116 protein-coding genes and 1 tRNA gene (1 of these 117 cut by a window edge) are annotated in these 111157 nt (G+C 62.1%); 41 read left to right on the top strand and 76 right to left on the bottom strand.

Going from position 1 to position 111157, the window contains the following annotated elements:
- Window positions 1-428 precede the first annotated feature (428 nt).
- Window positions 429-815, bottom strand: a complete 387-nt coding sequence (locus LB545_RS23440) for a DUF3768 domain-containing protein (RefSeq protein ID WP_224705915.1) — start codon at window positions 813-815, stop codon at window positions 429-431.
- A 350-nt stretch (window positions 816-1165) separates the two neighbouring features.
- The gene (locus tag LB545_RS23445; protein WP_224705952.1) at window positions 1166-1432 is read right to left on the bottom strand and encodes a helix-turn-helix domain-containing protein; all 267 of its coding nucleotides are present in this window, start codon (window positions 1430-1432) and stop codon (window positions 1166-1168) included.
- A gap of 114 nt (window positions 1433-1546) precedes the next feature.
- On the opposite strand from LB545_RS23445, the gene LB545_RS23450 reads away from it, so the two are divergent.
- Window positions 1547-3100 carry a hypothetical protein gene (locus tag LB545_RS23450; protein WP_224705916.1) on the top strand — a complete coding sequence of 518 codons (1554 nt, stop codon included), beginning with the start codon at window positions 1547-1549 and terminating at the stop codon, window positions 3098-3100.
- An 86-nt stretch (window positions 3101-3186) separates the two neighbouring features.
- On the opposite strand, the gene LB545_RS23455 is transcribed toward LB545_RS23450, so the two are convergent.
- The 4 genes from LB545_RS23455 to LB545_RS23470 form a co-directional block, all read right to left on the bottom strand.
- Window positions 3187-3819 (bottom strand): hypothetical protein, encoded by a 633-nt coding sequence (locus LB545_RS23455; RefSeq protein WP_224705917.1) that lies wholly within the window; start codon window positions 3817-3819, stop codon window positions 3187-3189.
- A gap of 195 nt (window positions 3820-4014) precedes the next feature.
- On the bottom strand, window positions 4015-4635 hold the full coding sequence (locus tag LB545_RS23460; protein WP_224705918.1) for a hypothetical protein: 621 nt from the start codon (window positions 4633-4635) through the stop codon (window positions 4015-4017).
- A 10-nt stretch (window positions 4636-4645) separates the two neighbouring features.
- On the bottom strand, window positions 4646-5221 hold the full coding sequence (locus tag LB545_RS23465; RefSeq protein ID WP_224705919.1) for a tyrosine-type recombinase/integrase: 576 nt from the start codon (window positions 5219-5221) through the stop codon (window positions 4646-4648).
- A gap of 95 nt (window positions 5222-5316) precedes the next feature.
- Window positions 5317-5553, bottom strand: coding sequence for a helix-turn-helix domain-containing protein (locus tag LB545_RS23470; protein ID WP_224705920.1), 237 nt, complete (start codon window positions 5551-5553; stop codon window positions 5317-5319).
- A gap of 309 nt (window positions 5554-5862) precedes the next feature.
- On the opposite strand from LB545_RS23470, the gene LB545_RS23475 reads away from it, so the two are divergent.
- Entirely contained in the window at window positions 5863-6306 is a 444-nt protein-coding gene (locus tag LB545_RS23475) for a hypothetical protein (RefSeq protein ID WP_224705921.1), read from the top strand.
- A 560-nt stretch (window positions 6307-6866) separates the two neighbouring features.
- On the opposite strand, the gene LB545_RS23480 is transcribed toward LB545_RS23475, so the two are convergent.
- The 8 genes from LB545_RS23480 to LB545_RS23515 all read right to left on the bottom strand — a co-directional run bounded on the left by LB545_RS23480 (window position 6867) and on the right by LB545_RS23515 (window position 14564).
- Window positions 6867-7760 carry a hypothetical protein gene (locus LB545_RS23480; protein WP_224705922.1) on the bottom strand — a complete coding sequence of 298 codons (894 nt, stop codon included), beginning with the start codon at window positions 7758-7760 and terminating at the stop codon, window positions 6867-6869.
- A gap of 109 nt (window positions 7761-7869) precedes the next feature.
- Complete coding sequence (locus tag LB545_RS23485; RefSeq protein ID WP_224705923.1) at window positions 7870-8583, bottom strand: hypothetical protein; 714 nt, start codon at window positions 8581-8583, stop codon at window positions 7870-7872.
- Between the two features lie 194 nt (window positions 8584-8777).
- The gene (locus tag LB545_RS23490; RefSeq protein WP_224705924.1) at window positions 8778-9299 is read right to left on the bottom strand and encodes a hypothetical protein; all 522 of its coding nucleotides are present in this window, start codon (window positions 9297-9299) and stop codon (window positions 8778-8780) included.
- Window positions 9300-9314: 15 nt separating this feature from the next.
- Window positions 9315-10571, bottom strand: a complete 1257-nt coding sequence (locus tag LB545_RS23495; RefSeq protein ID WP_224705925.1) for a tyrosine-type recombinase/integrase — start codon at window positions 10569-10571, stop codon at window positions 9315-9317.
- 207 nt (window positions 10572-10778) lie between these two features.
- Window positions 10779-11708 (bottom strand): ribokinase, encoded by a 930-nt coding sequence (rbsK, locus tag LB545_RS23500; protein ID WP_140493918.1) that lies wholly within the window; start codon window positions 11706-11708, stop codon window positions 10779-10781.
- A 4-nt stretch (window positions 11709-11712) separates the two neighbouring features.
- Entirely contained in the window at window positions 11713-12165 is a 453-nt protein-coding gene (locus LB545_RS23505; RefSeq protein ID WP_140493920.1) for an RbsD/FucU family protein, read from the bottom strand.
- Window positions 12166-12192: 27 nt separating this feature from the next.
- On the bottom strand, window positions 12193-13242 hold the full coding sequence (locus tag LB545_RS23510) for an ABC transporter ATP-binding protein (RefSeq protein ID WP_140515762.1): 1050 nt from the start codon (window positions 13240-13242) through the stop codon (window positions 12193-12195).
- A 167-nt stretch (window positions 13243-13409) separates the two neighbouring features.
- On the bottom strand, window positions 13410-14564 hold the full coding sequence (locus LB545_RS23515) for an ISNCY family transposase (protein WP_224705926.1): 1155 nt from the start codon (window positions 14562-14564) through the stop codon (window positions 13410-13412).
- 322 nt (window positions 14565-14886) lie between these two features.
- Here LB545_RS23515 and LB545_RS23520 point away from each other — a divergent pair, with 322 nt between their 5' ends.
- From LB545_RS23520 to LB545_RS23530, 3 genes are all read left to right on the top strand, one after another.
- Entirely contained in the window at window positions 14887-16548 is a 1662-nt protein-coding gene (locus LB545_RS23520; protein ID WP_140670011.1) for an ABC transporter substrate-binding protein, read from the top strand.
- Between the two features lie 97 nt (window positions 16549-16645).
- A complete protein-coding gene (locus tag LB545_RS23525; protein WP_140521848.1) occupies window positions 16646-17767 on the top strand; it encodes a carbohydrate ABC transporter permease in 1122 nt (373 codons plus the stop codon).
- A gap of 13 nt (window positions 17768-17780) precedes the next feature.
- Window positions 17781-18698: a carbohydrate ABC transporter permease gene (locus LB545_RS23530; protein WP_140515758.1), complete on the top strand. Its 918-nt coding sequence runs from the start codon at window positions 17781-17783 to the stop codon at window positions 18696-18698.
- A gap of 45 nt (window positions 18699-18743) precedes the next feature.
- Here the strand turns inward: LB545_RS23530 and LB545_RS23535 are convergent, their stop codons facing one another.
- Both LB545_RS23535 and LB545_RS23540 read right to left on the bottom strand, forming a co-directional pair.
- Window positions 18744-19487: a creatininase family protein gene (locus tag LB545_RS23535; protein ID WP_140515756.1), complete on the bottom strand. Its 744-nt coding sequence runs from the start codon at window positions 19485-19487 to the stop codon at window positions 18744-18746.
- A 4-nt stretch (window positions 19488-19491) separates the two neighbouring features.
- The gene (locus LB545_RS23540) at window positions 19492-20037 is read right to left on the bottom strand and encodes an SIS domain-containing protein (RefSeq protein ID WP_140515824.1); all 546 of its coding nucleotides are present in this window, start codon (window positions 20035-20037) and stop codon (window positions 19492-19494) included.
- A 208-nt stretch (window positions 20038-20245) separates the two neighbouring features.
- Here LB545_RS23540 and LB545_RS23545 point away from each other — a divergent pair, with 208 nt between their 5' ends.
- A complete protein-coding gene (locus LB545_RS23545) occupies window positions 20246-21268 on the top strand; it encodes an aldo/keto reductase (RefSeq protein ID WP_140515754.1) in 1023 nt (340 codons plus the stop codon).
- 93 nt (window positions 21269-21361) lie between these two features.
- On the opposite strand, the gene LB545_RS23550 is transcribed toward LB545_RS23545, so the two are convergent.
- The 4 genes from LB545_RS23550 to clpP form a co-directional block, all read right to left on the bottom strand.
- Entirely contained in the window at window positions 21362-21634 is a 273-nt protein-coding gene (locus tag LB545_RS23550; RefSeq protein ID WP_006201846.1) for an HU family DNA-binding protein, read from the bottom strand.
- Between the two features lie 196 nt (window positions 21635-21830).
- Entirely contained in the window at window positions 21831-24242 is a 2412-nt protein-coding gene (gene lon / locus LB545_RS23555) for an endopeptidase La (protein WP_140493937.1), read from the bottom strand.
- Between the two features lie 272 nt (window positions 24243-24514).
- A complete protein-coding gene (clpX, locus tag LB545_RS23560; RefSeq protein ID WP_140493939.1) occupies window positions 24515-25789 on the bottom strand; it encodes an ATP-dependent Clp protease ATP-binding subunit ClpX in 1275 nt (424 codons plus the stop codon).
- Window positions 25790-26084: 295 nt separating this feature from the next.
- Window positions 26085-26714, bottom strand: a complete 630-nt coding sequence (clpP, locus tag LB545_RS23565; RefSeq protein WP_027028064.1) for an ATP-dependent Clp endopeptidase proteolytic subunit ClpP — start codon at window positions 26712-26714, stop codon at window positions 26085-26087.
- Window positions 26715-27049: 335 nt separating this feature from the next.
- On the opposite strand from clpP, the gene LB545_RS23570 reads away from it, so the two are divergent.
- Window positions 27050-27640, top strand: coding sequence for a hypothetical protein (locus LB545_RS23570; RefSeq protein ID WP_140670015.1), 591 nt, complete (start codon window positions 27050-27052; stop codon window positions 27638-27640).
- 2 nt (window positions 27641-27642) lie between these two features.
- Here the strand turns inward: LB545_RS23570 and LB545_RS23575 are convergent, their stop codons facing one another.
- On the bottom strand, window positions 27643-28746 hold the full coding sequence (locus tag LB545_RS23575) for an NAD(P)/FAD-dependent oxidoreductase (RefSeq protein WP_224705927.1): 1104 nt from the start codon (window positions 28744-28746) through the stop codon (window positions 27643-27645).
- Window positions 28747-28850: 104 nt separating this feature from the next.
- Here LB545_RS23575 and LB545_RS23580 point away from each other — a divergent pair, with 104 nt between their 5' ends.
- Window positions 28851-30101, top strand: a complete 1251-nt coding sequence (locus tag LB545_RS23580) for a cytochrome P450 (RefSeq protein WP_224705928.1) — start codon at window positions 28851-28853, stop codon at window positions 30099-30101.
- A gap of 41 nt (window positions 30102-30142) precedes the next feature.
- Here LB545_RS23580 and LB545_RS23585 read toward each other — a convergent pair whose 3' ends face one another.
- From LB545_RS23585 to LB545_RS23610, 6 genes are all read right to left on the bottom strand, one after another.
- Window positions 30143-30490, bottom strand: coding sequence for a cupin domain-containing protein (locus LB545_RS23585; RefSeq protein ID WP_140515748.1), 348 nt, complete (start codon window positions 30488-30490; stop codon window positions 30143-30145).
- An 86-nt stretch (window positions 30491-30576) separates the two neighbouring features.
- A complete protein-coding gene (locus LB545_RS23590) occupies window positions 30577-31857 on the bottom strand; it encodes an O-acetylhomoserine aminocarboxypropyltransferase (RefSeq protein ID WP_140493947.1) in 1281 nt (426 codons plus the stop codon).
- Between the two features lie 157 nt (window positions 31858-32014).
- Window positions 32015-32536, bottom strand: coding sequence for a CoA-binding protein (locus tag LB545_RS23595; RefSeq protein WP_140521835.1), 522 nt, complete (start codon window positions 32534-32536; stop codon window positions 32015-32017).
- Window positions 32533-33315, bottom strand: coding sequence for an AAA family ATPase (locus LB545_RS23600; protein ID WP_140521833.1), 783 nt, complete (start codon window positions 33313-33315; stop codon window positions 32533-32535). Before LB545_RS23600 ends, LB545_RS23595 begins: the two co-directional genes overlap by 4 nt.
- On the bottom strand, window positions 33315-33737 hold the full coding sequence (locus tag LB545_RS23605) for a VOC family protein (protein ID WP_224705929.1): 423 nt from the start codon (window positions 33735-33737) through the stop codon (window positions 33315-33317). Before LB545_RS23605 ends, LB545_RS23600 begins: the two co-directional genes overlap by 1 nt.
- An 11-nt stretch (window positions 33738-33748) precedes the next feature.
- Window positions 33749-34570, bottom strand: a complete 822-nt coding sequence (locus tag LB545_RS23610; protein ID WP_140521829.1) for an enoyl-CoA hydratase — start codon at window positions 34568-34570, stop codon at window positions 33749-33751.
- A gap of 152 nt (window positions 34571-34722) precedes the next feature.
- On the opposite strand from LB545_RS23610, the gene LB545_RS23615 reads away from it, so the two are divergent.
- The 4 genes from LB545_RS23615 (at window position 34723) to rpsI (ending at window position 37102) form a co-directional block, all read left to right on the top strand.
- On the top strand, window positions 34723-35169 hold the full coding sequence (locus tag LB545_RS23615; protein ID WP_140583446.1) for a PaaI family thioesterase: 447 nt from the start codon (window positions 34723-34725) through the stop codon (window positions 35167-35169).
- A gap of 62 nt (window positions 35170-35231) precedes the next feature.
- Window positions 35232-35879: a LysE family translocator gene (locus LB545_RS23620; RefSeq protein ID WP_140565234.1), complete on the top strand. Its 648-nt coding sequence runs from the start codon at window positions 35232-35234 to the stop codon at window positions 35877-35879.
- Between the two features lie 274 nt (window positions 35880-36153).
- Window positions 36154-36618, top strand: a complete 465-nt coding sequence (gene rplM, locus LB545_RS23625; RefSeq protein WP_010915638.1) for a 50S ribosomal protein L13 — start codon at window positions 36154-36156, stop codon at window positions 36616-36618.
- Window position 36619: 1 nt separating this feature from the next.
- On the top strand, window positions 36620-37102 hold the full coding sequence (rpsI, locus tag LB545_RS23630; RefSeq protein WP_140493960.1) for a 30S ribosomal protein S9: 483 nt from the start codon (window positions 36620-36622) through the stop codon (window positions 37100-37102).
- Between the two features lie 61 nt (window positions 37103-37163).
- On the opposite strand, the gene LB545_RS23635 is transcribed toward rpsI, so the two are convergent.
- The 3 genes from LB545_RS23635 to LB545_RS23645 all read right to left on the bottom strand — a co-directional run bounded on the left by LB545_RS23635 (window position 37164) and on the right by LB545_RS23645 (window position 40997).
- On the bottom strand, window positions 37164-38552 hold the full coding sequence (locus tag LB545_RS23635) for an MFS transporter (RefSeq protein ID WP_224705930.1): 1389 nt from the start codon (window positions 38550-38552) through the stop codon (window positions 37164-37166).
- A gap of 81 nt (window positions 38553-38633) precedes the next feature.
- Complete coding sequence (locus LB545_RS23640; RefSeq protein ID WP_224705931.1) at window positions 38634-39692, bottom strand: glycerophosphodiester phosphodiesterase family protein; 1059 nt, start codon at window positions 39690-39692, stop codon at window positions 38634-38636.
- Between the two features lie 96 nt (window positions 39693-39788).
- Window positions 39789-40997: an acyltransferase family protein gene (locus LB545_RS23645; RefSeq protein ID WP_224705932.1), complete on the bottom strand. Its 1209-nt coding sequence runs from the start codon at window positions 40995-40997 to the stop codon at window positions 39789-39791.
- Between the two features lie 123 nt (window positions 40998-41120).
- Here LB545_RS23645 and speB point away from each other — a divergent pair, with 123 nt between their 5' ends.
- From speB to LB545_RS23660, 3 genes are read left to right on the top strand one after another with little or no spacing between them, the layout of a single operon-like run.
- On the top strand, window positions 41121-42128 hold the full coding sequence (gene speB, locus LB545_RS23650; protein ID WP_224705933.1) for an agmatinase: 1008 nt from the start codon (window positions 41121-41123) through the stop codon (window positions 42126-42128).
- A gap of 29 nt (window positions 42129-42157) precedes the next feature.
- On the top strand, window positions 42158-43084 hold the full coding sequence (gene argC / locus LB545_RS23655) for an N-acetyl-gamma-glutamyl-phosphate reductase (protein ID WP_224705934.1): 927 nt from the start codon (window positions 42158-42160) through the stop codon (window positions 43082-43084).
- Entirely contained in the window at window positions 43081-43923 is an 843-nt protein-coding gene (locus LB545_RS23660) for an aminoglycoside phosphotransferase family protein (RefSeq protein ID WP_224705953.1), read from the top strand. The genes argC and LB545_RS23660 overlap by 4 nt, the downstream gene beginning before the upstream one ends.
- A gap of 82 nt (window positions 43924-44005) precedes the next feature.
- Here the strand turns inward: LB545_RS23660 and LB545_RS23665 are convergent, their stop codons facing one another.
- Complete coding sequence (locus LB545_RS23665) at window positions 44006-45094, bottom strand: COX15/CtaA family protein (protein ID WP_140521817.1); 1089 nt, start codon at window positions 45092-45094, stop codon at window positions 44006-44008.
- A gap of 183 nt (window positions 45095-45277) precedes the next feature.
- Here LB545_RS23665 and LB545_RS23670 point away from each other — a divergent pair, with 183 nt between their 5' ends.
- Window positions 45278-45493 (top strand): DUF2842 domain-containing protein, encoded by a 216-nt coding sequence (locus LB545_RS23670; protein ID WP_140522178.1) that lies wholly within the window; start codon window positions 45278-45280, stop codon window positions 45491-45493.
- Window positions 45494-45510: 17 nt separating this feature from the next.
- On the opposite strand, the gene LB545_RS23675 is transcribed toward LB545_RS23670, so the two are convergent.
- Window positions 45511-46569, bottom strand: a complete 1059-nt coding sequence (locus LB545_RS23675) for a polysaccharide deacetylase family protein (RefSeq protein ID WP_140521815.1) — start codon at window positions 46567-46569, stop codon at window positions 45511-45513.
- A gap of 88 nt (window positions 46570-46657) precedes the next feature.
- Here LB545_RS23675 and LB545_RS23680 point away from each other — a divergent pair, with 88 nt between their 5' ends.
- Window positions 46658-47884 (top strand): GNAT family N-acetyltransferase, encoded by a 1227-nt coding sequence (locus tag LB545_RS23680; protein ID WP_140493978.1) that lies wholly within the window; start codon window positions 46658-46660, stop codon window positions 47882-47884.
- Window positions 47885-47930: 46 nt separating this feature from the next.
- On the opposite strand, the gene LB545_RS23685 is transcribed toward LB545_RS23680, so the two are convergent.
- Window positions 47931-50180: a GumC family protein gene (locus LB545_RS23685; protein ID WP_224705935.1), complete on the bottom strand. Its 2250-nt coding sequence runs from the start codon at window positions 50178-50180 to the stop codon at window positions 47931-47933.
- A 253-nt stretch (window positions 50181-50433) separates the two neighbouring features.
- Between LB545_RS23685 and LB545_RS23690 the strand changes: the two genes are divergently transcribed.
- From LB545_RS23690 to LB545_RS23705, 4 genes are all read left to right on the top strand, one after another.
- Window positions 50434-50997: a polysaccharide biosynthesis/export family protein gene (locus LB545_RS23690; protein ID WP_140493982.1), complete on the top strand. Its 564-nt coding sequence runs from the start codon at window positions 50434-50436 to the stop codon at window positions 50995-50997.
- Window positions 50998-51006: 9 nt separating this feature from the next.
- The gene (locus LB545_RS23695) at window positions 51007-52137 is read left to right on the top strand and encodes a glycosyltransferase family 4 protein (RefSeq protein ID WP_224705936.1); all 1131 of its coding nucleotides are present in this window, start codon (window positions 51007-51009) and stop codon (window positions 52135-52137) included.
- Window positions 52138-52230: 93 nt separating this feature from the next.
- Window positions 52231-53766, top strand: a complete 1536-nt coding sequence (locus LB545_RS23700; protein WP_224705937.1) for an undecaprenyl-phosphate glucose phosphotransferase — start codon at window positions 52231-52233, stop codon at window positions 53764-53766.
- Window positions 53763-55037 carry an O-antigen ligase family protein gene (locus tag LB545_RS23705; RefSeq protein ID WP_224705938.1) on the top strand — a complete coding sequence of 425 codons (1275 nt, stop codon included), beginning with the start codon at window positions 53763-53765 and terminating at the stop codon, window positions 55035-55037. Before LB545_RS23700 ends, LB545_RS23705 begins: the two co-directional genes overlap by 4 nt.
- 80 nt (window positions 55038-55117) lie before the next feature.
- On the opposite strand, the gene LB545_RS23710 is transcribed toward LB545_RS23705, so the two are convergent.
- The 3 genes from LB545_RS23710 to LB545_RS23720 all read right to left on the bottom strand — a co-directional run bounded on the left by LB545_RS23710 (window position 55118) and on the right by LB545_RS23720 (window position 57711).
- Window positions 55118-55627 carry a ferritin-like domain-containing protein gene (locus LB545_RS23710; RefSeq protein ID WP_224705939.1) on the bottom strand — a complete coding sequence of 170 codons (510 nt, stop codon included), beginning with the start codon at window positions 55625-55627 and terminating at the stop codon, window positions 55118-55120.
- A gap of 117 nt (window positions 55628-55744) precedes the next feature.
- Window positions 55745-56347, bottom strand: a complete 603-nt coding sequence (locus LB545_RS23715; protein ID WP_140521805.1) for a DUF4142 domain-containing protein — start codon at window positions 56345-56347, stop codon at window positions 55745-55747.
- Between the two features lie 23 nt (window positions 56348-56370).
- Window positions 56371-57711: a cytochrome B6 gene (locus LB545_RS23720; RefSeq protein WP_411971091.1), complete on the bottom strand. Its 1341-nt coding sequence runs from the start codon at window positions 57709-57711 to the stop codon at window positions 56371-56373.
- Between the two features lie 446 nt (window positions 57712-58157).
- On the opposite strand from LB545_RS23720, the gene LB545_RS23725 reads away from it, so the two are divergent.
- Window positions 58158-58234, top strand: a tRNA-Pro gene (locus tag LB545_RS23725).
- Between the two features lie 46 nt (window positions 58235-58280).
- On the opposite strand, the gene LB545_RS23730 is transcribed toward LB545_RS23725, so the two are convergent.
- Both LB545_RS23730 and LB545_RS23735 read right to left on the bottom strand, forming a co-directional pair.
- Entirely contained in the window at window positions 58281-58742 is a 462-nt protein-coding gene (locus tag LB545_RS23730; protein WP_140624656.1) for a YbaK/EbsC family protein, read from the bottom strand.
- 139 nt (window positions 58743-58881) lie between these two features.
- Window positions 58882-59166: a helix-turn-helix domain-containing protein gene (locus LB545_RS23735; RefSeq protein WP_140560581.1), complete on the bottom strand. Its 285-nt coding sequence runs from the start codon at window positions 59164-59166 to the stop codon at window positions 58882-58884.
- Between the two features lie 286 nt (window positions 59167-59452).
- Here LB545_RS23735 and LB545_RS23740 point away from each other — a divergent pair, with 286 nt between their 5' ends.
- Window positions 59453-60064 (top strand): hypothetical protein, encoded by a 612-nt coding sequence (locus LB545_RS23740; protein ID WP_140583720.1) that lies wholly within the window; start codon window positions 59453-59455, stop codon window positions 60062-60064.
- Window positions 60065-60284: 220 nt separating this feature from the next.
- A complete protein-coding gene (locus LB545_RS23745; protein ID WP_140817070.1) occupies window positions 60285-60470 on the top strand; it encodes a hypothetical protein in 186 nt (61 codons plus the stop codon).
- Between the two features lie 282 nt (window positions 60471-60752).
- Here the strand turns inward: LB545_RS23745 and LB545_RS23750 are convergent, their stop codons facing one another.
- From LB545_RS23750 to LB545_RS23780, 7 genes are all read right to left on the bottom strand, one after another.
- Window positions 60753-61055 carry a hypothetical protein gene (locus LB545_RS23750; protein WP_140515713.1) on the bottom strand — a complete coding sequence of 101 codons (303 nt, stop codon included), beginning with the start codon at window positions 61053-61055 and terminating at the stop codon, window positions 60753-60755.
- A gap of 100 nt (window positions 61056-61155) precedes the next feature.
- Window positions 61156-61695 carry a MerR family transcriptional regulator gene (locus tag LB545_RS23755; protein WP_224705941.1) on the bottom strand — a complete coding sequence of 180 codons (540 nt, stop codon included), beginning with the start codon at window positions 61693-61695 and terminating at the stop codon, window positions 61156-61158.
- Between the two features lie 224 nt (window positions 61696-61919).
- A complete protein-coding gene (locus tag LB545_RS23760) occupies window positions 61920-62243 on the bottom strand; it encodes an integration host factor subunit alpha (RefSeq protein WP_140494007.1) in 324 nt (107 codons plus the stop codon).
- Between the two features lie 100 nt (window positions 62244-62343).
- On the bottom strand, window positions 62344-63315 hold the full coding sequence (locus LB545_RS23765; RefSeq protein ID WP_140494008.1) for a beta-ketoacyl-ACP synthase III: 972 nt from the start codon (window positions 63313-63315) through the stop codon (window positions 62344-62346).
- A gap of 9 nt (window positions 63316-63324) precedes the next feature.
- Window positions 63325-64395: a phosphate acyltransferase PlsX gene (plsX, locus tag LB545_RS23770; RefSeq protein ID WP_140494009.1), complete on the bottom strand. Its 1071-nt coding sequence runs from the start codon at window positions 64393-64395 to the stop codon at window positions 63325-63327.
- A gap of 119 nt (window positions 64396-64514) precedes the next feature.
- Window positions 64515-65063 carry a YceD family protein gene (locus LB545_RS23775; RefSeq protein ID WP_224705942.1) on the bottom strand — a complete coding sequence of 183 codons (549 nt, stop codon included), beginning with the start codon at window positions 65061-65063 and terminating at the stop codon, window positions 64515-64517.
- Complete coding sequence (locus tag LB545_RS23780) at window positions 65060-65608, bottom strand: ubiquinol-cytochrome C chaperone family protein (RefSeq protein WP_140494013.1); 549 nt, start codon at window positions 65606-65608, stop codon at window positions 65060-65062. The genes LB545_RS23775 and LB545_RS23780 overlap by 4 nt, the downstream gene beginning before the upstream one ends.
- A 114-nt stretch (window positions 65609-65722) precedes the next feature.
- On the opposite strand from LB545_RS23780, the gene LB545_RS23785 reads away from it, so the two are divergent.
- On the top strand, window positions 65723-66238 hold the full coding sequence (locus LB545_RS23785) for an outer membrane protein assembly factor BamE (protein WP_140494015.1): 516 nt from the start codon (window positions 65723-65725) through the stop codon (window positions 66236-66238).
- A gap of 243 nt (window positions 66239-66481) precedes the next feature.
- Here the strand turns inward: LB545_RS23785 and LB545_RS23790 are convergent, their stop codons facing one another.
- Together LB545_RS23790 and LB545_RS23795 are read right to left on the bottom strand one after the other, a co-directional pair.
- Window positions 66482-68623: a sodium-translocating pyrophosphatase gene (locus LB545_RS23790; RefSeq protein WP_140521791.1), complete on the bottom strand. Its 2142-nt coding sequence runs from the start codon at window positions 68621-68623 to the stop codon at window positions 66482-66484.
- A 230-nt stretch (window positions 68624-68853) separates the two neighbouring features.
- Window positions 68854-69354: a DUF2165 family protein gene (locus LB545_RS23795; RefSeq protein WP_140880502.1), complete on the bottom strand. Its 501-nt coding sequence runs from the start codon at window positions 69352-69354 to the stop codon at window positions 68854-68856.
- An 82-nt stretch (window positions 69355-69436) separates the two neighbouring features.
- Between LB545_RS23795 and LB545_RS23800 the strand changes: the two genes are divergently transcribed.
- Complete coding sequence (locus LB545_RS23800; protein WP_224705943.1) at window positions 69437-69667, top strand: hypothetical protein; 231 nt, start codon at window positions 69437-69439, stop codon at window positions 69665-69667.
- Window positions 69668-69692: 25 nt separating this feature from the next.
- On the opposite strand, the gene LB545_RS23805 is transcribed toward LB545_RS23800, so the two are convergent.
- The 5 genes from LB545_RS23805 to LB545_RS23825 all read right to left on the bottom strand — a co-directional run bounded on the left by LB545_RS23805 (window position 69693) and on the right by LB545_RS23825 (window position 74054).
- Window positions 69693-70442, bottom strand: coding sequence for an ABC transporter permease (locus tag LB545_RS23805; RefSeq protein WP_140494023.1), 750 nt, complete (start codon window positions 70440-70442; stop codon window positions 69693-69695).
- Complete coding sequence (locus tag LB545_RS23810; RefSeq protein WP_140665445.1) at window positions 70439-71377, bottom strand: ABC transporter ATP-binding protein; 939 nt, start codon at window positions 71375-71377, stop codon at window positions 70439-70441. Before LB545_RS23810 ends, LB545_RS23805 begins: the two co-directional genes overlap by 4 nt.
- Window positions 71374-72537, bottom strand: a complete 1164-nt coding sequence (locus tag LB545_RS23815) for an ABC transporter permease (RefSeq protein ID WP_140556991.1) — start codon at window positions 72535-72537, stop codon at window positions 71374-71376. The genes LB545_RS23810 and LB545_RS23815 overlap by 4 nt, the downstream gene beginning before the upstream one ends.
- Before the next feature lie 316 nt (window positions 72538-72853).
- Complete coding sequence (locus LB545_RS23820; RefSeq protein ID WP_140556993.1) at window positions 72854-73765, bottom strand: ABC transporter substrate-binding protein; 912 nt, start codon at window positions 73763-73765, stop codon at window positions 72854-72856.
- A gap of 79 nt (window positions 73766-73844) precedes the next feature.
- Window positions 73845-74054: a hypothetical protein gene (locus LB545_RS23825; protein ID WP_181165181.1), complete on the bottom strand. Its 210-nt coding sequence runs from the start codon at window positions 74052-74054 to the stop codon at window positions 73845-73847.
- Between LB545_RS23825 and LB545_RS23830 the strand changes: the two genes are divergently transcribed.
- Entirely contained in the window at window positions 73971-74543 is a 573-nt protein-coding gene (locus LB545_RS23830; RefSeq protein WP_140494031.1) for an NADPH-dependent FMN reductase, read from the top strand. The two genes, LB545_RS23825 and LB545_RS23830, sit on opposite strands and share 84 nt — an antisense overlap.
- Before the next feature lie 15 nt (window positions 74544-74558).
- On the opposite strand, the gene LB545_RS23835 is transcribed toward LB545_RS23830, so the two are convergent.
- The 13 genes from LB545_RS23835 to LB545_RS23895 form a co-directional block, all read right to left on the bottom strand.
- Window positions 74559-75773, bottom strand: a complete 1215-nt coding sequence (locus LB545_RS23835; protein WP_140880501.1) for an MFS transporter — start codon at window positions 75771-75773, stop codon at window positions 74559-74561.
- A complete protein-coding gene (nusB, locus tag LB545_RS23840; RefSeq protein ID WP_140494035.1) occupies window positions 75770-76270 on the bottom strand; it encodes a transcription antitermination factor NusB in 501 nt (166 codons plus the stop codon). The genes LB545_RS23835 and nusB overlap by 4 nt, the downstream gene beginning before the upstream one ends.
- Window positions 76267-76761: a 6,7-dimethyl-8-ribityllumazine synthase gene (gene ribH / locus LB545_RS23845; protein ID WP_140494037.1), complete on the bottom strand. Its 495-nt coding sequence runs from the start codon at window positions 76759-76761 to the stop codon at window positions 76267-76269. Before ribH ends, nusB begins: the two co-directional genes overlap by 4 nt.
- Window positions 76762-76997: 236 nt before the next feature.
- Window positions 76998-77615: a riboflavin synthase gene (locus LB545_RS23850; protein WP_140515697.1), complete on the bottom strand. Its 618-nt coding sequence runs from the start codon at window positions 77613-77615 to the stop codon at window positions 76998-77000.
- 11 nt (window positions 77616-77626) lie between these two features.
- On the bottom strand, window positions 77627-78751 hold the full coding sequence (gene ribD, locus LB545_RS23855) for a bifunctional diaminohydroxyphosphoribosylaminopyrimidine deaminase/5-amino-6-(5-phosphoribosylamino)uracil reductase RibD (protein WP_411971090.1): 1125 nt from the start codon (window positions 78749-78751) through the stop codon (window positions 77627-77629).
- 2 nt (window positions 78752-78753) lie between these two features.
- A complete protein-coding gene (gene nrdR, locus LB545_RS23860; RefSeq protein WP_010915593.1) occupies window positions 78754-79233 on the bottom strand; it encodes a transcriptional regulator NrdR in 480 nt (159 codons plus the stop codon).
- Window positions 79234-79372: 139 nt separating this feature from the next.
- Window positions 79373-79963, bottom strand: a complete 591-nt coding sequence (locus LB545_RS23865) for a hypothetical protein (RefSeq protein ID WP_140728258.1) — start codon at window positions 79961-79963, stop codon at window positions 79373-79375.
- Window positions 79964-80044: 81 nt separating this feature from the next.
- On the bottom strand, window positions 80045-81358 hold the full coding sequence (gene glyA, locus LB545_RS23870; RefSeq protein WP_140494046.1) for a serine hydroxymethyltransferase: 1314 nt from the start codon (window positions 81356-81358) through the stop codon (window positions 80045-80047).
- A gap of 181 nt (window positions 81359-81539) precedes the next feature.
- Window positions 81540-83180 carry a Na+/H+ antiporter gene (locus LB545_RS23875; protein WP_224705944.1) on the bottom strand — a complete coding sequence of 547 codons (1641 nt, stop codon included), beginning with the start codon at window positions 83178-83180 and terminating at the stop codon, window positions 81540-81542.
- Between the two features lie 163 nt (window positions 83181-83343).
- Window positions 83344-84597 (bottom strand): murein L,D-transpeptidase, encoded by a 1254-nt coding sequence (locus tag LB545_RS23880; RefSeq protein ID WP_140494050.1) that lies wholly within the window; start codon window positions 84595-84597, stop codon window positions 83344-83346.
- A 349-nt stretch (window positions 84598-84946) separates the two neighbouring features.
- Window positions 84947-85462, bottom strand: a complete 516-nt coding sequence (ldtR, locus tag LB545_RS23885) for a transcriptional regulator LdtR (protein WP_013896002.1) — start codon at window positions 85460-85462, stop codon at window positions 84947-84949.
- A gap of 237 nt (window positions 85463-85699) precedes the next feature.
- The gene (locus LB545_RS23890; RefSeq protein ID WP_140665439.1) at window positions 85700-86122 is read right to left on the bottom strand and encodes a DUF6163 family protein; all 423 of its coding nucleotides are present in this window, start codon (window positions 86120-86122) and stop codon (window positions 85700-85702) included.
- A complete protein-coding gene (locus tag LB545_RS23895) occupies window positions 86119-87162 on the bottom strand; it encodes an enoyl-CoA hydratase/isomerase family protein (protein WP_140521769.1) in 1044 nt (347 codons plus the stop codon). The genes LB545_RS23890 and LB545_RS23895 overlap by 4 nt, the downstream gene beginning before the upstream one ends.
- Before the next feature lie 195 nt (window positions 87163-87357).
- On the opposite strand from LB545_RS23895, the gene LB545_RS23900 reads away from it, so the two are divergent.
- From LB545_RS23900 to LB545_RS23910, 3 genes are all read left to right on the top strand, one after another.
- Complete coding sequence (locus LB545_RS23900; RefSeq protein ID WP_140560571.1) at window positions 87358-88188, top strand: DUF2066 domain-containing protein; 831 nt, start codon at window positions 87358-87360, stop codon at window positions 88186-88188.
- Between the two features lie 88 nt (window positions 88189-88276).
- Window positions 88277-89308, top strand: a complete 1032-nt coding sequence (gene hemB, locus LB545_RS23905) for a porphobilinogen synthase (RefSeq protein ID WP_224619343.1) — start codon at window positions 88277-88279, stop codon at window positions 89306-89308.
- A gap of 221 nt (window positions 89309-89529) precedes the next feature.
- Window positions 89530-90177, top strand: a complete 648-nt coding sequence (locus LB545_RS23910) for a dihydrofolate reductase family protein (protein WP_140557014.1) — start codon at window positions 89530-89532, stop codon at window positions 90175-90177.
- 90 nt (window positions 90178-90267) lie between these two features.
- Here LB545_RS23910 and ppk2 read toward each other — a convergent pair whose 3' ends face one another.
- Window positions 90268-91188 carry a polyphosphate kinase 2 gene (gene ppk2, locus LB545_RS23915; RefSeq protein WP_140494062.1) on the bottom strand — a complete coding sequence of 307 codons (921 nt, stop codon included), beginning with the start codon at window positions 91186-91188 and terminating at the stop codon, window positions 90268-90270.
- A gap of 239 nt (window positions 91189-91427) precedes the next feature.
- Between ppk2 and LB545_RS23920 the strand changes: the two genes are divergently transcribed.
- Window positions 91428-92471 (top strand): aldo/keto reductase, encoded by a 1044-nt coding sequence (locus LB545_RS23920; protein ID WP_140515679.1) that lies wholly within the window; start codon window positions 91428-91430, stop codon window positions 92469-92471.
- A gap of 80 nt (window positions 92472-92551) precedes the next feature.
- Window positions 92552-92698 (top strand): hypothetical protein, encoded by a 147-nt coding sequence (locus LB545_RS23925; RefSeq protein WP_140494066.1) that lies wholly within the window; start codon window positions 92552-92554, stop codon window positions 92696-92698.
- A 27-nt stretch (window positions 92699-92725) separates the two neighbouring features.
- On the opposite strand, the gene LB545_RS23930 is transcribed toward LB545_RS23925, so the two are convergent.
- Both LB545_RS23930 and LB545_RS23935 read right to left on the bottom strand, forming a co-directional pair.
- Entirely contained in the window at window positions 92726-92986 is a 261-nt protein-coding gene (locus LB545_RS23930; protein WP_140494068.1) for a DUF982 domain-containing protein, read from the bottom strand.
- A gap of 103 nt (window positions 92987-93089) precedes the next feature.
- On the bottom strand, window positions 93090-93755 hold the full coding sequence (locus tag LB545_RS23935; RefSeq protein WP_140494070.1) for a GntR family transcriptional regulator: 666 nt from the start codon (window positions 93753-93755) through the stop codon (window positions 93090-93092).
- Window positions 93756-93873: 118 nt separating this feature from the next.
- Here LB545_RS23935 and LB545_RS23940 point away from each other — a divergent pair, with 118 nt between their 5' ends.
- Complete coding sequence (locus tag LB545_RS23940) at window positions 93874-95127, top strand: multidrug efflux MFS transporter (protein ID WP_140521761.1); 1254 nt, start codon at window positions 93874-93876, stop codon at window positions 95125-95127.
- 36 nt (window positions 95128-95163) lie between these two features.
- Complete coding sequence (locus LB545_RS23945; RefSeq protein ID WP_140521759.1) at window positions 95164-95529, top strand: DUF423 domain-containing protein; 366 nt, start codon at window positions 95164-95166, stop codon at window positions 95527-95529.
- Window positions 95530-95544: 15 nt separating this feature from the next.
- Here LB545_RS23945 and LB545_RS23950 read toward each other — a convergent pair whose 3' ends face one another.
- Together LB545_RS23950 and LB545_RS23955 are read right to left on the bottom strand one after the other, a co-directional pair.
- Window positions 95545-95694, bottom strand: a complete 150-nt coding sequence (locus LB545_RS23950) for a hypothetical protein (RefSeq protein WP_181165119.1) — start codon at window positions 95692-95694, stop codon at window positions 95545-95547.
- A gap of 64 nt (window positions 95695-95758) precedes the next feature.
- A complete protein-coding gene (locus LB545_RS23955; RefSeq protein ID WP_140494076.1) occupies window positions 95759-95902 on the bottom strand; it encodes a hypothetical protein in 144 nt (47 codons plus the stop codon).
- A gap of 164 nt (window positions 95903-96066) precedes the next feature.
- Between LB545_RS23955 and LB545_RS23960 the strand changes: the two genes are divergently transcribed.
- Entirely contained in the window at window positions 96067-97143 is a 1077-nt protein-coding gene (locus tag LB545_RS23960; protein ID WP_140515671.1) for a substrate-binding domain-containing protein, read from the top strand.
- A 15-nt stretch (window positions 97144-97158) separates the two neighbouring features.
- On the opposite strand, the gene LB545_RS23965 is transcribed toward LB545_RS23960, so the two are convergent.
- Window positions 97159-98337 carry an OpgC family protein gene (locus LB545_RS23965; RefSeq protein WP_224705945.1) on the bottom strand — a complete coding sequence of 393 codons (1179 nt, stop codon included), beginning with the start codon at window positions 98335-98337 and terminating at the stop codon, window positions 97159-97161.
- Window positions 98338-98538: 201 nt separating this feature from the next.
- Between LB545_RS23965 and LB545_RS23970 the strand changes: the two genes are divergently transcribed.
- Window positions 98539-99198: an alpha/beta hydrolase gene (locus tag LB545_RS23970; RefSeq protein ID WP_140515667.1), complete on the top strand. Its 660-nt coding sequence runs from the start codon at window positions 98539-98541 to the stop codon at window positions 99196-99198.
- 24 nt (window positions 99199-99222) lie between these two features.
- Here LB545_RS23970 and LB545_RS23975 read toward each other — a convergent pair whose 3' ends face one another.
- On the bottom strand, window positions 99223-99843 hold the full coding sequence (locus LB545_RS23975; protein WP_140494084.1) for a TetR/AcrR family transcriptional regulator C-terminal domain-containing protein: 621 nt from the start codon (window positions 99841-99843) through the stop codon (window positions 99223-99225).
- Between the two features lie 73 nt (window positions 99844-99916).
- Between LB545_RS23975 and LB545_RS23980 the strand changes: the two genes are divergently transcribed.
- Window positions 99917-101113, top strand: a complete 1197-nt coding sequence (locus LB545_RS23980) for a TCR/Tet family MFS transporter (protein ID WP_411971092.1) — start codon at window positions 99917-99919, stop codon at window positions 101111-101113.
- A 24-nt stretch (window positions 101114-101137) separates the two neighbouring features.
- Here LB545_RS23980 and sthA read toward each other — a convergent pair whose 3' ends face one another.
- Window positions 101138-102526 (bottom strand): Si-specific NAD(P)(+) transhydrogenase, encoded by a 1389-nt coding sequence (sthA, locus tag LB545_RS23985; protein WP_140898003.1) that lies wholly within the window; start codon window positions 102524-102526, stop codon window positions 101138-101140.
- A gap of 201 nt (window positions 102527-102727) precedes the next feature.
- Here sthA and LB545_RS23990 point away from each other — a divergent pair, with 201 nt between their 5' ends.
- From LB545_RS23990 to LB545_RS24000, 3 genes are all read left to right on the top strand, one after another.
- Entirely contained in the window at window positions 102728-103198 is a 471-nt protein-coding gene (locus LB545_RS23990) for an RDD family protein (RefSeq protein ID WP_140560562.1), read from the top strand.
- Between the two features lie 138 nt (window positions 103199-103336).
- A complete protein-coding gene (locus LB545_RS23995) occupies window positions 103337-104101 on the top strand; it encodes an arginyltransferase (protein ID WP_140494092.1) in 765 nt (254 codons plus the stop codon).
- A 125-nt stretch (window positions 104102-104226) separates the two neighbouring features.
- Entirely contained in the window at window positions 104227-105123 is an 897-nt protein-coding gene (locus LB545_RS24000) for a DMT family transporter (protein WP_224705947.1), read from the top strand.
- Here LB545_RS24000 and LB545_RS24005 read toward each other — a convergent pair.
- Complete coding sequence (locus tag LB545_RS24005; protein WP_140515657.1) at window positions 105111-106310, bottom strand: AI-2E family transporter; 1200 nt, start codon at window positions 106308-106310, stop codon at window positions 105111-105113. The two genes, LB545_RS24000 and LB545_RS24005, sit on opposite strands and share 13 nt — an antisense overlap.
- A 243-nt stretch (window positions 106311-106553) precedes the next feature.
- The gene (gene parC, locus LB545_RS24010) at window positions 106554-108806 is read right to left on the bottom strand and encodes a DNA topoisomerase IV subunit A (protein ID WP_140515655.1); all 2253 of its coding nucleotides are present in this window, start codon (window positions 108804-108806) and stop codon (window positions 106554-106556) included.
- Between the two features lie 312 nt (window positions 108807-109118).
- Between parC and LB545_RS24015 the strand changes: the two genes are divergently transcribed.
- Entirely contained in the window at window positions 109119-110309 is a 1191-nt protein-coding gene (locus LB545_RS24015) for a hypothetical protein (RefSeq protein ID WP_224705948.1), read from the top strand.
- A 123-nt stretch (window positions 110310-110432) separates the two neighbouring features.
- On the opposite strand, the gene aspS is transcribed toward LB545_RS24015, so the two are convergent.
- Window positions 110433-111157: the 3' portion of an aspartate--tRNA ligase gene (aspS, locus tag LB545_RS24020; RefSeq protein ID WP_181167403.1), read on the bottom strand. Its footprint extends 1066 nt past the window's final position; only the last 725 of its 1791 coding nucleotides appear in the window; its start codon lies off the right edge, out of view — the gene reads right to left on this strand; it ends in the stop codon at window positions 110433-110435.

The following is a 111157-nucleotide window of genomic DNA, read 5'->3' on the forward strand; positions in this document are numbered from 1 at the left end:
TCCGTAGGCAGTCGGCGGGCGGGCCACGTGCTTTCATTGGGGCGCCCCGCCGGGGGAGCGAATACTATCGGCCGCGGGGTCGAGCAGGCGGATGTTCCAAACTGACGAACGGGGTAGTCTTCGACCGCCGGCTTGATCTTCCGCACGACATACTCAAACACGATGTCTGATATCCACATTGCCGAGACGCCAATTAGGAAGGCCGCGGCCAACGCACAGCGGAGGGGCGAAATGCCAGAAACACTCGTCTTTGAATAATAGAAAAGTCCCCCTCTCCCTCTCAAATCAAGCATTTAGCAGTGTTTAGCAAAAGACTGGGAGCCCATCACAGCAATCTGCGCGTTGCTAGTTGTTGGGATAGTCGTGTCGAAAATCGACGGCGGCAACTTGGACCTTCACCTCAGTATAATTTTCACTGCGAGGATAGGTCAGTACTCGTCAGCGCGCATGATCGTCATCACCCGAGATGTGACATTCCGGTCGGCCGGGTCCGGAGAATGGTAGCGGCGACTCAGATCGTAGTAATCGATCTTCCAAATAATCTTGATCTCGCGGATCATCATGACCGCGCAATCGTGCTCTCCATAGGGATCGTTCTCAGAAGTAAAACGATCGAATGACGTGATGGCCGAGATGATGTCCCTGATCGTCGAGGGATCGAGGGCTGCTATCCCGGAGGTGACGACGATGGTCCCACCGAGGCGCCGGATTCTCAGGTCGTCGTTCAAATGCCTAGTCCTGAGGGCCGTCTCGCCAAGGGCTAGGCTGATGTTGTTGGCTTCTCCGAAGAGCATCTTCGGTTTCAGGTCGGTCATGGTCTTCCCTTTCTTGGGCACGAGAGGTCCCGTCTGGCCGGCCAATTTACCGGTCAGGTCTCGTTCCTTTTTGTTCGAGTCAGTAACCTTTGTCGCGACCCAACGTCGGCGCCGTTGTTCAACCGATGAGTTCTTCAGCCGCAATCGTCCAAGACGTCACCCGATGGACGTCCCAGATGCACCCCGGTGAGGATCACAGTATAGGCATATATGCCTATTTTCAAGCCGGAAAACAGCCAGCAGACCAATTGCCAGGTCACAACCGAGGCTCGGCCGGTATGCAAAATCGGGGTATCCCACCTCGGAGGAACGACGTGATACACTCTTTTGGGGCGCTCTATATCCAGCGGCTATCGTGTCTTCGGCCTTCTGCCCGAAGAAAGCGGAGATGGCTCGCGAGCACCTTTCGGAGGTTCAATCAAGAGATCCGAGGCGGAGACGCCCAGGACCATGGCCAGTGCTTCCAACTTGTCAATGGTGACATTCTCCGAACCGCGTTCGACTCGACCAACGTATGACCGATCGATCTCCGCCGCCAGCGCCAGCCGTTCTTGCGACAAACCTTGCTCGACACGCAGCTTGCGGAGGTTCCAGCCAATGATCTTGCGCACGTTCATCGTGAGCAAGAAGCAGTACAAACGGCTTGACAATCGACGGACTGACAGTCCCTTATTTATCGCGAAGGTTGTTGAAGATTTGCGCAACCGTGACGAATCTTTCGGACGAACCACATGAAAATCGGAACACGAATTGGCGCTCTGGGATTCGTCGTCACTGGGCTGGCATTCGCCCCCGGCATTAGCCAAGCTTGGGCAGGCGAGAGCGACACACAGACAGCCGGTAACAGCGACCGGCTGTCATACGGGTCGAGGGCGGGAATGGAGGTCACGATCACTGGACGGTCTGGTATTAATTCCAACGACGCCGTCATTTCCCTGGAACATACGCGCGAGAACGCCAAGGAATTTTGCGTGCAATACAACCTCGACGACAGTGATCAATGCGTCGACAAAACGCTCGCTGAGGTCAAGGTTCAGCTCAACATCAAAGCCAACTGCGACACGGGCAAGTTCACCAACGTTTGGGGCGATCGGCTCACATTCAAAGGTCCTGCCGTGGACGGTGATCTCCCATACGACATCGACGCTGAGGACAGCGGCTGGGGAGAGCATCAGTCAGACTACGATTTGGCAATCGATAACTTCAAAACCCTCTGCCCTGCAAAGATTGGCGAGATTGGCCGCGCCTCTCCAGCTGCAAACGCAGGTATGGCAAAGTCCGGAACGGTGGTCCGGGATGAGAGTAGTGAACAATTCTCCGATGAGAATAAAGTAATATACGGAGAAATGACGGACGATGCAGAGTTTTGTCGCTTTCTCGATCACCGAACGCTCTCAAATCTATTTACAATATACGACCTGAATAAAAACGAGTACGATGAAACATCCAGGACCGTATCTGACAAGATTGACTCGTGGATGATTGAAATGGTCAAACATGCCAACGTAGACAATCCTATATACAGCTCTGGAAATATGCTGGCAAAATTGAGTCTGTCTTCAGGCAGGCGGCAGAAGATCGAACAGATATTTTCGAAATGCGCTCTTGAGTCTGAAAGTGCCACAAGAGACGCGTTGTCGACAATCTTCGCTTACAACGCTGGAGATATGTTCATCGAACTTAGCCTTGACTTCAACGGCGGGCCTCTAAAATTAGACGATCTGGTCGTCATGGCATCCCTGTCGGATGGGTTGATCGCCCTTGAAGCCATCCTCGACGGGATGGTTGACCAGTCCGCTGCCCAAGTCTCCAGACTTAGCGAAGTTGCCACTAAAAATTCCCAAGCACAATCTTCACTTGAGGCGCGATTGTCGGACCCAGCTGAGATCCTCAGTGACTTCTATGGCGCCTACAAGCTGGTATCGATTTGTTATGATAATAGAATTCAATATCAGAGGAAATATGTGGACGAATCCATGATGAGGGAGGCTCGAACCGCGATAAAAGTCATAGAGCAAAGAACTGTTTCATCATCTAACGCCATGTCCCCAAATCAGATATGGGACAACTCGACCGCTACTTATCCTCTATGGCGCTATGATCGTAAATACTTGAGTTCGGACGGAATAAATAATATCAAATCGTACTTAGATCGAATTTTGAGTGAGTCGGTGACGCGGGAATTTTCAAAAGAACTTGACGGCATGTGCAAGGATTCCGTCAAAATGCTTGCCGCGGAGGCAGGGAACATGCCTGGCACAAAGGAAATAAAAAAAGACTTTTAGTTTCCTCCTGAGCGGCTCGTCCTGGTTCCCTTTAGTTTGGTACGAAGGACTTTCTGCCCAGCGCCTTCGCCGGTCAATCCCGCCCTTCAGTTCTTTTTTAGAGTGGTTAGTCCGCGTCGAACCCGCGTCATTCGGTTAGTTGTCGGAGTCTGGGAATGTTTGGTGCGCCACCACCCCTGCTGACATGTTTTCCAAATCACGTAATCAACCGTCGAGACGCTGTCTCCCGCCAGTTTTGACAACCGCGAGCACAATTCCTGAACACCCTCACCCGAGTTTGCCGCGACCCTTTCCAGCCAGACATCTGGCTTCGCGATGTCGACACCCAGGTTCTTCGCCAGGTGATATTTCGTGATCCCGCCGATGTGAGGGAGGGTTTCGCAAAACTCGATCACTGCGTCCGGTCCATTTTGCCACGCCGACCGAAAACCGTCGAAGTATTCCGATCGGTTCGACACCACCTGGTTGATGGATTTCTTCTTTCCCGGGTGACCAAACGTGTCCCCAACCTCCCCCGTTTCGATAAGGGATAGTTTCATCCGGGTCCAGATGTCTTGGGCAACCGTCCACCTCATTCCACTATTGAGGATGACGTATGAGACCCTTAGGACGAAATCGGCAGCGTCGATCGGAGGTGATTTCGTCTCGACCTTTTTCATCGCGTCCACATCGAGTTCGACGACCCTTTTCCGAAATTCGAGATACTCCTGAAGGGTCATCTATGGGGTTCCGTTCGTGTTTGATGCGCACCGATCCTCCGTCAACCCCTCTCAGTGTAAAAGTGACATTTCACCCCGATGGATCGATCACCAAAATTTCTACTAGATTTTACTACCGACCAACCCTGCCCTTCGTGCGAGAAGGATCTCGTTCGGATCAATCTAGTACAGATAGGACGACCACCGGGATTTCTACTAGAATCTACTACCAACTACCCCTCCCCTTCGAATGAGAATAATCTCGTCAGGATCGATCTGGTAAGGAACTCTCGGGTCGCGGAGTGAACACCGCGCCCGCTGCAAAACCTTCATCGAGTCGGAGTCGAACAACCGGATCGTTCTCGCAGTCATACGGTAGGCAACTGTCCAATGATCGTGACGACCAGAGAGACCGATGATGGCGACCTGGTTGCCGCGAAGACCTTCGCGCAACGCGGCCCATAGATCATCGAACCGACGGACTTTCGAGGTCAACATGGCCATGCTGATCGGTGCCTCGAGCACCTCTTGAAGGTAGTCGCACGCGGCCTCGACAAGAGCGTAGACTGTGGGAATCTCGATCCCCAACCCAACCGTCTCATGCGCCGTCACTCTGTTTGTCGTCAGGTTTTCTGAAAGGACTTGGAAAAGGCCAATCGACTTCTCGCGTCCAAGCTCCGGGAACAGAAATCGGACGGCGTTCATCACGCAGTAGACGCCACACAGGCTATCCAGATCCCCTTGATTGAACGGCGCCAGGATCTTCTCGGCAACCGGGATCCTCAAAACCCGCGCGCGCGGGACCGGCCCACTAGCCACTTCGTTTTGGTCAGGCATCGTCGCTATCTCAAATCATGGAAACGATACGGCGTTGGGCATCTGTGTCGCCGTCGATGTAACTCTGGGTCATCGACAAAGATCGGTGACCGGCTAGGAGTTGAACGTCGCGGAGGCATCCCCCCGCGCGGTGCGCGGATCGTGCTGCCGTCGTGATGAAGGTCCGGCGTCCCGAATGAGACGAACACCCTTCGAAGTTCAGCTCGCTGTACAGTTCGACGAACCAATTGACGATGCTATTTGCCCGCATCGCGCCGCCGCGGCTTGAACTAATCACAGGTCCGTCGCCTCCCTCCTCCCCTCGCAACAGAAACAGGGCACTCTTGAGGCTGGGATGAAGTGGAATTCTGCGTCCGGATTGACGTTTCGCAATACGATCCTCGATCACGACCAGGTTCCCGACCCTCCCCTTCGGATCGAGGAGCATAGACCACTCCAATCCGGCGATTTCGCAGGCCCTCAAGCCGGCCTTACAGGATAAGAGTATGATCACCCGATCCCTCATCGGACGCGATGATTTGCGCGTATGCGCAAGCATTTTGCGCAACATTGAATCGGTAACGACCTTGGCTTGACGACCAGACATCGGGTTGCGCTCCAGAGGTGGGGACAACTCTAGATTATAGGCATATATTCCTATTTTCAAGCCGAAATAGCACCCGGAATGAGATTTTGGAGGCGTTAGCCCAAGTTTTCTTGATGAGACTGGTCGTCTGGTTTAACGAGATCGAGGTGGCTTACCCCAAGAGCCTGGGCCAAAACCAGCAATGTCTCCACCGTTGGATTTCGTTTTCCGCTTTCCAGGCCGCTGACGTACTGCTGACTCAAATTCGCGCGTTCTGCGACGGCCTCCTGAGTGAGACCGGCCGCTTTCCGAATTCTCGAAAGATTCCGCCCGACGAGTTTCCGTATGTCCATAGGGACTAGCAATTGCGGAAACGCTGGCTTGAGTTTATCAACTATAATATGTAAATGTCAGTTAGGCCCCGAAGCCGTCCGTGGACGGAAACAATTGTCGCGGGACCAGGATCATCAGCCGTTTAAGAACCTAAAAAGGCTACGGAGACGTTGGCCAAGGATCGAGATTCCGGGGGTTTGGAGATAATGAGCATTTTCACGAAAGCGAGGACGTACCTGAAGACTCTCGTAGCGTTGCCGACGGTCCTATTGATCGGATGTAACAGTGGTGGAGAGGTTCTCGGCTCCGAAGGAAATTGGGCCGTATCCATGACGAAATCGGACAGGGGATCTTATTGTCAGTTGGAGTCTGACGTATCCGGTCGGAAATTCGGAATACGCCTATTCGGCGATCGGTCCATTGTCTATTCGAGCAATCAGACATGGAACATCGTAGACAATCAGGCTGTCGGCCTAGCGTTCTTTCGCGAGGCGAATGGATTTATAATCCGAAAAGCCGGCCCGATAAGTGTGGACGCGACGGCACTAAATCATGAGATAGTGGCCGAGCTTACACCCGAGACGTTTGAGCTGATTGCCGAGCCGCTCCTGCTTGACGATCAAATCGATCGAGTGATCCTACAATTCCCCGGGTCAGAAGGTCGCTGGCAATTTTCGACCGATGAACCCAGGCGGCTGGGCGAAGTTATTGTCGGCTGCCTAGACCAGCTCAACGTCATCAATACCGGGCAAAAAGGCGCACAACCTCTCTAGGTCAGGCCGCGACCAGCTATGACGGAATAGCCCAGGAATTTAAGCGAACCGACGATCAGCTGCCTCACCGGCAAGAAGAGTATTAAGCTCAACGAATCCCCTTGCGCCTCCGTTGATTGCGCGACGCGGGAGGACTATGAAGGCCGCCTTGCTGAAACCAGAAAGTTCAGAGTTGAACGTAGTCGAATGGAGGCCGACCAAGCGCGCAAAGCCAAGCTGCTGGTTACGATAGATCTGGAAGATCGGGACAGAAAGCTGACTGAGCTCGAAGCCACGGCTGGCCGGAGATGAAAAGCTGGCCGAGGCTCAAAAACAGCAAGTAGGGTTCTTGAGCAGCAGCGCGCGCCGGGTGAAGCGCGTGCAGCAGAGTTCTTTCCCACCAGTCGTGTTGGTGGCCATGAGTTCTTTGCGGGGGGATGCTTTCGAGTTTGAGATTGCGCGCTCCAGCGCCGCACGAATCGGGGAAGCTGCCCGCGATCGAGGAGGGGCTAACAGCATCTGATCAGCGAGATGACCGGGCCACTGGCGACTTAGCCCCGCCGCGGAAGCGAACGTAGGAGCTACTCAAACAACCGGGCGAGGCGCTGCTCGGTCCTCCTATCCTCCTTCTCCAATGCGCGTCTGGCGGCCTCCTCAGCCCGTTCCAGAAGCGCCAAACCCTTGCCGCCACCGAAAGCTAAGTCAGGGATCGTTCGCGTTCCCATGACCCCAACCATCCGGACGGCATTGCCGGGGCGGATCTCGCGCTTTTTCTGCCTGAACCGTCCGGTAGCTGCCGTGAAGATCTCCCCGCTCTCCCCATCAACATCCTCTGTCTTCATCGGGTACACGTTGTGCTCGGAGCAGGGGGCCTTGAGAGCGTACCATACCCGCCCGAGGATCTCGTCGGCCGTGAACGTCGCAACGTGCCCTGCCGGCACGCCTGGAAGGAGGGAGGGGCATCGCTTGGTGACCCTGTCCACGCGTTTTTTAACGGCTTCGCGTTTGCCCCCCCAGACGATGGCGTGAACGTGCCAGGAGACCACTATCTCCCGGGCGATGCCAGCCTTAGCAAGGTTGGGGTAGATTGCAGCCTCTACACAGGCGAGGAAGTGACACTTCCCGAGGTGACGCCTGGCCCACTTGATGATGCGCGCGACATCCATGGCCGAGGCTTGCGAGATGGGGACAGCGAACCTTGCTGGTGCCAGGGTGACGAAATGATACGCAGCTTTCTTGCCCTTGTTGTTGATTATGCGCTTCAAGGTCCTGTACACGGATTTAGCGAAGGCGATCCGTGACCTTTTGTTGATGGCGTATAGGCATTTGGCCTCCCTTTCGAGCAGCGCATGGCGTAGGTTGATGTTCAGAAGCTCCTCGCCTAGCGGGGTCAGAAGTTTCTTGGCGATAGCTTCATCGATTTTATCATGTGTTTTGATAAAAACGCTCTGAGTTAGTATCGGTTCTCTTCTCATTGCGGGTGCCTTACAAGAAAATAATAGCTATATTAATATATATGGTCATATAGCTATTATTATTGTTACATGTATTACATACATTGTGTAATTAGTGTATTACAATAACTCACATAGTTTTGACGTTGTATATTATTAGCTCTATAGCGCCGCCCTTTAACTTTTTCAACTTGGCAGACAATCTGAATTTTGTCCCTGCGCTCATTGCGGCGATTCTCTTCGTCATCTTCTGGTTATTGATCGCAAACCGGCAGTCGGGGGCCTTTGCTGATTTCGACGCTCCCTTTTTCCCTTTTTTCAACGTCGCGCCTACCTCGGCTAGGCGCTTCAAACCTCCCTCTTTGATCATTGATGCAACTTCGCGCACGGGGGTCTTTCGGGCAAAAAATGGTTCCAAGAGCCGGTACAGGCGGCTGGCCCGTCTTGTCGCTCGTTTGCCATCAAATCCGACAGCGATCCTGGCAGAGGCGCGCAGTGCGTCTTCTGGGTGGCGTACGCGCGGTGCAAGGCGCTTCCGCTCTCGCCACTCCCGGTGCCGACAAAACTCGGCCCATGACGATTTGTCTTCAACGAGGAATCGGGCCGCGGCGTAAGTGGCGACCGTCGATCCCCGGACGTAGTCATGAAATGCATGCTTGAGTGCGTTGAACTCTGACCGAAACTCGATCAACACGTTTGCGACGCCGTCCTGTTTTCGCAGGCGTTTGCCGAGCTTTTGGATGTCGTCATCGCGAGCATTTTTGGAGGTCCGCAAGATGGACCTTCCGCCATTCTCTTCTGCGTTGATCGGCGCGAGTCGGATTTCCTTCTGACGTGATTTCACGGCAGTTTCCTTTCGTTAAGTTGGTGATTTTTGACAAAGTTGGAGATCGCCGAACGAGCGAGTGTCGTTCGACCCAATCATTTACGATGACCGGAATTGCTGTCGGACTGAGCTATCGTTGAGGCGAATTGCGCGTTGCGGTGCGCGCACGCGCGTGTGCGTCTCGATGACCGACAAACTTAATGCGATGCTGATTAATTTGCGTCCGAAGAGTCTGACGTCGATAAACGCACTGCTGCGTTTTCGAATGCGATCACATCGCTTATGCGATATCGCACCGATGAGCTGATTTTCAGAAATGGGATTCCGTTTCCGGCGACGCGTTTGTTCTGTAGTGTCCTCGTTGAAACTCCCCAGCGAATAGCCAGTGTTTTTTCGTCGATCAGACGATCGCACAGTGCATTTTCAACTGCCTCGAATTGAGTTTTTTTGGATTGAGTTTCCTGCACAACGTGTACTCCTTTGTTCGGGTGCACACGTCCTTTACCGTGGCGAAAATCGTAGACGTCACGCGCGGAAATTTGCGCGCGCACAATGCACATGACGCGAGTCATCGCGGAATTGCGCGTTTCAAATTTTCCATGCCATTTTTCGTTGTTTGCTAAATTCCGCGCGGATTCACGTTCGTGCGATTCATTTCGATCAAGGCGAAAGCCGCGGTCTTTACGGCGGCGGAAATCGCCGACGTTGCGCGGGCAAATTGCGCAGACGCACATGTCGCGCAAACCGCGTCAGCGCTTAATTTCAATTCGCATTTTTTCAAAAATTTCTTTTGCCACCGCTTCTGCAGCAGATGCTAGCGCCGCGTCCGGTCGATGGATGTATCGAGAAGTTACTCCGCGACCTTTGTGACCGAGTAATCCAGCAATTGTGGAATCCGAATACCCCAATCCTGAAGCGACCGATGCGAATGTGTGACGGAGCACATGACATGTCACGCCTACCAGCCCTGCGGATGCGAAGAGGCGCGGGGCTTCTTTGTTCAGTCCTTGGTAGTTTGAAATCCCCTTGGCGCCAGGGAACACGAAGAGGGACGACTCAACGACGGTTTGCTTGCTAATTAAGTCCGACGCCGGACTCCCGATGGCCCGCAAACTGTATCCCGATTTCGTGTCGGAGAGTCGGAGGCAATGCTGGTTGGGGTCAAACTCGGACCAAACGAGTTTGGTGATCTCGCTTGATCGGCAGCCAGTCAGGCAGAGTAGCTCGATAATTACCAGGGCATAGGGATGAAAGGCTTTGTCGGCTTGGTCTTTGCCTTTTCGGAGTTGCGCTCCCAGCGCAGTTAGTTCGTCGTCGTTGAGGAAGCGCTGTTTTGCCTCGCTGCGGAACCGTCGGACGCCATGGACTGGGTTCTTGTCAATGATGGCTTCATCAACGGCCCAGGTCATCATTCCGGACAAAAGGTCGGCCACCCGAGCTGCGGTGGCGGCCCCGCCTGTAACCCTTGCTCGACCTCTTGCCTTTGTTCTGACGTCAATTGCCGACTTGCCAAGGGCTACGTCTTGGATCAGGCGCTTAACGACCTTGGCGTCGACCTCCGTGACTGGCGTAGTGCCGATCAGCGGCTTGATGTGTCGCTCGATGCGGCCGATATCAATTTGCAGGGTAGAGGCTTTCTTGGGCCTATTGAACCTTGTCAGAATGGCACCCGCGTTTGCCACTTCCATATATCGGTCGCAAAGGTCCGAAACCGAAAGTACAGGCGTTGCCTCTTTGGCATCGCGTTTGGCTTGGCCAGGATCGACTCCGGATGCGATCTGACCAAAAAGCCTTTTGGCCTCCAGGCGCGCCTGGTCGACGGTCCACGGAGATCCAAACCGTCCGATCGTATACCACCGCTGGCGGCCCTCGATCGCGTATTTGATCACGAACACCGCATCGCGCCGCTGTTTACGAACACCGAAACCGACAACGCTTCCCTTTCCCGAGTCCCAAAGGACGGAGTTCCCAGGGAGTGTGTCCACATCAGTCTTTGTGATGGCCATGATCGCTCCTAGCTACAGACTAGCAACTAGTATCGCGGGAAACAGCGGGAACCACAAGGTAGTGTGCCATGAAATAAGTCAATGAAAACAGTGCTGATGGGGAGACAAGGGGAGTGCAGAGTAAGCAGTCCTCTTCGTTTACACCGAAGATGTCGGCGGTTCGAGCCCGTCATCGCCCACCATTCAGGCGCCTTTCATTCAAACGCCTCAGCCCCTCGCCAGCAGCGCCTCGACCTCGTGCAAGTCCGGCATGGACGGCGCGGTGCCTGGCCTCGTCACCGAAATGCCCGCAACGGCGCAAGCAAAGCGCACGGCTTGCAGGGGCTCCATCCCACGCGACAGCGCGGCGGCCAGGCCGCCATTGAAGGCATCGCCGGCTCCCGTGGTCTCGACCACCGGGCCGGCGCTGACGGCGGCGACATGTTCGGACCGATCCCTCGTGTGCAGCAATGCGCCTTTCTCTCCCAACGTGACGATGACGGCGCCGGCGCCCTTTTCGAGCAGCTTGCCGGCGGCTGCGCGGGCGTCATCGACCGAGGCGACCTTCATGCCGGTCAACTCCTCCGTCTCGGTCTCGTTGGGCGTGAGGTAGTCGCAGAGCGAATAGATGCGGTCGGGGAGCCTGGCCGCCGGAGCCGGGTTGAGGATGGTCGTCACCCCTGCCCCGCGCGCGATCTCCAACGCCCGCAGCGCCGCCTCGATGGGCTGTTCGAGTTGCGTCACGAAGACGCCGGCACCACGAATCAGGGCGGCATTGGCCTCGATGTCGTCGGGCGAGATCAGCATCGCCGCGCCGGGGCTGACGATGATGGCGTTGTTGCCGGTGCCCTCCTCGACGAAAATATAGGCAGCGCCCGTATAGCTGTCGGGCGTGTCGATCACGGCATTCTTCACGCCGGCGTCCTTCCAGGTGCGCTTGGCCATGTCGGCGAAGGCATCGACGCCGAGGCGCGTGAGGAAGGTTGCATCGGCGCCGAGCTTACCGGCCGCAACCGCCTGGTTCGAACCCTTGCCGCCGGGACCGAGGGTGAAGGACGTTCCGAGGATCGTCTCGCCCATGCGCGGCTGCCGCGCGGCGCGATAGGCCGTGTCGGCGACAAAGACTCCGAGGATGACGATCGGCTTGCCGGCCAGCATGCCGCTACTCCGCATCCGGCGGGACCACGCCCTTGCGGAAGGCAAAACAGCCGTAGAAACGGCGCTCGCCGGTCTGGATGACGCAGTAAGCCTGCTTGGCGCGCTCGTAGAAAGCGTAGCGCTCGACCGGCAGCATCGGCCATGGCTTGCCCTCGGCGGCGTCGATCTCCTTTTGCACTTCCTGCTGGACGGGCGGGATCTCGTCCGGCTTGCCGACGATCTCCATGCGCGCGGCCGAATCGTCGACGAACGTATCCAGCGGGTAGAGCGACAGCACCGCCTTCACGACTTGCGCCGCCGGCGCGTCGATGCGCAGCAGCCGCCCGAGCGCCGTCTGGCGCGCCACCGAATCGGAGGGGAAGTTGGTGTCGGCGACAATCAGGTCGTCGCCGTGTCCCATCGCCCGCAATGCCTGGAGCACGTCGGCATTGAGGAGCGGATTGATCCCTTTGAGCATGATATTCCTCGTGAAATGAGTTTGAGATCAGAGACGCTTGCCGGTCTCGGCATCGAACAGATGGATGTGGTCGAGCCGCGGCCTGAGCTTGAGCGTATCGCCGGGCTTGAAGTCGTGGCGTTCGCGGAACAGCGCCACCATCTCGCCGTCCCCGAAACGCAGGAAGACCAGGGTTTCCGAGCCAGTCGGCTCGACCACCGAAATCTTGGCAGGCACGCCATCGGCATGAATCTCGAGATGCTCCGGCCGCACGCCATAGACGACGGCGCGCCCTTCCTCCGCAGCGCTGCCGGGCGCGACCGGGAACAGAGCGCCGGCGATGTCGACACCGCCCTTGCGCGCGACGCCCTTGAGCAGGTTCATCGACGGAGAGCCAATGAAGCCGGCGACAAACAAGTTGGCAGGCCGGTCGAACAGTTCCAGCGGTGCGCCGACCTGTTCAATGCGGCCGTCGCGCATCACCACGATCTTGTCGGCCATGGTCATGGCTTCGATCTGGTCATGCGTGACATAGATGGTGGTGGTCTTCAGCCGCTGGTGCAGTTCCTTGATCTCGGTGCGCATCTGCACGCGCAGCTTGGCGTCGAGATTTGAGAGCGGCTCGTCAAACAGGAACACCTGCGGGTTGCGCACGATGGCGCGGCCCATGGCGACGCGCTGGCGCTGGCCGCCGGAAAGCTGCCGGGGATAGCGTTTCAGATAAGGGTTGAGGTCGAGGATGTCGGCGGCGCGCTTGACCCGCTCGGCAACCACGGCCGGATCGGTTTTGCGCAGCTTGAGCGCAAAGGCCATGTTCTGCTCGACTGTCTTGTGCGGATAGAGCGCATAGTTCTGGAACACCATGGCGATGTCGCGCTTGGCCGGCGGCAAGTGGTTGACCACACGGTCGCCGATGGCGATCGTGCCGCCGGAGACGGTCTCCAGCCCCGCCACCATTCTCAGCAGCGTGGACTTGCCGCAACCCGAAGGACCGACCAGCACCACGAATTGGCCGTCAGATATATCGACGCTGACTTCGTGCAGAACCTTGACGGTTCCAAACGCCTTGGCCACTTTGCTGATCGCGACTTGAGCCATATCTCCCCCATCGGCTCCATTGCCGTATGCGCAGAAGCTAACCAACGCGACCTGCCAGGGCAAGCCGGTCTCTTCCCGACAAAACCCGGTCTCGTGTCGGTAGCTAATCAAGTTGTCCGGTTTGGTAGCACATGATCTGTCCGCTTCTGTTTTGGCGTCGAAGCGGTTCACGCGGCTTGCCTGATGGGGCAAGTGTCTTCGATTGCGGCGCCGTCAGAGCTGTAGCGAGCGATGCGGCGCGGCCCGTGAAAGATCGCCAGGGTTCCATCCGGGTAGTGCCTGACCTTGACGGTGGCTTTGACGAAGTGATGCCGGATCGGGCTCTGCGGCAGCTGCAATCGCAGCCGCGCGAAGGCGACCATGTTGTCGCGGGCAACGACGCGCTCCTCCTCGATGCACAGGATCTGGGCCAGTTGTTGCGGGTCTGCGGCGACAAAGGCGCTGTCCTCGACCGCGGCCGGCCTGGCGAAGCGGGCATTGTGAGCTGGTAGGTAGGTCTGTGCGATGAACCGGTTGGCGGCCTCGATGTCGGCAATTCCGGCCAGCGCCAGCTCCCTCGGCAGCCGATCCTGCAAGGTGGAGAACATCCGCTCCGAGCGGCCTCGCGCTTCAGGGGAATAGGCTGGAATATGTTCGATACCCAGCCGCTCGAGTGCCCGGCCGACCTGGGTCAGCCGGCTTTTGTCGACCGCCTCGCCGGCCTTCAGCGTCACGAAATAGTGGCTGCCGCGATCGCTGTAGAGGCTCGATGGCAATCCCTTGGCGACGAATGTCTCCAGAAGGCCCTGAAAGCTCGACGCCGTGCCTTCCTCCTCGATCAGGAAGGCCGAATAGATCGTGCTCGTCGCATCGTCCATCGTCACGATCAGGTCCAGCATCGGCTCACCCACCAGCCATCGATGACGGCTGCCATCCTGATGCAGCATCATCCCCTCGCAAGGCTTCCTCTCCCGCTTGCGCCGGTGAGCACCGCGCCGCTTGGCCCGTTCCACAAGGCCCGCCGCGTGGAGCTGCGTCTTGATGAAGGTGTAGCCCCAGCTGAAATGGTGATCGCGCAGCAGGTGCTCGTGGAAATGCTTCACATTCCAGCCGAGGTAGCGATGACGGTAAAGCTCCAGCATCTCCTCAATCGCTTCCGCCGGCACCCGACGCGTCGAAAGCTTGCCCAAGCGCCGATCCAGCAACCCAGCGTCCCCAGCCTCTTCGTACCGGTCGCGGTAGCGTCGGAATTGCCGCTCCGACATGCCAAGCAACTCGCCTGCCTCCATCATCGAAAGATCGCCGCCATTCCAGCGGCTCAATACGTCCCGAAACTTTTGCATTCTCCGGTCCTGTAGCCATGCCGTCCGCTTCATCCCCAGCCTCCATCCGCTGGCGATAAAACCGGACAACTCACGTGCTACCTAATCCGGACAACTCATCTGCTTACGACAGACAAAACCCGGTCTCGTTGACACGGCGTTTGGTTGCGAGAATAGTGACGGGCGCTGGTCCGAATACCGGTTGCCCGAACCAAAAAAACGGAACTTCAATCGAGCAGGTGGGGTCCTGCATCGTTCGTTTCCGAACCGGGAGAATCGTTTGGCGCTCCAGCGCCTGAGAAATTTGGCCGCATTCACAACAGATATTCTGGGAGGAACATCGATGAAAACAGGTCTCTACGAAACGCTGGTCCGCGCGGGGGCAACCCGACGCGACATATTGAAGGGCGCGGCCTCGATGGCCGCGATCGCTGCCGCATCCGGCGCCGGGCTCGGCGCCCTCACGCGCCCGGCCTCCGCCGCCAGTGAGCTGCGCTCGAAAATCCTGCAGATCCCCGGCGTGGGCAAGGGTCAGCCGACCGACGCCGACTTCCAGAAGGTCGGCGAGCTCTGTCTCGAGGCGACCAAGGCCAATGTCAAGGAAGGCGAATTCGCCGGCGTCGAGCTTACCTTCATGGGTCTCAACAACCAGAACCTGCACAATGTGCTGTTCCGCGGCTTCCTGAAGCCCTGGGAAACCTATACCGGCGCCAAGATCAACTGGATCGATCTGGCGCAGGCCGACTACAATGCCCGTCTGCAGCAGTCGATCGCCACCGGCACGGTCGACTTCGACATCATCGAGATGGGCGCGCCGTTCGAGGGCGACGTCTGCGGCAAGGGCCTCACGTCCGAGATGCCCGACTGGGTCAAGACCCAGATCGATTTCGACGACCTCGTCAACTATCTGAAGCCGCCTGTCGGCACCTGGAACGGCAAGCAGTACCGCGTGACCGTCGACGGCGACGCGCATAATTTCAATTACCGCACCGATGTGTTTTCCGATGCCGACCTCGCCAAGGCTTGGAAGGACGGCGGCGGCGGTGAATGGGGCGTGCCGAAGACCTGGCAGCAGGTCCAGGCTGTCACCAAGTTCCTCAAGGGCAAGCAGGTCAAGGGTCAGGACGTCTACGGCTATCTCGACGCGCCGAAACCCTGGGGCGGATTCGGCTTCTATTTCCTTGGCAGCCGCGCCACCGCCTACGCCAAGCACCCCGACGACAAGGCCTGGCTGTTCGACGCCGACACGATGAAGCCGCGCATCAACAATCCGGCCTGGGTGCGCGCTATACAGGACGTGATCGACGCGCTGCCTTCGGAGCCTGCCGACCAGATCAACGCCGATCCAAACACCACCGCCTTCCAGCAGTTCCTGGCCGGCACCGGCTCGATGGTCACCTGGTGGGGCGATGTCGGCTCGAACGTCAAGACCAACGACTCCTCCGTCGTAGGCGACGTCACCGGCTTCTCGATCCTGCCCGGCTCCGACGATGTCTACAACTCCAAGACCGGGCAGTGGGACAAACTCGCCAGCGGACCGAACTATGCGCCGAACTGCGCCTATCTCGGCTGGGGCGTATACGTCATGGCCCGCGTCGATAGCGACGAGAAGAAGAAGAAGGCGGCATGGTCCGCCGCCGCCCATCTCGGCGGCAAGGACCTGTCGATCTGGACGGCGATGTACCCGTCAGGCTTCCAGCCCTACCGCAACTCGCATTTCGACATTCCGGAATGGGTGGCGGCGGGCTATGACGAAGCCTTCATCACCTCCTATCTCAAGTCGGAATCGGACAGCTACAACCACCCGAACGCGGCGATCGAGCCACGCATTCCCGGCATCTTCCAATACTATTCAGCCGCCGAGGACATTCTGGCTAACACCTTCGCCGGCAAGATGAAGGCCCAGGAGGGCGCAGATGCCATTGCCGCGGCCTGGGAGAAGCTGACCGACCAGATCGGCCGCGACAACCAGATCAAGCTCTACAAGGCCTCGCTCGGCCTGTAGGCAGGCGTTATGATGGATCACGGCCCGGCGGAACGTCGTCGCCGGGCCGTATCTTGGCCGGCTTCGGCCGGTCATTTGCGCAAAAGAGGCAAGAGGCGTGGCTGACCAGACTTCGACCACGAATGCGTGGCCGGCAAATTCCGTACCGACCGATCTGATCCCGCCCGGCCGCAAACGGCTTGGTTGGGCCCTGATGGCCGTCGCGACGCTCGGCCTTCTGGCAACGATCCTGGTGCAAATCCTCTACAAGAGCGAGGTCGACACGATCGGCTTCGAGACATGGCGGCCCGTGGTCTACGCCTATGTGCTGTGGGGCGTGGCACTCGGCGTCGGCCAGGTGCTGACGCGCGGCGAAGACGGCCAGCGGGCGCTGTTCCTGCTGCCGGCGCTGCTGTTCACCATCGCCATGGTGATCTTCCCGACCCTGTTCGGCTTCTACATCGCGCTGACCGACTGGAACCTGAGTTCGTTCTCGGGCCGCAAGTTCAACGGGCTCGACAATTTCTGGCAGATGCTCGGCGATCCCTATTACCGCAACGCGCTGTTCAACATGGTGCTCTATGTGCTGGCGGTGCTGGTCGAATATGTCATCGCCTTCGGCTTGGCGCTGCTGCTCAATGCGCAGATCCGGGCGCGCAAATTCTTTCGCGTCGTCTTCCTGATGCCGCTGATGCTGTCGCCGGTCGCGGTCTCGTGGATGATTGGCAAATCGCTGATGGAGTACCGGTTCGGGCCGGCGGCGACGCTGGCGCGGCATCTCGGCTGGGACAACCCCGCTTTCTTCTCCAACCCGATCACCGCCCGTATCTCGATCATGATGCTCGACGCCTGGACCTTCATCCCCTTCATGATGATCATGCTGCTTGCCGGCTTGCAGGCGATGTCGCGCGAGGTGCTGGAGGCCGCGCGCGTCGACGGCGCCACGGCCTGGCAAACCTTCTGGCAGGTCACCTTCCCGCTGATGCTGCCGGTGTCGGTGACCGCCGTCGTGTTGCGCATCATCTTCAAGCTGAAACTGGCAGACATCATCATCACGGTCACCTCGGGTGGTCCCGGCGGCGCCACCGATTCCGTGTCGAGCTTTATTTATCGCGAGTACCGGGACCGTTCCAATGTCGGCTACGGCACGATGCTGGCGATGGCCTATCTCGTCATCATCGTGGTGTTCGTGACCTGGCTGCTGAAGGTCGCCAACCGCTTCGTGCGCAATGTGAACTAGTGCGGCAGGGATCATGAGCGTTCAGACCACCGACTATACCGTCTCCGAAATCCGCTCACCGGCGAGCTTCATCACCAGCCGCGTCTTCATCTATGGCGCGCTTGTGTTCTGGGCCTTCATCTGCCTCTTTCCGATCTACTGGACGATCACGACCTCGTTCAAGTCGGCGGTAGACGTGACCCAGGGGCATCTGATCCCCTTCGTCGACTTCCAGCCGGACTGGAAGGGCTGGCGATCGCTTGGCCTGTCGCCGGATTCGATCTTCCAGACGTCGACCGTCCGCGACGAATTCTTCAAGCGCTTCATGAATTCGGTCATCACTTCGGTCGGCGCGTCGAGCCTCGCCATCGTCATCGGCAGCCTCGCCGCCTACGGCCTCACGCGCTACCGCTATCACTTCGCCTGGTTCAAGAACGAGGACATTTCCTTCTTCTTCCTGTCGCAGCTCATCCTGCCGCCGGTCGTGCTCGCACTGCCGTTCCTGGTGCTTTACCGCGAAGTCGGACTGCTCGACACGCGCATCGGGCTGATCCTGCTCTACACGCTGATGGTGCTGCCGATCGTCATCTGGATCATGCGCGACCAGTTCAATTCCATCCCGGTCGAGCTCGAGGAAGCGGCTCTCGTCGACGGGTTGTCGATCTGGGGCGCGTTCTTTCGCATCGTCATGCCGATCGCCCTGCCCGGCATGGTCGCGGCTTTCATCCTGGCGATGGTGCTGTGCTGGAACGAGTATTTCTTCGCCGCCCTTTTGACCTCGACCGACGCCAAGACAATTCCGGTCATGGTGGCGAGCCAGACCGGTTCGCAAGGCATCAACTGGTGGTCGATGGCAGCGCTTGCCACGGCGGCAATCGCGCCCTTGGCCGTCATCGGCATCGCGCTGGAGCGCTACCTGATCATGGGTATGACCGCGGGAGCGGTGAAATAGGCGGCGCCGTCCTTACCTTCTCCACAAGGGAGAAGGAGAACCGCGCTAGCCCCTCAGGATCGTGCGCAGGTGATCCATGATCATGGCAACGCCCTCTGCTCCGAGCGCAGCCGAGGCATCCGGAGCGCTGGCCGTATACCAGCTCGTATTGTCGGCGAAATGGCCGGCATCGACAGCCTCAGGGCATAGCGCCAGCATCAGCGAGGTCTCGCCGATGCCGGCATGATCGAACGGGTACTTGCCGTTCATCTCGGCCGGCATCAGCGGATGCACCTGCACCCAGTTGAAAAAATTGCTGCCCTCGGCATGCTCGGCATAGTAGGCGGCCATCGCCTCGGAGCCCCACCAGCCTTCACCTCGTTCCTTCTCAAGGAAGCGGAAGATCGCCTGACGTCCGGCGGCCTTGAAGGCGAGATCGGTCGGCATGCCGGCGGCGAAATTCTCGGTCTGGTGGTGGATTATGGCGTGGATGTTGCGAAAACCGATGCGCAGCAGGCTGTAGAACAGTTCCTCCGCGAAGGGCGCCAGTTGATTGCCGCCAACCTGCACCGAGCCTGTGCCCTCCGGCGGCGCCACGGCGTAGCTCGCCGCGCCGTAGTAGAAGGGCGGCAGGATGACGATCTCCCGCTCCTTCTCAAACAGCTCCAGCGTCTTGACGACCGCCAGCGTGTCCATGCCGACCGCCATGTGCTCGCCATGGTATTCGAGCACGCCGAGCGGCAGGGCGATCGGCCAGTTCTGGGCGATCGCCTTGCGGATCTGGTGCGGCAGCATCAACTCGTAGCGCATCGCACTACTCCATATTGGTGTGACGGGCCCGCATCGCCTCCGGCGAGGCCGCGGTCAGACCCCTGAGTTTCAGCACCATGACCTCGAACAGCAGGAACAGCGCGCCTTCGAACACCGATCCCATCGGCAGGACCGATGTTTTTTGCGGACCCTGGTCGTCGGCCATGGTCTGCGCCGGCACGAGCAGCGTGAAGTCGGCCAAGCGCGCTGCACTGCCGCCGGGCTGAGCGGTCAGAAGCAGAACCGTCGCGCCGGCCTGGCGCGCCACCTGCATCAGGGTTAGCACGGTCGCGGTTTCTCCAGGCCCGGAACTGACCAGGAAGACATCGCCCTGCGCCACGGGCGGCGTGGTCATGTCACCGACCACCGACACCGGCAGGCCCAGATGATGGAGCCGCATGGCGAAGCCCTTGACCTGCAAGGCCTCGCGGCCGCAGCCGTAGACGACGATCTGCCGTGCTCCTGCAAGCATCTCGCAGGCGGCATCGATCCGGCCGTCGTCGACGCGCGCCAGCACAGTGCCGAGCTCGTCCAGAGCGGTCCTGAACATCTGCGAGCCCCCATCGCTCACGACGGTGCCGTCCAACGATCCGAGGTCGAAGAAGAGTGGAAATTCCCGGTCACGTCTCTCCCCGAACAGCTTGTTTTTATTCATGCTATCACCGCCAAAATCCGTGTCCAACGCCCCTGCGCGCTTTTGCTGTGCCACGAGCGTGATAGTGTCATGTCAGACAAATCAATGAGGCAAACGGCAGGATATGAAGACACGGCATTTCGACCGCATCGGCAATGGCGGCATCAGCTTCACCGAACTCGGCTTCGGCACGGCGCCGCTCGGCAACCTCTACCGCGCGGTCTCCGACGAGGACGCCAATGCGACGCTGGAGGCTGCATGGGCGACCGGCTGCCGCTATTACGACACCGCGCCGCTCTATGGGCTTGGCTTGTCGGAGACGCGGCTCAACCCCTTCCTGCGCGGCAAGAAGCGCGACGACTACGTGCTGTCGAGCAAGGTCGGCCGCATCATGCGCGCCTGTCCGCCGCAAGAGCGCACCGGCATCGGCAAGTTCTTCGACACGCCGTCGCGCAAGGAGGTCTACGACTACAGCTATGACGGCGTGATGCGCTCCTTCGAAGCGTCCCTGGAACGGCTCGGCGTCGACCGCATCGACATTCTGTTCGTGCACGACGTCGACATCTTCACCCATGGCAGCAAGGAAGCGTCCGACCAGCGCATAGAGGAGTTTATGCGCTCCGGCTATTACGGGCTGCTTGCCTTGCGCGACCAGGGCGTCATCAAGGCCTTCGGTGGCGGCATCAACGAATGGCAGGTTGCCCAGACATTGGCCGAGCGCGGTGATTTCGATCTGTTCCTGCTCGCCGGCCGCTATACGCTGCTCGAGCAGGAGGCGCTGACATCCTTCCTGCCGCTCTGCCAGAAGCGCGGCATCGGCATCGTTTTGGGCGGCCCCTACAATTCCGGAATCCTGGCCACGGGGCCGAAGCCGGGTGCCTTCTACAACTACACCGAAGCGCCGCGGGACGTGCTCGACCGGGTGGCGCGCATCGAGGCGGTCTGCCGACGGCATGACGTGCGCTTGATCGAAGCAGCGCTGCAGTTCCCGTTGCTGCATCCGTCCGTCGTGTCGGTGATCCCCGGTGGCCAGCGGCCAAGCGAGGTCGAAAGCAATCGGTCACTGCTCGATGCGAGACTGCCGGCGGCACTCTGGGCCGACCTGAAGAAGGACGGCCTGATGCGGGCGGACGCGCCGACCGGGTAGCTCGCAATCACGAACCTATCGACCAGTAGGAGCGCAAAAGAAAAGCCGGGGCTTGCCCGGCTTTTCTGATATTTTGAAATTTAAAAAAGGCGCTTAATTGACGGCGTCCTTGAGACCCTTGCCGGCCGAGAACTTCGGCACGGTGCGCGCCGGGATCTTTACTTCGGCGCCGGTCTGAGGGTTGCGGCCGGTCGAGGCTGCGCGCTTTGACACGGTGAAATTGCCAAAGCCGACAAGCCGGACATCGCCGCCCTTCTTCAGTTCGCCGGTGATGACGGAGAATACCGCATCGACAGCCGACTGCGCGTCACCCTTCGAAATGCTCGCGGCGTCGGCAACAGCGGACACCAGTTCGTTCTTGTTCATAAAAATTCCCTTCCATGAGAACACCGGAACTCACGACTCATCCGGCAGGAAACGGACTTTAGAAAGAAGCGCTCGCGCAACCAAGTCGAAAAGCCGGGAAAGAATGGAAAAAAGCCCGGAATTCCGGGGTTTTTCACATGAAAAAGCCGGGCGCGAGGCCCGGCTTTCTGTTTGTGCGCTGCAACTTTAGCAAGAACTAATGCGCAAGCGACTTTCCGGCGTCATCCGCAGTGTCCGTCGCGGCAGGAGGATTGACCGGTTCGACCCATTCGATTGGCTCCGGCATACGCACCAACGCGTGGCGCAACGCCTCGCCGACCCGCGAGACCGGGATGATTTCCATACCGTTCTTCACGTTGTCAGGAATATCCGCCAGATCCTTGGCGTTGTCTTCCGGGATCAGCACTTTCTTGATGCCGCCGCGCAGTGCGGCAAGCAACTTCTCCTTCAGACCGCCGATCGGCAGCACCCTGCCGCGCAGCGTGATCTCGCCGGTCATGGCGACATCGGCCCTGACCGGAATGCCGGTCAGCACGGAGACGATCGCGGTCGCCATCGCCACACCGGCCGACGGCCCATCCTTGGGCGTGGCACCCTCCGGCACGTGGACGTGGATGTCGCGCTTGTCGAACAGCGGCGGCTCGATGCCGAAATCGAGAGCGCGCGAGCGGACATAGGAGGCCGCCGCCGAAATCGATTCCTTCATCACGTCGCGCAGATTGCCGGTCACCGTCATGCGGCCCTTGCCGGGCATCATGACGCCTTCGACCGTCAGCAGCTCGCCGCCGACTTCCGTCCAGGCAAGTCCGGTGATGACGCCGACCTGGTCGTCTGCCTCGACCTGACCGAAGCGGAAGCGCGGAACACCGAGATAATCGGCGAGATTGTCCGCCGTGATGTTCACAGTCTTCTTCTTCGTCTTCAGGATCTCGGTCACCGCCTTGCGCCCGAGCTTCATCAGCTCGCGCTCCAGGCTCCTGACGCCCGCTTCACGGGTGTAGGTCTGGATGATGGCGCGGATCGCGTCCTCACTGACGGAGAACTCCTTCGGCTGCAGCGCGTGATCGCGCACCACCTTCGGCAGCAAATGCCGCTTGGCGATCTCGATCTTCTCGTCCTCGGTGTAGCCGGCGATACGGATGATTTCCATGCGGTCCATCAAGGGCGCAGGGATGTTCAGCGTGTTCGCCGTCGTCACGAACATCACACTCGACAGGTCGTACTCGACCTCCAGATAGTGGTCCATGAACGTCGAGTTCTGCTCGGGGTCGAGCACCTCCAGCAAAGCCGACGACGGATCGCCGCGGAAATCCTGGCCCATCTTGTCGATCTCGTCGAGCAGGAAGAGCGGATTGGATTTCTTCGCCTTCTTCATCGACTGGATGACCTTGCCGGGCATCGAGCCGATATAGGTGCGCCGGTGGCCGCGGATCTCGGCCTCGTCACGCACGCCGCCCAGCGCCATGCGGATGAACTCGCGGCCGGTCGCCTTGGCGATCGACTTGCCGAGCGAGGTCTTGCCGACGCCGGGAGGGCCGACGAGGCACAGGATGGGCCCCTTGAGCTTCTTCTGGCGGCTTTGCACGGCGAGATACTCGACGATACGGTCCTTGACCTTGTCGAGACCGAAATGGTCGGTGTCGAGCACGTTCTGCGCGAACGCCAGGTCCTGCTTGACCTTGGAGTTCTTGCCCCACGGAATCGACAGGATCCAGTCGAGATAATTACGCACCACGGTGGATTCCGCCGACATAGGCGACATCGTCCTCAGCTTCTTCAATTCGGCTTCCGCCTTTTCGCGAGCCTCCTTGGAGAGCTTGGTCTTCTTGATGCGGGCCTCGATCTCGGCGGCCTCGTCGCGGCCATCCTCGCCTTCGCCGAGCTCCTTCTGGATCGCCTTCATCTGCTCGTTGAGGTAGTATTCGCGCTGCGTCTTCTCCATCTGGCGCTTGACGCGCGAGCGGATGCGCTTCTCCACCTGCAGGACGGAGATTTCGGCCTCCATGAAGCCCATCGCCTTTTCCAGCCGCTCCTTGACCGAGAGCGTGGCCAGCATCTCCTGCTTTTCGGGGATCTTGATGGCGAGGTGCGAAGCGACCGTGTCGGCGAGCTTGGAATAGTCGTCGATCTGGCTGGCGGCACCAACCACCTCGGGCGAGATCTTCTTGTTGAGCTTGACGTAGTTCTCGAAGTCGGTGACGACCGAACGAGCCAGCGCCTCGACCTCAACCTCTTCCTCTTCCGGCTCGACCAGCGCGGTGGCGCGGGCCTCATGGAAGTCGGGACGGTCGGTGAAGGCGGTGATTTTCGCGCGCGAGGCGCCTTCGACCAGCACCTTGACGGTGCCGTCGGGCAGCTTCAGCAATTGCAGCACGTTGGCGAGCGTGCCGATATCAAAGATGGCATCGGGCTCCGGATCGTCATCGGCGGCATTCATCTGGGTGGCGAGCAGGATCTGCTTTTCCTGACCCATCACCTCTTCCAGCGCCTTGATCGACTTTTCACGCCCGACAAAGAGCGGAACGATCATGTGCGGGAACACCACGATGTCGCGCAGTGGGAGGACTGCGAAGACGCCGTCGCTGGGAGCCTTGGTTATTTTGGCCATTGTCCAACCTTTCATGTCGCGGCCGCCAATCGGCCAACCGCGAATCTTATATTAACGACCGGGGATCGTTCCGCCTACCACCGTTGTGACGGGAGTTTTACAGCACAGAAATCGGGCACCTCGGCCTTCTCGTGTTAGGTGGATGCAGGAGGGCCAAAGATCAAGAGTTAACATCGCCGGCGTTCCATTCCCTCGCGAAGGTCGCATGCCTCTCATGGCAAAACGGCGCCCCGAGGGCGCCGTTCCACAAAAATATGGGTTCAAGTGGCATGTCAGGCGCTGACATTGCCCTTCTTTTCCTTCTGTTCGGAATAGATGTAGAGCGGCCGGGCACTGCCGGTCACCACTTCTTCCGAAATCACCACTTCGCGCACGCCTTCGAGCGCCGGCAGTTCGAACATGGTGTCGAGCAGGATCGCTTCCATGATGGAGCGCAGGCCACGCGCGCCGGTCTTGCGCTCGATGGCGCGCTTGGCGATTGCAGACAATGCGTTCTCGTGGAAGGTCAGGTCGACATTCTCCATCTCGAACAGCCGCTGGTATTGCTTGACCAGTGCGTTCTTCGGTTCGGTCAGGATCTGGATCAGCGCCGGCTCGTCGAGGTCTTCCAGCGTCGCCAGGACCGGCAGACGGCCGACAAACTCGGGGATGAGGCCGAACTTCAAGAGATCTTCCGGCTCCACAAGGCGGAAGACATCGCCGGTGCGGCGATCCTCGGGCGATGCCACGGTGGCGCCGAACCCGATCGAGGTCTTGCGGCCACGATCCGATATGATCTTGTCCAGCCCGGCGAAGGCGCCACCGCAGATGAACAGGATGTTGGCGGTGTCGACCTGCAGGAACTCCTGTTGTGGATGTTTCCTGCCGCCCTGTGGCGGTACCGAGGCGACAGTGCCTTCCATGATCTTCAACAGCGCCTGCTGCACGCCCTCGCCCGACACGTCGCGGGTGATGGAGGGGTTATCGGACTTGCGCGAGATCTTGTCGATCTCGTCGATGTAGACGATGCCGCGCTGGGCGCGTTCGACATTGTAGTCGGCCGACTGCAACAGCTTCAGGATGATGTTCTCGACGTCCTCGCCGACATAGCCGGCCTCGGTCAGCGTCGTGGCATCGGCCATGGTGAAGGGCACGTCGATGATGCGGGCCAGCGTCTGCGCCAGCAGCGTCTTGCCGCAACCGGTCGGGCCGATCAACAGGATGTTGGACTTGGCCAGTTCGACATCGTTGTTCTTGCCGGCATGGGCGAGGCGCTTGTAGTGATTGTGGACGGCCACCGAAAGCACGCGCTTGGCGTACGGCTGGCCGATAACGTAGTCGTCGAGAACCTTGAGGATCTCCTGCGGGGTCGGCACACCCTCGCGCGACTTCACCATCGAGGTCTTGTTCTCCTCGCGGATGATGTCCATGCACAGCTCGACGCATTCGTCGCAGATGAAGACCGTCGGGCCGGCGATCAGCTTGCGCACCTCATGCTGGCTTTTGCCGCAAAACGAGCAATAAAGCGTGTTCTTGGAATCGCCGCTGTTGTTGCCGACTTTGCTCATTTTCATGTCCTTTCATGGCCGCCCGCCGATGGTCTGGCTGAAAGGGCGCATACTCTATTTATCGCGGGAATCCGCCGCCGCCAGTATCCCGGCTCCCGCAACGTATTCCGTACGAAACACAAATCAGAAAACGTGGCAATGATTCGCAGCAACCCCACACAAAGCTAAGCCGTCGAAAATCAACATAGCCTTAACGTAGGCAATCCCGATCGTCGAGGGAACAGCCAATTGTGGCCGAAATGCCGCAAGACGCGCCAAAAGCGCGTGATGCCGCCATCCAACTGCCAATATGCCGTTATGCCAGCGCCCCTTCGGCCGCTTCGCGCGACGAAATGACCTTGTCGATCAGGCCGAAGTCCTTGGCCTCGTCCGCGGTCATGAAATGGTCACGGTCAAGCGTCTTTTCAATCTCGTCGTAGCTCTTGCCGGTGTGCTTGACGTACACCTCGTTGAGGCGGCGCTTCAGTTTAATGATGTCCTGGGCATGACGCTCGATGTCGGACGCCTGGCCCTGGAAGCCGCCGGACGGCTGGTGAACCATGATGCGGGCGTTCGGCGTGGCGAAGCGCATGTCCTTGTGGCCGGCGGTCAGGAGCAGCGAGCCCATGGAGGCCGCCTGGCCGATGCACAGCGTCGACACGGCCGGCTTGATGAATTGCATGGTGTCGTAGATGGCCATGCCCGAGGTGACGACGCCACCGGGCGAATTGATGTAGAGGTTGATTTCCTTCTTCGGATTCTCGGCTTCCAGGAACAGAAGCTGCGCGCAGACCAGCGTCGCCATGCCGTCCTCGACCGGACCGGTGATGAAAATGATGCGCTCTTTGAGGAGGCGCGAGAAAATGTCGTAGGCCCGCTCGCCGCGATTGGTCTGTTCGACCACCATCGGAACGAGGTTCATGTAGGTTTCGACGGGGTTCTTCATTCGTTATCTCTTGTCTCGCGGTGGGATTCCGGCGCCGGACATGCTGGCAACTCGGGCAGAATCGGTTCGGGATCGTTATTGTGTAAATAGGATGCCGGCTCATCCTTGTGCAAGGCCGACCCCTCCTAGCCATCTGGGTAAGTCGAATCAAGCTTTCCAGGCGAGATTCGCAACGGCGGGCGCTTCCGCCGGCTCGCGACGGCACCTGCGGCCTGACAGGTAGCAGTTTCTTAACCGCGTCACTTAACGAATGCGCCGAACCCGCTTTTCTCGCGGACCGCTTCCCCTACAATTCAACGTTGAACTTGTGTCCGCGGTTCAACAGGGGGAACGTTATGTCCAGGAAAACCGCATGCTTCGCCATGGCCGGGCTGACCATGCTCGGCTCGATTTCGCAGACGGCGGCCGGCGGCCGCGCCGTCGAATGCTATGAGCCGGTCCAAACGCCTGATGTCTATGACACCGTGTACGAGGACGTGATGATCAGTCCGCCCAGCCAGCAGGTCGATTATGAAGCGCCGATCTACGGCACGCGCGAGCGCGTGGTGATGACGGTTCCGGCACAGGTGACCTATGAGGTGGTGCCCGCAATCACCCGCACCGTCTACCACACAGTCAAGGTCGACGATGGCGGCTATTCCTGGGAATGGCGCGTCATCCACGGCCGCAAGGTGCTGTGCAAGGTCCGGCACGGGGCGCGCTATGAACGCGTCGCCGAAACGGTGGTGATCCGGCCGGAGCGCACGAGGCGCACCGTCATCCCGGCGCAATATGACAGGATCGCCGAGGAGGTGCTGGTGCGACCGGAGCAAAGGCGCGTCGTCGACATTCCCGCCGCCTACCAGACCGTCGCGCGGCGCGTGCTGGTGCGCGAAGGCTCATCCGGCTGGCGGCGCGTGCATATTCCCAGGCATTGCCAGGACTGAATTCAGGCGATTTCGGCTCGCAACCAACGTTTCAGGCCGGCAATATCGCCATCATCGACAGCCGCCGCCACGCGCCGGCCGACCGCCGCGCCGAACTTGTAGCCATGGCCCGAGCAGGCCGAGACGATCAGGCATTTGCCCGTCTCATGCGCCAGGAATTTCTCATCGTCCGTGAATGTATAGGCGCAGGTGACCACTTCGGTCACCTCATACTCCTCGATGCGGGCGATCGGCGGCGAAAACAGGTTGCGAATCGCCTCGCCCTCGCCCGGCACCGGCTGCCGGTTCCAGTCGGCGTCGCTGGTCGGCACCCTGTGCAGGCCTGAACCGAACTTCATGCCGGCACCTCGGGTCAGCGGGATCATGTAACCGTCGGTCTTGCCACCTACATCGAGGACCACGGGCGCAACTTCCCAGACGGCCTTGAGGTCCGCCGGCGGTTCGACATAGGCGAGCGCGGTTCGGTACGTCTTCAGTTCGCCGCCGAGTTCGGGGAACAGTTTCAGCACCCAGGCGCCCGCAGCGACGACGATGCGGTCGGCCTGCATCGTCTCGCCGGACGCGAGCACGATATGCCCTGCCTCGGAGTCGACCGCCGTCACCTTGCTGTTCCCGTAGACGTTGGCGCCGTTGGCGCGCAGCCACTTGGCCAGGCCGGACGCGATCTTGCGGCAATGCAGCGCGCCGCCTTCCGGCGAAAAATAGGCGTAGCGGAACGAGCCCGGCTCCAGGAAAGGCCAGCGTTCGACCGCGGCATCAGGTTCCAGCAGGTCGAACGGATAGTTTCCCTCCTCCAGCCCTTCCCGGTATTCCTCGGCTTCGTCGCCCGGCTCGCGCGAGACGCAGAGGAAGCCCCTGGAATCGAGATGGTTCTCGCCGAGGTCGGCCCACATCTCGTCCCAGGCTTCATAGGCCTCGCCGATCAGCCGGCCGTAGCCGGTCCCGGCCCGGTAGGCACGGCGAATGATGCGGTGATGGTCGCCGGATGCCGCCAACGGATTGGGGATCGGCCCCTGCTCGACGATGGAAACGCTATGGCCAGCCTTGACCAGCGACCATGCGGTGGAGAGACCGGCGATGCCCGCGCCGACAACGATCACATTCATCAAATCAGACTTTCCGCAGCCGTTGCGGCTGGCTCAACGCATTGGATTGCGGCCGCCAACATACGGTCTGGAACCAGGCTGGCAAGCCGCGCTATTGGTCTGGCATGACCAAATCGACGCCATCCTACCTCGCCTTTGATCCAGCGACCCGTCACCTGAGGCTTGACCCGCACGAGTGGGCTTTCTTCCAGGATCCGTACGAGGCCTACACGTTCCTGCACGATGCATCGAATGCCTTTTTCTGGGAAGAATTCGGATTCTGGTGCTTTGGCGGCTTCGACGACGTCAACAAGCTGTTGCGCGACCGCCGCTTCGGCCGCCAGAACCCGGCGGGCATTCCCGACAGTCGTGGCATCGGCCGGGATAGAACACATCTCAAGGCATTCGACGGCATCGAAGCCAATTCCATGCTGGAACTGGAGCCGCCGGTACACACGCAGCTTCGAACACTGGTCAACCGCGCCTTCGTGTCGCGCCAGGTCGAGCGGCTGCGGCCGCGCGTGGAGGCACTCGCCAACGAACTGATCGATCGTTTCGAGCCGGGCAAGCAAGTCGACCTGCTGCCCGCCTTCGCTTCTCCCCTGCCCATCACCATCATTGCCGAGATGCTCGGCGTGCCGGTCGAAATGGGACCGCAACTGCTCGACTGGTCACATCGAATGGTCGCCATGTACGTGCATGGCCGCACTCGCGAGATCGAGGAGACGGCCAATCGCGCGGCGCAGGATTTCGCCGATTTCCTGCGCGGCACCATCGCCGAACGGCGCAAAAATCCCGGCGACGACCTGCTGTCGCTGCTGATCTCGGCGCAGGAGGACGGCCAAAAATTGTCGGAAGACGAAATGGTGTCCTCGGCGATCCTGCTGCTCAATGCCGGCCACGAAGCGACCGTGCACCAGACCGGCAATGCGGTGCGCTCGATTTTGGCGCAAGGTGGCGACCCGCGCCGTTTCTTCACCTCAGCCGAGGCGACAGCGGCCGCTGTCGAGGAATGCCTGCGCTTCGACGCGCCGTTGCACATGTTCACCCGCTACGCCTACCAGGAGATCGAAATCGCTCCCGGGATCGTCGTGCAGCCCGGCCAGACGATCGGTCTGCTGCTTGGCATGGCCAACCATGACCCTCATGCCTTTGCCGAGCCGCGGGCCTTCCGGCCGGGTCGTGTCGACCAGAAGAACGTGTCGTTCGGCGCCGGCATCCATTTCTGCATCGGCGCGCCCCTGGCCAGGCTCGAATTGCAGGTGTCGCTGAAAACATTGTTCGAGCGGCACCCAAAGCTTCGTCTTGCCGAAAGCCCAAGCTTCCGCGACACGTATCACTTCCACGGGCTGGAAGCGCTCACCGTCGGCTTCTGAAGGAGCGCAGGCCTGAGCTGTGAGCTGCGCGCAGTAAAGGATCACAGCCTGATCACATACTCCTTGCGGGTGGTTTCAAGCACTTCCCAGCTTCCCTTAAAGCCAGGTCGCAGCACGAAGCTGTCGCCGGCCCTGACGGTGCGCGCTTCGCCACCCTCCTCTTCGATCACCGAAACGCCGGAAAGGATGTGACAGAATTCCCATTCGTCGTAGACGATGCGCCACTTGCCCGGAGTCGATTCCCAGATACCGGCATAAAGACCGCCTTCGCGCTCCTCGACGTTCCAGGTGCGGAATTTCGGATCGCCCGAGATCAGGCGATCGGGCGCCGGCGCGCCTTCTTCGGCGTCGACAGAATCCGTCGATATCGTCAGGTAATGCTCGGACAGGATTTGCCTCCATGAAGAACCGGCCTCGGGCCGGCTCGCCTTACCCCGGCGTTTTGCGCCGACCCTCCCACGAGGGGGAGGATAGATCAAACTTTGGCGAGTGCCTGTTCGAGGTCGGCGACGATGTCGGTGACGTCCTCGATGCCGATGGACAGCCGCACCGTGTCCGGTCCCGCACCCGCCTTGACCTTCTGCTCGTCGGACAGCTGTCGGTGCGTGGTCGACGCCGGATGGATGACCAACGACTTGGTGTCACCGACATTGGCCAAGTGCGAGAACAACTCCAACGCTTCAACGAATTTGACGCCGGCCTCGTAACCGCCCTTGAGGCCGAAGGTGAAGACCGCGCCGGCGCCTTGCGGCGAGTATTTCTTTTGCAGGGCGTTGTTCTTGTCGCTGGGAAGGCCGGGATAGTTGACCCAGGCCACCTTGGGATGGTTGGACAGCCAGCCCGCGACGGTGATCGCATTGTCGCAATGGCGCTGCATGCGCAGCGGCAAGGTTTCGAGGCCTGTCAAAATGAGAAAGGCGTTGAACGGCGAAATCGCCGGGCCGAGATCGCGCAGGCCAAGCACGCGCGCGGCGATGGCGAAGGCGAAATTGCCGAAGGTTTCGTGCAGCACCAGGCCGCCATATTCGGGGCGCGGTTCCGACAGCATCGGGTACTTCCCTGATTTCGACCAGTCGAACGTGCCGCCATCGACGATGGCGCCGCCGATCGAGTTGCCGTGACCGCCAATGAACTTGGTCAGCGAATGGACGACAATGTCGGCGCCGTGCTCGATCGGCCGGATCAGGTAGGGCGAGGCCAGGGTGTTGTCGACGATCAGCGGCAGGCCATGCTTACGCGCGATGTCGCCGATCTTCTCGATGTCGACGAAGGTGCCGCCGGGATTGGCCAGACTCTCGATGAAGATCGCCTTGGTCTTGTCATCGATCTGGCTCTCGAAGGTTGACGGATCGTTCGCTTCGGCCCAGCGCACCTCCCAGCCAAAGTTCTTGAAGGCATGGCCGAACTGGTTGATCGAACCGCCATAGAGCTTGTTGGCGGCAACGAAATTGTCGCCCGGCTGCAACAGATTGTGGAACACGATTACCTGGGCGGCGTGGCCGGACGCCACCGCAAGGGCGGCCGTGCCGCCCTCGAGCGCCGCTATGCGTTCTTCGAGCACCGCCTGCGTCGGGTTCATGATGCGGGTGTAGATGTTGCCGAAGGCCTTCAGCCCGAACAGCGAGGCAGCATGATCGGCGTCGTCGAAAACAAAGGAGGTCGTCTGGTAGATCGGCGTGGCGCGTGCGCCGGTGGCCGGATCGGGCTTGGCGCCGGCATGGACGGCGAGCGTGTTGAAACCGGGCGTGCGGGTCACTGAAACCTCCCTCGAAAAAACTTCTGAAATTCGCCGGCCATTCTTGGCCAAGCTCAACCACGAATGCAAAGAAGAAAATACCCTTCGGCGTGTCATCTTCGACCAGGCAGCAGGAAAATACGGCTCCTGCCGGAATAATTTTGCGCCTTCCCCTTGTCTATTTTTGCCGCACGCCGAAACTCTGGAATCCCGACCGCATCAGCGGCTTCTTCGACGACAGCACACCGGAATTGACCCCGGTCCAGCCGATCTCGCCGGACAGCTTGCCATATTCGATCTTGGGGCAGCGGTTCATCACCACCTTAACGCCGGCGGCTTCGGCGCGTGCGGCGGCTTCGTCGTGGCGCACGCCGAGTTGCATCCAGATCACTTTCGGCAGGGGATCGAGCTTCAGTACCTGGTCGACAACGCCGGCCACCGCCGCCGAGGCGCGAAAGATGTCGACCATGTCGATGGGCTGGGCAATCTCGGCAAGGCTGCCATAGACCGTACGGCCGAGTATCTCCTTGCCAGCATGGCCCGGATTGATGGGGAACACCTCAAACCCCTTGGCCAGCAGGTATTTCAACACGAAATAGCTTGGACGAACGTCGTTGGCGGACGCGCCGACCATGGCGATGGTCTTCACCGAATTGAGGATGCCGGCGATGTAGGCGTTGTCATAGCTATCGTGATTCATGGCTCGTCCTCATACAACGCCTCGGCGAGAAAGCCATCAGGATCACTGCTGAAATCGCGCATCATGCGGAAGTGGTCCGTATCACGAAAATCGGTCGAATCTAGCCCGAACCGGCTGATGCGGAACAGCCGCGCGCCTGGACAGGCCATCAGTAGCGGCGAATGCGTCGCCATGATCACTTGCGCAGTGCCCGACCGATCCATGCGCCGCAGCATCTTGAGAAGTTCGATCTGGCGCGATGGAGACAGCGCACTTTCGGGCTCGTCGAGGATGTAGATGCCTTGCCTGCGGCAACGTTCCTCGAAGAAGCGGATGAACCCTTCGCCATGCGACCAGGACAGAAAGTCGGGCGGAGGTGGCTTGAACGGATCTTCCAGGGCCACCTGGTCAAGATAGCGAGCCACCGAGTAGAAGGATTCGGCGCGAAAGAACCAGCCGGCGGTGACTTTTGGCAACCAATGGCCACGGAAGGTATCTGCCAGCGCGGCACCACTCCTGTCGATGGCGCCGGAATGGTCGACAGGCCGGTAGCCCTTGCCGCCTCCGGCTTCGTCGTAACCGGCGAGCGCGCCGATCGCCTCGAGCAATGTCGATTTGCCGGTGCCGTTCTCACCGACGATGATGGTAATTGGTGTGGTGAATTCGAGTTCGAAGGCGTGACCGCGAAACAGCGGCAGGTTCCACGGGTATTTTTCCCAATCGGTCACCCGCTCGGAATCGAGCAGAATGCGCTTGAGATAGGGCGCCTTGAGCCGCGTCAACTGCCTGCGGTGAGCCATCAATCGGGCAGCGAGATCGTACCGTCTTCCGCGATCGGAAAGGCCGGGTTGTGCGCCACTTCCCAGACATGTCCGTCGGCATCGGCGAAATAGCCGCACCAGCCGCCCCAGAAGGCACGGCCTGCCGGCTTGACGATGCGGCCGCCGGCCTCTTCAGCCATCGCAAGCACCGCGTCGACTTCGGCATCGGAGCGGGTGTTGTAGGCGAGATAGACGGCGGAAGGCGCCTTGGCGAAGGTGATGCCGGAATCCTCCTCGGCGCTGACGCGCGGGAACAGGCCGAGTATAACACCACCCATCTGGAAGAAGGCGACGCCATCGGTGATGCCGGCATGACGCTTCAGGCCCATCGTCTCGTAGAAGCGCACCGCACGATCGAGATCGTCGGTGGCGATGGTGATGATGGAGATGCGCGGCTCCATGACTTTCGTCCTTATTCGTCGGTCCATTCCGGCTTGCGTTTGCCGATAAAGGCGCCGATGCCCTCCTGGGCGTCACGCGCCAGCATGTTCTCGACCATGACCCGGCCGGTATAGGCATAGGCATCCGCCAGCCCCATCTCGGCCTGCTCATAAAACGCTTCCTTGCCGGTCTTCAGCACCGAAGATGATTTTGAAGCAATGGTTTGGGCGTATTTGTTGACAATCTGATTCAAGTACTCGCGCGGCACGACGCGGTTGACCAGGCCGAACTCCTTGGCGGTCGCGGCATCGATGGTTTCGCCAGTCAGGAGCATTTCCATGGCGTGCTTGCGCGAGACGTTGCGAGACAACGCCACCATCGGCGTCGAGCAGAACAGGCCGATGTTGACGCCCGGCGTGCAGAAGGTCGCCTCATGCGAGGCGATGGCGAGGTCGCAACTGGCGACAAGCTGCAGGCCGGCGGCGGTGGCAAGGCCATCCACTTCGGCGATCACCGGCTTGGGGTGGCGCACGATCGCCTGCATCAGCGTAGCGCAGGCGGCAAACGTCTCTTCGAAGAAGGCCTTGCCGCGATCGGCGTCGGCGCGGCGCGCTGTCATCTCCTTGAGATCGTGGCCGGCGCAGAATACCTTTCCGGCCGCCGACAGCACTATGACGCGAACGGCCTTGTCGGCCCTGGCACGGTCCAGTTCCTCCGTCAGCGCCGCCATCACCGCCAGGGAAAGCGCGTTCGCGGGGGGATTGGCAAGCGTCAGGCGCAGCACGCCCTCGTCGCGGCTAGCCGCAACCGGCCCTTCAACTGCGACAGGCTTGATGGCAAGGATTTCGGCCATGGCTAAGGTCTCCGCGATTCCATTCCGCTGGCAGCGTATCTAATATCGGCTGGGGTTTCATCAACACCGTATCGCTTGCGCCAGTAGGATGAAGGTGTTGCCAGAAACGCGCCGCTTCGCCCATACAGGCTTGGCGCAGAATGAGGACCGAAATGCCCGCCCAGACCAAGCTCGAGCCGGTGCTGACAGCAGCCCAGGTCAATGCGCTGATGGAGACCGTGTTTCCGCAGCTTAACGAAAAGGGCCCGGCCTTTGAGGCAACCGACGTGTTTCCCGGCGGCTGCACCGTGCGGCTTAATGCCGGCGAACGGCATTTGCGTCCCGGCGGTACGGTGTCCGGCCCCGCCTTGTTCACGCTGGCCGACATTGGCGGCTATGTCTGCGTGCTCAGCCATGCCGGGCCCGATGCGCTCTCGGTCACCACCAATCTGAACATCAATTTCGTCCGCAAGGCCGAGGCAGGACCGATCGATGGCCATTGCCGCATTCTGAAGCTCGGAAAGAACCTGATGGTCTTCGACATCGACATCGTCGCCGGCCCGGAGGGGCAGACAGTGGCGCACGCCACCGGAACCTATTCGATCCCGCCGAAACGCTGACACGGAGAAGGCCGATCCGGCATCCTGGCCGGAACTCCCGATCGACACGTCCGTTTTGCGGCATGCCCGATCTGACCACATACCTTGCCTTTCTCGGCGCCGTGCTTGCCTACCAGCTTTCCGGCGTCGGGCCCGATATGATGCTTGTGATCAGTCGCGGCGTCGGACAGGGCTGGCGCCACGCGCTGGCGGCCGCGACAGGCTGCGTATCGGCCGGCGTCGTACAAATTCCATTACTTGCGATGGGACTTGCCACGCTGATCACATCCTCGCCGCCTCTTTACAGCTTTCTCCAAATCGTCGGCGCCATCTATCTGATCGCCATCGGGGTCAAATTCCTGTTGGCGCGCCGGCAGGATGAAAGTCGTACCTCTGCCTTTGCCAACACCGGTGGCACTGCTGCCGCTTTCCGGCAAGGCATGATCTGCAATCTCACCAATCCGACGACGCTTGCCTTCATGTTAGCGATGCTGCCGCAATTCGTTCACCCTTGGGCCGGTCCAGCGGCGTTGCAGTTCGTCATTCTCGGCACGACTATGAAGATGATGGGAATGGTTGTCCTCGGCGCTGTCGCGCTGACCTCCGGCGCGGTCGGCGGCTGGCTGTCGCGCCGAAGCAGCTTCGTCGTGTGGCAGGGAAGGCTAGCCGGAGCCATTATGGTCGCCGTCGGCATCAGACTCCTGCTTGCAGTGACGAGTGGCCGGCGGTGAGCGAAATACCAGCCGTTTTGGCGGTAGGCCGTGTTGTAAAATAATACCACATAGTTTAGCCATTGAAATTTAACGGTTTTTCGTTTTCGTTGACTCCCAACGATGCTTGACGAGGGCTACCCTTCTCCCCTATAAGCCCTCACGAAGCAGCGGCCCGCAAAGGCCGCCGTTTTGTTATTGGCGGCGGGCAAGCGCTTTTCGTCAATCCAAGCAACAAGAAACGCCTTCCTTATCGTTTGTGGATTGGGGAAGGTCCGAACCGAAAGCAGAAAACATGACAACCTTTTCGCAGAAGCCTGCGGATGTGGTGAAAAAGTGGATCCTGATCGACGCCGAAGGTCTCGTCGTCGGCCGTCTCGCCACCGTTATCGCCAATCATCTTCGCGGCAAGCACAAGCCGACCTTCACCCCGCATGTCGACGACGGCGACAATGTCATCGTCATCAATGCCGACAAGGTGGTGTTCACCGGCAAGAAGTTCACCGACAAGGTCTATTACTGGCACACCGGGCACCCCGGCGGCATCAAGGAGCGCACCGCGCGCCAACTGCTCGAAGGCCGTTTCCCCGAGCGTGTCGTCGAGAAGGCCGTCGAGCGCATGGTGCCGCGTGGCCCGCTCGGCCGTCGCCAGATGAAGAACCTGCGCGTCTATGCAGGTGCCGAGCATCCGCATGTCGCCCAGCAGCCAGAAGTGCTCGACGTGGCCAAGCTGAATTCCAAGAACAAGAAGGTCGCATAAGATGGCTGAGCTTTCCTCGCTCGCAGAACTGGGCGCCGCCACCGGCAACACCAATACGCAGGCCGCGGCACCCGTCCATGTCCAGAAGCTCGACAAGTCGGGCCGCGCCTATGCCACCGGCAAGCGCAAGAACGCCATCGCGCGCGTTTGGGTGAAGCCAGGTTCGGGCAAGATCGTCGTCAACGACAAGGAATTCGCGACCTATTTCGCGCGTCCGGTCCTGCAGATGATCCTCAACCAGCCGATCATCGCCGCCAACCGCTCGGGCCAGTACGACATCGTCGCCACGGTCATCGGCGGCGGCCTTTCGGGCCAGGCCGGCGCTGTGCGTCACGGCATCTCCAAGGCGCTGACCTATTACGAGCCGGCGCTGCGTGCCGTGCTCAAAAAGGGCGGCTTCCTGACCCGCGACAGCCGCGTCGTCGAACGCAAGAAGTACGGCAAGGCGAAGGCCCGTCGTTCGTTCCAGTTCTCGAAGCGCTAGGCGCACCGCAGCTTCACAATCGAAAGGCCGCCTCCGGGCGGCCTTTTTGCGTTGCGCATCACTATTGGGCGGAATGGTCGGCGTCGCGGATGAACAGGAACGCGCAAAATGCCGAGCCGGCCACCGCGAGCGCCGAGGCCAGGAATGCCAGTTGCATGCCATCAATCGTGCCCAGCGCCAAGGCGGACCCGAACAGCGCCACCCCGATCGCGCCACCCGACTGGCGCACGGTGTTGAGTACGCCCGATGCCGTTCCCGACATCTCCGCCGGCACGGAAGACAACAGCGCGGTGGTCATGGCCGGTACGGCAAGACCAATGCCGACCGGCAGGAACAGCAGGCGCCACAGCAGCGACAGGTAGGACGTATCGGCCTGGATCAGCGCCATCAGTCCGAAACCGGCTGCCCCGACGAACAGGCCAATCGCCATGGGCGATCGTGGGCCATGATTTGCGGCAATGCGCCCGGCGGCAATGTTCGACAGGGTGACTGCCGCCATGAACGGCAGGAAGGCCAGCCCTGTCATTTCGGGAGAAAAATGCCTTTCCTGCTGGAAATACAGGCTGAGCATGAAGATCGTGCCATAGAGCGTCAGGTTGACGGCCAGTCCCACGAGGCTCGTCACAGCCGGCACGCGGCTGGCAAAGAGACCGAGCGGAAACATCGGCGCCCTCGTCCGGCTCTCGACCAGCAGGAACAGGCTTGCGGCCACCGCCGCCAATACCAGTCCGCCGATGACCGGCATCGAGGTCCAGCCCGACGAACCGGTTTCGATAAAGGCGCCGGTCAGCGAAAACAGCGCCAGCACGACAAGTCCCTGCCCCACCCAGTCGATCGGCGGCCGCTCGGCCTTGAGCGGCGTTTCCTGCAGAAACCGATAAGCCATCCAGATGGCGAGAGCGCCAATGGGCAGGTTGACCAGAAAGATGCTGGCCCAGCCAAGCGACGCGACCATGAAGCCGCCGAGCACCGGCCCTGCCGACAGCGCGATGCCGCCCGCCGCCGTCCACAGCCCAACGGCGCGTGCCCGGCGCGCCTTGTCGGACGCGTAGGCGCGATTGAGGAGTGCCAGCGAACACGGCATCAGCAAGGCGGCACCCGCGCCTTGTGCAGCGCGCGCCGCAATCAGCAACCAGGCACTCTGAGCCAGGCCGCAAGCCAGCGAAGCGATGCTGAACAGCGCCATGCCGCCAACGAAAACGCGGCGAGCACCGACCCTGTCGCCGAGGGCGCCGCCGGCGAGCAGCAGCGAGGCGAAGGCAAGCGTGTAGGCGTCGACGACCCATTGCAGGCCGCCGACCCCCATCGACAGCCCAGTACCGATCCTGTTCAGCGCGACGTTGACGATGGAGACATCAAGCTGCACGACGACGAAGCCGAGGCTGGTCGCAGCAACGGTGGCGGCATAGGCGGCAGGGCGCTTGAGAACGATGGTATCGGGCATGCCCATGGATAACGGGTTTCCCCTGACACCGTTGCGTCAGCAGGCGCCGGCCTGCGACAACAAGGCCGGAACTTCAGCCGCGGCAAATCAATTGATGCTGGCGGTCGCGGCAGGTTCGACGCGTTCGCCCGTCCCCGCATAGGGCACGCGAAACCCATTCGCCGCCAGCCAGCCTATCGCCGCCTTCGGCTCATCGGTCTGGATGATTGTGGCGCCGCGATCGGCCCAGAAACCCCAGGCTTCGCGCGGCAGGCTGGCCTGAACCGCCAGTTCGTCGCCCCGGCCGCCGGCCAGGAAGCCGCCCGGCTTGTCGACGATGGCATAGGTGTCGGCCCAGATGTGCCAGTCGCCCCTCACCGCGGCCGCGCGCATGCGCGTGCTGAACAGCGGCCCGCCAGTCTCGGTCAACGTCTCCGCGCCGGCGCGCCAGTTGATCAACTCGATCGCGCGCGGCGCAAAAGCATGGTCGACCGTCGCGGCGAAACCGGCGTCATGCACTGCGTCGTCGGCGATGATCGGCATGAACTGGAAGCCGCCGCCGACCGCTTCCATGGCAGCCTTCACCGTAGCGATCCTGGTCTGGTTCCACAGGTTTTCCTTGACGATGACCTGGTCGGCCATGCCGAGATCTCGCGCCACCGCGACCATACCCGACAGGTCCCCAACCTCGAGCTTGTTGTCGAGATTGATGAGGATCTTGTCCCGGGTCGCTGTCAGCATTTCACGCAGCGTCGAGACTGTCTCGTCGGTGACGGCGCCCGTGCCTTCGATCACCAGCCGGCAGGTCTTCAGTTCGGCCAGCGTGTACTTGACCACCTCACCTTTGCAGGTCGTGGTGCGATCAAGCCAGCTGTCATGCATGACGACAAACTCGCCGTCCTTCGAGCGCCGGATGTCGACCTCGACGATCTCGGCGCCGATCGCGATCGAGCCTTCGACGGCGGCGAGCGAATTTTCCGCATAGAGCGTCTTGCCGGCCTGCATGCTGCCGGCGCGATGCGCGGCCACCATGACGTGGTCGCGCCATCGGTTGGCATGTTCGAAGCGGTCGAGGATCTGCCTCGCACGGGTTTCGCCCGCCATTGACTGGCTGGCGGAAGCCGCCAGCGTGACGGAAAACAGAAGGCTCGGCCAGAAGGTCCGCATCGAGAATCGCTCCATTCCGGATCGAACCGGGAATAGGCGATGCCCGTGACGTCTAGGTGAACGAAGCCGGCTAGCGGTTGCCAGCGATATGTCGCCTCAGATGCGTTTCGACAGTCGGCGGAACCAGGTCATCGCAGGCATCTCGACGAAACGCCAGGTAATCCAGGAGACACCTATCGTGGCAAGGAGCATGACGAGGATCGCAACGTCCCCCGCCCAGCCGGCGCCGAAGCCGGTCGCCGGCTCTCCGCGCAAGACGATGTCGCCGACAAGACCGAGGCCGAGCTTGCGCTCGACCAGGCCGGCGACATTGATCATGCGCGCCTGGACGAAGATGTGGACCATGTAGATCGAGTAGGACAGCGCGCCGAGCGTCAGAATGAGTGGGGTTCTCAGAAAGACACTGATCCAGCCCCCCTCATGAGCAAAGAGAAACAATGCCAGTGCAAACACCAGCGGTGCTGCGATCCCGGCATCATTGTCGCCCGCCAGTGCGACGAAAAGCACAATGACAGCCGCCATGACGATTTCGGCAAGGGTCCAGCTCAGCAACGGGCCGGTCCGGGCAAGCGCCTGTCGCGCGCCTGCAATGGAATCATGCTGGAACCAGGCAAGCAAGGCGCCGAGCGAGAAGCCGTACAGGCAGCGTATGAAGCCGAAATCGAAGGACACATCCATATGGTGGGTCGAGAAGCCAAGCAGAAACAGCGGCGCGGTGATGGCGGCGGCGACGAACCACACCCAGGCGCGTGCCCCGGCGGTGAAGACCACTCCCGCGAACAACAGGTAGGCGAAGAACTCCGCCGAAATGCTCCAGCTTGGCGCATTCCAAGTCAATTGGTCCTCGAAGCCGACCCCCTGGAGCAGCAGCAGGTTGGCAAGCAGGCTCTGGAGGCTGAAGCCGCCGGTGAAGGGAGCGGCACCGGCGCCATGCACCCGCGGCAGCATCAGCCGCAGCAGCTCGAATCCGGCAAAGGCGGCGAGCATGAGAAAATGCAGCGGATAGATGCGGCCGAAGCGCACCACCGCAAAGCGTGCGACCTCCCGCGGCTGGTTCAGCCGCCAGCCATAGGAGCTGGCGATGACGAAACCGGAGAGAACGAAGAAGAAGTCGACAAACAGATAGGACGAACCGACAAAGGCGCTTTGCGAGATCGTCGAAGCGGTCGGGAAGTGGAACAGCGCCACCAGCAGGGCGCAGATGCCGCGCCACGAATCGAGAACCAGGAACCGCTCACCCGCCACCGTGCCGGACTGGATCGACGCCGCGCCATGGGGAGAATCAAGAAACGCGGTCTGCGTCATGATGATACAATCCTGTCTCGCGGCGGCACCGCGCCCGCGCCGTTTCGTTTCCCCAAGCTGTGACTGGCATGTTGCGTGCCGGTTCTGTAGTTGTTGCACCCCGATGAAAACCAAGGATCCGTAATGGCGAACAAGAACATCGACCATGCCTTCACAGCCCGCTCAAAGACGGGCGCTTCGCTGGAGCCGACCTATGCCGGCGCGCTGTCGTTCATGCGACGCAGATACACGAAGGATGTGAAAGGCGCGGACGCTGTGGTTTGGGGCATCCCTTTCGATGCCGCCGTCACCAATCGGCCCGGCGCGCGTTTCGGGCCGCAGGCGATCCGCCGCGCCTCGGCAATCCTCGACAACGATCCGCAATATCCCTTTTCGCGCGATCTGTTCGAGCACCTCGCGGTGGTCGACTGTGGCGATTGTCTGCTTGATACCGGCAACCACCAGAAGACGCCGGGGACGATCGAACGCGAGGCGGCCAAGATCCTGAAGTCAGGTGCCTTCCTGCTGTCGCTGGGCGGCGACCATTTCGTCACCTGGCCCCTGCTCAAGGCACATGCCGCAATCCATGGCCCGCTCGCTCTGGTGCAGTTCGATGCGCACCAGGATACCTGGGAGGATGACGGCAAACGCATCGACCATGGATCCTTCGTCGGCCGCGCGGTCAAGGAAGGCATTATCGATCCCGACCGCTCGATCCAGATCGGCATCCGCACCCACGCGCCCGACACGTTCGGCATCAAGATCCTCTACGGTCACGAGATCGAGGAGATGCGTGCATCCGACATCGCCTACGCCATCGTCGACAGGACGGGCGGCAAGAAGACCTATCTCACCTTTGATATCGACTGCCTTGATCCCGCCTATGCACCCGGCACCGGCACGCCGGTCGCCGGCGGGCCGTCCTCTGCAAAGATCCTGTCGACGCTGCGCCAGCTCAACCAGATCGATATTGTCGGGGCCGATGTCGTGGAGGTTGCGCCGGCCTACGATCACGCCGATATAACGGCGATTGCCGGCTCGATGATCGCCATGCAGTATCTCGGCCTGCTGGCCGAGCGGAAAGCACGGCTCGAAGAGCTGAACAACGGCAGCCACAACGGTGCCGCGGTGAACCAAGGCAACGGCATATAGTTTTCGATATCAGGGAATTTGATCAGCCAATGAAACCGAAAATCTTCATCGACGGCGAGCACGGCACCACCGGCCTCCAGATCCGGGCGCTGCTTGCCGAGCGCGGCGACCTGGAGATCGTTTCAATTCCCGCCGAGCGCCGCAAGGAAACGGCGGCGCGAGCCGAATTCCTCAATGCCGCCGACGTTGCGATCCTGTGCCTGCCGGACGATGCGGCGAAGGAGAGCGTGTCGCTGATCTCCAACGAGACCACCAGGGTCATCGATGCTTCGACCGCGCATCGCGTAGCGCAAGGCTGGGAATATGGCTTTGCCGAGATGGACAAGGAGCAGGCGAAGAAGATCGGGGCGGCGAAACGCGTCGCCAATCCCGGCTGCTGGCCGCAGGGACCGATCGCGACGCTGCGGCCGCTGGTCGCCGCCGGCCTGTTGCCTGCGGATTTCCCGGTCACCGTCAACGGCATCTCGGGTTATTCGGGCGGCGGCCGCCCGATGATCGAGGACTATGTCGCCAAGGGCGAGGACGCCTCTGAATTCCTGCCCTACGGGCTCACCCTTCAGCACAAGCACGTGCCGGAGCTCAGGGCCTATGCGAAACTGTCGCACGATCCGATCATGCAGCCAGCGGTGGGCAATTTCGCGCAAGGCATGATCACGGTGGTGCCGCTGCAGCTCGGTGACCTCGACCATGTGCCGACCGGTGCGGAACTCCATGCAGCCATCGCCGACCATTTCGCCGCCATCAAGGGCGGCGTGGTCGAAGTGGCGCCCTATGCGCATCTGGAGCGCATTCCGGAGATCGATCCGGAAATCTACAATGGCACCAACCGCATGAAGCTCTACGTCTTTGCCAATGACAAGCGCGCGCAGGCCCTGCTGCTCGCCGTTTACGACAATCTCGGCAAAGGGGCATCGGGGGCTGCCGTACAGAACATGGACCTGATGCTCGGCCTCTGATGGCGGCACCGGCATTTCCGGACCGCTGGAAGATCAGCGCGCCCGAGCTCATCGCCGAGACCTTTTCGAGCCGCATCTGGAAGGTGCGGCGCGAGGATGGCTCGCCGGCGATCGTCAAGGCGCTGAAGCCATTCGATGACGTCGCAGACGAGTTGCGCGGCGAGCATTTCCTTGCCTGGCGGCGCGGCAAAGGCGCCGTGCGGCTGCTGGGCCGCGACGGGCACTCCATGCTGCTCGAATATGCCGGGGAGACCATGCTGTCGCATGTTCTTGCCGAGCAGGGAGATTTGGCCGCCACGGAAATCGCGGTGGAGGTGATGGCAAAGCTGTTTTCGCCATCGGATCACCCCGCTCCGCCCGACCTGCAGCCGCTTCGGGAACGATTTTCCAGCCTGTTCAAGAAAGCGGAGGCCGACCGTGTCGTTGGCCGGAACAGCCTTTATGTCGAAGCGGCGGAAATCGCCGACCGGCTGCTGGGTGGTCCGCATGATGTCAGGCCGCTGCATGGCGACCTCCATCACGACAACATCATGCACGGAGCACGCGGCTGGCTGGCGATAGATCCGAAGGGCGTTCTCGGCGACCCGGGATTCGATGCCGCGAACATGTTCTACAATCCTCTTGATCGCGACGACCTTTGTCTCGATCCCCCACGGATTGCCGGGATGGCTGAAGTCTTTGCGCGAACGCTGAGCCAGACGCCGGCGGCAATACTGGATCACGCCATCGCCTATGGCTGCCTGTCGGCTTCCTGGCACCATGAGGACGACAACGCGATCGAGGAGAACCGCGAACTGTCGGTCGCAGCAGCGATCCGAACGGTACGGCTCGGCTTCTGATCCGTGCCGCCTTGCGTCAGGCGGAATTCGACGGCGACAAGACGATGGCGTAGTCGAACGTTCTGGATGTGACCGGAGAGACTCAGCGTCCGAGGGCGATCTCGTGGGGCAAGGGATATGCTCCCTTGGTGCCGCGCCAATGCGCGGCGGCGAACCCCAGCAGGACCAACGCGAATCCCTGGTGGGTCAGCGCCATGTGCAGCGGCACATGCATCAACAGCGTGCCGATGCCGACGGAGGCCTGCACCAGCACCAGGGCAAACAACAGCGTCGCGCGACGAGCATGCGTTGAACCGGGCAGACGGCGACGCGCGGCGATCATGTGCCACAAGGCGACGACGAACACCGTATAGGCGCCGATCCTGTGCACGAACTGCACCGTCTTGGGGCTTTCGAAGAAATTGCGCCATGCCGGCTCCAGGATCAGCAGATCGCCGGGAATGATCTTTCCGTCCATCAGCGGCCAGGTGTTGTAGCTCAGGCCGGCGTGGAGCCCGGCGACCAGACCGCCGAGATAGATCTGGATCAGCGCCAGAAGCACTACGAGACCAGCCAGTTTCTGGGTCGAACGATCGGCCGCAGGTTCCGAATGCGGCGCCAAGCCGCGCGCGACGACCATGGTCGCCGTGAAGATCAGCGCGGCAAGCGTCAAATGGGTGGCGAGCCGGTACTGGCTGACCGAGACGCGGTCGACCAGACCGGAGGCAACCATCCACCAGCCGATAGCGCCCTGCAGACCGCCGAGAAGCAGGATGCCGACCAGCTTCGGCCCCAGTCCGCGCTCGATGCGGCGCGCCGCCCAGAAGAACAGCAGCGGCAAGGCGAAGACCAGGCCGACGCTGCGCGCCAGGAGACGATGCGCCCACTCCCACCAGAAGATCGACTTGAATGCCTCGATGCTCATGCCCTTGTTGAGCTCGGCATATTGCGGGATCTGCTGATAACGCTGGAATTCCTCTTGCCATTCGGCGTCGTTGAGCGGCGGGATGACGCCGTGGATCGGCTGCCACTCGGTGATCGACAGGCCGGACTCGGTGAGCCTTGTGGCGCCGCCGACCAGCACCAGCGCGAACAGCACCAGAAGCACGACGTAGAGCCAGCCGCGCACCAGCGCGCGGTTGTGCAGATCGCGGTCACGCGCCTCGTAAGGCGCGGCAGTAATGGCGGCCATGGATTTATCCCGGCAGGTTGAAGTCGCGGATTGGTGGACCATCGCATTCCCGCATGCAAGACCGGGCGGCGCGGCACGCCGTCGCGCCGCGTCTGTCGGGTTGCACAGCTTCGCGTCAAGGCCTATGGCGAAGCCGACACATTGAGCTGGGCCGCACTTTACCCCGGCTCCTGGAGGCCAACCATGCCCGTGCGCCTGAAAAAGCTGATCGGAATGTTCCTGCTGGTGGCGCTTGTCATCATCTATGCGCTGGTCGCATCGATCTTCGCGGTCGCCCGGCTGTCCGAGGCGGGCCCGTGGACGCATTTCCTGTTCTTCCTGCTAAGCGGCCTGCTCTGGGTGCTGCCGGCGATGGGCATCATCAAATGGCTGATGCTGGAGCCTCGGCCCAAGCGCTGAACCGTTGCCGGCCGGCCTCAGATGGTGACCACCATCTTTCCGGCATTGGCGAGCGGCGTCGTCACGCCAGACAGCATGGTGCGGATGTGGGCGAGGTTCTGATAACGGCCGTTGACCGAGATGCGCGGCAATGCGTGCAGGAAGCCGGCGTGTTCGGCGCGCAGCACGCCATGACGGGTGGTCACGGCCGAGGTGTAGCCGGCATCGCGGACAAAGCCCACTTCGCGGCAGCCGACGGCGCTGGCATAGCCGTAGGGATAGGCGAAATGGCGCGGCTCCTCGCCCAGCTCGGCTCGCAGGATGGACTTCACCCCGACGATTTCGTGCCGCGCGTCGGCTTCTGAAAGCCGCTTCAGATTGCTGTGGTTGATCGTATGAGCACCGATCGTTACGAGCGGATGCGCTGCGATCGCGCGGATCTCCGACCAAGTCATCAGCGTGTCGACGCGCGGCCGGCCGGCGTCGACGCCGTTCGCATGCGCCAGTTCGCGCAGCACGGCGCGCAGGTCCTCCTCGCGAACCTCGCTGGTGAGATAGGTGTGCAGCCGTGCGATGGCCTGGAGCTTTTTGGCCGGGCTGGTGCAGTCGATCGTCGTTTTCCCTTCGGACGTCGTCAGGGTCAGGCGATCGCCCGCGTTGACGAGATCCTCGACCACGTCCCACCACAGATCCGCAGTGCCGTTGATAAGCCCCGGAGCCACATAGATGGTGATCGGCGCGCCGTGCTTTTCCAGCACCGGCAAGGCCTCGGTCATGTTGTCGCGATAGGCGTCGTCGGCGGTGATGGCGGCGAACTGGCCGCCCTTGCCGCGCGCCGCGATACGCTCCACCGCCTCGTCCATCGAGACGAAGGCGTAGCCATCCGCCTTCAGGCCGGCGATCATGGCGTCGAGGAAGCCGGGCGCAATGTTGAGATGACGGTTGACGCTGTCGGGCTTTTCGGGCTTTGCCGTAACGCGGTGCAGCATGAGGATGGCGCCAATACCGCCGACCAGCGGTTTGGCCAGCGGTGCGAGGCCGGTATAGCGGGCGACGTTGAGCGCCAGCTTTCGGATTGCCTCCCCGCCGTCGATCATTCCTTCACCTTTTGCGCCTAGGCTGAACCAAGCACGGATACGCCTGAGCGCCCCCAAATCGGCAGCAATACGCCCTAAGGATTGAGGTATGGTTGACGCGGCCGCGTCATTTGACGGCAATCGCCTGGCGGCAATCGAAGCCCCGCCCAGTGTGCCGCCGATAGAGCCGGCTGGGCTGTCGGTTTCCACCGCTTCCGCCGATGGGCTCGCGGCCTATGCCGCGTTCTGCCGCTCCGCCGTGTTCGCGCCGGCGCAGAGCGCGGTTTGGATCCGCAACTGGGCCGCGCAGGTCGAGCCGGACCCGGTCGTGGCGATGCTGAATTGCGAAGGCAGACCGGTTTTCGCACTGGCGCTGGAGGTCGTCGGCCATGGGCCATTCCGTGTTGCCCGCTTCATGGGTGGCCGCCACGCCAATGGCAATTTCGTCGCCGCCGACCCGCAATGGCTTGCCAGGGCGGACAGTGCGGCTATTCGTTCGACCCTGGCGGCCATAGCCGAGGCTCGCCCCGACATCGATCTCGTCGCCTTCGAACGCCTGCTGCCCGACCTCGATGGCGTAGCCAACCCACTCGCCTCGTTCGATTATTTCGACAGCCCGAACCTGTCGCTCGCCGTCGACCTGGTCGGCGGTTTCGATGCACTGCTCTCTCGGGCAAACGGAAAGCGCAAACGCAAGAAGCACCGCTCGCAGACGCGCAAGTTCGAGGCCATCGGCAGCCATCGGCGCATCGAGGCGCGGACCGTGGACGAGGTCGGCCGGCTGCTCGACGGCTTTTTCGAGATGAAGGAATCCCGCTTCCGCAGGATGGGCATCGCCAACGTCTTCGGCGACAATCAAGTGCGCGCGTTCTTCCGTGCTCTGTTCACCGAGGCGCTTGCCGAGGATAAGCCCTCCTTCGTGCTGCACGGGCTCGAGGTCGCCGGCAAGCTTCGCGCCGTGACCGGATCGAGCCGCTCGGGCAAACGGCTGATCTGCGAGTTCGGCGCGATCGCCGAGGATGACCTCGCCCACACCAGCCCCGGCGACTTCCTGTTCTTCGACAATATCCAGGAAGCCTGCGAGGCGGGTTTCGACGTCTATGATTTCTCGGTCGGCGACGAGCCGTACAAGCGTTTATGGTGCGATATCGAAACGCAGCACTTCGAGGTGCTGGTTCCGCTGACGTCGAAAGGCCGCGCACTGGCGCTGGGGCTGCGGCAAAGCGCCAGGCTGAAAGCCGTCGTCAAGAACAGTCCGACGATCTGGAAGCTGACCAAGCTGCTGCGTCGCAAGGCCGCTGGCCAGGCGCCGGCGCCCGCCGAGGACGGTAGCTAACCCGCCCACCTTCCAACGTGATGACCACAAGCGCCGCTCATCGGACTCAAGCCGCCGAGCGCCTTCCTGGCACCGGGGTGCCCGGCGGTTCGTGGCCGAGCGGGGTCACCAGCGTCAACTCCGGATAGCCATTCTCGATAAGCTTGACGGCGGCCTGCGTCACCTCATCATCCGGCTCCAGCATGGAGAGGAACACTTCGGTCGCATCGCCACCCAGACGGCTGATGCCTTGGGCGTCGGCGGGACCGCATTCGACTACCACCAGGTCATAGGCGGTGGTCAGCGATTGCATGATGATCGGCAGCCGGTCGGCGGCGCGCATGGCGCGAACCGGATCGGCGGTGCCGACAGGAATGACATGGCAGTCGGAATAGAGGTCGGGGTGGATGACTTCGCTGAACTGCGCCTGCGACGCGAGCAGATTGGTGATGCCCGGGAACAGTCCGCTGTCGAGCATCGGTCGCGAGGCGGCGCCGGAAGCCGTGAGGTCGAGCAGCAGCACGCGCAGGCCGGCGTCGGAGACCTCACGCGCCACCAGGATCGCGGAGGCGGCCGCCTCGTCACCTTCGGGCGACACGAAGATGGCGCGCGCGGCGCCGCTTGCGATCAGCTTTTCCGCCGCTTTTTCAACGTCGATCTCGCCCAGCACCGAACGCGGCCTGGTTTTGGCGACCGGGACGGCCTCGGCAACAGGGACGGTTTCGGCGACCGGTGCGCCGGCGGCGGGTTCGACCTCTATGGCAGATTCCGCCGGCGAGAGCAGATCCGGTTCCACCATCATCTCCGGTTCCACCGCTTTCTCAGCGTGGTGCTCAGGCCCGGACTCTGGAATGATCGTCGTTTCCCTGGCCGCGACCGGCATCGCCACCTCGTCGATCGGCTCGAAGCGAGCGCCGCTGGCCGGGCGCATGGCGCGGCCGGAAAAGAGTTCGCGCAGCAGCGTGAACACCGACATGAGCAAAAGCGAGGCGGCAAAAGCAGCACCGACGATCGGCCCGATCTTGGGGAAGTAGGCCTCGGAAGGCACTACGGCCTTCGAGATGACACGCGCGTCGACCGGCACGTAATTGCGATCCTGGCGCGAAGCCGCCTCGCGGTAGTTGGTCAGGTAAAGTTCGAGCTGCTGGCGCTTGGCGGCAGCGTCACGCTGCAGCGCATCGAGACCGACCTGCTGTTCGCCTGCCTCCGCGGAAGCCGCCTTCAGCGTGTTGACGTCGGCGACGAGCTGGCTCTCACGTGACTTGGCGGCATCGGCCTGCATGGCCAGCCCCTTCATCACCTTCTGAGCTTCGCTGCGGATCTGCGCGTCGAGATCGGCCAGCTGTGATTTTGCCGCGCGAATGCGCGGATGATTGTCGAGCAGCGTCGTCGACAGGTCGGCGATGTTGGCGCGCAGTTCGACCTGCCGTTCGCGCAAGCGCTGGATCAGATCGGATGACAGCACCTCGGGCAGCGAATCCAGCGAGCCGCCATTCTGCAGCGCCTTGCGCACGCTGTCGGCGGTGCCTTCGGCGGCGGCGCGGTTGGCCCGCACCCGCGACAATTCGGTCGACAGTTCGGCCAGTTGTTGGGTGGCGAGCACAGAATTGTTGCCGCCCACCAGAAGGTCCGACTGGGCGCGATAGGCGGCGACCTTGGCCTCGGCATCCCTGACCTGCTTCTGCAGATCGGCGATCTCGGGAGCCAGGAAGTCCGCCGCGGCCGTGTTGGATTCGAGCTTGGCCGCGCCCTGCCCGGCAATGTAGGCGGCGGCAATGGCATCGGGGATAGCAGCCGCGAGCTTGGGATCTTCCGAGGAGAACTCGATGGCGATGATACGCGTCTTTTCGACGCCATAGACGTTGAGCTTCTCGCGCATCTTCTTCAGGACGCGCTCATCGACCGGGATATCCAGGGGATCGTTCTTCAACCCCACCAGGATCAGCAGGCGGCTGAGAGGCGACATATCGACAGTTTCATCGAATTCGTGCAATCGCGACAGATCAAGCTTCTGCGCCACCCGCTTCAGGATTTCGTTGGACGAAATGATCTGGACCTGGGTGGCGACGCCTTGCTCATCGAGGATCGGCTTGTCGCTGTCATTACTGCCGGCGGGGCGCGTGTAGACGGATTCACGCGTATCGATCTGAACCTGCGTCTGGGCCTTGTAGTGCTTGGTTGCCAGCGAAGCGAGCGCAAACGCCAACCCGGTGACCACCAGGGAGACGACCAATATTCGCAGCCAGTTCCTCGCCAGGCTGGCGAAGAGCTGCCCAAGATCGACGTCAACGTCTGCGGCCGTGGACTGAACGGACATGCATCCTACTCCGATACGGATCGCGCGCACCGTAAACAACTATGGTAACTCAGCCGTTAAGATCACAGCAAGCTTCCGCTAGGACTTACTGGGAGGCGCCAAGCAAAATCGCCAAAGTTGTAAAACTCCTGTCGATCGATGCCGTATCGGTCGTACCCTTTACCGGCCATTAACCCTAACAGGACGATAACGGACGCGCTCTCAGATGTTTGCTGCGACGCCGCAGCGGCCAGTCGAAGGTATGTGTCCTGTCATGAAAAGCACTGCTTCCCTTTTTCGCGCGCTGCTTGCCGTGTCGATGCTTGCCGGCTGCTCCAGCTACCGGCCGACGCCGGCCGCCTTCCACGAGGTGCTCGATCAACCCTATCGCCTGGGCGCCGGCGACCGCGTCCGCGTCACCGTGTTCGAGCAGGACGGGCTGACCAACACCTATAGTGTCGACCAGTCCGGCTATCTCTCCTTCCCGCTGGTCGGTGCCGTGCCGGCCCGTGGCCACACCGCCCAGCAGATGGAAAAGGAAATCGCCGACAAATTGCGCCAAGGCTATCTGCGCGATCCTGACGTTTCCGTCGAGATCGACCGCTACAGGCCTATCTTCGTCATGGGCGAAGTGGGCGCCGCCGGCCAGTATTCCTATGTGCCCGGCCTCACCGTTCAGAAAGCCGTCGCCATTGCCGGCGGCTTCACGCCGCGCGCCAACCAGGAAAGCGTCGACATCACCCGAGATATCAACGGCAAGGTGATGACCGGCCGGGTTGTTACGTCGGACCCGCTGCTGCCCGGAGATACTGTCTATGTGCGTGAACGTCTGTTCTGACGAACACACGTGGCGGACAAACTCAGGATCGTCCATTGCTTTCGTTCACCTGTCGGCGGGATCTTTCGGCATGTGCGGGACCTCGCGGAAGCTCAGGTCGCCGCCGGCCATTCGGTCGGCATCGTGTGCGATTCGACCACAGGCGGGGAATACGAGGAGCGCCTGTTCGGGCGGATGAAGGCCATGCTGGCGCTCGGCATCCATCGCACGCCGATGCAGCGCCATGTCGGACTGGGCGATCTCGCCTCGGCCTCGCGCACCTACGGAATCATCAAGGAATTGCGGCCGGACGTGCTGCACGGGCACGGCGCCAAGGGTGGCGCCTATGCCCGTCTGTTCGGCTCACTGTTGCGGGTATCAAGGTCTCGCGTAGCCCGCCTTTATTCGCCGCATGGCGGTTCTCTCCACTATGACGAGAGCACGTTCACGGGAAAGCTGTTCTTCGCGCTCGAGCGATCCATGGCTCACTTCACCGACTGTCTGCTGTTCGTCTCGGACTATGAGCGACGCACCTATCGCAGGAAGGTCGGCGAGGCGCCCATTCCGAACGCGCTGATCTACAATGGCCTGCGCGCGGCTGAGTTCGACCCCGTTCCGGAGAAGCCCGGAATGGTGGACCTGCTCTACATCGGCATGATGCGTGACCTCAAGGGACCCGACATCTTCATCGACGCGCTGGCCCTTGCGGGGACACGGCTCGGACGCCCGCTGGGCGCGGTCATGGTGGGCGACGGCGACAACCTGCCTCGGTACCGCGCGCAAGTGAGGCGGCTCGGGCTTGACGGCAATGTGCGTTTCCTGCCGCCGATGCCGGCCAGGGATGCCTTTGCGCTGGGCGCGCTGGTCGTCGTTCCTTCGCGCGCCGAAGCATTGCCGTATGTCGTGCTCGAGACGCTGGCGGCGGGAAAACCGATGATCGCCACGGCCGTTGGCGGCATACCGGAGATCTTCGGCGCCGATTCCCCTGCCCTGATCAGACCTGATCCGTTGCAGCTTGCCGACAAGATCGCCGAAGCGCTGGCCGATCCCGCCGCCTATCGAAAACTGATGCCCGATCGCGCCGATCTCGAGGCACGCTTCGGAGCCGATGTCATGGCTGCCGAGATCGAGAAAGCGTATTTCGCGGCGCTGGCCAAATAAACCACCGGCCCAAGCCCTTCCAAAGCCACGCGTTGTTTCAAGGGTTTCTTAGCTCTCTTTTGCTATTGCCTGGGGGAAGCTTGCGGAAATCCCATGAACGAGATCGATCCCGTGCACCGCTTTTCGGCAGAGGCTGTGCGCAAACTCGACACCCCGACCGATGGCGGCATGCCGGGCGGCATGAATGATGTCGCCCGTCAGGTCGCCTCGCAATACCGGCGCGATACGATGTCGCCGATCATGGTCAGCGGCGTCCTGCGGATGGTCGAGTTCGCAGTGCTGTTCCTTTCCGGCCTCGGCGTCTATTTCTACTTTGTCGGCTTCTTCAACTATTTCGCCTGGCAATATCCGCTGACGATCGCCGCCGCGTCGTTCCTTGCAGTGGTGCTGCTCGACGTCACCGATTGCTACCAGATCGTCTCGCTCATGCGGCCGATCGCCAATTTTGGACGTTTGCTGCTGGTCTGGGCCGGCACGTTCGCCCTCATGGCGCTGACGGCATTCGTGATGAAGATATCTGAAAACTATTCACGATTGCTGTTCGGCACCTGGTTCGCCGTCGGTTTCATTCTCATCTTCGGCCTGCGGCTGGTGATGTCGAAGCTGATCCGGCGCTGGGCGCGCGACGGCCACATGGAGCGGCGCGCCGTCATCGTCGGCGGCGGCAAGGCAGCGGAGGTCCTGATCCGCTCGGTCGAGAGGCAGCCCTACAACGACATCCGCATTTGCGGCATTTTCGACGATCGCAGCGACAAACGCTCGCCGCCTATCGTCGCCGGCTATCCCAAGCTCGGCACAATCTCGGAGCTGATCGAATTCGCCCGCATCGCCCGCATCGACATGCTGATCGTGTCGCTGCCGCTGACCGCCGAATCGCGCGTGCTGCAATTGCTGAAGAAACTGTGGGTGCTGCCGGTCGACATCCGGCTGTCGGCGCATTCGAACGCGCTGCAGTTTCGTCCACGCGCCTATTCCTACATCGGCTCGGTGCCGATGCTCGACATCTTCGACAAGCCGATCAACGACTGGGATTCGGTGGCCAAGCGCGCCTTCGACATCGTTTTCAGCCTGATCGGCATCGTCGTGTTCTCACCGGTGATGCTGGCGACCGCTATCGCCATCAAGCTCGACAGCAAGGGACCGGTGCTGTTTCGCCAGAAGCGGCATGGTTTCAACAATGAGGTGATCGAAGTCTACAAATTCCGCTCGATGTATGCCGACCGGTCGGACCCGACCGCCAGACAGACGGTCACCAAGAACGACACGCGCGTTACCCGCGTCGGCCGCTTCATCCGCAAGACCTCGATCGACGAGCTGCCGCAGTTCTTCAATTCGCTGCTGGGTTCGCTGTCGCTGGTCGGCCCGCGGCCGCACGCGATTGCCGCGCAGTCGCACAACCTGCTCTACAACGAAGTGGTCGACGGCTATTTCGCGCGCCACAAGGTCAAGCCCGGCGTTACCGGCTGGGCGCAGATCAATGGCTGGCGCGGCGAGATGGACACCAACGAGAAGATCCGCATGCGGACGGAATACGACCTCTATTATATCGAGAACTGGTCGATGCTGTTCGACCTGCGGATCCTGTTCCTGACGCCGATTCGGCTGCTCAACACGGAAAACGCCTATTGAGCGCGGTCACCCATGACCTGCCGCGCGCGGCGGTCAATGCGAAGCTGATCGCGCTGATTTCCTCGGGCGCGGTCGGGCTCGGCATCCTGCTTTCCGGCTTCGTTATCAGCGAGCCGGCTCCTTACGAAATCTACATGGCCGGCCTGATCGCCATCTGGGCGCTTTTCGGTTTGAGGATTTCGCGCGCGGCCGCGCCGCTGCTGGTGCCTCTGGTGACGATGAATATTGGCGGCATGATCGCCATGACGCAGATGTCGGACCTCGCCAACACGCCGCTCTACCTTGCAGTGTCGCTGTTTCTCGCCTTCAGCGCGGTCTTCTTCGCATCGGTCACCGCCACGCAGCCGAGCCTCTACCGGCTGATCTTCATTGCCTATGTGGTATCCGCGGTGATGACTTCGCTACTCGGCATAGCAGGGTATTTCCATGCCTTTCCGGGCGCGGAGATGTTCACCAAATACGACCGCGCCGCAGGCGCCTTCCAGGACCCGAACGTGTTCGGGCCGTTCCTGGTGCTGCCCGGCATCTATCTGCTCTATCTGCTGCTGACCGGGCCGGTCTCGCGCATGCCGCTGCTGGCGGTGCCGCTGCTCATCATCACATCAGGCATCTTCTTCTCCTTCTCGCGCGGCGCCTGGGGCATGTTTGCCGTCTCTGCCGTTCTGCTCACCGGCTGCCTGTTCCTGCAGAGCAACAGCGGCATGTTCCGGCTGCGCGTGGTGGTGATGACCATCGCGGCACTGTCGCTGCTGACGATCGCCATGATCGTCATCCTGCAGCTGCCCGGCGTGGCGGAGATGTTCTCCAACCGTGCCCATCTCGAACAGAGCTACGACACCGCCCGCCTCGGCCGCTTCGCCCGCTATGCAATCGGCTTCCAAATGGCGATGGAGCACCCGTTCGGCATCGGGCCTCTGGTGTTCGGCACCATCTTCGGCGAGGACACCCACGACATCTGGCTGAAGATGCTGATGGATTATGGCTGGCTCGGCTTCGTATCGTTCCTGACGCTTGTCCTCTGGACGATATGTGCCGGATTCCGCGTCCTGCTGCGCGACCGGCCATGGCAGCCCTATCTCCTGTGCGCCTATGTCGCCTTCATCGGCAATGTCGGGCTCGGCACCTTCATCGACATCGACCATTGGCGCCACGTCTATCTGCTGCTCGGATTGGTCTGGGGCGCGATCGCGCTGGAACACCGTCATCAGCGGCAATTACGGCTGGCGATGCCGAAAGCTTCACCTGACCGCGGAGCGCTATCGGCTCGATAGTGGCCGCCGCCGACAGGCAGCGCGCGCTGCCGCTGTCGCACGATCATGGCCGGCGAAATTCGACGCGATGACAGGCCCGATTATCGTTTTGCGGCATCGCTGTCGGCCGCGGCGCGAGACAGGAACATCTGCGTCGTCTCGGCGAGATGGCTCTTGAGCCAATCCGCCATCGCCTCCTCTTCGCGCAGATTCTGCTCAGACACACGCGCCACCTCGGCCTCCCCTTCGGCGTTGGCCGCGGCGATGAGCATCGTGTAGGAGGCAATCTCCATATGCTCGAAAGTATAGCTGGCGAGCGAGCCCTTCATCACCTCGTCGCCGGCAAACACGCCGCTGATCGACTGGGCCATGGCGGTGAGCTTGCCGCCTGCGTCTTTCATCGCGGAGGATTCCTCTCCGATCCGGTCAAGACAGCTTTTGAGGCGCGAGGCCTGCTGCCGCGTCTCGTCGAGATGCTGACGGATGCGGTCGCCGAGTTCCGGATAGCTTTCGAGGCGTGACAGTTGCCCGGAGAGCATCGTCTCGGCCTGCTCCTCCATGGCGTGAGCGTCTCTCAGCCACTGTATCAACCAGTCGCGCGATTGTGTCATGAAGGTCTCCCTTGGGTTGCTCGCCCAAACCGCGAGTGGAGAGCATTGTTCCGCCCGGACTATGGCAGGTTCGGCCAGAGGCGCTGCCAACGCGCGGATTGGCCGCCGACGCGACGGTCACTTCTTGCTCTGGCCCGAGGCATCGGCCAATGCCGGGTTCACCAGCTTGCTGCGGATATCCCGCGCCATTCGCAGATGCTCAAGTACGGCCGGCAGGATATCCGAGGCGAAATGCTGGACATCCGGATCCTGGCCGGAGCCGATCTCCCATTCAAGGAGTTGCACAGTCTTCTGATGCTCGACGATCTGGCCGCTGATGTAAGCCAGATCGAATTCGACGCCTGTAAGCTTTTCCAGTCTGGTACGCATCTCCTCGTGCTCGGCATCCAGCCCAGGCGGAAGCGGCATCTTGGCCGCTTCGGCGAGCGACTTCAGCCTGTCGTTCGCCCTCTGGTGGTCGTCAACCATCCTGCGGGCAAAGTCTTTCACCGCGGCATTTTCGGATTTTCCGGCAAGCTCGCCGAAGCGGACCTCGGCCAGACCGCCAGCAGCGGTAAGCTGCGCGAACAGCCGGTCCTGATAGTTGGTTTGGTGAGGCATTGGCTTGCCGGGAGATTCCTTCATCGTGTCCGGCGCCATGCCAGCCGGATTGCCGAACTGGGCGAAGGCGGTGGCGGCAGGCAGAAGCGCAAGCCCCACGACAGTTGCGAGTAGACGCATGCGAACCTCCTCGGGAAGCTTTCTCAGAGCACGAGCAGATAGGCGACCAGCGCGTCCTTTTCCGATTGGTCGAGTTTGGTGCCCAGCACCAGATTGAAGAACTCGACCGTGTCGGCGAGCGTCATCAGGCGGCCGTCATGCAAATAGGGCGGCGTGTCCTTGATGCCGCGCAGCGTGAACGTCTTGATCGGACCGTCGGGAAGCTCGACCATGTCGTTGACGGTCTGTCCTGGCTTGTAGAAACCATCGAGCTTCAGATCGTGCATGTTGTTGTCCATGAAGGACGTCTGGGGATTGTGGCATTGGGAGCAGCGGCCCTTGCCCATGAACACCGCTTCCCCTTTCAATTCCTCTGCTGACGCCAGTGCCGGATCGAGGCGGCCAAACGGATCGAGCTTAGGCGCCGGCGGGAAATCGATGATGTTTTGCATCTGTGCCATCATCGCCACCTGGTTCGGGCGGTCAGGCAGGTTGACGCCCTTACGGGTGGCACTGACATGATCGCCATTGAAATACGCGGTGCGCTGCTCGAATTCGGTGAAATCCTCCACAGACCGCAATGAGCGCTTCGATCCATGTATCTGCTGGTTGAAGAGGCCGCGCAGACTGGTGGTGTCGAGACGGAAGCGCGCCGCCTGCGGCCTGATGTCGGGTGTCTGATGGAAGGCGGCGTTAGTGTTGAAATTGGAATGGCAATCAAAGCAGGCGACACCCATGCTCTGGCCAGCGACCTTGCGGTCCTCGGTCTGATTGAACTCTTCCTGCGGGAATGGCGTCAGCAGAAGCCGCAAACCCTCCATCTGTACTGGGGTGATGATGCCGTTCATGATCTCGTAGTAATTGCGGATGGTAAGCAGCTCGCCGCGCGAGACATCGCCGAGCTCAGGGTGGGTGGTCAGGAAAATCGGTGGCGGGAATTCGGGCGTCAGGTGATCGGGAAGATCGAAATCGACGTCGAAGCGGCGCAGATCACGGCCTTCCTGGCGGCCGATCTCGCGGATTTCCTTCTCGGGAAACACTTGGCCTCCGGCAGCCTGCTTGACATGAGGTAGCGGCAGGAAGCCAGCCGGCAGAAGACCCTGGTCACGAATATCGCCGGGGCTCATCGAGCTTAGCCTGTCCCAGGTCAAGCCACCCGCCAGCTTGACCCTGACGCCACCCTGGACCGGCTTCTTGCCGTCGGTCATCATCACGCCCGGTATCGGACGGTCAGCCAGATCATAACGTTGCTCCAAAAGCTTTTTCTGACGCTCCATCACGCCAGGCTTCTGCGCCTCGTCATCGGCTTTCACCGCGGAAAAGGGCTGGCTCGGCAATGGCCGATAGGTGATGTCAGGAGGCAGCGGATCCGAGAACGCACTCATGCTGGCCGCCGCGACGATGATCGCGCACGGAAGGCCGATATGGAGTTTGCCGGTCATTTCGTCCCTCCTAAGTTCCCCGGACGGTTGCCAAACCGGGCCGGGGGCGGTTTGTTCCAAGGCGGGAGTTGGCGAAAGGGAATTTATTTCCGCCACCGGATTGAGCCATCGCCGGGCTCGTCATCTCTGAATGCAGGGCGACATCTTCCCCGCCTCGAACGGCGACGCCACGTTTGGAAAGCAATTCCCGGCCAAGAGGGCCCCGACAGGTGGAGGCATTTACTCTGAAGGAAGCCTTGCTCATGGCATGGTCCACGGAGCGACCCGGGAACGCCCGTGGGACTTCCGGTCAGGTTTGACGCGATTTATCGGCGATGGTTGGTTCTGCTTCCGGAGGCGGTTTTAGCGCTTGCGCGCCAAGCCTCGAATATATATGGCTTTGCGCGGTCCGGAGTGTAGCGCAGCCCGGTAGCGCACTTGACTGGGGGTCAAGGGGTCGTCGGTTCGAATCCGGCCACTCCGACCATTTTAAACAAGGACTTACCCCCAAAGTCCGTCTCATCGATCGCCATCTACCCCTGGCACACATCGACCCATTCGGCGCCGGTGAGATCAGCCATGCGCTGCGGTGCGATCCGCACCGCCGCGTTGGTGGCGCCGGCGGCAGGCACGACCTCTTCGAAACCGCGCAGCGACACGTCGCAATAGACCGGCAGCGGCGCCGGCAGGCCGAACGGGCAGACACCGCCGACCGGATGGCTGGTTGCCTCGATAACCTCAGCGGCCTCCAGCATGCGCGGCTTACTGCCGAACCGATCCTTGAACTTGCGATTGTCCAGCCTGGCGGTGCCGCTGGTCACGACCAGCATGGTGCGTTCGCCGACGCGAAGGCAGATCGTCTTTGCGATCTGCGCCGGCAACACGCCGTGTGCCTGCGCAGCCAATGCTACGGTCGCCGAACTCGCCTCGGTCACGATCACGTCGATATCGGGCGCCTTGCTGGCGAAAAAGGCACGAACGGATTCCAGGCTCATCGAAACCCCCGCGGATCGAAATGACGAAGCAGCAAGCTAGGCCGGCGCGTCCATAAACACGTGCCAAGGCCTTCAGTCACGGCAAACAGAAAACCCGCCAAGGTCCCCGGCGGGTTTTCGAACATGCATGGCACTGGCGCTACAGCGCGGGGCGGTCTTGCGCGGCCCGCGCCTGCACGGCCGTGCCGAGCAGCGCCTCCTGAGGAAGCCGAAGCGCCGACGCAATACGGCGCAGCTGCGACGGATCGGCCGTCCTGCCGTTCTCGATATCCTCGATTTCGTCGACCGCCAGACCGGTTGTCAGGGAAAGCTCCTCGACACTGTATCCCTTGGTTTCCCGAATCGTTCTGAGGGCGCTATGGCCTTGCCCGGCTTCGCTGGCAACCAGTTCCGGGAGGGGTTCGCGCTTTGCACTGTATGGCATTGGCAACTCCGTTGGCTGAAAGAGTTTGATGAAAATGGTGTTGCCTGAGACGGCGAGAACATGCCCGCTTGCGGGTGATTTGCCAAGTCACAAACTGGCCGTCACAGCATCGTGAACCATGCCTGGCGCACGCCGCTCGCAACCGCTCTCGATCAAGTTCTTTTGAACACCTGATCACCTCGTCGCTCGATGATTTTTACGACCCCGTTCGTTGGTTCAATTGCGCCGGCGCGAAACCCAGGACCGTTGCCGGCGCGGCTGTCATTTTCCTGAAAGGATCGATGCGATGAAATTGCGGACAATCATGATCGTGCTCGGCACGCTTTCCAGCCTTGGCCTTGCTGCAACCAGCGCGCCGGCGGCAGACACGGTGCGGGTGCGCGGCGTCGTGGCCAGTTCCGACCAATCCCAGCTGACGGTGAAAAACCGCCAGGGTGGCATGGATAAGATCAAGCTCGCTGCCGGATGGAAGATATCGGGCGTCGCGGGCGCGTCGGTAAAGGACATCAAGCTCGGCGATTTCCTCGGCATAGCATCCGTGTCGAAAGCCGATGGCGGCAGCGGCGCGCTCGAGGTCGTGGTGTTTCCCGCAGCCTTGAAAGGCACGGGCGAAGGCGACCGCGCCTGGGACCTCAAGCCCAACAGCCGCATGACCAACGGCACCGTCGCCGACGTGACCGACGTGAATGGCCGCGCGGTGACGCTGACCTATGACAACGGCCAGACAAAGAAGATCTCAATCCCCGACAAGACGCCGGTCGTCACCTTCGCGCCGGCCACGCCGGGCGATCTCAAGCCCGGCGCGCCCGTCGTGGTCACCGCGACGCGCGGCGCCGACGGCACGCTGAGTGCCAACCGCGTCGTGGTCGGCAACAATGGCGTGGTCCCGCCCATGTAAGCCGGTTGCGTCTGCGGCCCCGTACCGAAATTTCTCCCGCTCATCGGCGCTGTGGGCTCAGCCTGTCGGCGGAGCCCACAGCCTGCGCCGCCAGACACATTCCAGAAACAAAATTCTATATTCGGGAAATACTGACGAAAAAAATCGGGAGCGTAATCCCGCTCGCGGCGAACAGGCTGTTGGCCTGATTCAGATTGCCTGCGAAAAAAGGAAGATATCCATGAAGAAGTCCCTCCTCTCGGCCCTCGGGCTTGCAGTTGCACTTGCATTCACCATGCCAATCCTCGGCGCGACCAGCGCTGATGCCGCGCCGATGCACAAGCATCATCGTCATCATAGCAAGCACCATCGCAGCCACCACTACCATCATCACCACCACCACAAGGTTATGGGCAAGAAGGCCTGAGCTTAACCGACTGCCAATGAGAAGACCGGCTTTGGCTTCTTGTTCGAAGCCGGTCTTCTCCTGGTTTCCTCCGGATACGCGCCGTATCAGCGCGATCTCGCAGCGCTACAACGAGCGCCTGCTCTGACGAAAAAACCCCTGTTCGTGCTGCAGACCGACAAGCTGGGGCTATGGCCCTTTTTTCATGGCACCCACAGGCGCCGCTGTCCTAAACCGGGTGCACTTTCGGGCAACATGAATCGCCCGCGCACCGATCCAGCGGAACCGAGGAATAAATAAAGGTCAGCGCCGGCTGAACAGCAGACTGGCGACCAGACCAAGCACCACAAAGCCGATCGCCGCGGCCGTCGCCGGATGCTCGCGGGCGGATTTCTCGATCGCCCTGCCCCGCTCGCGGATCGCCGGCAACGCATCGTGCAGACGTTCCGCAAGGTCGGAATACGTGTCAAGCGCCGCGTCGCGACCGTCTTCGTAATAGGCGCCGCCCCGCCTGGACGCAGCCTTCTTCAGGGCCGCCAATTCCCTGGAGAGTGCAGCGACCCGCCTGTCGAGATCGACGTCCGAGAGGGTCGAGAATAATGCCATGATGCGTTTCCTTGTCTGCTCAAGCCTTGTCTTGCTCAAGAAAACGTAACGCATCACCCAAAGGCGGGTTCCCGTTCTTCAGGCGCCGGCCGGTTGCCCGTCAGCGCACTTGGTCGAGGAGGCGCTTGCATTCGAGGAGGTCGAACAACGCTTCCTGCAACAGCGCGCGATTGTCCCGCGACAGTTTCGAAGCGTCCGGCTGGACCGGGCCTTCCTCGTCGCTCTTGCCAAGACCGAAGAAACGGCGGCTGGGCTTGACCCTCGGCTGGCCAACCAGTTCGTCATCTCCGCCGCGCGGCTGCGCTGCCGCCGTCAACGGCACCTGGTCGGCCTGCTTTCGTTGCGAGATCGCCTCGACGGCGGCCATATCGCCATTGCCGATGGCAACCAGGAAATGGTTGCCGTTTTCGCGCAACAGCTTCTGCACGCCCTTGATGGTGTAGCCCTGGTCGTAGAGCATATGGCGAATGCCCTTGATCAGTTCTATATCCTGCGGCCGGTAGTAGCGGCGGCCGCCGCCGCGTTTCATCGGCTTGATCTGGTTGAAACGCGTTTCCCAGAAGCGCAGCACGTGCTGCGGCAGATCGAGGTCTTCGGCGACCTCGCTGATGGTGCGAAAGGCGTCAGGGCTCTTGTCCATGGGCGAAATCCTCACACTGGAGCATGATCCCGGGACATGGGAACCGGCGTTCGAACGAGATTCCCTCGACAGGAGGGGAGCTCATTCCGGCTGCGCGTAACGATCACGCGGAACACCAATCCGGCCATGTTGCCGAATCGGGTCTCATTTCAGCGGTTTGTGAGGCAATATTCAAGCCCGGCATCATCGCAAGGCCTGTTTTCAACCGTGCATTTGCAGCGAGCCTACTTGCCGCCCTTTGCCTTGCCGCTCTGGTGGGAGCGCAAGATGCGGTTCTTCAGCACGTTCGACGACTTGAAGGTCATCACCCGACGCGGCAGGATCGGCACCTCTTCGCCGGTCTTGGGATTGCGCCCGATGCGCTCGTTCTTGGAGCGGACGTGGAACGTCGCGAAAGACGACAGTTTCACCGTCTCGCCACGGACGATCGCCTCGCAGATCTCGTCCAGCACCGCCTCGACAAGTTCCGCCGATTCAGTGCGCGACAAACCTACCTTGCGGTAAACGGCTTCGGCAAGGTCGGCGCGCGTAAGTGTCTTTCCCCCCATGCGACCGTCCCATCAGCTCAAACATAAAATCGACACAACAGCGGCAGAGCCTAAGTAATTGATCCGGCAAGGTCAAGGACCGAACCGGACCGTTCGGCACTTACCAGCGAAGCAGAACCGCGCCCCAGGTGAAGCCGCCGCCCATCGCTTCCAGAAGCACAAGGTCGCCCTTTTTGATGCGGCCATCGGCAACAGCCACGGAAAGCGCCAGCGGCACGGAAGCAGCCGAGGTGTTACCGTGCAGATTGACCGTCACCACCACCTTTTCCTCAGCTATCCCGAGCTTCCTGGCGGAAGCGTCAATGATCCGTTTATTGGCCTGATGCGGCACGAACCAGTCGAGGTCGTCGGCGGTGATGCCGGCCTGCGAAAACGTCGCCTCGATGACGTCGGTGATCATGCCTACCGCATGTTTGAAGACCTCGCGGCCTTCCATCCTGAGGTAGCCCACCGTTCCCGTCGTCGAAGGCCCGCCGTCGACAAAGAGCTTGTCCTTGTGCGCGCCGTCGGAGCGCAGGCTCATCGCTAGCACGCCGCGGTCGGCAATACTGCCGCCCCCTTCGCCGGCTTCAAGAACCAGGGCGCCGGCGCCGTCGCCGAACAGTACGCAGGTCGAGCGATCGGTCCAGTCGAGGATGCGCGAAAAGGTTTCCGAGCCGATCACCAGCACGCGCTTGGCCAAGCCGCCGCGAATATAGAGGTCGGCCGTGGTTACCGCATAGACGAAGCCCGAGCATACCGCCTGCAGGTCGAAGGCAAAGCCGTGATGCATGCCGAGCCGGTTCTGGATCTCGACGGCCGTGGCCGGAAAAGTATTGTTGGGCGTCGAGGTCGCCAGCACGATCAGGTCGATGTCTCCGGGCGTCAGGCCGGCATCGGCGAGCGCTGCGCGCGCCGCCGCCTCACCCAGCGAAGCGGTGGTCTCATCGTCGGCCGCGATATGACGCTGGCGGATGCCGGTGCGCTGGGCGATCCACTCGTCCGAGGTTTCGACCATGCCTTCAAAGTCGGCATTCTTCATGATGCGGCGGGGCAGCGCGGCGCCCATGCCGCGCACGACTGATCTGATCAAAGTTCTTTCCTATTCCTTTGCGTCGCTGACGACATCGGATTTCCTAGATGTCTGGGCATGCGGATTGCGCGCATGGAACAAGTCCAGGTCGGCCTCGATGCGGTCGAGCAGATTGTTGCGCACCATATCGTAGCCGAGTTCGATGGCGGCGGCGAAACCATCCGAATCGGCGCCGCCGTGGCTTTTCACCACAATGCCGTTCAGCCCCAGGAAAACGCCGCCATTGGAGCGGCCGACATCCATCTTTTCGCGCAGGCGATCGAACGCGCCCTTGGCGAAGATATAGCCGATCCTGGCCATCAGCGTACGGCTCATCGCCGCCCGCAGGTAGCCGCCAATCTGGCGCACCGTGCCTTCCGCCGTCTTCAGGGCGATGTTGCCGGCGAAGCCTTCGGTGACGACGACGTCGACCACGCCCTTGCCGATATCGTCGCCCTCGACGAAACCGTGATAGTTCATCGAGGCCATATTGGCTTCACGCAGCATGCGCCCAGCCTCCTTGACCTCTTCCTGGCCCTTGATCTCCTCGACGCCGACATTGAGCAGGCCGACACTGGGCCGCGAGACGCCGAAGACCGATCGGGCCATGCCGGTTCCAAGAATGGCAAAATCAATGAGCTGGTGCGCATCCGCGCCAATGGTGGCGCCGACGTCGAGGACCACGCTTTCGCCGCGCAGCGTCGGCCAAAGTGCCGCGATCGCCGGGCGGTCGATGGTGGCCATGGTGCGCAGGCAGAATTTCGACATCGCCATCAGCGCGCCGGTGTTGCCGGCCGAGACGCAGGCGTCCGCCGTACCCGACTTGACCGCCTCGACAGCCTTCCACATCGACGATTTCCAGCGGCCATGGCGCAGTGCCTGGCTCGGCTTGTCGTCCATCCTGACGGCCACCTCGCAGTGGAAGAATTCGCTCACACCGGCCAGCTTGGGAAATTTGGCCAGTTCGGGTCGTACGGCCTCCTCCCGCCCGTAGATGACGAAGCGGACGTCGGGACGGCGGGTCGCGACCGTCATGAGCGCCGGAATGACCACGGCTGGTCCGTGATCGCCGCCCATGGCATCGATGGAAATCCTGATCACGCGGTATTCATCTCACGGTTTTGCTTAGGCGGCGGATCGTTTTAGTGATCGCGAAGGTTCGGCGAAAATAGCGGTTTTGGACATTCGCACAACCGACTTTTCCGTCGCGGGTGAGGTTTTCAGGATTTTCCCAACAGCGACCGCAGTTTCTGCTGAAATTCATTCTCCACCGGTTCGGCCTCGCGGCCGGCATCAAGCGACGCACTCGGCTTGCGCGGATAAGGATCGATGGCCAGTCCGAAGAACTGCTCGGCGAGTGCCCCGACATCGATCGTGTCGCCTGAAAATGTTTCGGGACTGTCAGGTCCATCCGCGTCGAGCAGGATCTCGCCGCCGCCTTCGAATCCCTGTCGTCCAAGCTTGGAATCCTCGGGCAGGAACAGAGCCTCGAATGATTCGTCGATATGCGCCCCGACCGGATCGAGCGTGACGATACAGGCCTGGGTGATGTCGGCCTCGACCCGGCCGCTGACCTTCACGCCATTGCGTTTCCACGGCGTCACCAGGAATTCGGCACGGTAGGCTTCGACCGAGAGCAAGCTGTGCTCTTCGGCGAGTGTCGCGCGCTGGGTGGCGTCGGCCTCGATGACCACCGGCAGGCCCTTCTGCGGCAGGCGGGCGACGTTGGCAAAAAACGATACCGGACTTTGCGGATCGGCGTGCTTCATCGATCTGCCTCCTGGGCGAGCGGAAAGGTCACCGTGCCGGAGACGATCGCCCGGCACGGCTGCGTGGCCAGCCGGTTGCGGGCATCGGCGACATAGTCGGACAGTCGTGACGCTTCCGCCCAGGCCGCAGCGTCGGGCCGGACATTGCGTGCAAGGGCGGCGGTGAGCCCATCATGATCATTGCGCTCCAATGCGTCGTCATAAGCGGCGGTGCGGCCATAAAACATCTTCGCCAGCTTTTTCATGCGCTTGGGCACTCCGACATCGCCAATGCCGAGTTCCCGCAGCGAATGGTCGACGTCGAGAAAAAACTCGTCGATCAGCACCTGCGCGATCTCCTGCGCCACGCCGTCTTCCCCACGCAGCCGGTGCTGGACCAGGAACATGTGCAGCGACAGCATCTCGAAACGCCCAAGCGGCGTGTCCGGCACATTCCAGTGGGAATAAAATACGGTCTGCCGCGCGGCCGCCACGATTTGTGCGTAAAGCGCGTCGGTGATGGCGCGGTTGGCGTGGCGTTCGCGACCAAAAAGGCGCTGGAACATGGGGATGGTCTCCGGGGACCGTTTGTTGAATTGGCCTTGTTGCATCGGCAAGCAAGCTGGTTTACCGGTTTTGCGGCCCAGCGCAAGTTGCGGCGATATAGTGGAGAATTGTTGTTGCGCGCGCTGAATTTCAAGTCGACCTTCTCTTCCAGGCCCGCTGGCGCGATCTCGCTGCTGGCCATCATTGCGGCGCTTTCGGCCTGCAACAGTTCCAAGATGATCGGTGATCTGAACCCCAGCGAAACGCTGACGCAGGGGTATGTCATCGATCAGCAGGCGATCGATTCGGTGCCGGTCGGCTCAAGCCGCGAGCAGGTGCTGCTCGCGCTCGGCACGCCCTCGACGACGGCGACCTTCGACAATGAAGCCTTTTACTACATCTCGCAGACTCGCAAGCGCTATGTCGCCTTCGACAAGCCCCGGCTGATCGATCAGCATGTGCTGGCGGTCTATTTCGGGGCCGATGGGCGGGTCACCCAGATCGCCAATTACGGCCTGAAGGACGGCAAGATCTTCGACTTCATCTCGCGCACCACGCCGACTGGCGGCAAGGACCAGAACTTCCTCAGCCAGATCATCAACGGCGCCAGCAAGCTGGCGCCCGGCATTCCCGGCGGCGGCACTCCCTGATCTCAGACCCGCCTCCCCTTGGGGATGGCAGCACCATCTCAGGCGACCAAAAACCCGTGGGAGCGATCCCACGGGTTTTTGTTATCATGGGGCGGGAGAGGCCGGCTCGTGGGCGATGGGCAGACAGCGACGGCAGGACGCGGACGCAGCCGTTGAAATTCGTTTTCCGCGTTCCAAAACGGCCGTCAAATAAAAACCCGCGGGGATTGCTCCCCGCGGGTTTTCAATGTCGAGCTTTGCCGCTCAGCCGTGCGCCAGCACCGCCAGCAGCAGGAGCGCCACGATATTGGTGATCTTGATCGCCGGGTTGACCGCCGGGCCGGCCGTGTCCTTGTAGGGATCGCCGACCGTATCGCCGGTCACCGAGGCCTTGTGCGCCTCGGAACCCTTCAGGTGCTTGATGCCGTCCTTGTCGGTGAATCCGTCCTCGAACGACTTCTTGGCGTTGTCCCAGGCGCCGCCGCCCGAAGTCATCGAGATGGCGACGAACAAGCCGTTGACGATGACGCCGAGCAGAGAGGCGCCGAGAGCCGCAAAGGCCGACGCTTTCGAGCCCGAGATCAGCAGCACGCCGAAATAGACGACGAGCGGCGCCAACACCGGCAGCAGCGACGGGATGATCATTTCCCGGATCGCCGCCTTGGTCAGAAGATCTACCGCGCGCGCATAGTTCGGCTTGGACGTGCCGGCCATGATGCCCGGGTCGTCACGGAACTGCTTGCGCACCTCCTCGACGATGGCGCCCGCCGCGCGGCCGACGGCCGTCATGGCGATGCCACCGAACAGATACGGGATCAAGCCGCCGAAGATCAGGCCGGCGACGACGTAGGGGTTGGAAAGATCGAAGGAGACCTCGCCCATGCCCTGGAAGTAGGGATATTTGTCGCCATTGGCGGCAAAGAATTTCAGGTCGTTCGAATAGGCCGCGAACAGCACCAGTGCGCCGAGGCCCGCCGAACCGATGGCATAGCCCTTGGTCACCGCCTTGGTGGTGTTGCCGACCGCGTCGAGCGCGTCGGTGGAGTGGCGCACTTCCTTGGGCAGGCCGGCCATTTCGGCGATGCCGCCGGCATTGTCGGTGACCGGGCCAAAGGCATCGAGCGCGACGATCATGCCGGCAAGGCCGAGCATGGTGGTGACGGCGATCGCCGTGCCGTAAAGGCCGGCGAGCTGATAGGTCGAGATGATGCCGCCGACGATGACGATGGCCGGCAGTGCCGTCGATTCCAGAGAGACCGCAAGGCCCTGGATGACGTTGGTGCCGTGCCCGGTCACCGACGCCTGGGCGATCGAGTTGACCGGACGCTTGTTGGTGCCGGTGTAGTACTCGGTGATCACGACGATGAGACCGGTCACCACGAGGCCGATCAGGCCGCAGATGAACAGGTTCTTGCCGGTGATGACCATGCCGGCGACAGTGCCGACCTCGCCCCAGCCAAGCGTGGCCGAGGTGGCGACGCCCAAGCCCACGATGGACAACAGGCCGGTGACGATCAGCCCCTTGTAGAGCGCGCCCATGATCGAACCGTTGGAGCCGAGCTTGACGAAGAAAGTACCGACGATCGAGGTCAGGATGCAGGCGCCGCAGATAGCGAGCGGATAGAGCATCGCGGCACTCAGAACCGCGGTGCCGCCAAAGAAGATGGCGCCCAGCACCATGGTGGCGACGACTGTCACCGCATAGGTCTCGAACAGGTCGGCCGCCATACCGGCGCAGTCGCCGACATTGTCGCCGACATTGTCGGCAATGGTGGCGGGGTTGCGCGGATCATCCTCGGGAATACCAGCTTCGACCTTGCCGACCAGATCGCCGCCGACATCGGCACCCTTGGTGAAGATGCCGCCGCCGAGACGGGCGAAGATCGAGATCAGCGAGGCGCCGAAGCCGAGCGAAACCAGCGAGTCGATGACGATACGGTCATTGGGCTGAAGCCCCATGAAATGGGTGAGGATCAGGTAGTAGATCGACACGCCAAGCAGGGCAAGGCCCGCAACAAGCATGCCGGTGATGGCGCCCGACTTGAATGCGATGTCGAGGCCGGCGGCAAGGCTGTTGGAAGCGGCCTGTGCCGTGCGAACATTGGCCCGCACCGAAACATGCATGCCGATGAAGCCGGCCGCGCCCGAAAGCACGGCCCCGATCAGGAAGCCGATCGCGGCGGTGATGGACAGCAGCCACCAGGCGAGCAGCAGCACGACCACGCCGACGATGGCGATGGTGGTGTACTGGCGCGCCAGATAGGCTTGCGCGCCCTCACGGATGGCGGCGGAGATTTCCTGCATGCGTGCATTGCCCTGGTCCGACGCGAGGACCGAACGTGTCGCCCAGATGGCGTAAAGGACAGAAAGCAGGCCGCAGGCGATGACGGCGGAAATTATGGTCATGCCGGGTTTTCCTCGATTGCTGGCCCAAAAGAACCCCTCCCTGGGCCGTTGAGACAAAGACGGAATCCCGTGCGCGGAATCCCCCTCTTCGCAGCGGTGTATGCGAAACAGGGCCGCGAACGTCAAGATATTGTTCGGTTTTTGCCCGGCTTTCGCCCAAAAGAGCCAGACGGCGGCAGGTGTCGCCATGCCGCTGCTGCTTTATATCGATTGAAATCACGGATCAGCACTCAGGTTTGGCGCAGATCACCGTCTGGCTGGACGACGAAGATCAGCACCGCCAGCATGGTCATGTAGAACATGAATGCCTTCTGCTGGCCGTTCCAGATGCTCGATTGCCACATGGCGAACCACTCGCCGCCCACCACCATAAATCCAAGATACCAGATCAGGAATCCCATCGTCGCGGCGATAACGGCGAATTTCTTGGCATCGTTGAAAACCTCTCCGCTGGCATTGCGCGCTTGCCACAGGTTCCAGGCCGCGATCAGGTAGAGCAGACAGGTCAGCGCCTCGCCGGCGATGATGAGCCAGTAGCCCGTCGTCCATAGCGAGGGGTTGGTGATCGAGCGATACATCAGCGCGTTGCCGGGAAAGGTCGTGTCCATGCTCAGCACGTGCTGGACAAAGGCGAAGTTTGAGCCGTAATCGGTGACGTTGCCGAAAGCGACAAGAAAGGCGAAAGCCGCCAGACAGAGACACATGACGATCTTGGAGAAGCGCAAGGTCATGGCAAGAACTCCTGCTGAAGGATCGGGGCATCGGCCCAAGCAATCGCCGAGTCCCGAAGATCGCGCAACTGGCAGGCGGGTGTTGATTACGCTCACGGCCAGCGCAAGACATTATGCCGGCAAGCAAGTCATCGCCGAACCCATCGAGGCGCTCCAGCTCGGCAGCGATTGCGCCGTGGGTGATCTTGTCTCGCTCGTGAAAGCCGGCACACAACACGACTTTGCCGTCATCTGCCGCCGCTGGATCTGCAAAGAGCAAGGCATCGAACTCGAACTGACGCTCGACCACCCTGCCCGTTCAAGTGGACGTTGAAAGATCGGAGCACCGGGACAGAAGCCTACTCGGCCTGGCGCCCCATGCGCCGCGCGGCATAGCGTTCGACCGCCGACAACCCATCATAGATCAGCACTGCCAAGGCGGCGACGATCAGGCCGCCCTGCAAGATGAAAGCGAGATTGTTGGACAAGAGCCCGGCAATGATCACCTCGCCCAATGTCTTCGCTGCAACCGTCGAGCCAATGGTGGCGGTGGCCAGGCTGATAACCACCGACAGCCTTATGCCGCCGAGGATGACCGGCGCGCTGAGCGGCAATTCGACCTTCAGCAGCCTTTGCCAACCGGTCATGCCGGCACCGCGCGCCGCTTCCATGACATTGCCGGGCAACGTCGTCAGGCCGGTCAGCGCGTTCTCGAAGATCGGCAGCAGACCATAGAGGAACAATGCGATCAGCGTCGGCTTCTCGCCGAACCCGACCGCCGGCACGGCAAGCGCCAGCACCGCCACCGGCGGGAAAGTCTGGCCGATATTGACCAGGCTGCGTGACAGCGGCAGGAATTCGGCGCCGGCAGGCCTGGTGACCAGGATGGCGAGCGCGACCGCCACGATGGTGGCGGCGAGCGTGGCGATCAGCACGGTGCGCAGGTGCAGCAGCATCAGCGTCAGCAGGCTACCCTGATTGTAGATCACCGGCGCGCCGTTCTCGGTCAGCGGCTTGAGCAGCGGCTCGAACCAGCCGGGGCTGGTGACGAAAGCGACCAGCAGCACCACCAGCGCAAGCCTGAGCAGCAACGGCAGCCAGGCTTTCATGCCGGCCTCGCCGCACGCTTCACCAAGCCGTCGATGGTAACGCGACCGAGTGGCTTGCCGTCGGCATCCTTGACCGGCAGCGCCGGACGGCCAGACCAGAGAAGTTCGGCCAGCGCGTCGCGCTGGCTGGCGTCGCCAGGAATCGCCTCACCTTCCGCCGCGCCCTTTTCGACTGCGTCGCGCACGCGGCCGAGCGACAGCAGCCGGAACGGTTTTTCGCTGGCGCCGACCAGGGTCTCGACGAAGCCGCTGGCCGGCCTCGCCAGTATCTCCGCCGGCCTGGCATATTGTACCAGCTTGCCGGCATCCATGACGGCGATCTTGTCGCCCATATGCACGGCCTCTTCCATGTCGTGGGTGACGAGGATGATGGTGGTGCCGAAGCGCCTCTGGATCGCAAGAAGGTCTTCCTGCGCCTTGGTGCGGATTATGGGGTCAAGCGCGCCGAACGGCTCGTCCATCAACAGCACGTTGGGTTCGGCCGCGAGCGCGCGGGCGACGCCGACGCGCTGCTGCTGGCCGCCGGAGAGCTCGTGCGGGTAGCGCGGGCCGTAGGCCTGAGGGTCGAGCTGATAGAGCGTCATCAGTTCGTCGACGCGCGCCTTGATGCGATCCTTATCCCAGCCAAGCAGCACCGGCACGGTGGCTATGTTCTGCGCCACAGTTCGGTGCGGGAACAGGCCGTGGCCCTGGATGGCGTAGCCGATGCTGCGCCGCAGCTCGTAGCCGGGCACCGAGCGGTTGTCGGCGCCGTCGAGCTTGATGACGCCGGAAGTCGGCTCGACCAGCCGGTTGATCATGCGAAGCAGCGTCGTCTTGCCGGAGCCCGAGGTGCCGACGATGACGCAAAGGGTGCGGGGCTCTATGATCATCGAGACTTCATCGACCACCGTGGTCGCATCGTAGCGCTTGGTAATGCCTTCGATCTCGATCATGCGGGGTCCGCCCTGCGCTTGGTTGAGGTCATTTCGATCACCGCGTCGAGAATGATGGCAGCAGCGAAGGCGAGCGCAACCGTCGGCACGGCGCCAAGCAGCACCAGGTCCATCGCGGTCTGGCCGACGCCCTGGAACACGAACACGCCGAAGCCGCCGCCGCCGATCAGGGCGGCGATGGTGGCGAGGCCGATGTTCTGCACAAGCACGATGCGGATACCGGTGAGGATCACTGGGAAGGCCAGCGGAAACTCGACGCCGAACAGGCGTTGGCGATCGGTCATGCCCATGCCGCGCGCCGCGTCATTGGCGGCACGCGGCACACCGGCAAGGCCGACCACGGTATTGGCGACGACCGGCAGCAGCGAATAGAGGAACAGCGCCACGAACGCAGGTGCCGTTCCGATGCCGCGGATACCGAGCGCGGCCGCTCCCGGCACATGCGCCGCCACCCAGCCGAGCGGTGCGATCAGCAGGCCGAACAGCGCGATCGAGGGAATGGTCTGGACGATGTTGAGCACGTTGAGCACGCCGGCGCGCAGGCGCTCGACGCGATGGCACAGGATGCCAAGCGGCAGGCCCAGTATCACCGCCGCCGCCAGCGAACCAAGCGCCAGCGTGACATGTTTGGCGCCCTCGGCCCAGAAACTGTCGGCACGGTTGAAATATTCCTTGAGGATCGAAAGGCTGTCCCAGGATCCCGATATGAGCAGCAGCCCGATGGCGAGCGCGGCAACGACAAGCACGCCGACACGTGACCAGGGAGACAGGTTCATTCTCGTCAGCACGTCGGCCAGCAGGAGGGTAAAGGCAAAGATCAGCAGCCAAAACCCGGAGGCCGGCGAAACGCGCGCGAAGGTATTGCCTGCCGGGGTCAGGAATGTCCCGGTGACGCCGATCAACAGCGCGAGAGCCGCCAGCGTGATCACGCTGGCGGCAAGGCGCAGGACGAGCGGCGTTTTCAGCAGCGCGACAAGCGCGGCTGCGACAACGATGGCCAAAAGCAGCGGGCCGGCCATTGCCGGAAGTGCCTCTACGATCGAGCGCGCCTGGCCGGGCACGATGCGATTGGCGCGGAACGTGGCGAAGGGTGCTACGAAAGCCGCATAGGCAGCGATCGCAGCGATGACCACGCCGAGCTTGTCGAAGCGGAGGGTCATGGCTGCCCCTCAAAGGGGGAAATCTGCCACGAGGTACACAGTTGGCTGGCGACTGGCGAAAGCCGACGCGATTTCCGATCTCCCCCCTTGCGGGGGAGATGGCCGGCAGGCCAGAGGGGGGTGTGAAGGATCGCCAACTTTCGAGCATCGGCTTGTTCGAAAACGGTCCTGTCCGAGCGCGCAGCTGTGACGAGTTGAGAGGTCGGCGGGACAGCACCCCCCTCTGTCCTGCCGGACATCTCCCCCGCAAGGGGGGAGATCGGCAGCTTCCAGAGGGGGGCGCCTCGCACCAGCATCACGGTCAGGTAAGCGCTGACTACTTCAAGAACCCATTCTTCTTCAAAAAGTCTTCCGCCACACCCTTGACCGGCTCTCCGCCGACCTGGACGCGGCCGTTGAGTTCCTGCAGCGTGATGAGGTCGAGCTTGGCGAAGACCGGCTTCAACAACGTCTCGATCTCGGGATGCTCCTTCAGCACCGCCTCGCGGATGATCGGCGCCGGCTGGTAGACCGGCTGCACGCCCTTGTCGTCGTCGAGCACGACCAGCCCGGAGGGCGCGATGCCGCCGTCAGTGCCGTAGACCATGGCGGCGTTGGCGCCATTGGTCTGGTTGGCTGCCGCCGCGATGGTCGCGGCCGTGTCGCCGCCGGAGAGCGTGATCAACTGGTCAGGCTTCAACGTGAAGCCGTAGGTGGTCTGGAACGCCGGCAGGGCCGCGGCTGAATTGACGAACTCGGCCGAGGCCGCGAGCACCACCTTGCCGCCGCCGGCGACATATTTGCCGAAGTCGGACAGGGTGGCGAGCTTATTGGTTTCGGCCACCTCCTTGCGCAGTGCGATCGCCCAGGTGTTGTTGGCCGGCGACGGCGACAGCCAGACGATCTTGTTGGCGTCGTAATCGAGCTTCTTGGCCGTCTCATAGGCCTTGGCGGCGTCCTTCCAGACCGGGTCGTCGGCCTTCTCGAAGAAGAAGGCGGCATTGCCGGTGTATTCGGGATAGATGTCGATCTCGCCGGCGGTGATCGCCTTGCGCACCACCGGCGTGCCGCCGAGCTGGATGCGGTCAGTGGTCTTGATGTTGTTGGCGTTGAGGACGAGCTGGATGATGTTGCCGAGCACGCCGCCCTCGGTGTCGATCTTCGAGGAGACGACCACCTGAGCATTCGCCGATGCTATCGCAATACCGAGCGCGAGCGCCGCGCCAGCCAGAAGCTTGATTGAAAACATTGTGAAAATCCCTTGCTGTGAACCGGAATTCGGTGCCGCATATGAGCACGGCTCCAACGTCTCGTCGGGGCACACGGTTTCATAACAAGTGGTACAGACGCAATATTTTTGTTCGGAAGGCCAATTGCGACGCGACGCTGGCGATCTGCTGCCATCTGGCGGATAATGCGGTGAGGGTGCGGGTGGCAAACACGGAGAGCGTGTCATGGCCATACACAAAGTCGGTTACCTCATCGGCAGTCTTGCCCGGGAATCCATCAACCGCAAGCTCGCGAAGGCGCTCGTTCAACTTGCCCCTCCCGAACTCGACATGACCGAAATCGCCTTCAAGGATCTGCCACTGTACAGCTACGACTATGACGCCGACTTCCCACCGGCAGCCCGGGATTTCAAAAAGGCGATCGCCTCCGTCCAGGCCGTATTGTTCGTCACCCCGGAGTACAACCGCTCGATCCCTGGAGGATTGAAGAACGCAATCGACTGGGCCAGTCGGCCCTACGGCAAGAATTCGTTCGCGCGCAAACCGTCAGCCGTCATCGGAACATCGCCGGGCGCCATCGCGACCGCCGTCGCCCAACAAAGCCTTCGAAGCGTTCTGAGTTTCTGCAATTCGCCCCAGATGAATGCGCCTGAAGCCTACATACAGTTCACGCCGGGGCTGATCACCGACGACGGCGAGGTGACGGTCGAATCCACTGAGGACTTCCTGCGCAACTACATGGCTGAGTTTCACATGTTCATAGCGCGAGTGCTTCAGGTTCTGCCGCCGGACGCATAAATTCAAATTGGGGCGTCAAGCCAGACGCAAGCTCGCCATCCTCAGCGCGCCGAGCGCGACGAAGCACAGCACGGTGACGGGAAAGATCATCCAGTTCAGCATGGTCCAGCCCCAGGCATTGTAGACCATGCCCGACATCAGCGAGGCGCAGGCCACGGAGCCGAACAGGACGAAGTCGTGGAACCCCTGCACCTTGCCCTTTTCGGAAGGCCGGTAGCTGGCCGCGACCATGGCCGTGGCGCCGATGAAGCCGAAATTCCAGCCGAGGCCGAGCAGGATCAGCGCCGTCCAGAATTGCCATAGCGCCAAGCCGGACAGCGCGACGACCGCACAGCCGATCAGCAGCAGGAGGCCGACCGCGACAATGCGTTCAGCACCGAAGCGATGGATCAGCGATCCGGTGAAGAAGCTCGGCCCGAACATTGCCATGACATGCCACGAAATGCCGAGCGTCGCATCGTCCTCCGACAGGCCGCAGCCGACCATGGCGAGCGGCGCGCCGGTCATGACGAAGCTCATCAGGGCATAGCTGCCGACCGCGCAGAAGAGTGCCGCGACGAAACGCGGCTGCGTGACGATCTCGGCCAAGGGCCGGGCATCGCTGCCGGCAATTTCCGTTCCGCCGGCGGCGGCCCTCGCCGGCAGGCGCAGCAATGACAGGATCGCCGCGCCGACGGCGGCTAGCACCAGGATGGATGCGAACGAACCGGCAAACATCACCGGTGCGAACAACTCGCGGGTGAAGATGACGATCTGCGGTCCCAGAATGGCGGTGATGATGCCGCCCGCCAGCACGAAGGAGATGGCGCGCGCCTTGAACTGCGGGGGCGCATTGTCGGCGGCGGCAAAGCGGAACTGCTGGACGAAGGCGCCACCGACACCGATCACTGTCAGGCCGAAGGCAAACAGCCAAAAACTGCCATGGAAGAGTGCCAGCGTCGCGACCAGACCGCCAAGCGCGGTGACGATCGTACCGGTCATGAAGCCGCCGCGCTGGCCCATGGCGCGGATGATGGCCGCCGCCGGCAGCGCACCGAGTGCCACGCCGAGATTGAAGCCGGTGATCGGCGCCGTCGCCAGCGACTTGTCCGGGCCGAGCAGATATTGACCGGCAAGCGCGCCCATGGAGATGGCGATGGGCGCTGCCGAACCGATGATCGCCTGCGAGGCGGCGAGGATCAACGCGGTGCGCCGCGCCTCCCTGGCCGCCTCGATGGCGACCGCCGTCATGAAGCGTCCTTGCCGCGTCCCTCGCCACGCACCCGACGGGAGACGCGATCGAGCACGGCGTTGACCAGCTTCGGCTCGTCTTCCTCGTAGAAAGCCTTGGCGATATCGACGTATTCGGAAACGATCACCGCCACCGGCACGTCTTCGCGCTTCATCAGTTCGTAGACACCGGCGCGCAGGATTGCGCGCAGTGTCGAATCGAGGCGCGACAGCGGCCAGTCATCGGTCAGCGCCTGGCGGATAACCGGATCGATGGTTTTCTGGTCCTCGACGACACCGGTGAGGATGGCGCGGAACCATTGGGCATCCGCCTCGCGGTAAAGCGCGCCATCGACTTCCTTGCCAAGGCGAAACGCTTCGTATTCGGCAGTGATCTCGAAGACGCCGCTGCCGGCGACATCCATCTGATAGAGGGCCTGCACGGCGGCAAGCCGCGCCGCGCCGCGCTTGTTGGCGTGTCGCACCGTGGGCTGTCCGGGCGAAGCGGGGTCGCTCACGATCGCGCTCCCAGTCGTTCCTTGAGCGCGATCATGGTCAGCGCCGCGCGCGCGGCAAAGCCACCCTTGTCGCCCTCCGAACGCTTGGCTCGCGTCCAGGCCTGCGCGTCGTTTTCCGTGGTCAGGATGCCGTTGCCGATACAGACCGAGTCCTGCACGGACAGGTCCATCAGTGCGCGGCTGGATTCATTGGCGACGATATCGAAGTGATAGGTGTCCCCGCGGACGACGGTGCCAAGCGCGACGAAGCCGTCATAATTCATGCCGCCTTCCGCCGCGCCGTCCAGCGCGAAGGTAATGACGGCGGGAATTTCGAGCGAACCTGGAACGGTGACGACGTCGTAGGTCGCACCCGCTTCGTCAAGCGCGCTCGTCGCGCCTTCGAGCAGCGCGTCGGCAAGATCGTCGTGGAAGCGTGCCTCGATAACGAGAAGGTGGGCCTTCTTCTTCGGGCGAATGAACGCTTTGCCGTGTTGGGATGTGCCAGCCATAAATGTCTCCGGGATCGCCGGTGACTTAGGCCGAAGCCGGATTGATCGCAAGCACAAGATTGCCTCATTGGGACGGGTACCGAGATCGGACAGTCTGTAGCGAGGCTTTGAGCCCAGGCAACAATGGCGTGGGCCACTACTCGGCCAGCATCTACATCGGCCACCCCAGCCGCGCTTGCACTTTGGAATTCCTGTTTTCCATCACCGCTAGTTCCTCATGAACAGCTCGGCGATGCTCAAAGCCCCTCTTTCGCCGCTTCCGCCAGGCGCGCCGCATAGCGGGCCATGGTATCGATCTCGAGATTGACGCGGTCGCCGACCTGGCGCTCACCCCAGGTGGTGACGGTCAGCGAATGGTGGATCAGAAGCACGTCGAAGCGGGTGCCTTCCACCTTGTTGACGGTGAGCGAGGTACCGTCGAGCGCGACGGAGCCTTTCGGCGCGATGAACTTCGCCAGCCCGCGCGGCGCTTCCAGCGTGAAGCGAACGGCGTCGCCTTCATCCTTGCGCTCGACGATCTCGGCCGTACCGTCGACATGGCCCGACACGATGTGGCCGCCAAGCTCGTCGCCGATCTTCAACGCCCGCTCCAGATTGATCCGCGTGCCTGACTTCCAGCCCATCGCCGTCGTCAGCCGGAGCGCCTCCTCCCAGGCCTCGACTTCGAACCAGCGCGCGTTCGAGCCGCTGTCGGGCAAGGCCGTCACGGTAAGGCAAACGCCGCCGCATGATATCGAGGCGCCGATGGCGATGGTTTCGGGATCATAGGCGGTGTCGATACGCAATCCCACGCCTTCCCGCAGCGGCTTGACGGCCGCGACGGTACCTATGTCTGTAACAATGCCGGTAAACATCGGTGTTGATCCTAAAAGTCTCTTATCCACTCGGCGTAGCTGTCCTCGCCGAACCGCATCTCGCGCAGTTTGCGAAATCCCGCTGGGACATGGTTGGCATCGATGGGCGATGCAATGCCCCCCTTGCCGATCGCCTCCGGCCCCCGGAACAGCACGATGCGGTCAACCAGGCCTTCCGACAGGAAGGCGCTGGCCACCCTGGCTCCACCTTCGACCAGCACGCTGGCCATACCGAGCGCGGCAAGATCCTCGAGCAGTTCCGGCAGCGCCACGCCGCCTGCATGCGTCTCGGTGCCGATGAAACGCACGCCGGCGCGTTCGAGCGTTGCCCGCCGCAGAGGATCGGCTTCCAGGCAAGCCGCGACGTAGAGCGGCACCCGGTCGACACCGGACACCAGTTTCGAAGTCTCAGGCAGCCTGATCTGCCTGTCGAGCACAATGCGCGCCGGCGACCGGTTCTCCAATCCCGGCAGACGCACCGTCAGCGCCGGGTCGTCTTCCAGCGCCGTGCCAATGCCGACCAGGATGGCATCAGCCTCGGCGCGCATCAAATAGACTTCGCGGCGCGCAATGTCGCCTGTGATCGACACCTGCCCAGCCCCCTCCATGCCGATCTTGCCGTCGCTGGAAAGCGCTAGCTTGAGAGTCACTTCCGGCCGTTTCCTAAGCGATCGAATGAGATAGCCGGCCATCTGCTCGGCGGCCTCCGTCGCCAGGACATTCTCCACAACCTCGACGCCCGCGGTGCGCAGGATCGCGTAGCCTTGGCCCGACACGCGCGGATCGGGGTCGCTGGCGGCGCCAACGACGCGCGCGATGCCGGCATTGACCAGAGCGTTGGCGCAAGGCGGCGTGCGTCCGTGATGCGCGCAAGGCTCCAGCGTGACGTAGGCGGTGGCGCCGCGCGCCAGTTCGCCCGCTTCGGTGAGCGCCTCGGTCTCGGCATGCGGGCGGCCGCCGACAGCGGTGACGCCGGTGCCGACAATCATCGGGCCCAAGCCATCGTCGCGCACGATGAGTGTACCAACGGAAGGATTGGTTGAGGTCCGGCCCGCATTCCTGCGCGACAGTCTGAGTGCGGCTGCCATGAAACGGCGGTCAAGGGCTGCCTGTCCGGCCTCGCTGCGTTCCGCCATGCTCAGCCAGCGTCCTCTTCGCTCTTGTCCTCGTCGCCTTTCAATTCCCCCAGCAGCTCATGGAAATCCTTGGCCTCGCGGAAATTGCGGTAGACCGAGGCGAAGCGGACGTAGGCGACGTCGTCGAGCGACTTCAGCGCTTCCATGACCAGCCGCCCAACCTCGCCCGAGGCCACTTCGGTCTCGCCGGAGCTTTCCAGCTGGCGCACGATGCCGGTCACGGCACGATCGATGCGCTCGGGATCGACATTGCGCTTGCGCACCGCGATCTCGACGGAGCGCAAGAGCTTGTCGCGGTCGAAAGGCACTTTTCGCCCCGACTTCTTGACCACGACGAGATCGCGCAACTGCACGCGCTCGAAGGTGGTGAAACGGCCGCCGCAATCGGGGCAGACGCGACGCCTGCGGATCGCCGCGCCATCCTCGGCGGGGCGCGAATCCTTCACCTGCGTATCTTCGGACTGGCAATAGGGACAGCGCATTGAGAGCCTTGGGTTCACGAATCTGGTGAGGCGAAAAGGCTTAGAGCCTTTTGCCACGATGGCAAGGCACGCAGACCCTTTCGCGTCAGAGATAGCGAGCCGCGAGGCAGATTGCCAGCACCCGCCTTCGCGCGCTTGGCTAGGGTGCAACGTCCTTGGTCGGAAAGCCGCATGATGTGCCGAGGTTGCGGTAGGCCTTGGTGAAGCCGTCCATCGGAATGCTGGCGAAAGCCTCTTTGCCGAAAGCGACATCGAGCGAGGTGACTTTGCGCATGGCTCGCAAGAGCGCGAGACTGGTCTTGGGCTGGTTGTCGACCGTCCAGCTGGGACGGCCGTTCACGGCATCGTTCGAATAGACGGTGGCGGAAACCTTGACGCCAGGATCACCAAAAGTCGCGGCGATCTTCTTGCCAGTGGGCAGGTTCCGGTTGTCGACAATAAGCATGATGGCCGGGTAGGCGTCCGGCGGCATGGCGTCGCCGTTCGAGATCGACAGCGTCAGCGTGCCCGAATTGCCGCTGGCATCGAAAAAGGCAGTCGAAGCGGCACAGGTCTTGCGCGCATCCTGCCCGGTGTCGAGCGTATCGACGATGGTTGTCCATCTGCCGAACGTAGCGGTGGCGGGCATTTCTGGGGCGGGTTGGGTCTGCGCAAGGGCAGCGCCGGGCAATGTCAGGAAAACGGCCAGCAAGCCATGGGCGCCAAGGATGGCGGGACGGAAATTACGCATCGTCTGGTCTCCAGTTCGGCGCGTCGACCGATCGGGGGTCGGCGCGCCGCTGGCGGATAAGAGATGACGCGTGGCGCGAGGTCAACCGAGATAAGGGTAGAGCGGGAATCGATCGGTCAGCGCCACGACCTTGGCCTTGACCGCGGCCTCGACCGAGGCATTGCCCTCATCGGAATTGGCGGCCTTGAGGCCATCCAGCACCTCGGCGATCAGCTTGCCTATTTCGCGGAACTCGGCCTGGCCGAAGCCGCGCGTTGTGCCGGCGGGCGTGCCGAGCCGCACGCCGGAGGTGACAAAGGGCTTTTCCGGGTCGAAGGGGATGCCGTTCTTGTTGCAAGTGATGTTGGCGCGCCCAAGCGCTGCCTCGGCGCGCTTGCCGGTGGCATTCTTGGGGCGCAGGTCGACCAGCATCAGGTGGTTGTCGGTGCCGCCCGACACGATGTCGAGGCCAGTCTCCTGTAGGCTGGACGCCAGCGCCTTGGCGTTGGCGGCGACGCTCTCGGCATAGAGCTTGAAGCTCGGCTTCAGCGCCTCGCCGAAGGCAACCGCCTTGGCGGCGATGACATGCATCAGCGGTCCGCCCTGCAGGCCGGGGAACACCGCCGAGTTCATCTTCTTGGCGATCTCCTCGTCGTTACACAGGATCATGCCGCCGCGCGGGCCGCGCAGCGACTTGTGCGTGGTGGTCGTCACCACATGGGCATGCGGCAGCGGAGAGGGATGCACGCCGCCTGCGACGAGGCCGGCGATGTGGGCCATATCAACCATGAGGTAGGCGCCGACCGCATCGGCGATCTCGCGAAAGCGTTTCCAGTCCCAGATGCGCGAATAGGCGGTGCCGCCGGCCAGGATCAGCTTCGGCTTCGTCTCATGCGCCGTCTTCTCGATGGCGTCCATGTCGAGCAGGTGGTCGTCCTTACGCACGCCGTAGGACACGACCTTGAACCATTTGCCGCTCATGTTGACTGGCGAGCCGTGCGTCAAATGCCCGCCGGAATTGAGGTCGAGGCCCATGAAGGTGTCTCCCGGCTGCAGGAGGGCCAGGAATACCGCCTGGTTCATCTGGCTGCCGGAATTGGGCTGCACGTTGGCGAAGTTGCAGCCGAACAGTTTTTTCGCGCGCTCGATCGCCAGCTCCTCGGCGACGTCCACGAACTGGCAGCCGCCATAGTAGCGCTTGCCCGGATAGCCCTCGGCGTATTTGTTGGTCATGATCGAACCCTGCGCTTCGAGCACGGCGCGCGAGACGATGTTCTCAGACGCGATCAGTTCGATCTCGTGGCGCTGGCGTCCGAGTTCGTTGCGGATGGCGCCGAAAATTTCCGGATCGGCATCTTCCAGCGTGGTTTCGAAGAAGGATTCGAATTTGTTCGACGCTGCCGCTGCTGTTGCCATGGCCTGAATTCCTTAGGTCCGGAGGTCGGTTTTGTCTTGCGCATGCCGTTGTCCCAAACCGCTGCACATTTTTGTGTGAGAGGATTGGGTTCGCCGCGCCATTAACACAGTTGTTTTCGCCTCGCCACGTTTGCGGCGCGAAATTTGCTGGCCGGATTGCGGCAAGCAGAGCGGCGAACCGTTATTTCCTGTCGCGCCGCTGCTTCAGAAGAGCCTCGGTCAAGGTGATCTCGGAAAACAGCGCCCGCATCGTATGGTCATTGATCTCGCGGCTGAGAAACATGGCGCGTAGCGCGGCGCGCTCGGCTGCTATGCCGGCCGCCCTGAGTTCAAGCTCCAGACGGCTCGCCTCGCGCGCCTCGGCACGCGCTTCGTCGGCCTCGTCGGAGGCGGCGATGCGGCGCCGGTAGCCGGCGACGATGCTGTCGGCAACGGCGAGCCGTGCCTCGACGGCCCCGCCCTCGCCTGCCTCATTGGCGATGCTCTCGATCCTGGCGATCGCCGCATTGGCTGCGCCGACCCGCGCCCGGCGCTCCTCGGCCGCTGCCGGGTCCTCGCCCGGTTCGACCAGCCCGCGAGCGATCTTCGGCAGCGCGAGGCTGGCGATGGCCAGCGAGCAGATGATGACCCCGGCGGCGAGGAAGATCACCACGTCGCGGGCCGGGAACGGCGAGCCGTCCTGCAAGGTGAGCGGCAGCGACAGGATACCGGCCAACGTGATCGCTCCGCGCACGCCGGCGACCGATCCGGCGAGCCGCACGCGCAGGCCGAACGGCTCGGCCTTTCGCTTGCCGAGCCGCGCCGCCATGGCGCCCGCCATGTCGCCGATCCATATCCACAGGAAACGCAGGCCGATCAGGCAGAGCGTCAGCAGCAGGACTGTCAGCACCGGCTCGATGATCCAGTGCCGGCTAGACAACTCCGGCGGCACCTTACGGATGATATCGGGAAATTGCAGGCCAAGCAGGATGAAGAGCGCGCCGTTGAAGACGAAGGACAGCGTCGACCACAGCGACATCGTCTGCATGCGCGCCGAGACACCGAGAAAGCGGAACATGCCGGAAACTCCGGTCAACAGGCCGGCGGTGACCGCCGCCAGGATGCCCGAGGCGCCGATATGCTCGGCGCCGAGATAGGAGACGAAAGGCACCAGGATCATGATCAGAACCTGCGCCTCCGCCGGCACGCCGCCGATGCGGTTGAGCAGTTGCAGCGCCTTGGCGGCAACGAACAGCGCCGCCATGCCGGCGAGAATGCCGGCAGCCACGGCATAGAGAAAGCTCAGCGGGGCCGCGGCGAAGGAAAAGCTGCCGGTCAATGCCGCCGCCACGGCAAAGCGGAACATGACTAGGCCCGAGGCGTCGTTGAGCAGCGACTCGCCTTCCAATATATGCATCAGCCGCGCCGGAACGATGTTCCTGTCGACTATGGAAGACACCGCCACCGCGTCAGTCGGCGACAGCACCGCGGCGAGCGCGAAAGCGACGACGAGCGGGATGCTGGGCACCAGCCAATGCAAGGCGTAGCCAAATCCGACAATGGTGAAGAAGACCAGTCCGATGGCAAGGTCGAGGATGGGGCCACGCAAGGCGACAAGCTCGCGCTTGGGCGCAGCAAAGGCATCGGCGAACAGAAGCGGCGGAATGAATACGAGCAGGAACAGTTCCGGATCGATCTCGACATGCAGCCCGCGCGCCGGCCAGGCCAGCGCAGCACCCATAGCGATCTGCAGCACGGGCAGCGGCAGCCGCACCAGCCGCACCAATGCACCGGAAAGCGCCACCAGGACGAGCACTACGAGGATGAAGACGGCAACTTGCATGGTCCGATTTCCGGCAGTTTTGCCGACCATGCGCAATCGCCCGCGCTTCGTCCAGCCGGAGCGCGCCTACGCAGAGTTGGAGGTCAGCGGCGGTGTGAATGGCCTGGCGGCGACGACAGAAAAGGCCGCTCAAGAGCGGCCTTTTCCCTGAATAATCAATTGCTTAGAGCGACGAAGTGATCTGTAGCTCGTTGTTTCCGTCGAGGCCATATATGTCGTCGCGGAACTGGACGACGCCGGGGCCCGTCGACCAGGCCGAGAGATAGAGGAAATGCACCGGCACCGGGTTGGTGACCTGGACCGGCGTGTTTTCGCCGGTCTTGATCGCAGCCTCGAAATGCTGACGGTCCCAGCCGGGCGTGTCGCGCAGGATCCAAGTGACGAGGTCGCGCACGTTTTGCACGCGTACGCAACCCGAGGAATCGAAGCGCATCATCTTGCCGAACAGGCTCTGCTGCGGCGTATCGTGCATGTAGACGCCGTCCGGGCTCGGGAAATTGATCTTCACCGACGCCATGGCGTTGTCCGAACCGGGATCCTGGCGGAAACGGTACTTGGCCGCGTCGTCGGTCGACCAGTCCACATTCATCGGATCGACTTCGCTGCCATCTGGCGCAAACAGGCGAATATGGCTGTTCTTGAGATAATCGGGGTCCTTGCGCATCAATGGGATGATGTCCTTGCGCACGATCGACACCGGCGCGTTCCAATATGGATTGACGATGATCTCGTTGATCTTGGAATTGACGATCGGTGTCTGGCGATCGATCTTGCCGACGATCGCGGTATGGCGAAGCACGACGCGATCGTTCTCGACCGCCTCGACCTGCGCTGCCGGAATATCGACCAGCACATAACGGCTGCCAAGCGTGCCCGCCTTCTCCTTCAATCGCTGGAGATTGGTTTGCAACTGGCCGAGCCGGATCTGCGCCGAAACGTTCATCGCCGCGTAGGTATATTTGCCCAGCGCCCCGTCGGCCGGCAGGCCGTGGCGCAATTGGAAGCGCTTGACCGCCGAGTCGACATAGGAATCGAAGGCCGTCGAGATGCCGGCGCTCTGCGACAGGTCGCCGGCGACCATCAGGCGCTTGCGCAGCGGCACGACATCGGGATCGTCGACGCCGAGCTGCAGTTTCTTGGTCGCGGGAACCTCGACCCAGCCGCCCTGCCCGACAATGTTCTGGTACTGCGCCACAGCCTGCTCGGTGAAGGCGACGGTCTGCGGGCTGAAGATCGGCAGCGTCGAGGCCACCTTGCCGCCTGCGCTGGCGCGGGCGTCGAACTGATCGTCCCAGTTGCCGCGCGCCGAGGACTTCAGGATGTCCCCGATCACGTCCTGCGCGCTGGCGCGGCCGGCAACAACGGCGGCTGCGAGCGCGGAGGCTCCGGAAAGGAAGAAACGGCGGCTGGTTCTCATGGACGTTCCAGACATTTGTAGCAGTTCGAACACTTGCTGCGTTGATCATCGGGCGATCTCGCCCGCACTCTAAAATTGGCAATCTTAACAATTAGCCAACCATGGTCCGCATCACCTCGGTGTGAAAACGCGCAAGGCTACGCGGCTGCGGGTGAACTCATGGTCTTCACCACAGCATCACTGCCATCTTCGGTTCCATTGGAATATGGCGGCAACGTGGCCTTGGGCCCCAATTTGCTTCGGCCAGCGCAACGAAAAGAAAAGACCGATGCTTTTCGGCACCGGCCCTGACTGGAGGTCGCTGTTGCGGCCGCGCTTCTGTGGCGCGGCTTCTGATTGGGGATGTGGCTTACATCCGGTAAGCGATGGTGTCGTTCCAGAAGCGGTCGAGGCGCTGGAGGGCGCGGTTCATCTGCTTGAATTCGTCGGTGTTGATGCCGCCGACCTGCTCGATCGAGCCGACATGGCGCTCATAGAGACCGGCGACCACGTCCGCCACCTCGTTACCCTTCGGCGTCAGCGAGACGCGGACCGAACGACGGTCGATGCGCGAGCGCTGGTGGTTGATGAAGCCGAGATCGACAAGCTTCTTGAGATTGTAGGAGACGTTCGAGCCGAGATAGTAGCCCCGCGAGCGCAACTCGCCGGCAGTCAGCTCCGAATTGCCGATGTTGAAGAGCAGCAGCGCCTGGATGGCGTTGATGTCGGAACGGCCATTGCGGTCGAACTCGTCCTTGATCACGTCGAGCAGACGGCGGTGCAGGCGCTCGACCAGTTGGAGCGATTCCATGTACAGGGAACGGATTGCCTCGCGGCGATCGTCGGAAACGTTGGCGGTCTTTGCCGCCGGACGCGAATTGATCATTGTCTTTGCCTCTCGTTTGTCGCCCTGGTGATTTTTTGTTTTTCACCTTGATCGCGACACTATCGAATACTCATAAAATTCGACTTAAACGCCAAGGCTAACAAGAGCTTACCGGTAATAGGTTTCGCAAGACGCTTAACGAACGGTCACTCGAGCAAGGATAATTAACCTAAAGATTTAGCCAATGATTTCAGGGCGAAATCCGATCCGCCGGATCGCCGGCGGCGCGTGCCGGCTTCAGGTCCGGGGCGACCGCTTCTGCAGATAGATGACGAGGCGGAAAACGACATAGAGCAGCGCCACCCCCGCATGCGAGACGACGATGAGCGGGCGGTGGCCGAAGAGTTCGGGAAAGCCGGCATACATGACGATCTCCGTCGCGGCGCAGATGAACCAAATCACCGGCCCCCAGGAAGCCAGCATCCATAGGCCGGCTGCGGCAAAGGGAAAAAACACGGCGAGCATCACCGCTGTCACCTGCCAGTGGACCGGCATCAGGTCGAAGCGCCACAGCGAGCCGGGATAGAAGCCGATAAGCCTGATCCAGTACAGGATACCGAACAGCAGGCAGTATCCTGATATGATTCGCTGGAACCAGGCGAAGATAACCTCCACCCCTGAAGGCTGAAGCACGACGCGTCTGGACGTCACCTCACTCATAGCGCGAGTTCCCGTTCACCGAGCGAGGAAAAATAGGCATCGACATCCGCGTCGTCGACCGCATCGAGGGTTGCCGGCAGCCATTGCGGCTTGGAACCCTTTTCGATGATGGTGGCGCGTATGCCTTCGTAGAAATCGTGGCCCGCGAGCATCCGGTTGAGGATGCGGAACTCCATCTTCATGCATTGATCCATCGGCAGCGTCAGGCCGGCAGTGATCTGGCGCCAGGCGACACGAAGGCTGGTCGGCGAGCGCGTCAGGATCGTCGCCAGCGTCCTTGCCGCAAACTCATCGCTCCCTGCCGCCTGCTCCAGGCTGCCGATGATATCGGCAAGCGACGCCTGCGCGAAGTGATGGGCGATCGCCTCCAGCACCTGCCTGTCCGTCTCGCGCTTCGCCGGGATGAAGAAGCCGCGCAGCACCGATTCGGGATCGCCGGTGGCGGCGAGTTGGTCGAGAAAGCCAGCCTGGTCCTGCGCCTTGATCGTATGCGTGGCCAGCCCGGACCACAACGCGTCGCCATAGCGGATACGATTGCCGGTCAGCGCCAGGTACATGCCGAAGGAACCGCCAAGATCGGGCAGCAGATGGCTGGCGCCGACATCCGGGAAAAAGCCGATACCCACCTCCGGCATGGCGAACTGCGCATTTTCCGTCATCACCCGGTGCGATCCATGAAAGGAGATGCCGACGCCGCCGCCCATGACGATGCCGTCGATCAGCGCCACATAAGGTTTTTTGAAACGCGCGATCTGGGCGTTCAGCCGATACTCGTCGGCGAAGAACTCGACAGGCGGCTTACCGGCCCGGCCGGCCTCATAGATGTGGAGAATGTCGCCCCCGGCCGAAAACGCCCTACCCTCGGCCTTGACGACGACGACGTCGACGCTCCAGTCCCGCTCCCAAGCGTGCAATGCCTTGGCGAGTGCATTGACCATGCCGTGCGTGACCGCATTGAGTGCCCGCGGCCGCGTCAACGTGACGATGCCGGCCCGGCCCAGATGTTCGAAGCGGATCTCGTCGCCTCCGCCAAAATCCATCGTGAAAGAATCCCTCCCCCGCTCCGCCGGGACTGAAGTGCTAAAGCGTGGCCCATGGCCGCGTCAATGCCGGCATGCCGGCAGCGCGTCTTGGCTCGTGCCGGAGCCTAGTGCTAAAAGAGCCGTTGTCGCCGCAACGCCGGGAACCGCACGGCGACTGCGCAGCTGTAGCGGGTTTCCAATGGGGTGTTGCTCATGGCTGGATTTGCGCGCCTCGTGCCGATGACGATCGGGCTGATCGTCATTTGCCTGGCTTTGCAACCGACCCTGGCGGCAAGCCTCGCCGATCTTTACCAGTCGCAGACCATCGTCAACGGTCGGTACGAGAAGAACCGCCAGGCCGGCTTCAAACGTTGCCTCGACGCGGTTCTGGTCCGGGTTTCCGGCGACCAGCGCCTGCCGGCGAAACCGGAGATGGCGGCGCTGCGCGACAAGGCCGGCAGCTTCGTGACGGCCTTTCGCTACCGCGATCGCATGGAAGGCATTCCCAACCATGACGATCAGGGCACGTATGATCGGCCTCACAACCTCTACTGCCAGTACAGCCCGGCGATGATCGATCCGGTGCTGGCTTCGCTCGGCAGCAGGCCATGGCTGACCGAAAGGCCACGGCTGGCGGTGTTCTTGTCGACCGAGCGCGGCGTCAGGCATTTCGCGCTCGATGCCGATGACGAGCGCGGCGTGCTGATGCGCGAGTCGTTCGGCAATGCCGCCGCGCCGATCGCCATGCAGGTAACCTTCCCCACGGCAGCGCTGCTGTCGAAGGCGGGGCTGGACGACAGGATCATGCGCGACGCCGACATGGCGAAGCTGGACACGGTTGCGAAAATGGCCGGCGCCGACCAAGCGCTTTCCGGCAGCATCGTCTGGAGCGACAAGGAGTTGGGCTGGATCGCCGACTGGCGGCTGGGGAAGGCCGGCAAGACCTACGCCTGGCAAGTGCGCGGCGTCGGCTTCGACGAGGCGTTCCGTGTCGGCATGCGCGGTGCGGCGCAGATCCTTTCGGGCAACGGGAAACCCGAATAAGGACCCGACCGGATTGCTGGCACAAACGTGTCGCATTGGTCAGCACCACGGGTGCGTGATAAAAGCCGGCCAAACGAGAGTTTTGGCGATGAACAGATTCACCCCCGCAAAACCTGCCGGCGCGCGCAGCGTCGACGACATCACCGGCAGCCGCCGCTTGCGACGCATGCGCAAGGCCGACTGGTCGCGGCGCCTGGTGCAGGAGAACAAGCTTTCCGTCGACGACCTGATCTGGCCGATCTTCGTCGTCGACGGCAGACAAGTGCGCGAGCCGATCGCCGCCATGCCGGGCGTCTTCCGCCTGTCGATCGACCTTGCCGTCAAGGAGGCCGAACGCGCGGCGAAGCTAGGGATCCCCGCGCTTGCCACCTTTCCCAATGTGGACATTTCGCTGCGCGACGAGACCGGCTCGCATATCCTCGATCCCGACAACGTCATCAACCGCGCCACGCGCGCGATCAAGGACGCGGTGCCTGAGATCGGCGTCATCACCGACGCCGCGCTCGACCCGTTCACCAGCCATGGTCATGACGGCATTCTGCGCGACGGTCTCATCGTCAATGACGAGACGGTGGAACAGGTGACCGCGGCGGCCGTCATACAAGCAGCGGCCGGCGCCGACATCATCGCGCCGTCCGACATGATGGACGGCCGCATCGGAGCGATCCGCGACGCGCTCGACGCAAACGGTTTTCAGGACGTGGCGATCATGTCCTATGCGACGAAATTCGCCTCCGCCTTCTACGGGCCGTACCGCGAGGCGGTCGGCACGGCCGGCCTGCTCAAGGGCGACAAGAAGACCTATTACATCGACCACGCCAATTCAGACGAAGCGGTGCGCGAGGCCGAGCAGGACCTGGCCGAAGGCGCCGACATGCTGATGGTCAAGCCCGGCCTGCCCTATCTCGATATCATCCGCAGGCTGAAGGACGAATTTGCGGTGCCAACCTTCGCCTACCAGGTGTCGGGCGAATATTCGATGATCAAGGCGGCGGGCGCCAATGGCTGGATCGACGGCGAAAAGGCTATGCTGGAATCGCTTCTTGCGTTCAAACGCGCCGGCTGCGACGGCATTTTGACCTATTTCGCCCCTGAGGTGGCGGAGATGCTGAGAGCATAGTTTCCTCCCAGCGCCTTCAAACCATATGCTCTTCATGGAACTCACCGGCGAATGAGCCGGTATGGCGGCTGTCTCGGCAGCCGCCACTTTCACTCTGGACATCGCATGGGCGAAGTACGGATATGCATCTTCTCGATCGCTGAAAATACTACTTGCAATTTGCAATCGGTTTGCTAGAAAGTAACTGCTTGCAAAATACAACTGGTCTGAGGAGGCTTTCCATGTCCAGACTTCGCGTCAACGCATTCACCTTGTCGCTCGACGGTTACGGCGCCGGTCCCGACCAGGATTTGAAAAACCCGCTCGGGGTCGGCGGGGAAGCCCTGCACAAATGGATGATCGGTACCCGCACCTTCCGCAAGATGGTGCTCGGAGACGACGGCGGCACAACCGATACCAACGAGGCGTTCGCGGCGCGCAGCTTCGAGAATGTCGGCGCCTGGATCCTCGGCCGCAACATGTTCGGGCCGATCCGCGGCGAATGGCCTGACGAAAACTGGAAGGGCTGGTGGGGCGACAGCCCGCCCTATCATGTGCCGGTCTTCGTGCTGACCCACCATGCGCGCGAGCCGATCGTCATGGAGGGCGGCACGACCTTTTACTTCATTACGGATGGCATCCATTCGGCGCTCGAGCAGGCAAGGGCAGCGGCCAATGGCAGCGATGTGCGGGTCGGCGGCGGCGTCGCCACCATCCGGCAGTACCTCCAGGAGAGGCTCATCGACGAGATGCATCTGGCGATCTCGCCGGTGCTGCTCGGCTCCGGCGAGCACCTCTTCGCCGGGATTGATATGCCGAAGCTCGGCTACGCGTGCAGCGAACAAGTAGCGACGCCGCTTGCCACGCATGTCGTCATCAAGCGGACTTAGGAATTAGTTGTCTGCGACAGTGGGAATTGGCAACCCTTGGTGCAGATCCTTTCTCCCCGTCACTATACGGGGAGAAGGACAAACTCTCGTTCAATACTTCTCGGGCACGTAGAGCTCGCGCGGCAGCACCTGGCGCTCGTATTCGGGATTGAAGACCCGCTCGGGCAGCGTGATCTCCTCGTGCGGCACCTCTTCATAGGGAACCTGCTGCAAGAGGTGGTCGATGCAGTTCAGCCGAGCGCGCTTCTTGTCGTTGCCCTCGACGATGAACCAGGGCGCCTCCGGAATGTTGGTACGGGCGAAGGTCTCTTCCTTGGCCTTGGTGTACTGTTCCCAGCGCACCCGCGACTGCAGGTCCATCGGCGACAGCTTCCACTGCTTCATCGGATCGTGGATGCGCATCAGGAAGCGCATCTGTTGTTCCTCGTCGGTGATCGAGAACCAGTATTTGACCAGCGTGATGCCCGAACGGACCAGCATGCGCTCGAACTCCGGCACGTCACGGAAGAATTCCTCCACCTGATCGGGCCCAGCGAAACCCATCACCCGCTCGACGCCGGAACGGTTGTACCAGGAGCGGTCGAACAGAACGATCTCGCCGCCGGCCGGCAGGTGCGGCACATAACGCTGGAAATACCATTGCGACGTCTCTCGCTCGGTCGGTGCCGGAAGCGCCACGACGCGGCAGATCCGCGGGTTGAGCCGCTGGGTGATGCGCTTGATGACGCCGCCCTTGCCAGCCGAATCGCGGCCTTCGAAGATCACCACAAGCTTCTTCTTGTGGTAGGCGACCCAGGATTGCAGCTTGATCAGCTCGGATTGCAGCCCGATCAGGTCGCGAAAATACTGCATGCGGTCGATAGAAGGCGGATGCGCGTTCTTGTAGATCCTGGCGATCTCCAGCGACAGCGCCGGTTCCGACATCTCCAGTTCATAGTCCTCGTCGAGCGTGTCGGCGAGTTCGGCTTCCAGCCAGTCCCGGGCGCCGGACTTGGGTATGGATTCATTCATCGGTGTTCCTCCATCTGCAAGCTGCCGCCTCCGGCAACGACCGGGCGCACTGGTCGCGTCCTGACGGCGGCGCGCAACGCCCTGATCGACTGAGTATAGGCCGGCAATGACGGTTTTATTGCAGGGGCACGCCACGGCCGCTCATCGGTGTGCTGGGGCCGGAGGGCGACAAGCCGCACGGATTGTCCTACAAATCCAGCAACCTGATCGGGCCATTCTTCTCAATCGCGAGGACTGACATGGAATACCGCACTCTCGGCCGTTCCGGCCTGAAGGTTTCGGCGCTGACGATGGGCACCATGACCTTTGGCGGCGCCGGCCCGTTCGCGGCTGTGGGCAACAGCGATCTCGCCGAGGCGAAGCGCATGATCGATCTGTGCATCGATGCCGGCATCAATCTCATCGACACGGCCAATGTCTATTCGGACGGCCTGTCAGAGGAGATCATCGGCGAGGCACTCGGCGGCAAGCGCAGGAACGACGTGCTGATCGCCTCCAAGGCGCGCATGCGCATCGGCGACGGTCCCAATGACGAAGGCCTGTCGCGCCATCATTTGATCCGCGAATGCGAGAAAAGCCTTAAGCGGCTCAAGACCGACGTCATCGATATCTATTTCCTGCACGAATGGGACGGCGTGACGCCACTCGAAGAGACCATCGCCGCGCTCGACACGCTGGTCGGCCAGGGGAAGATCCGCTATATCGGCTGCTCCAACTATTCCGGCTGGCAGGTGATGAAGGCGCTCTCCATCAGTGACACCCGCCATCAGCCGCGCTTCGTCACCCAGCAGATCCACTACACGCTCGAAGCACGCGAAGCCGAATACGAGCTGCTGCCGATCTCGGTCGACCAGGGATTGGGCGTGCTGGTGTGGAGCCCACTGGCGGGAGGCCTGCTGTCGGGCAAGTATCACCGTGACAGCCCGACCGCGCGCCAGGTCGCCGGCTGGTCCGAACCGCCAATCCGCGACGAGGACCGGCTGTGGCGGATCGTCGATGTGCTGGTCGAAATCGGTAAGGCCCGCGGTGTGTCCGCCGCACAGGTGGCGCTTGCCTGGCTGCTTGGCCGGCCGGCTATCAGCTCGCTTGTGATCGGCGGGCGCAACGAGGCCCAGTTCAGGGACAATATCGCGGCGGCCAGCCTGACGCTGGCCGGCGAGGAACGTGATCGCCTCGACGCGGTCAGCCGCCCGCCCCTGCTCTATCCCTATTGGCATCAGCAGCTGACGGCAAAGGAGCGTTTCGGCGCCGCCGACCTTGTGATCGACCGAAGCAGCTTATAGGAACCCTGGTGCTGGCTCCGAGACGTCGGAAGGCGAACGACGCGTAGTCAGCCCACAAGAACAGCAAAAAAGGAGCCGCTATGGCACGAGCACCAAATTACGATCAGGAACGCAAAGAACGCGATCGCCAGAAGGCGGCCAAGAAGGCCGAAAAGCTGGCGGCCAAGGCTGCGGCGCGGGAGCGTCAGAAACCCGAGACTGACGCCGAGATTGAAACAGAGGAATGACGGCGCGCGGCGGCAATCCGGCCTGGATCAGGCCGGCGCCTTGTCGCTGACGAAGACGTCCACTTCACGCGCCGCCGCGATAAAGGCGCGCCTTGCGTTCATGGCCGGCTTGTCGCCGGCCAGCGCATCGTGGCAGGCCTGCAGCGCCGCGCGATGCTTGGGGGTGCGCTTGCCGGGCCAGCTGTTCATGAGATAGTCGGAAGCCTCGCGGGCCGAGCGTAAGAGCTGTGTACTTCCCGCCGTGACTGATTTGACGGTCACGGGTACTTCAAATCGGTTGTTTTCCATCGCCCGGTCCTACGCCATCGGCGTCCGCGAAGCGAGGCCGAAAGTGGGGCTCGGGGCCGGTGGTCCTTTTTTCGGCGGCGAGTGGCCTGCCCTGCAGGCCGCATTATGCCGCCACGACGGCAAATCCCCTGGCGCGAAGGCCGCGGCGATCATTGGCCAGCGACGTCAACAGACGGTCGCGACTGCCCACGATATGCTGCGAGAGCAAGCGCGCGGCTTCCTGTGCATCGCCGCTCCGCACGGCGGCCAGGATGGCATGATGTTCGGCCCAGGCGCGGCCAAGGGCCGCTCCATCGCGTACCTCCAGCCAACGGGCGCGCGAAAGCCTGGTCATCGCGTCGCGGACGGCCCGAAACAGGAATTCATTGCCGGACAGTCGCGCCAGCTCGATGTGGAAATCCATGCCGACGCGATGCCATTCCTCGCGCGGAGTGTCGTCGTCGCAAGAGACGAGCATAGCCTCGATGACATCGACGGCACTTCTGTCGGCAAGCCCGCATGTCAGCCGCAAGGCCGCGACCTCGACCGCTTCGCGGTAGACCGCGATCTGCTCGAGTTCGGCCAGGTTGATGGGCGAGACCGTCCAGCCGCGCCCGTCCCTGCCGACCAGCCCTTCGGTTTCGAGCCGCAGCAGCGCAGCCCTGACCGGCGTGCGCGAGGCGCCGAAGCGGCTTTCGATCCAGCGCTCGGTGAGTTTCTCACCCGGGCCGATCTCAAGTCCAAGGATCATCTCGCGGAGCTGCCGTTCGACGTTGTGCATCTGCGACATCGTTGTTGCCTTTTCACGTGCCCGCATTGACAGCGGTCGGGCTGTGGGTCCATGACGGATACCGACTTGGTATCCCAAAATGGTATCCACAACAATCCCTGGCACACGCAGGCACGGCATGACGCAGAACGATACGGAACAGGGCGGCTACAATATCCACTGGCGGCGCAATCTCGCCGTCTGCTTCGCGGGTTCGTTCAGCACGCTCATCGCCATGACCCTGCTCTTGCCGTTCCTGCCGCTCTATGTCGAGCAACTGGGCGTCGAGGGCCATGCGGCGATCGTGCAATGGTCGGGCATCGCCTATGGGGCGACCTTCTTCGCGGCGGCGCTCGTTGCGCCGTTATGGGGACGGCTCGGCGACCGCTACGGCCGCAAGCTGATGCTGGTGCGCGCCTCCTTCGGCATGGCGATCTGCATGTCGCTGACCGGAATGGTCGAGACGGTCTGGCAATTGGTGCTGCTGCGCCTGCTGATCGGCTTTGCCGGCGGCTATTCCTCCGGCTCGACCATATTGGTGGCCATGCAGACGCCGAAGGACCGCTCCGGCTGGGCGCTCGGTGTCTTGTCCGCTGGCATCACGGCAGGTTCGCTGGTCGGCCCCTTGCTCGGCGGCGCGCTGCCGCCGGTAATCGGCATCCGCGCGACCTTTCTGTTGTCCGGCGGCGTCATCTTCCTTGCCTTTCTGGCGACGACATTCCTGATCAAGGAGAACCAGCGCCCGCAAGCAAGCAAAGCCGCGACGGCGGCAAAGCCGAAGAGCGGCTGGTCGCAAATTGCCGACAAGCGTCCGGTCGTGGCCATGCTGACGACCGGCATGCTGCTGGCCTTCGCCACCATGTCGATCGAGCCGATCATCACCGTCTATGTGCAGCAGCTGATCGAGGACCAGAGCCGGGTGACGCTCGTTGCCGGCGTGGTGATGTCGGCGGCCGCCCTTGGCGCAATCCTGTCGGCGTCATGGCTTGGCAGGCTCGCCGACCGCGTCGGTCACTGGAACGTCGTCGTCGGCGCGCTGGCCGTGTCGGCGCTGCTGCTCATTCCGCAGGCCTTCGTCACCGACGGCTGGCAACTGATCGGGCTGCGCTTCCTGATGGGCCTGGCGCTCGGCGGTTTGCTGCCTTGCATCACCAGCGTCATCCGCCACAACATTCCCGACGGCGTCGGCGGCAACGTGCTCGGTCTTTCGATCTCGGCCCAATATGTCGGCCAGGTCGCCGGACCGCTTGCCGGCGGTTTCGTCGGCGGCCATTTCGGCATGCGGGCGGTGTTTCTCGGCACGTCGGTGCTGATGGCGCTCGGCGCGGTCTACAACTGGATTGTCCAGGCGCGGCGGACGCGGAATATGTTGATGGAAGCGGGCAAGCCCTGACGAACTGCCCAGCCGATCAACCGAAGGAGCGTCGACATGAACCTGACCGAAACGACCGGCAGCCGTCTGCTTGTGCTCGCCGCCGGCATCGTGGGCGCGGCCGGCGTGGCGCTGTCGGCGGCCGCCGCACATCTCGGCGGCGCCTTCACCGGTACGGCGGCATCGTTCCTGCTGATGCACGCACCGGTGTTTCTCGCCGTCGGTCTCCTCGACGCGAATCGCCCGCTGCGGTTAGCCAGCCTGGTGCTGCTCGTCGGGCTCGTGCTTTTCACGGGCGATCTTCTCGCCCGCGATTTTCTCGGATCGAGGCTGTTTCCGATGTCGGCGCCGATCGGAGGCACCCTGCTCATCGCAGGCTGGCTGACCATAGCTGTCTCCGCCGTGGTGCGTCGGCGACCCTGAGATGCGCGGCCGGTTTCAATCCCGGCGACGTTCAAGTCGGATCCAAAGATCGCGGTTGCGCGCCGAGAGCGTCGCGCGGCGCGGCGCCTCTGGCCGCTCCGCGGCCGTGCCGATGCCCCAATAATTGCGATAAATGTCGTCGAACAGATGCTTCATGGGATGCATGGCTCTTCTCCTCTTGATTTGAATTGAATCGATCCAATAGGCCGACGCAAAAAATTCACGCCAGTCAGCTCCGCTTGCGCGCCACCAGGAAGCGCAGATCGCGAATCCACGGGCTTGTTCCGCCGCGGCGCTTGGACTTGTTGGCGGCCGACCCGATGCTCCAGTCGTTGCGGTAGATGTCTTCGAACAGATAGTTAACAGGATGCATGGCGCACCTCCCATCCAGGTTTAATCCAGCAGGCAGATCTTAGTTGGATCGATTCAAAGATAGGCCTATGGAAGCCGCCGGTCAAGCAAAATTTGAATCGATCCAACGAAAGTGCTAGATGCAAGTCGGGAACGTGCTAAATGCATATCAGGAGGCACGCGCAAATGGCGTCACTCACCGCAGGCAATCGACGACCCGTCCGGCTGGCCGACATCGCCAAGGCGGCCGGTGTTTCGCATGGTACCGCCTCCAATGTCTTCAGCCGCCCTGAGATCGTGCGCGAAGAAGTCCGCGAACGGGTCCGTGCGGCGGCCGAGGCGATGGGCTATGCCGGCCCCGATCCCAAGGGCCGCCTGCTGCGGGCCGGCAAGGTCAACGCCATCGGCGTGGCCACCGCGGAGCCCCTTTCCTATTTCTTCGAGGATCCCTTCGCGCGCGTGATGATGGCCGGTATCTCGCAGGCCTGCGATGCGACCGGGGCCGGTATCTCGTTAGTCTCGGCCGCCAACAACGAACAGCTTGCCTGGAATATCCAGAGCGCCCTGGTCGACGGCTTCATCGTCTTCTGTATCGAAGGCGGCTCGCGCCTTGTCGAATTGGCCCGCGAGCGCAAACTGCCCTTCGTGGCGCTGGACCTGGATTCGGAGGATGGATCCGTCGCGGCGATCGGCGTCGACAACATCGCCGGCGCCAGCCTGGCGGCGCGCCATCTGACGGAACTCGGGCATCGCCGCTTTGCCGTGCTGGCGCTGCCTTTCGCCGACGGCAGGACAGGCATCATTTCGCCCGAGGAGCTTCGCGCCGCGGCCTATGCGGGGACACGCGATCGCCTCACCGGCTACTTCCGGGAGCTTTCGCGGGTTGGCATCGATACATCCAAAGTGCCCGTCTACGAAACCGCCAACGATGCCGCCACCACAAAGGCGGGGCTGGAAACGATCTTTGCTTCCGGCGAACCACCCACGGCCATCCTGGCGATGTCGGACAGGATGGCCTTGGCAACGCTTGAATGGCTGAGCGCGCGCGGGCTGAATGTCCCCGATGATGTTTCGGTCATCGGTTTCGACGGCGTTCCCGAAGCAGAGTTGTCCGAGCCACCGTTGACCACGGTCGCACAGCCGATCGCCGAGATGGGCCGGCTTGCCGTCAAGGCAATCCTGGAAAGCGACGGCAAGGTCAGCCGGCAGTTGCTGCCGGTCGAACTGATTGTGCGCGCCTCCTCGGCTCCACCGCGCCGCTGAACCGACTCGCCGACCTCAGCGGTTGGCTCTAGCCACGGCCGAGATACCGAACGACGCCTGGACGGGCTTGGCGTCCTTTTGCGTCGTCCTGGCTTTCCCCGAACCCCCGATGGTCGACAACCATTCGAGGTAGAAAGCGAGCGCGAACTGCATGGCGATGCCGGCGGCGAGCAGCAGGCTGTCATAGGCGAGGCCGCCGGGATTGATCAGCTTCATTACCTGGGCGACCATGGCGATCAGCGTGCCGGCGATGAACACCGGCAGCGAGCGCTTGCCGAGTATCGCCAGCGGATGGTCGGGTCCGGTGCGGAACAGGTTCGAGACCGCAGGCAGTGCCACCACCAGATAGCTGACCGCCAGGATGTGCAGCAGCCGCGGGAGCGACAGGAATGTCTTGTCGAAGCCGGTCAGCACCACCGGCAGGTCGAACCAGGTCACCTGGCCCCAAAGCGGACTATGCACCCATGCCAACGCGGCCAGCACATAGGCAGCGGCGGGACCGATCAGCCAGCGGTTGGCTGGAATGACGCCGCCGCGCCTGACATGCAGCATGGCGGCAAGGCCGATGTTGAACAGGAACTGCCAGGACAGCGGATTGAGGAACCACAGGCCGGGCTCGGGATAGTTCGGCGGGGCGATCTGCCAGATGCCGGCTACAAGCCACAGCAGGCCGGACACGGTCAGCGCTGCAAGCGGCCTGTAGCTGATGAACAGCAAGAAGGCCGGCGCCAGCAAAAGCAGCACCGCGTAGACCGGCAGGATGTTGTTGTAGCCGAGTTGGTGGCCGAGCGTGACGATGCCGACCAGCACCTCGGGCGTGTCCTTCATCAGCGGTTCGATGTTGATCAGCTTCAGCAGTTCCGGCCGCCGGCCGAACACCGCCGCGGCACAGAACAATGCCATTACCGCCATCGTGGTGACGATATGGGCGATATAGAGCACGCCTGCCCGCCGCCACATTTTCAGCGTCGCGAGCAGCCGGCCTCCCGGGCGGAACTTCGTACCATAGGCGAGCGCGACCGAAATGCCCGATATCAGCACGAAAGCCTCGGCCGCATCCGAAAAGCCGAAATTCTTGTAGGTCAGGGTCTCGAAAGCCGTGCCCGGCACATGGTCGACGAAGATCGTCAGCAGCGCGAGCGCACGCAGCACATCGATACGCGTATCGCGCTCGGTTGGAACTGGGGTGGTCATCGACAAAAGGCCTCAAAGCTGGTTGTTCATGCCCAGCAATGCGACCCCCGGCGCACCGCTTCGATTCCTCCGCGATGGAGTATATCGGCGCAGAAACGGACTGAAATGCGCCCGGTTCAATCAACTTTCGCGGAGCATGAAAATATTGCGTTTTGAAGCCGGCAAATTGAGTGAAACGAAATGTAATCAAAAGGATACGGCATGAGCGATACAAGCGTCGAAAACAGCCTGCCGCGGCTGGATCTGGCCTTTCCCTATCGCTTCTTCGGATCCGGCGGGGCCAGCGACGAATGCCTGTTCCTGCTGCATGGATCAGGTGTCGACGAGACGACCCTGGTGCCGCTGGCGAGGCAGATCGCACCGCATGCCTGCCTGGTCGCCGTGCGTGGCCGCATCGTCCAGGACGACGGCTTCCGCTGGTTCGAGCGGATCACGCCGACCAGCTTCGAGCAGGCCAGCATCCGCCGCGAGACGGCCGCTTTCGCACGCTTCATGGCCGAGGCCATGAAGCGGCACCGGATCGATCCGAAGCGCGCGGCTTTCCTCGGCTATTCCAACGGCGCCAATCTGGTTTCCAGCTTGATGCTGCTCCATCCCGGCCTTGTCGGACGGGCGGCACTGCTGCGGCCGATGCCGGTGCTGGACGAGACGCCGGCAACCGATCTGACCGGCATCAAGGCGCTGATTGTCGCCGGCGCCGCCGACCTGACCTACGGACCCTTCGCGCCGGCCCTGGTAACGCTGCTCAGCCAGCGCGGCGCCGAGGTCGACGCGCGTATCGTCGCTTCGGGCCATGAAATCGGCGACCCCGATGCCGCGATCGTGCGGCAATGGCTTGCCCCGCCCGCTCCTGCCGCCTGACGGGCAAGACGCGGATCGCCGCGCTCAGCCTCCTTCAGCGATGCCGGCCTGCGCCCCGGCAATCAGCAAGTCGAGGCCGCTTTCGAACAGCGCCTCGTGACCGCCCGCACGATAATCGGCCAGGGCCTGGCTGAGCAGCGGGTAACCGCTTGCCTTGGCATCGAGCGCTGCACCTCGACCCGGGCCGGCCGGATATTCTGCCTGTTCCTCGAGGACGCAGCCCACCGTGTAGCGCCCGACGATCATCAGCAACCGCATGGCCATGACGGAAGGCATGCCGGCCTCGCGCAGAAAAGTGAGCAACCGTTCGACATGTTCGAGATCGCCCGGATCGGCCTCGGTACCGGCATGGACGCGCGCACCGTCGCGATAGGCCATCAAGGCGCCGCGGAAGCTGCGGGCGTTGTTGCGTACGAATTCCTGCCAGCTCTCGCCCGGCAGCGGTACCTGATGTCCATGGCCGCGCCGCAGGATCTCCTCGTTCATTGCGTCGAGCAGGGCGCGCTTGTTCCTGAAATGCCAGTAGAGTGCCGGCTGCTGGACCTTGAGCCGCTGCGCCAGCAGCCGGGTCGAGAGCGCATCGATGCCGACGTCGTTCAACAGCTCGAGCGCCTGCGCCACGATCAGCGCCTTGTCCAGCTTCATATGCACCTCGCTTGCCCAGCCAATTTATCGGTGATAAACGCTACCTTATCACCGATAAACTTAGGAAAGAAGCATCTCGATGAAAAGGGCCTGTGTCGTCGTGCTGACGGCAATGGCGCTGGACGCGGCCGGCATCGGGCTGATCATGCCGGTGCTGCCGGGGCTGTTGCGCGAGGTTGGCCATGTCGAGGACATCGGCTGGATTTTCGGCGCGTTCCTCGCCGCCTATGCCGCAATGCAGGTGCTGTTTTCGCCCCTGCTCGGCGCGTTGTCCGACCGCTACGGCCGCCGGCCGGTGCTGCTTCTGTCGCTTGCCGGGTCGATGCTGGATTATCTGTTCATGACCTTCGCGCCGTCGCTGCCGCTGCTGTTCGTCGGCCGACTGATCGCCGGCCTAACGGGCGCCAGCATGGCGGTGGCCTCCGCCTATATGGTCGACATCAGCAGCGAAGAGCGGCGCGCCCGCGCCTTCGGCCATCTGAGTGCCGCTTTTGGCGTCGGGTTCATCGCCGGTCCGGCGCTCGGCGGCCTGCTCGGCGACGTCTGGCTGCGCGCGCCGTTCCTGGCGGCGGCAGGGTTCACCGGCATCAATCTGGTGCTGGCCTTCCTTCTGCTGCCGGAGCCGGAGCGGGTCGGCGGCACAGGCGAGCCGCTGTCGTTCAACCCGCTGGCGCCGCTGCGTTGGGCCTTGACTTTTCCGGCCCTCCTGCCGCTGCTCGGCGCCTTTGCCGTGCTCGGCCTTGTCGGCGAAGTCGGCGGCACGGTCTGGGTTCTCTACGTGCAGGACAAATTCGGCTGGAGCCTTTTCACCGTGGGCATCTCGCTGGCATTGTTCGGCCTCTTCCATGCCGGGGCCCAGGGTTTCGTCGCCGGACCGATCGCCGAGCGCTGGGGCGAAAGGCGAGCGCTCATGGTCGCCATCCTTGCCGACAGCACGGCCTATGTATCGATCGCGCTGGCCTGGCGAGGCTGGATGGCGTTCGCGCTGTTGCCGCTTTTCTGTCTCGGCGGCATCGGAGCCCCGGCGCTGCAATCGTTGCTGACGTCACGTGTCGCGGCAAATCACCAGGGGCGATTGCAAGGTGTGCTCACCAGCATGACGAGCCTGGTCTCGGTGTTCGGACCACTCGTGATCGCCATGCTCTATTTTCGCACTCGAATGGTCTTCCCAGGCATGGTGTGGGTCGCGGGCGCGACCCTCTATGTCCTCTGCCTGCCCCTGCTGCTCGCAACCGGATTGCCCACGGCCAAACGGGAGGCGGCGGAGTGAGGATAATAGTGGCTGGCGACAGGGTTATCCCTGCCCCATCCTGTTCCAGGCGTCCAGCCCGGCGATCTTATAGGCCTCGGCCAGCGTGGGATAGTTGAATGTATTGTTGACAAAGAAGTCGACCGTGCCACCCAGATTGATCACCGCCTGGCCGATGTGAATCAGTTCGGTGGCGCCCTCGCCGACGATATGCGCGCCGAGCAAGCGGCGTGTCTCGATCGAGAACAGAAGCTTCAGGAAGCCGGTGTTGACGCCCATGATGTGGCCCCGCGAGGTCTCGCGGAAACGGGCCACGCCAACCTCGTAGGCGGCGCCGCTCTCGCGCACCTGTTCCTCGGATTGGCCGACGGTGGAGATCTCGGGCACCGCGTAAATGCCATAAGGAAAGGTTTCCGGCGGCGGCGGCAATGTCACGCCGAAAGCATGGCACGCGGCTACCCGGCCCTGCTCCATCGAGGTGGAGGCCAGGCTCGGAAAGCCGATCACGTCGCCGGCGGCGTAAATGTTGGGCACGCTGGTCTGGAAGGTGTGCGGATCGACCTTGATGCGTCCCCTGGAGTCAGCCTCGATGCCGACCGCATCGAGGCCGAGGCTACCGACATTGCCGGTGCGGCCCGCGGCGTAGAGCACGATCTCGGAACGTATGGTGCGCCCGTCGGCCAGCGTGACCTCTGCATGGTCGGGCCTGGAGGCAATCTCCTTCACGGCGCTTCCCAGCCGGATGGTCATGCCGCGGTCGCGCATCTGGTGGATGAAGTCGTCGACGATCTCGCGGTCGACGAAATCGAGGATCGTGTTGCGCGGCTCGACCAGCGTCACCGGCACGTCGAGTGCCGAAAAGATCGTCGCGTATTCGACGCCGATGACCCCGGCGCCGATGACCGTCAGCGTGCGCGGCAAGCGGTCGAGCTCGAGCATTTCGTCACTGTCGAACACGCGGCTCTTGTCGAACGGCACGTCGCCCGGCCGGTGCGGCCTGGTGCCGACGGCGATCAGCGCATTGGCGAAGCCGACCTCGCTGTAGTCGCCATTGTCCGATGTCAGGCTGACCCTGTTGGGCCCGAGAAATTTCACCGCGGCGCGGGAGCTCTTGACCGTGTTGCGCATGAACTGGTGCTGCAGCACCTCGACCTCGTGGTCGAGCGTCTTGTGCAGGCGCTCGACCAAGTCTCCGACCGAGATGTCCTGTTTGACCCGGTAGCCGCGCCCATAGAAGCCGCGCTCACGCCAGCCCGAGAGATTGAGCACGGTTTCGCGCAGCGTCTTCGACGGAATGGTGCCGGTGTGCACGGAAACGCCGCCCAGGCGCCGCCCCCTGTCGACGACCAGTACCGTTTTGCCGAGTTTGGCCGATTGTACAGCGGCACGACGGCCGGAAGGGCCGCTGCCAATGACCAGCATGTCGTAATCCATCCTGCCCGTCCCTGCCCCTTGGCACTTTTGGTGCGCCGCAACAAGCTAACGCCATGTCAGGCGCGAATTCAACCGGCCCACCGGCCGCTTCGCCCGCCTTGCGCACCGGGAAAGGCTCGATCTTGATTCCGCCATCAGCCTTTACCATTTTCCCAGCAGGTGGGGCGCAGGCTAAGCAGGCCCCTGTTACAAGGAAATGACATGAACGCTCGCGTTCTCGACGGCGAAATCATCAACACCAGGCTCGACGACGTCAGGGCCTACGAAGGCGTGCGCACGCGGCGTGTCCTGGCGGTCATGATCGACTATGTCATTGTCGCGCTGCTCACCATCCCTGTCGCCATATTAGTGTTCTTCCTCGGGCTTTTGACCCTCGGCCTTGGCTGGATGCTGTTCGGCGTCCTGGTCCCGGCCGTCGCGATTCTCTACATCTGGAACACGCTTGGCAGCGCCAACCAGGCGACCACGGGCATGAAGATGATGGGCATCCGGCTCGATCGGCTCGACGGCAGGCCGATCGACGGGCTCACGGCAGTGGTCCATTCGGTGCTGTTCTGGGCCGGCAACGTCATCCTGTCGCCGCTGGTGCTGCTGGTGACGCTGTTTTCCGATCGCAAGCGCACGCTGCACGACCTGCTGCTCGGCACGGTGGTCAGCCGCACCGGCCGCTGAGGCGCATTTTCGCAAGCATCGCCGCGGCGTCGGCACAAATGTGAAGGCGTCCGCATGGCCACGCCTTCACAATCCTGTTGAATTTTTCGCTTTCCGCGCCAAAGGTAGAGCGATTCGAAGGAGTGTTTCCGAGACTCGATGACGCAGCACCCGACCCAGTCGCCGCAGTTCTTCCTGACCGCGCCGTCGCCATGCCCCTATCTCGACGGCCAGTTCGAGCGCAAGGTGTTCACGCATCTGGTCGGCGACAAGGCGTCGGAGATGAACGATCTCCTGACCCAAGGCGGGTTCCGCCGCTCCCAGAACATCGCCTACAGGCCGGCCTGCGAAACCTGCCGCGCCTGCGTCTCCGTGCGCATCCTGGCGCAGGAATTCGTCGCCAGCCGCAACATGAAGCGCGTGCTGCAGCACAATTCCGATCTCGTCGGCGCCATGCACAATGCCGAGCCCTCGACCGAACAATATTCGCTGTTCCGCAGCTATCTCGATGCCCGCCACCGCCGCGGCGGCATGTCGGACATGACGGTTCTGGACTACGCCATGATGGTCGAGGACACCCATGTCGACACCAAGGTCATCGAATATCGCCGGCGCGGACCCGATACCTTCATCACCGGCAAGGGACAGGGCGAGCTGATCGCGGTGGCGCTCACCGACAAGATGGCCGACGGCTTGTCGATGGTGTATTCCTACTTCAATCCCGACTTCGAGGAGCGGTCTCTCGGCACGTTCATGATCCTCGATCATATCGCTCGCGCCAGGGCGATGGGGCTGCCCCATGTCTACCTGGGATACTGGGTCAACGGCTCGCGCAAGATGAATTATAAGATGCGCTTCATGCCGCAGGAGCATCTCGGCCCGAAGGGCTGGGAGCGCTACACCAACGAAGCGGTCTCACGCTGAGTTTTTCCAAGATCCACGTTTGACTGTTTCAACGCAGGGGATGCTGGTCTTTCAGCCGCTTGCGGGAGAGTGCGTCATTGCGCCGATCGGCTGTCCCATCTGTATTTCATTACGAAAGTTTGCAAATGACGTCCCACAGCGACCACCAGAAGGGCCTTCTGATAACCGCCATTGGCGGCCTGACGCTGACCCTCGACATTCCGCTGATCCGCCTCGCCGATGGCGGCGCATGGACGATCCTGCTCTTGCGCGGGGCCGCCACCTTCATCGCCGCAATGATCACCTGGGCTGTCTGGCGGGCGCTGAGCCGAAACGCGCCCCAGCTCATTCCAGGCTGGTCGGGACTTGCGGCCGCGATATGCTACGGGCTGACCTCGATCACCTTCGTCACCGCCGTCTTCTACACCTCGACCGCCGACCTGGTGTTCATCCTGGCCTTCAACACCGTGTTCGCCGCGCTCTTGTCCTGGTTGTTTCTCCGCGAAAAGCCGCGGGCGGTGACGCTCGCGGCGATGCTGGTCATGATCCTCGGCGTGCTGGTAATCGTCGGCGGATCCGTCGGCACCGGACATCTATTCGGCAATTTCATGGCGTTGTGTTCGGCCTTCTTCATTTCCGTGGCCATCACCATTTCGCGAGCCAGCGGCAAGGACATGGGTTTCACGGCGCTCGTCGGGGTGGTTCCGTCGCTCGTGCTGGCGGCCTTCATGGTGTCAGGTGAAGGCGTCCATGTGAGCGCGCCCTGGTGGATCATCTTTAACGGCGCCGTGATCATGCCGATTTCGTTCTTCTGCCTGGCGGCCGGCCCCAAATACATCTCCGGACCGGAAGTGGCGATGTTCTACCTTCTGGAGACCGTGCTGGCACCGGTGTGGGTATGGCTGATCTTTTCCGAAACGCCGTCACGCAACAGCCTGATCGGCGGCGCGATCCTGATCGTCACATTGGTGGTCCATTCGGTGTGGCAGTTGCATGACGGACGCAGGCGCCGCGCCGCCCTTGCGGTGCGTCATCCGGCCTGAATCTTCTTCGCCTCGCCGTCGATCTCGATCAGCGACGGCGAGCCTTCCTGTTCAGGGGAAGCAGGCATCTCGTCCATCATTTCCACCTCGCGCAGCCATTCGCGCCAGATCGCCACCAGCAGTGCCATCAGCACCGGGCCGATGAACAGGCCGAGAAAGCCCATCGTCTTGACGCCGCCGATCAGGCCGAAAAAGGTCGGCAGGAAGGGCAGTTTTATCGGCCCGCCGACGAGCTTCGGTCGCAAGGTCTTGTCGACGATGAACAGTTCGACCGTCCCCCAGATGAACAAAGCCAGGCCGGCCACCGGTGAGCCGCTGGCAGCGAGATAGATCGAAACCAGCGTGAAGGACAGCGGTGCCCCGCCGGGAATCAGCGCCATGACCCCGGTGAGCGCGCCAAGCGTCACGGGCGACGGCACGCCGGCCAGCCAGTAGGCGATGCCGAGCACCAATCCCTCGCCGATGGCGATGACGGTCATGCCGGTCACGGTCGAGGAAATGGTCGCCGGCACGACCCGCGAGATGCGCTCCCACCTCGTCGGCAGGATGCGCTCGCCCAGGCGATCGACCTGGCCCGCGAAATGCTCGCCGTCGCGATAGGCGAAGAACAGCGCGATCATCATGAACAAAAGCGTCAAAAGCAGGCCGAAGGCGCTGCCGCCAGCGGCAAGGACGCCGCGATAGATGCTGCCGATATTGGCGCCGCTGACCAGTTGGATCAGTTCGCCGATGCCGCCGGGATGGCCGAGATTGGTCGTCCATTGCTGGTTCAGCCATTCTCCTACGATAGGCAGCGTGGCGATCCAGTGCGGTGTCGGGGCGCCGTGCCGGTTGGTCTCGATCGCCCAGCCGACCCATTCGCGCACCTCGTTGATGGCGTAGGTGCCCGCGAGCGCGATCGGTATGACCAGGAAGGCAAGGATGAACAATATGGCGAAGGTGGCGGCGATGGTGCGGTTGCCGCCGACACCGGCCAAAAGCCGCCGGTAAAGCGGCCAGCTTGCGAAGGCGATGACCAGCGCGGCCAGCACCGGGAACAGGAAGCCGTGGAAGAAATAGACGCCGGCGGCAACGATCAGCACCAGCAGCCAGCGCGCCGCCGAGAGCGGTGGGATGACGGCGGCTCTGAGCGGCGTCGACAGACCGAACAGGCGCTGCCCCGGTTTCTGGATTTTCGCTTCCTTCAAACGCTCGTCTCTCCCCGGCCATCCCGCGGCTTATGCTCTGACATAGTGCAGCAATCGTGACGATAGTTCAAAAGGTGATGGTGAAGCTGCGGATCTCCCCCTCGAGGGGGAGATGGCCGGCAGGCCAGAGGGGGTAGCCGCGCGTAAGGCGCTAGCATTCTTTGTTCAAAGCAATGAGGTTGCGTCCAGTCGAACCGACCCCCTCTGTCGACTTCGGCGGCATCTCCCCCTCGAGGGGGGAGATTACCCAAATTTCCCGGTCCTCGGGAAACCCTTCGGCACCATGCGGCCAGCCGACGCGCGGGCGCCGATCCATTCGGCCAATTCCTCGCGCGACCTTGTAAAGGTGCGGTCGGCCGAATCCTGCCAGGAAAGACCGGTCTCCAGCGTAAATGGCTTGAGATCAAGAAGCCCGCCATCCTTGTATTTCTGCAGCCGCACGCCCTTGCCGCGGCTCATTTCCGGAATGTCGGACAGCGGAAACACCAGCATCTTTCGGTTCTCGCCGACGATAGCCAGATGATCGCCGCCGACCGGCACGCAGCGCTTGGCTTCGTCGGGCGCCTTGACGTTCATCACCTGCTTGCCCTTGCGGGTGTTGGCGACGACCTCTTCCTCCGGCACGATGAAACCGTTGGCGTCATGCGAGACCAGCAGCAGCTTGCGCTTCGGATCGTGGACGAAGGCGGTGACGATGTCCTGGTCATTGTCCATGTCGACGATGATGCGGATCGGCTCGCCATGGCCGCGCCCGCCTGGCAGCCGATCGGCGCCGATGGTGTAAAATTTGCCGCCGGTGGTGAACACCAGGATCTTGTCGGTCGTCTGCGCATGGAAGGCGAGTTTCAGGCTGTCGCCTTCCTTGAACGCAAGCTGCGAATGATCGGTCAGATGACCCTTCATCGCACGCAGCCAGCCCTTTTCCGAGACCACCACGGTGACCGGCTCGCGCTCGATCATGGCATGTGCGATGTCGGTCAGGTCATGCTCGGGCGCATCGGCGAACTGGGTGCGGCGCTTACCGAGCTCGGTCTCGGGGCCGAATTTGTCCCGCAGGCTCGCAACCTCCCACTTGATCGTCCCCCATTGCTTGGCTTCGGACGCAAGCAGCGCCTCGATCTGCTTCTTTTCGGCAGTGAGGCCGTCGAATTCCTTGCGGATCTCGAATTCTTCCAGCTTGCGCAGGGCGCGCAGGCGCATGTTGAGAATGGCTTCGGCCTGGGTGTCGGTGAGCGACCAGCGGGCCATCATGACCTGCTTGGGCTCATCCTCCTCGCGGATGATCTTGATCACCTCGTCGATATTGAGATAGGCGATCAGGTAGCCGGCAAGGATCTCCAGCCGTCTTTCGATCTCGCCGAGGCGATGTTTCGAGCGGCGGATCAGCACGTCGCGGCGATGCTCGAGCCATTCCTGCAGCACGCCCTTCAGCGACAGGACATTGGGCACCTTGCCGCGCGACAGCACGTTCATGTTGAGCGGGAAACGGCTTTCAAGCTCGGTGAGCTTGAACAGCGATTCCATCAGGATGCCGGGATCGACGGAACGGCTCTTGGGCACCAGCACGACGCGGATGTCCTCGGCGCTCTCGTCCCTGATGTCCTCGAGCAGCGGCAATTTGCGCGCCATCAGGAGCTCGGCGATCTTCTCGATCAGCCGCGCCTTCTGCACGCCATAGGGGATTTCGGCGACGACGATGCTCCAGGTGCCCCTGCCCTGGTCTTCCTGGCTCCATTTTGCCCGCACGCGAAAGCCGCCGCGGCCGCTTTCATAGGCTTCGAGGATGGAGGCTCGGCTGTCGACGATGATGCCGCCGGTCGGGAAATCCGGGCCCTGGACGAAATCCATCAGCTTGGCCACCGGCGCGTCCCGATGCTCGATCAGGTGAAGGGCGGCGTCACAAAGTTCGGCCGCGTTGTGCGGCGGGATCGATGTCGCCATGCCGACCGCGATGCCGGACGAGCCGTTGGCCAGCAGGTTGGGGAAGGCGCCCGGGAGCACCACCGGCTCCTCGTCCTCCTCATTGTAGGTCGGCCGGTAGTCGACGGCATCCTCGGTGATGCCCGCGAGCAGCTCGGTCGCCACATCGGTCATGCGCGCTTCGGTGTAGCGCATGGCGGCGGCGTTATCGCCGTCGATGTTGCCGAAATTGCCCTGGCCGTCGACCAAGGGGTAGCGCATCGAAAAATCCTGCGCCAATCGCACCAGCGCGTCGTAGATCGACTGGTCGCCATGCGGGTGGAACTTGCCCATCACCTCGCCGACGATACGGGCGCATTTGGCGAAGCCCTGGTCGGGGTTGAGGCGCAGCAGGCGCATGGCATGCATGATGCGGCGATGGACCGGCTTCAGCCCGTCGCGGACATCGGGCAGCGCCCGGTGCATGATGGTCGACAGCGCATAGGCAAGATAGCGCTCTTCCAGCGCCTTCTTCAGGTCGACCGGTTCGATATGATCGCCGCCACCATTGTCAGGCGGCAAAAGCCTTTTTCCCATGGGCTGGAACTAGCCGAGCGGGTGATTCGCGGCAAGAGGGCAAGCCTTGAAGTGGGTGCATGCCCTGCCCTGCAACACGAAGTCCCAGGCAAGCCCGCCAGCCAACATCAATCCGTTACATGCCGTCTCTATTGCGAAGCGCGACGACGCTCGGCGGCCCGGTCTCCAGCATGTTCGGATCGGGTTTGCCTTTCGCCGCGATTTTTGACCATTGTGGCGGGATGCGCCTTTTTCCCGTCCAGTTCGTCACTGAAGGGTGATGGCGCCAAAAATTGAAAAATAATTTTCAGGACACTCTCAGGGGCATTCGCGATGACAATCAAACGCTCGACTCTCAGGAAATTCCTCTTTTCGACCTTCTTGCTCACATTGCCGCTGAACGCGGCGCTCGCCCAGGACACCGCGGTCGCCGACCGGCTGAAGACGGCGCTTGCCGCGCAGGGCGTCGATATTTCCTGGACCGGCGTGACCGGCGACAACGCCAGCATGGTGTTGCAGGGCGTATCCATCAAACCGGGCGCGGAAAAAGAGGCCCTTGCGATCGGCGACGTTAAACTCGAAGGCGTGACCGAAGCCAATGGCGGCTATGATATCGCAACCGTGTCGACCTCGGCATTCGAACATAGCAAGGACGGCGTCACCCTCAATTTAAGCCCCCTCGTCATCCACGACATGATGGTTCCGGCCAGCGGCGCCAGCGGCCCGCTGGGCTCGCTGATGATGTACAAGTCCGCCGAACTCTCGAACATGAGGGTCAAGATCGCCGACAAGACCGCTTTCTCGATGGACGGGCTTGCCATCGAAATCACGCCGCCGGCCGACGGCCAAGCGATGAAATTCACCGGCACCACCGAGAAGTTCAATGCCGACCTGACGCTGGTCGAGGATCCCAAATCGAAGGAAGTCATCAACGCACTCGGCTACCAGAACATTGCGGGCAATTTCGAGATGGCCGGCACCTGGCAGCCCACGGACGGCAAGATGGAGCTGTCGAAATACAACATTTCGGTCGAGAATGCCGGCACGCTCGGCATGACCTTCGATCTCGGCGGCTACACGCTCGACTTCATCAAGTCGCTGCAGGAAATGCAGAAGAAGATGGCCGCGCAGCCCGAAGGGGCCGACAACTCGGCGCAAGGCATGGCCATGCTCGGCCTGTTGCAGCAGCTTTCCTTCAACAGCGCCTCGATCCGTTTCGACGACGATTCGCTGACGGGCAAGGTGCTGGACTATGTCGGCAAGCAGCAAGGCATGTCGGGCAAGGATATCGCCAACCAGGCCAAGGCGATCGTGCCGTTCGGCATGGCGCAGCTCAACAATCCGGAGCTGACGGCGCAAGTAACGGCGGCGGTCGGCAAATATCTCGACGATCCGAAGAGCCTCGAAATCTCGGCTAAGCCGCCGGCGTCGGTGCCGTTCGCACTGATCATGGCGGGCGCCATGTCCAATCCGACCGACCTGCCGAAGACGCTCGGCGTCACCGTCAAGGCCAACGAAGACTGATCGAAGCGACCTCGACTTGCTTCAAGATACGAAAAGCCCGGCAGCGATGCCGGGCTTTTGTCTGCGATTCTCAATCGAACGAGTCACTTCGGAGGCTTCTTTAAAGCGCCGTCCGAAGCGCCATCATGCCTCTTTCTTGATCGGTGCGACACGCAGCGACAAGTCGCGAAGCTGCTGCGGCGTGGCTTCCGACGGCGCATTCATCAACAGGTCGTAAGCCTGCTGGTTCATCGGGAACATGGTGATCTCGCGCAGGTTCTTGGCGCCCACCAGCAACATCACGACGCGGTCGATGCCGAATGCCGCTCCGCCGTGCGGCGGGGCGCCGTACTGAAACGCACGGTAAAGGCCGCCAAAGCGCTCCTCGACGGTCTGGCGATCCAGTCCGACCATCTCGAAGGCCCTGACCATGGTTTCGGGCAAATGGTTGCGGATGCCGCCCGAGGCAATCTCGAAGCCGTTGCACACGGCGTCGTACTGGAATGCCTTGATGCCGAGCGGCTCCTGGTTGTTGAGGGCGTCGATGCCGCCCTGCGGCATCGAAAACGGATTGTGGGCGAAATCGATCTTCTTCTCGTCCTCGTTCCACTCGAAGAACGGAAAGTCGACGATCCAGCACAGCTCGAAACGGTCGCGGTCGACCAGGTTCAGTTCCTCGCCGGCGCGGGTGCGCGCAGCACCCGCGAAGGAGACGAATTTCTTGGGATCGCCGGCGACGAAGAAGGCGGCATCGCCATCGGCAAGGCCCAGCTGAAGGCGGATCGCCTCGGTGCGCTCCTCGCCGATGTTCTTGGCAAGCGGACCCGCGCCTTCGAGTTTCTCGCCTTCCTTGCGCCAGAAGATGTAGC

The organism is Mesorhizobium sp. BR1-1-6, assembly GCF_020165355.1.
Classification (GTDB): Bacteria; Pseudomonadota; Alphaproteobacteria; order Rhizobiales; family Rhizobiaceae; genus Mesorhizobium.

What these genes read in the sequence shown, in the direction of transcription:
- LB545_RS23440 (WP_224705915.1), bottom strand. Translation starts at nt 815, where the DNA reads ATGACCGACCTGAAACCGAAGATGCTCTTCGGAGAAGCCAACAACATC.
- LB545_RS23445 (WP_224705952.1), bottom strand. Translation starts at nt 1,432, where the DNA reads ATGAACGTGCGCAAGATCATTGGCTGGAACCTCCGCAAGCTGCGTGTC.
- LB545_RS23450 (WP_224705916.1), top strand. Translation starts at nt 1,547, where the DNA reads ATGAAAATCGGAACACGAATTGGCGCTCTGGGATTCGTCGTCACTGGG.
- LB545_RS23455 (WP_224705917.1), bottom strand. Translation starts at nt 3,819, where the DNA reads ATGACCCTTCAGGAGTATCTCGAATTTCGGAAAAGGGTCGTCGAACTC.
- LB545_RS23460 (WP_224705918.1), bottom strand. Translation starts at nt 4,635, where the DNA reads ATGCCTGACCAAAACGAAGTGGCTAGTGGGCCGGTCCCGCGCGCGCGG.
- LB545_RS23465 (WP_224705919.1), bottom strand. Translation starts at nt 5,221, where the DNA reads ATGTCTGGTCGTCAAGCCAAGGTCGTTACCGATTCAATGTTGCGCAAA.
- LB545_RS23470 (WP_224705920.1), bottom strand. Translation starts at nt 5,553, where the DNA reads ATGGACATACGGAAACTCGTCGGGCGGAATCTTTCGAGAATTCGGAAA.
- LB545_RS23475 (WP_224705921.1), top strand. Translation starts at nt 5,863, where the DNA reads ATGACGAAATCGGACAGGGGATCTTATTGTCAGTTGGAGTCTGACGTA.
- LB545_RS23480 (WP_224705922.1), bottom strand. Translation starts at nt 7,760, where the DNA reads ATGAGAAGAGAACCGATACTAACTCAGAGCGTTTTTATCAAAACACAT.
- LB545_RS23490 (WP_224705924.1), bottom strand. Translation starts at nt 9,299, where the DNA reads ATGTGCGTCTGCGCAATTTGCCCGCGCAACGTCGGCGATTTCCGCCGC.
- LB545_RS23495 (WP_224705925.1), bottom strand. Translation starts at nt 10,571, where the DNA reads ATGGCCATCACAAAGACTGATGTGGACACACTCCCTGGGAACTCCGTC.
- rbsK (WP_140493918.1), bottom strand. Translation starts at nt 11,708, where the DNA reads ATGCTGGCCGGCAAGCCGATCGTCATCCTCGGAGTCTTTGTCGCCGAC.
- LB545_RS23505 (WP_140493920.1), bottom strand. Translation starts at nt 12,165, where the DNA reads ATGCTCAAAGGGATCAATCCGCTCCTCAATGCCGACGTGCTCCAGGCA.
- LB545_RS23510 (WP_140515762.1), bottom strand. Translation starts at nt 13,242, where the DNA reads ATGGCTCAAGTCGCGATCAGCAAAGTGGCCAAGGCGTTTGGAACCGTC.
- LB545_RS23515 (WP_224705926.1), bottom strand. Translation starts at nt 14,564, where the DNA reads ATGCAAAAGTTTCGGGACGTATTGAGCCGCTGGAATGGCGGCGATCTT.
- LB545_RS23520 (WP_140670011.1), top strand. Translation starts at nt 14,887, where the DNA reads ATGAAAACAGGTCTCTACGAAACGCTGGTCCGCGCGGGGGCAACCCGA.
- LB545_RS23530 (WP_140515758.1), top strand. Translation starts at nt 17,781, where the DNA reads ATGAGCGTTCAGACCACCGACTATACCGTCTCCGAAATCCGCTCACCG.
- LB545_RS23535 (WP_140515756.1), bottom strand. Translation starts at nt 19,487, where the DNA reads ATGCGCTACGAGTTGATGCTGCCGCACCAGATCCGCAAGGCGATCGCC.
- LB545_RS23540 (WP_140515824.1), bottom strand. Translation starts at nt 20,037, where the DNA reads ATGTTCAGGACCGCTCTGGACGAGCTCGGCACTGTGCTGGCGCGCGTC.
- LB545_RS23545 (WP_140515754.1), top strand. Translation starts at nt 20,246, where the DNA reads ATGAAGACACGGCATTTCGACCGCATCGGCAATGGCGGCATCAGCTTC.
- LB545_RS23550 (WP_006201846.1), bottom strand. Translation starts at nt 21,634, where the DNA reads ATGAACAAGAACGAACTGGTGTCCGCTGTTGCCGACGCCGCGAGCATT.
- lon (WP_140493937.1), bottom strand. Translation starts at nt 24,242, where the DNA reads ATGGCCAAAATAACCAAGGCTCCCAGCGACGGCGTCTTCGCAGTCCTC.
- clpX (WP_140493939.1), bottom strand. Translation starts at nt 25,789, where the DNA reads ATGAGCAAAGTCGGCAACAACAGCGGCGATTCCAAGAACACGCTTTAT.
- clpP (WP_027028064.1), bottom strand. Translation starts at nt 26,714, where the DNA reads ATGAAGAACCCCGTCGAAACCTACATGAACCTCGTTCCGATGGTGGTC.
- LB545_RS23570 (WP_140670015.1), top strand. Translation starts at nt 27,050, where the DNA reads ATGTCCAGGAAAACCGCATGCTTCGCCATGGCCGGGCTGACCATGCTC.
- LB545_RS23575 (WP_224705927.1), bottom strand. Translation starts at nt 28,746, where the DNA reads ATGAATGTGATCGTTGTCGGCGCGGGCATCGCCGGTCTCTCCACCGCA.
- LB545_RS23580 (WP_224705928.1), top strand. Translation starts at nt 28,851, where the DNA reads ATGACCAAATCGACGCCATCCTACCTCGCCTTTGATCCAGCGACCCGT.
- LB545_RS23595 (WP_140521835.1), bottom strand. Translation starts at nt 32,536, where the DNA reads ATGAATCACGATAGCTATGACAACGCCTACATCGCCGGCATCCTCAAT.
- LB545_RS23600 (WP_140521833.1), bottom strand. Translation starts at nt 33,315, where the DNA reads ATGGCTCACCGCAGGCAGTTGACGCGGCTCAAGGCGCCCTATCTCAAG.
- LB545_RS23605 (WP_224705929.1), bottom strand. Translation starts at nt 33,737, where the DNA reads ATGGAGCCGCGCATCTCCATCATCACCATCGCCACCGACGATCTCGAT.
- LB545_RS23610 (WP_140521829.1), bottom strand. Translation starts at nt 34,570, where the DNA reads ATGGCCGAAATCCTTGCCATCAAGCCTGTCGCAGTTGAAGGGCCGGTT.
- LB545_RS23615 (WP_140583446.1), top strand. Translation starts at nt 34,723, where the DNA reads ATGCCCGCCCAGACCAAGCTCGAGCCGGTGCTGACAGCAGCCCAGGTC.
- LB545_RS23620 (WP_140565234.1), top strand. Translation starts at nt 35,232, where the DNA reads ATGCCCGATCTGACCACATACCTTGCCTTTCTCGGCGCCGTGCTTGCC.
- rplM (WP_010915638.1), top strand. Translation starts at nt 36,154, where the DNA reads ATGACAACCTTTTCGCAGAAGCCTGCGGATGTGGTGAAAAAGTGGATC.
- rpsI (WP_140493960.1), top strand. Translation starts at nt 36,620, where the DNA reads ATGGCTGAGCTTTCCTCGCTCGCAGAACTGGGCGCCGCCACCGGCAAC.
- LB545_RS23635 (WP_224705930.1), bottom strand. Translation starts at nt 38,552, where the DNA reads ATGGGCATGCCCGATACCATCGTTCTCAAGCGCCCTGCCGCCTATGCC.
- LB545_RS23640 (WP_224705931.1), bottom strand. Translation starts at nt 39,692, where the DNA reads ATGCGGACCTTCTGGCCGAGCCTTCTGTTTTCCGTCACGCTGGCGGCT.
- LB545_RS23645 (WP_224705932.1), bottom strand. Translation starts at nt 40,997, where the DNA reads ATGACGCAGACCGCGTTTCTTGATTCTCCCCATGGCGCGGCGTCGATC.
- speB (WP_224705933.1), top strand. Translation starts at nt 41,121, where the DNA reads ATGGCGAACAAGAACATCGACCATGCCTTCACAGCCCGCTCAAAGACG.
- argC (WP_224705934.1), top strand. Translation starts at nt 42,158, where the DNA reads ATGAAACCGAAAATCTTCATCGACGGCGAGCACGGCACCACCGGCCTC.
- LB545_RS23665 (WP_140521817.1), bottom strand. Translation starts at nt 45,094, where the DNA reads ATGGCCGCCATTACTGCCGCGCCTTACGAGGCGCGTGACCGCGATCTG.
- LB545_RS23670 (WP_140522178.1), top strand. Translation starts at nt 45,278, where the DNA reads ATGCCCGTGCGCCTGAAAAAGCTGATCGGAATGTTCCTGCTGGTGGCG.
- LB545_RS23675 (WP_140521815.1), bottom strand. Translation starts at nt 46,569, where the DNA reads ATGATCGACGGCGGGGAGGCAATCCGAAAGCTGGCGCTCAACGTCGCC.
- LB545_RS23680 (WP_140493978.1), top strand. Translation starts at nt 46,658, where the DNA reads ATGGTTGACGCGGCCGCGTCATTTGACGGCAATCGCCTGGCGGCAATC.
- LB545_RS23685 (WP_224705935.1), bottom strand. Translation starts at nt 50,180, where the DNA reads ATGTCCGTTCAGTCCACGGCCGCAGACGTTGACGTCGATCTTGGGCAG.
- LB545_RS23690 (WP_140493982.1), top strand. Translation starts at nt 50,434, where the DNA reads ATGAAAAGCACTGCTTCCCTTTTTCGCGCGCTGCTTGCCGTGTCGATG.
- LB545_RS23700 (WP_224705937.1), top strand. Translation starts at nt 52,231, where the DNA reads ATGAACGAGATCGATCCCGTGCACCGCTTTTCGGCAGAGGCTGTGCGC.
- LB545_RS23710 (WP_224705939.1), bottom strand. Translation starts at nt 55,627, where the DNA reads ATGACACAATCGCGCGACTGGTTGATACAGTGGCTGAGAGACGCTCAC.
- LB545_RS23715 (WP_140521805.1), bottom strand. Translation starts at nt 56,347, where the DNA reads ATGCGTCTACTCGCAACTGTCGTGGGGCTTGCGCTTCTGCCTGCCGCC.
- LB545_RS23720 (WP_411971091.1), bottom strand. Translation starts at nt 57,711, where the DNA reads ATGAGTGCGTTCTCGGATCCGCTGCCTCCTGACATCACCTATCGGCCA.
- LB545_RS23730 (WP_140624656.1), bottom strand. Translation starts at nt 58,742, where the DNA reads ATGAGCCTGGAATCCGTTCGTGCCTTTTTCGCCAGCAAGGCGCCCGAT.
- LB545_RS23735 (WP_140560581.1), bottom strand. Translation starts at nt 59,166, where the DNA reads ATGCCATACAGTGCAAAGCGCGAACCCCTCCCGGAACTGGTTGCCAGC.
- LB545_RS23740 (WP_140583720.1), top strand. Translation starts at nt 59,453, where the DNA reads ATGAAATTGCGGACAATCATGATCGTGCTCGGCACGCTTTCCAGCCTT.
- LB545_RS23745 (WP_140817070.1), top strand. Translation starts at nt 60,285, where the DNA reads ATGAAGAAGTCCCTCCTCTCGGCCCTCGGGCTTGCAGTTGCACTTGCA.
- LB545_RS23750 (WP_140515713.1), bottom strand. Translation starts at nt 61,055, where the DNA reads ATGGCATTATTCTCGACCCTCTCGGACGTCGATCTCGACAGGCGGGTC.
- LB545_RS23755 (WP_224705941.1), bottom strand. Translation starts at nt 61,695, where the DNA reads ATGGACAAGAGCCCTGACGCCTTTCGCACCATCAGCGAGGTCGCCGAA.
- LB545_RS23760 (WP_140494007.1), bottom strand. Translation starts at nt 62,243, where the DNA reads ATGGGGGGAAAGACACTTACGCGCGCCGACCTTGCCGAAGCCGTTTAC.
- LB545_RS23775 (WP_224705942.1), bottom strand. Translation starts at nt 65,063, where the DNA reads ATGAAGCACGCCGATCCGCAAAGTCCGGTATCGTTTTTTGCCAACGTC.
- LB545_RS23780 (WP_140494013.1), bottom strand. Translation starts at nt 65,608, where the DNA reads ATGTTCCAGCGCCTTTTTGGTCGCGAACGCCACGCCAACCGCGCCATC.
- LB545_RS23790 (WP_140521791.1), bottom strand. Translation starts at nt 68,623, where the DNA reads ATGACCATAATTTCCGCCGTCATCGCCTGCGGCCTGCTTTCTGTCCTT.
- LB545_RS23795 (WP_140880502.1), bottom strand. Translation starts at nt 69,354, where the DNA reads ATGACCTTGCGCTTCTCCAAGATCGTCATGTGTCTCTGTCTGGCGGCT.
- LB545_RS23805 (WP_140494023.1), bottom strand. Translation starts at nt 70,442, where the DNA reads ATGAAAGCCTGGCTGCCGTTGCTGCTCAGGCTTGCGCTGGTGGTGCTG.
- LB545_RS23810 (WP_140665445.1), bottom strand. Translation starts at nt 71,377, where the DNA reads ATGATCGAGATCGAAGGCATTACCAAGCGCTACGATGCGACCACGGTG.
- LB545_RS23815 (WP_140556991.1), bottom strand. Translation starts at nt 72,537, where the DNA reads ATGACCCTCCGCTTCGACAAGCTCGGCGTGGTCATCGCTGCGATCGCT.
- LB545_RS23820 (WP_140556993.1), bottom strand. Translation starts at nt 73,765, where the DNA reads ATGTTTTCAATCAAGCTTCTGGCTGGCGCGGCGCTCGCGCTCGGTATT.
- LB545_RS23830 (WP_140494031.1), top strand. Translation starts at nt 73,971, where the DNA reads ATGGCCATACACAAAGTCGGTTACCTCATCGGCAGTCTTGCCCGGGAA.
- LB545_RS23835 (WP_140880501.1), bottom strand. Translation starts at nt 75,773, where the DNA reads ATGACGGCGGTCGCCATCGAGGCGGCCAGGGAGGCGCGGCGCACCGCG.
- ribH (WP_140494037.1), bottom strand. Translation starts at nt 76,761, where the DNA reads ATGGCTGGCACATCCCAACACGGCAAAGCGTTCATTCGCCCGAAGAAG.
- LB545_RS23850 (WP_140515697.1), bottom strand. Translation starts at nt 77,615, where the DNA reads ATGTTTACCGGCATTGTTACAGACATAGGTACCGTCGCGGCCGTCAAG.
- ribD (WP_411971090.1), bottom strand. Translation starts at nt 78,751, where the DNA reads ATGGCGGAACGCAGCGAGGCCGGACAGGCAGCCCTTGACCGCCGTTTC.
- nrdR (WP_010915593.1), bottom strand. Translation starts at nt 79,233, where the DNA reads ATGCGCTGTCCCTATTGCCAGTCCGAAGATACGCAGGTGAAGGATTCG.
- LB545_RS23865 (WP_140728258.1), bottom strand. Translation starts at nt 79,963, where the DNA reads ATGCGTAATTTCCGTCCCGCCATCCTTGGCGCCCATGGCTTGCTGGCC.
- glyA (WP_140494046.1), bottom strand. Translation starts at nt 81,358, where the DNA reads ATGGCAACAGCAGCGGCAGCGTCGAACAAATTCGAATCCTTCTTCGAA.
- LB545_RS23875 (WP_224705944.1), bottom strand. Translation starts at nt 83,180, where the DNA reads ATGCAAGTTGCCGTCTTCATCCTCGTAGTGCTCGTCCTGGTGGCGCTT.
- LB545_RS23880 (WP_140494050.1), bottom strand. Translation starts at nt 84,597, where the DNA reads ATGAGAACCAGCCGCCGTTTCTTCCTTTCCGGAGCCTCCGCGCTCGCA.
- ldtR (WP_013896002.1), bottom strand. Translation starts at nt 85,462, where the DNA reads ATGATCAATTCGCGTCCGGCGGCAAAGACCGCCAACGTTTCCGACGAT.
- LB545_RS23890 (WP_140665439.1), bottom strand. Translation starts at nt 86,122, where the DNA reads ATGAGTGAGGTGACGTCCAGACGCGTCGTGCTTCAGCCTTCAGGGGTG.
- LB545_RS23895 (WP_140521769.1), bottom strand. Translation starts at nt 87,162, where the DNA reads ATGGATTTTGGCGGAGGCGACGAGATCCGCTTCGAACATCTGGGCCGG.
- LB545_RS23900 (WP_140560571.1), top strand. Translation starts at nt 87,358, where the DNA reads ATGGCTGGATTTGCGCGCCTCGTGCCGATGACGATCGGGCTGATCGTC.
- hemB (WP_224619343.1), top strand. Translation starts at nt 88,277, where the DNA reads ATGAACAGATTCACCCCCGCAAAACCTGCCGGCGCGCGCAGCGTCGAC.
- LB545_RS23910 (WP_140557014.1), top strand. Translation starts at nt 89,530, where the DNA reads ATGTCCAGACTTCGCGTCAACGCATTCACCTTGTCGCTCGACGGTTAC.
- ppk2 (WP_140494062.1), bottom strand. Translation starts at nt 91,188, where the DNA reads ATGAATGAATCCATACCCAAGTCCGGCGCCCGGGACTGGCTGGAAGCC.
- LB545_RS23920 (WP_140515679.1), top strand. Translation starts at nt 91,428, where the DNA reads ATGGAATACCGCACTCTCGGCCGTTCCGGCCTGAAGGTTTCGGCGCTG.
- LB545_RS23925 (WP_140494066.1), top strand. Translation starts at nt 92,552, where the DNA reads ATGGCACGAGCACCAAATTACGATCAGGAACGCAAAGAACGCGATCGC.
- LB545_RS23930 (WP_140494068.1), bottom strand. Translation starts at nt 92,986, where the DNA reads ATGGAAAACAACCGATTTGAAGTACCCGTGACCGTCAAATCAGTCACG.
- LB545_RS23935 (WP_140494070.1), bottom strand. Translation starts at nt 93,755, where the DNA reads ATGTCGCAGATGCACAACGTCGAACGGCAGCTCCGCGAGATGATCCTT.
- LB545_RS23940 (WP_140521761.1), top strand. Translation starts at nt 93,874, where the DNA reads ATGACGCAGAACGATACGGAACAGGGCGGCTACAATATCCACTGGCGG.
- LB545_RS23945 (WP_140521759.1), top strand. Translation starts at nt 95,164, where the DNA reads ATGAACCTGACCGAAACGACCGGCAGCCGTCTGCTTGTGCTCGCCGCC.
- LB545_RS23950 (WP_181165119.1), bottom strand. Translation starts at nt 95,694, where the DNA reads ATGCATCCCATGAAGCATCTGTTCGACGACATTTATCGCAATTATTGG.
- LB545_RS23955 (WP_140494076.1), bottom strand. Translation starts at nt 95,902, where the DNA reads ATGCATCCTGTTAACTATCTGTTCGAAGACATCTACCGCAACGACTGG.
- LB545_RS23960 (WP_140515671.1), top strand. Translation starts at nt 96,067, where the DNA reads ATGGCGTCACTCACCGCAGGCAATCGACGACCCGTCCGGCTGGCCGAC.
- LB545_RS23965 (WP_224705945.1), bottom strand. Translation starts at nt 98,337, where the DNA reads ATGACCACCCCAGTTCCAACCGAGCGCGATACGCGTATCGATGTGCTG.
- LB545_RS23970 (WP_140515667.1), top strand. Translation starts at nt 98,539, where the DNA reads ATGAGCGATACAAGCGTCGAAAACAGCCTGCCGCGGCTGGATCTGGCC.
- LB545_RS23975 (WP_140494084.1), bottom strand. Translation starts at nt 99,843, where the DNA reads ATGAAGCTGGACAAGGCGCTGATCGTGGCGCAGGCGCTCGAGCTGTTG.
- sthA (WP_140898003.1), bottom strand. Translation starts at nt 102,526, where the DNA reads ATGGATTACGACATGCTGGTCATTGGCAGCGGCCCTTCCGGCCGTCGT.
- LB545_RS23990 (WP_140560562.1), top strand. Translation starts at nt 102,728, where the DNA reads ATGAACGCTCGCGTTCTCGACGGCGAAATCATCAACACCAGGCTCGAC.
- LB545_RS23995 (WP_140494092.1), top strand. Translation starts at nt 103,337, where the DNA reads ATGACGCAGCACCCGACCCAGTCGCCGCAGTTCTTCCTGACCGCGCCG.
- LB545_RS24000 (WP_224705947.1), top strand. Translation starts at nt 104,227, where the DNA reads ATGACGTCCCACAGCGACCACCAGAAGGGCCTTCTGATAACCGCCATT.
- parC (WP_140515655.1), bottom strand. Translation starts at nt 108,806, where the DNA reads ATGGGAAAAAGGCTTTTGCCGCCTGACAATGGTGGCGGCGATCATATC.
- LB545_RS24015 (WP_224705948.1), top strand. Translation starts at nt 109,119, where the DNA reads ATGACAATCAAACGCTCGACTCTCAGGAAATTCCTCTTTTCGACCTTC.